The organism is Bradyrhizobium sp. SZCCHNR1043 (assembly GCF_032489675.1).
In the GTDB taxonomy this organism is placed as follows: domain Bacteria; phylum Pseudomonadota; class Alphaproteobacteria; order Rhizobiales; family Xanthobacteraceae; genus Bradyrhizobium.
This window is the reverse complement of record NZ_JAUEYN010000021.1, coordinates 1-93,772: the sequence shown is the minus strand read 5'-3', so window position 1 is coordinate 93,772 and position 93,772 is coordinate 1. Positions and strand designations below refer to the sequence as shown.

Genomic DNA, 93,772 nt, shown 5'->3' with positions numbered 1-93,772 from the left:
ATCATGACCTTCAGTCCTGCCCACTAGACAGACTGAATCACCGATATCTCTGCGTCGCAACTGCTGACTTTTTCAACGAAATCGGCCCATCTCGGACCTAACGGTAGCCCTCGCAGACCGTCTGTTTTCGGGCTACAATCAGAAGTGGGCCGTAGGACCGCCCCAAGGCCGGCTTTGACCCGAAGACAGCATCGCCTGTGGGCTCTCGGCACGGTTCCTGCAATGAAATTGCATGATCGCGCAGTACGCGAGAGACGTTGTCAGACCGATCACCGTCTGCCTAGATCTTCTGCGAAACGGAGGAGGTAACCATCAGGGTCTTGCACCAGAAATTGCCTGTTGCCCCGCTCTTCGCCCGCAATCTCGTACCAAGCATCGTGACAATCTCTGAAAAATGGCCAATTCGCTCCCCTCAGGGCTTCGACGAGGGGAGCGACCGAGTTGACGAACATTTGGAAGTTAATCCCGCGTCCCAACGGACGCTCAAGATTCCCTGTCTCCCAATTGCCGTTTCGCTGTTGTAGCATGAGCTGAGAGCCCTGCAACTCTATGTACATGAAGCGGTTCGCCGGTCGCTGATATGCGATTTGAAAACCGAGTATTCTGCACCAGAACGCCTCGCTCCGCTGCAAATCAAACACGTCCAACTCGGGGACCAGCCGGGCGAATCCTCCGGCAGGCAATCTGTTCTTCGATGTTTCCATTCCTCCGCGAGGCTCCCTGGGTGCAGCGCTGATCACTCGCATGTTCTTAGCATTCGCGAGCCGCATTGACGATCGCTTCCTTGGCGGCGTCGGTCAGCAGCGAGATCCGGTACGCAAGGACACGAACGCGACGTCGGGAGATTTTCTCATCTGGCGCTCGATCGCTCTGAAGATCGTCGCACGAGGCTCCGCCGAGGGGAAGACGATTCCGTCAACTGATCGATCCATTCCTCGGCGGACGCCAGCGAGCAGGAGCTAGTTGAGAGCGGCGATTCAGCCGAACGATTACTAGCAGCTCAGCTCAGAGGTTCCGCGCCTTTAGCGAGGCTTCTCGATTTTGTTCTCTGCATCTGTCTCCGACAGGCTCGGCTAAAGGATAGTGCAGCGGTTCGATCTTTGTTGCCTCAGGTCTGTTCGTCTTCGGGTTGATTGTCGCCCTCATCGAGCTCTTTCATGTTTTCAAGAATCTTCAGCAGATAACGCAGAGCGTGCACCGTGTCGTTGACGGAAATATCCGCCAGCACGTGATCATAGTAGGTATGGATCTTCGGTAGCGCGAGCGTCTACCAGACATGGCGACCAGTATCCGTCATCATGACGAGCCTTGATCTCGGTCGCGCTCGTCCTGAGCGATCGTCACGTGTCCGTCGCGCTCCATACGGCCGACGAGTCCCGCGAGGTTCTCGCCGGCTGACCCCGAGGTACTCGGCAAGGTCGCCGACGCTCATTCCGCTCTGTGCCTTGGGGCGGGGACAGCGCGCCCAGCACCGCCCATTGCTGGGTCGTTAGCCCTCCTCCTGCACGGCCCGGGCCCCCGATTTATGCAACATATTGGCCGCGTCGTCACTGGCGAAGAACAGAATGGCGCCGGGCAGATCATCCGGCCGGCCGATGCGGCCCAGCGGGATCGAGCGTGTGAAGGCCTCGACCAGCTTCGGAGGCGGAGATCATCGGCCTCGCCAATGGCGGCACCGATACGATCAACGCGATCAAGACGGCCGGCGAGTTCGGCATCGTCGCCGGCGGACAGAAGCTGGTCGGCCTGCTGCTCTTCATCAGCGACATCCATGCGCTCGGCCTGAAGGCGACGAACGGGCTCATGCTGACCACCGCCTATTCCTGGGATCTGAACGACAAGACTCGAGCCTTCGCTGAGCGGTTCGCCAGGCGCAGCAACGGCAAAGTGCCCTCGATGAGTCAGGTCGGCACCTATTCCGCCACGCTGGCCAATCTGCGGGCCGTCGAGAAGGTCGGCAGCGCCAAAGGCGCCGCGGCTGTCGTCGCGGCAATGCGCGACGCCTGCACCTTTGATGATCCGCTGTTTGGCAAGACGACCGTGCGCGTCGACGGCCGGGTCGTGCACGACATGTATCTGGTCGAGGTCAAGAAGTCGGAGCAATCGAAATAGCCATTTGATTACTACAAGGTGGCTTCTACGATCCCGGCCGGTCGCGCATTTCGCCCTCTGGCCGACGGCAACTGCTCGCTGGCGCAATGACGTCTCGCCTGCTCCCAAAGGTCAGGCCGGCGAGGAGCAGTCCGCGCAGTCGGAACGGCCGGCCGACTGCGATGCGCCCCGCCCGGTAGATCCGGACGGAGCGCGATCGGCTCACTCTGCGGTCTTGCGCGGCCGCGACCACAGGAGCGTGTAGCCCTCGCTGCCCTCGTCCTCGAACAGGTTGGCGTAGATCGGGGCGTTGAAGGAAGGATCGTCGAGCTTGAGCGAGAGATAGTCGCGTCCCTCCTCGGAGCGACGTGCCCAGGCGGCGCCGATCTCGACCCGTCCGGCATAGACGCGGTGGCTGGGCGCGTTCTCGTTGGAGCGGTTGGCTTCGGGGACGATGCGTACACCCTTGGCCTTGAGGCTCAGGGTGATGATCTCGCCCTGGAAATCGTCGCCGACCTTCTTGAAGGAACCGATGGAAGCCATGTTGTCTCTCCTTGGCTGGTTCGGGCCGCGACCACCGCGGCCTCGATGGCGCATATCGGACGAACGGCGAGCGACGGCGCACCCGAAGGGCTGAAGCGGCAGCGGAGGACGGCGTCGGCCAACTTTCTTGTCCCGCGAGGAATGGACGTTCCGTCCAGGGGAAGAAAGTTGGCCGGCGGCGTTGCGCTCAGGCGATCGAGGCCCAGCCGGCCTTCGGCCAGATCAAGCCATCACGAGGCAAGGTGCGTCACTGCCTGATCTGCTCACGGGAGAGACATGGTGCACTGAGGCTGCACAAGAGATCGGGATGATCAGGCGAAAGATCAGAAGCCACCAAGAAGAAAAGCGTGTGCCGATGTGTGCCCCTGGCTGCCAAACGTCCGTCACGCCCGGCGAAAGGCCTGGGACAGTGGAAATCCGAAAGGGGGGTCCAGCCGGTTCGAGCAGGGACGCGACTATCTCTCGCTCAAACTCGACGATCCTTCCTTCAACGCCCCGATCTACACCAACCTGTTCGAGGACGAGGGCAGCGAGAGCTCTACGCTCCTGTGATCCCGACCACGCTGAACAGAGGGGGCCGATCGTGGTCACGTCTTGCAGCGAGACTGGCAGGGACAGTTCGTAGACGAAAAACCGGTGCAAGGCGGCAGCCCGAACCAGGGATGTTCCGACCAGGCCGCGCTCGCACCACGCCGTAAAGGCCGACAAGCAAGACCAGTCCGAGAGGCCGTGACGAGAAGCAATTGCTGCCGATTGCAGGTATCGTCGCGCGGTCAGCGCATCACCACGGCCGCTCCCGCGCCACCGCGTGCAACGCGATTCAAGCAGACATGCATCTCGATGACGAGTGCAGAGAGTCGCTTGGGATATCGGCGCGGGCCGTTTAGCAAGGCAAAGGACCTGCAGAGTTGACGGCGCTCACGCGCCGCCTTGCCCGAAGGTCCAGACGGGAATGCCGAGGCGGCGAGCCTTGTCAGCGAGATTGCCTTGGATCCCGGAGCCCGGGAAGACCATGGCGCCGATCGGCAGCGTCGCCAGCATGGCGTCATTGCGCTTGAAGGGGGCGGCCTTATTGTGTCTTGTCCAATCGGGCTTGAACGCGATCTGCGGCACCTTGCGGTTCGATGCCCATTTGCTGGCGATCAGCTCGGCCCCCTTCGGCGAGCCGCCATGCAGGAGGACCATGTCGGGATGCTTGGCATGGACCTTGTCGAGACGATCCCAGATGAGTGCGACGTCATTGAAGTCCGGTCCGCCGGTCAGCACGATCTTGGGGCCTGGCGGCAGCATGACCTCCGTCTCAGCCCGATGCTTGGCAGCAAGGAAATCGCGGGAGTCGATCATGGCCGCCGTCAGCGTGCGATGGCTGACCTGCGATCCGGAGCGCGGCCGCCACGGCGATCGCGTATGGAGCTCGAAGGCCTCGGCGGCCAGATCGCGGAACAGCTCCATGGCGTTGCGACGCTCGACCAGTGACAGTCCTTCCGACGTCAGGCGCTCGAGCTCGACCGAGCGCACCTCCGAGCCGTTCTGCTCGCGCTGACTCGAGCGCTGCGCCTGCTCGTTGTCGTCGAGCTCGCGCTCGATGCGCATCGTGGCACGGTGGAACAGGTTGACCGTTGACCACAAGAGCTCCTTCAGCTCAGGCTCGAGGCGCGTCTCCGAGAGCGTCGCGACCAGGGCGTCGAAGATATCGGCGACCGCGCCGGCGATGACCCTGCCTTCAGGGAGCGGCCGAGGATCAGGCTCATCGTCGAAGGGGCGGTAGCCGTACAGCTGGAGTTCGGTCAGGGCGTTGTCGGTGCTCGACTGCGTATCGTGCGTCTCACGCATCTCGTCTTGCTGGTCGGACATGGGGACCTCGTCTATGTTCGGTGACCGCGTCGATCGCGGCCTTCCATGGCGATCTCCAAGACGGCGGGAGGACCGGACCAGAACCCGCTGATCCCTTCGAGCAGCGGGCCGGAGCGACAGCGGAGGATGGCGGTGTGCGCGGCTATTTTGCCTCGCGATGCAAAGGCCCGCCTGCGGGCCGGCGGAAAATAGCCACGCACCGCCATTGCCGGACCGGACCGCCTGCCGTCCGATCGCCTCTCAGAAGGCCCCGGCGCGGCTCTCTGACGCCCTGACGAGATCCTCTTGTCCCGACGGTGTGCGGCGAGCGCCGAACGACTCTCCAGCGTCGAGCCGACGTTTAGGTCGCAGCCGCGCTCACGAAGCGCTCGGCATCTTCGGGCAGCAGCTGATGACGCAAGACGTCCAGGAGCTTGGCTGTCCCTAAAACGCGTAGGTCTTCGTTGAAGTCGTCCAGGCGAGGGCATAATGCGATCGCCTTGATACCGGCGTCCAGCGCGCGTGTCGTCAACGTCTCTGCCGCGGCGATACCAGCAGCATCAGCATCGACAGCGACATAGATCCGGCGCAGCGTGGCCGGCCACAGCAGATTCGCCAGATGGTTGGCCGAGAGCGCAGCAGCAACCGGCAAGGTCGGCAGCACCGTCCGCAACGACAGCACGGTCTCGATGCCCTCACCGGCCACAAGCACGTCCTTGGCGGTCCCGAAGCGCACGGCATGCCCAAGCAGATCGCCCATCGCCCGGCGCGGCGTGTCGATTGGCGCCTTGCCAAGCCTGCGATCGTCGAAGCCATCGGGATCCAGCCAGGTGCGGTGAACCCCGGTGATGCGCCCCTCGAGGTCCGTCACAGCGGCAATCAGCGCGGGCCACGTCTCGACATCGGTGGCATCGTCCGGCCGATAGTAGCAACGTGGATGAAAACGTAGACCATCAGTGCCTGCGCGCGGGTCGATACCGCGATGAGCAAGATAGGCCTCGCCGCGCGTTCCAGACAGCGGCTGCCCCATCGCAAACAGCCGGCGAGCCGCTCTGGCGGAGTCGCGGGGGTGCACGGCATTCACAGCACCGACTGGAGGCTTGCGTTCCCAGTCCGGCAGCTTCAGAAAACGGCGCGCCTCCCCGGCAACCTCGTGAAAGCTGCTCAGGCCACAAACCGAGCCGATGACGTCGAGCAGATCGCCATGCTCCCCGGTCGCAGCATCCGTCCATTTGCCGGCCGGCCCCTTCGACGAGGCGTGCAATCGCACGAACAATGATCGGCCCGGCGTGTTGTTGACATCACCGACCAACCAATAGCGTCCCTGACGTCTGCCGTTGGACAGATAGCGACGGCACACCGCCTCGGCCTCACGCGCAAGGCGGCGCGCCAGTTCAGACGCGTCGTCTGACATCACGACAGCTCCCGCCCGCGGACCTCAGCAATTGGAAACCGCTCCAGAACGCTGGCTAGGATCGCCGGGCCGCCTGCATCGGTGGGCACGAACATCCGCAGCCTCCACGAGATGATCTCGCTGAACAGCCCGTAGGCCCTGAGACAATCCCGTAAGCCCGCAGGGAAGCCCAAGAGCTCGATCCGGTTGGCGCCCATGACGCGCACCCTCCGCAGCTGCAAGCCCTCATGAAGATCGAGTACATAGCCGTCACGCAGCACGGATGTGAACGCGTCATCGGGAGCGAGCGAAGGTCGCTCGGTCGACGCTGCGGTGACCCAACTGAGTGGCACCTTGCGGCCGATGATGCGCTCGCCCGCATCGGTCTGGAGCCGGTAGACCCGCGCGGACTCCTGAGGGAGGCGCTTCCAGATCGGCAGCAGAAGCCCTGTGACGAGGTAGATCGTGGTGGTCGTGAACTCCGGAATGGATGCGAGCTCCGCACTCCAGCCGGCCTTGAACTGCTCGCGGTCTGCCTCGGCCCAATCATGCTCGGCCAGCCTGGCGAGCGGTAGAGTCTGGCGTCGCATCGGTCCGATCAGATGGACGCGCTGCTCGATCTCGCCATCGTCGAGCAACCAGCTCGGCGCCGGCACCTGGATCGCCGCTCGCCCCGAGCGGACATGGGTCACGGGAACAGCGCGGCGTTGCAGCAGCCGCTCCAAGGCCTCGTTCAGCGGCATCGGCCGGTTGCGGTCACGCTGGGCGATGGTGACGAGATGCGTCTCGGCACCTGTTGCCAGATGGGTGTTGATGGTGCGCCGCTCCATGACGACGAAGCTTTCTGCACGCAGCGTCTCCAGACCGGCATCGAAAGTCCCGGATGCGATCGCGGCCTCGATCCGCGCCGCGAGCAACTGCTCGAACACCGTGAACAGGATGTTCTGCAGCTCGATGGTCAGCGCCAGCAGCCGGTTCAGGAATGTCGTGATCGGCGGCAGCTGGTCGCGAAGGCCGTTCTCGTCCGTGAGCTTCAATCCCGTGGCCTGCTCGAACCGCTGCAGCGAGCAGCTCCCCAATTGCCCACGGGCGAGCAGCCCATAGAACTGACGCAGGGCATCGCGGGCGTGCGGGCCTTCGAGATTGTCCTCCGGCCGGAACAGTCCCTGTCCGCCGGTCTGGCGCTGGCCACGGGTGATCGCGCCCAACGTGTCGAGCCGGCGCGCGATCGTCGACAGGAAGCGCTTCTCGGCTTTCACGTCGGTGGCGATAGGGCGAAAGAGCGGTGGCTGCGCCTGGTTGGTGCGATTGGTCCGGCCAAGCCCCTGGATCGCGGCATCCGCCTTCCAGCCTGGCTCCAGTAGATAATGCACCCGCAACCGCTTGTTCGTCGCCGAGAGCTCGGCGTGGTAGCTGCGGCCTGTGCCGCCAGCATCCGAGAACACCAGGATGCGCTTCCTATCATCCATGAACGCTGCGGCCTCAGCGAGGTTGGCAGAGGTCGCCCTCGTCTCGACCACCATCCGATCGCGGACGCGGACGATCCGTCTCGACCTGCCCGTGACCTCAGCGACCATGTCCGTGCTGAAGCGCTGAACGATCTGGTCGAGCGCACCCGGCACCGGGGCGAGCGAAGCGAGATGTTCGATCATCTGATCGCGGCGAGCGACCGCTTCGCGGCTCTCGACCGGCCGGCCATCGCGAGTGACCGGACGCGACAACAGATTGCCCTCGCCATCGGTGAACGGCTCGTAGAGCTGGACCGGGAAGGAATGGGCGAGATAATCGAGGACATATTCGCGCGGCGTGATGTCGACCTGGACGTCGCCCCATTCCTCGGTCGGGATCTCGGCCAGCCGGCGCTCCATCAGGGCTTCACCTGTGGAGACGATCTGGACGACCGCGGCGTGGCCAGCATCGAGATCGCGCTTGATCGCCTGAATCAGCGTCGGCGTCTTCATCGAAGTCAGGAGGTGCCCGAAGAAGCGCTGCTTGGCCGACTCAAAGGCCGAGCGCGCGGCCGATTTGGCCTGGGCGTTGAGCGTGCCGGTTGCGCCGGTGATGTTGGTCGCCTGCATCGCGGCCTCGAGGTTGTTGTGAATGACCGCGAACGCCTCGGCATAGGCGTCATAGATCCTGACCTGCTCGTCCGTGAGCCGGTGCTCGAGCGGCTCGTATTCGACGCCCTCGAAGGACAGCGAGCGCGCCGCATAAAGCCCGAGGGCCTTGAGATCGCGCGCCATCACCTCCATGGCCGCGACGCCGCCGTCCTCGATAGCCGCCACGAAGTCCGCCCGCGTCGCAAACGGGAAATCCGCGCCGCCCCACAGTCCCAGCCTCTGGGCATAGGCCAGATTGTGAACGGTGGTCGCGCCTGTCGCCGAAACGTAGACGATGCGGGCATTGGGCAGCGCGTGCTGCAACCGCAATCCGGCGCGGCCCTGCTGTGAAGCCGCCTGATCGCCCCGATCGCCCTTGTGGCCTGCGGCGTTCTGCATCGCATGGCTCTCGTCGAAGATGATCACGCCATCGAAATTCCGTCCCACCCAGTCGACGATCTGGCGCACGCGGGAAAGCTTCTCGGCCTTCTCGTCGGTCCGCAGCGTGGCGTAGGTCGTGAAAAGGATGGCCTCATCGAGCCGGATCGGCGCCCCCTGGCGGAAGCGCGACAGCGGCGTGACCTGAAGCCGCTCCATGCCGAGCGCTGCCCAGTCGCGCTGCGCGTCCTCGATCAGCTTGTCGGACCTGCTGATCCAGACCGCCCGGCGCCGGCCCTTCAGCCAATTGTCGAGCAGGATGCCGGCGACCTGGCGGCCTTTTCCGGCGCCCGTGCCATCACCGAGGAACCAGCCGCGTCGGAAGCGGACTGCCGTCTCCGTGTCCTCGCCGACCGCACGGGCCTGGTCGAAGGTCTCGTCGACCGTCCAAAAGCCGGCGAGGAGTCCACCATGCGCTTCGCCGGCAAAGATGAGACTCTCGAGCTGCGCGCCGGACAGCACGCCTTCGGTGACGATCCTGGCCGGAAGATGCGGCCGATAGGACGGCTTTGGCGGTGCGACGGAGGCCATCGCCGCCGACTGCACAAGCTTCGTGGGATGAGGCTGCACGCCCGGAATCCGGATCGACTGCAACTGATACGTCTCATAGAGCGCGTCAGTCAGGCGAGTTCCTTCGTCGGAGGCCTCATCCACGATGTCGTAGGCAAGCTCGCAGCCCTCAGGCTCACTGGACGTCGGCAATGGAGAGGAGCATGCGGGATCCAGATCCCGTCTCGAACGAATTTTTGCACGCTGACCTACCTGAGCGACAAACCGGCTGGCCATCGGCAGCCGCGGTGGCACGAGCGCCGTGATCCAGCCGAGCAACGTCCTGACATCAGGTGCCACCCCGGCAGATTGCGGAAACACACGAGCGTCCGGCGCTGGGCGCTTGTCGATCACGAGCATCCGTGTGGCGGTCGTCGTGCCCTGCCGCGCATAGACGGTGCCATCGATCGCCGCGGAGAACACCAGACGACCGCGCTCCTGCAGATGCACGAAGGCATCCGTCCAGGTCGGATTGTCGGGCGCAAGGCCGGCGGCCGTGATTGCGACCAGTCGCCCACCGTCTCCAAGCCGTGCGAGGGCCGAAGACACATGGCGCAACGCCGTATCGGCCAGCGGACGGTCCACACTCGCGGTCGCCGAGAACGGGGGATTCATCAGAACCACGCTCGGAACGAAGGCCGCATCGAGATGATCATCGATCTGCGCGGCGTCGAAGCGGGTCACGGTCAGACCCGCGAACACCAGATCGAGCAAGGCTGCGCGACTTGCAGCGAGCTCATTGAGCAGAAGCGAGCCGCCAGCAAGCTCCGCAAAGACGGCCAGGATTCCTGTCCCCGCCGATGGCTCGAGCACCCGATCGGCCGACGTCACTTGCGCCGCCGCGGCCGCAGCGAACGCCAAAGGCAGCGGGGTCGAGAACTGCTGAAGACTCTGGCTCTCGAGCGAGCGCCTGGTGTGGCTCGGCAGTAGGGCCGCGACCTTTGCGACCATCGGCAGCATGGCCGGGGGAGTGCCTTTGCTGGCCTTGATCATCGCTGGACCGTGCTTGACGAGGAACAGCACAGAGGCGACCTCACAGGCGTCGTAGGCCGTCTTCCAGTCCCAGCTTCCATCGGCGTCACTGGCGCTAAATGCGGTCTGCATGGCCAGGCGCAGGCACCTGGCATCGATCCGCTCGCCACGGGTAAGACTTTGCAGCAGCAGCTCGGCTGCACGAAGGACGGCCTTGGCGCGCGCAAGCAGCGCGAAGGGCGCAGTCGGACAGTTCGTCTCGGTGATCATGTCGAGGAACCTTCAAGGAGAGCGGAACAAGGAAGAGCTCCGCCGAACGCTCTCTCTGGTCCGGCGGACTCAATCGCTCTGCTCCGCCTCTCTCACTCTCGAGCTGCTCGACGAGACAGTGACCTCCATGAAAAAAGCCCGGCCGATCTGACCGGGCTTGCACTTCGGTTTCTTCAGGTTGGGATCGGCCGCGAAGGCAAGCTGATCATTCCGCGGCAACTATCTCCTCCACGTCGTCAGCGCCTTCCGTCGCCTCCTCATCCTCACTGAGGAACGCCGGCAGGCTAGCGGAATCGACGCCATCGGCCGCCTGCGTTACCTCGGCATCCGCGCCACGCAGCGGCTCGGGCAACCAGCGACTGCCTTCAAGCAACCGCTCGGCTTCACGCGCCATGTCCGGCTTCCTCAGATGCTCGATGAGCTGCGCCGACGCTTCGCCCTTCGCTTCTCGCACGGCCTGCAGGATGCGGTGCTTGGTGACGCGACCGAGATAGTTGGCGGCAGTTGGCTTCCAGCCGGCGCTGATCATGTCGAGCCCGACGGCGCGCGACAGATGGTCGGCCTGTTCGAGGCGCCCGCGGACGCCGTGGGCGGACAGGCGGCCTTGATGCACGCGGTTGGCCGGCTCAAAGATCGCGTTCACCGCTTGCGCGGCGCAATGGGCGAACAGCTCTGCCTGGGCCGCTCCGTCCATCGTCGTCAACGCTGCCCAGAGGTCCTTGTCGTTGACCGGCAGCTTCGCCTTCCAGGCCGCGTGACGCGCGGCGATCGCCCTTGCCGGCGCGCTGTCCTGCAGGCCCGGCGGCTGCGCCGGGAAGCTCGGGGTGCGCAGCGAGATCTCCAGGCAGTTGAGGGCTGAGCCGTACGGATAGAAGGCCGCGAGCACGAAGGTGTGCAGCACCGCCTGGAAGGCGATGGATGGCTCTCGGCCGAGTGCCTCACGAAGGGCGAGCGTGCGATACGCCGAGAGCTCGCTGATCAACCGGTCGGGCAGCGGCCGCTCGACATCCTCCGCGTCGTCGGGCGCTTCCTGCTCGCCGTGACCGATGACGATTGTCGCCGCCGGCACCTTGCCCTCCATACCCGGAATGGCGGTCGGAGTGTCCCTGTCGTGACCAGCTTCGGTCTCCGGCTCATCTTCCGACACCACGGCCTCATCCTCGGGTCGGACGAAACCGCGGGCGACGCGCAGTCGGCCTTCCGAGTCGATGCTGACGAACGCGCCAGCGCGCGCCATCTCGGCTGCATCGAAGATCATCGGCCGCTCGTCAAAGGACTGCAGCGCCGCCTCGATCTCACCGAGACGCTGATCGATATCCTCAGGCAGTTCATCGGCCTGACCGTGTTCGGCCTCGAGCCTGGCCTGCTCGGTCCGCAGCGCTTCCATGGTCGCCCGCTCGTCGGCGGTGAGCTCTGCCGGCTGCCCGTGAAGCTCGCGCAAGCCATGAGTATGCCCGAAAGGGAAGTCCACGGCGGCCGCGATCCACTTCCAGCCCTCAAGGCCAATCCGCTCCGCTTCCGCCTTCAGCTTCTCCGCCACGAGCCGGTCCAACAGCGCGACATCGTGGAGCCAGCCGCCATCGTCGGCCTCGAACAGATCCCGCAGCACAGCGCCACCGGCCATCTCGTAGGCAGCCAGCCCTATGAACTGGGCCCTGCGGTCGAACGCCCGAACCGTCTGCTCGGTGAGCTGCCGCCGGATCTGGTAGGGCGTATCGCCGCCGGAACGGCTGACCTTGTCCCAGACCTCCTGTTGGCGTGCATGATCCGACGTCACCGAAAACGCCATCAGCTGCTCCAGGGTCATGCCGTCGGCCGCGTAGACGTCCAGAAGCGCCGGCGAGACCGCTGCCAGCCGCAGCCGCTGCTTGACGACCGCAACGGTCACGAAGTGCCGCGCCGCGATCTCCTCCTCTCCCATGCCGCCGTCACGCAGGGCCTGGAACGCCTGAAATTGATCCAGGGGATGCAGGCCGACACGCTGGTCGTTCTCGGCGAGCGAGTCGTCCAGGGCCGAACCGGAATCGCGCACCACGCAAGGCACAACTTGCGTTTTCGCCATTCGCTTCTGCTTCACCAGGAGCTCCAGCGCCCGGTAGCGCCTGCCGCCCGCGGGCACTTCGAACATCCCGGTCTCCCTGCCCTCGGCATCGAGGACAGCCCGAACGTTCAGGCTTTGCAGCAGCGTCCGCTCGGCGATGCTCTCGGCCAGTTGCTCGATCGAAACGCCGCCCTTGATCCGGCGCACGTTGGACTGGCTGAGCACGAGCTTGTTGAAAGGAATGTCGCGCGATGGCGACAGCGTGATCTTGTGAGCGGCCTTGGTCATGTCTTCGTTCTCCACGACGGGCGGCCCGGAGCCTCTCTCTCAGGCCTTCAACCCGTCGCAGAGCACCTCTCGCCCTCTCCCTCTCCTCTGGTCTCCCAAGCGTGCAGGCTTCACGCGGGTACGCGATCCGGAGCGCTTGGCTGAGCGAGGCCAGCAGCACTCGGTGCAAAGCCGAGGAGATAGTCAGCCACGCGGCTCGCCTGGCTTGCCGCCCGGACAATGGCGCGACTATCCTCGCGCAGGACGTCGAGCCAAAAGCCGAGATAGTCGGCATGGCGCACGGTCGGCACGATGCCGAGCGCGGCGCAGCTGAAGGCGGCTGCGATCTCGGCGATCAGCTCCTCGAAGGCGTATTTGCGGCTGCCGAACCGACCCGAGAGATCCCGATTCAGCCGCGAGGCATGACCGCTCGCATGGGCGAGCTCATGCAAAGCGGTGCGGTACCAGTTGATTGGCTCGAAGAACGCCGCTGGCAGTGGCACCTGCACGAAATCTTCGACTGGCGCATAGAACGCACGATCACCCCCGATCCGGAAGTCGACGCCGCTGTTGACAATCAGGGTCTCGACCACAGGCTCCATGACACCCGGCGGCGGAAGCGGTGCCACGGTTGCGATATCATCTGGCAGACCATCGCATTGGTCGGTGTTGAATACAGTAAACCGCTTCAGGAACGGAATGGCTTGCGCCTCCTCGCCGACCTCGCGGGCACGTTGCCGTTCATCCGATGGCACAAAGCGGTCGGCGTAGACGACAGAGACGCCGCGCTCGCCCTTGCGGACATGACCGCCGAGCGAGAGAGCTTGCCGGAAGGTCAACCAGCTCTGGCCCGTCAACCCGCGCTCGATGACTGCCCCCCAGAGGATGAGAACGTTGATCCCCGAGTACGGCCGACCCGTAGCCCCATTCCGTGGCAAGGCCAGCTGAGCCTTCGCCGCTTGCGTCCCCCATGGCCGAACCCAGGGCACCCGGCCAGCCTCCAGCTCACCGATGATCTTGCTCGTGATCTCCTCATAGAGGCTCGCCCGGCTCTCGCCGGCGCGCGCACCAAGTCTCCGTCCCTGCATCGCGGATCTCCGCGACGGGCGCGGCGGAACTCTCTCGCCACTTCCAACCCGTCACGGCCAAAACCCGGCCTGCACTCTTGCTCTCAACGAGCTTCACGCCCATCCAGGGCGGACGGCCCATGAATTCCCTCCGAAGCTTCCGGGGAGGACATCGCCGTTTGACGTCCACCGGGATGATGAGCTGTAGGCGTGTATTGCCTCTCTGGGGACAGCGCCGCATCTTTAAGCGGCCTGTTCCTCCGCCAGCGGGCCCTCACTTTCGCGCTTCCTGTTGATCAGATTGAGCAGCTGGGCGGCAGCCTTCGCATCGCAGAGTGCGCGATGATGGCTCTCGAGTTCGATGTCATAGATCTGGCACAGATTTCCGAGCCCGTAGGACTTATGGCCGGGATATCGCCGTCGCATTCCGGCGCAGGTGCAAAGCTTTGGAAAGCGGAACTTTCGATCGAGACGGCTGAACTCGTAAGCGATAAAGCCATAGTCGAAATTGACGTTGTGCGCGACGAAGACGCCGTCACCCATGAATTCGAGAAAGCTGTCTGCAACAGATGCGAAAACCGGAGCATCGCGAACCATCTCGTTTGTGATGCCCGTGAGCCGGGTGATATTTGCCGGAATGGGACGCTGAGGATTGAGCAGGGAGTGCCACTCATCGACAACCTGATGATTGCGGATCTTGACCGCGCCAATCTCGGTTATGCGGTCGCCAGAGGCCCAGCTCCCGGTCGTCTCGATATCGACAACAATGTAATCCTGCCCGGGGTCGAAGCAAAACTCGACCCTGCAGATCTCTGCCTGGAGCCCGGCTGATTGCAGTTGTCGCAGGCGTGTGAGCTGGTTGCGGCGGATGACGTCACCCTCTGCCTTGATCTCCACGAATGAGACCGCGCCATCGCGAAGCAGCATCAGATCAGGGAATCCGTCGCGCATCGTGCGGAAATCCTCGCACATCGCGTGCAAGATCGCGGCAACGCCGTGAGGGTTGGCGTGATCGAGAAGCGTACGGACAGCCTCGATCTGAAAGCGATCCCAATTGAAGATGCCATTGGGCCGCCCCCAGTGCGCAGCGAGCGCACGCAAGATCAGCGGAAGGGCATCACCCGATCGGACGGCGGCAAGCTTCACGTCCACCTGGGCCTTGAACAATCGGATGAACATGCGGTCTTTGAGACATTGCGGGACCCAGTCGAAGCCGCTGTGCAATTGACCGGATTCGAACAACTCATCCCAGAACAGAAGGCCGAACAGGGTGTGCCACAATGCGTTCTCGGCAAAGTATACCTGACTGCCCTGACGGCGCATGACCCCAGCGACACCGGCCTCCGGGTTGCCCCGATGTGTGTCGTCGACCGCGACGACGCGCCCCGAGCGCAGGAGTTCGGTGCAAAGCCCCGTTCGCTGACCGCCAAACTTGCGCGCATAGAAGTCGACCGCAAAAACGTGCTCTTCGTCGCTCGCCGGATCATCAATGATCCGGCGCAGAAGCGCTTCGGATTCGCTTTTCGCGCCCAGACTGTAGTGAAGGCGCACGAGGCGCTCGCGGCATTCGGGGGACGAACCGGCACGATAAAGTTGAAGCGCGAGCGCAGTATCGGCGCCCTTCTCGAAGAACTGGCCAAGCTTGAAGGCCGCGCGGCTTCTCAGATCCTGAGCGTAATCTGTCGGACCTGGCGGTCCGCCGAGCAGGTCGACCACTCCCTGGCGATAGATCGCCTCGGCTTCGGTCTCGAGTTGGTCGAGCAGGCTACTATAGTGAAAGCAGGCGTGGGCTTCATCGCCATCCGCAAAGCGTGCACTGAACGAGGTCGCACTGTTGGTGCGCATGATGCCGAGATCGCGCAGCGCGAAGGTCTTGAGATCCCGCTCCGTCTTGCCAAAATAGAGATAGAGCAGAAATTCGATCGGCCTCGTGTTGTGAAGCGCGATGAAGTTTTTCCCGCCACAATGCTGAGCAGCGACCTCAAAAGGAACATTGGCGAGAAAGTATTCGACGAGCTTGGACTTCGACCAGGATTTACGAATATCGGATCTTCCAGATGCATGCGCCGCCGTCACGAGGGTGTCTTTGGGCAAGCATGTTACGAAAGCGGCGTAATCGTCGACCTGCAGAACACGAGCATGGGCGCTGGCAAGCAGATGCCGAGCCGCGGCTTCAACATCTGCAATCTCTGGATATTTGAAGAGCGTGCGATTGAAGATCGCTCCCCGCCGATTGACCATGCGGACAAGAAGGCATTGTGCATCCCTGGGAAGACCGTCAAATTGCTCGATGAAGACATGGTGCTCCGGGGTCAGGACAGCATCGTAAGTCTTCTTCACGAAGCCGAGCATCTCCGTGAAATGATCGAGATAGTAATAGACAGGAAGAACTTGCGGCTTCATCCGGGGCGCTCTTTTCATGCCTTCTGTTGCGCAGCGTAGCGCGGTTCAGCCCTTCAAGCCTTCTGAGGTGAGGGTGGGCATTGGGCTCTCTTGACGGTGCGGCCACCCCGTTCTATTTTTGTTCTTTCCTGCCCCGATTTGTCAAGTGAGTGCCCGCTTGAGCCTTCGCCGTCATCGTGCGAATGCGCGCCCCTCCTGATCGACGGACCCATCGAGGAATCTGCGTCGGAATGACTAAAAGGCGCGCCCGATTTTCATCTCGAGGCGAGCCAAGCACGACCCCTAGTCGAAGGATCGTGAGCTTCCGCAGAGATATGAATCTGTCCCACTCGTTCCCGATGATCTCGCCGCTCGTGATGATTCTCATCGATTCTTGCGATATCGCGGTCACCAGACATAGCGCATGGAGGCTCTACCGGAATAGGAACGTGTGGTGCTCGAGAACTCTCCATCGAGGGTGGCAGCCGCGGTCCAGCCATTGCTCCAATGTCGTTCGAGACCCAGAGTGGTCAACGCAGCGTCCGGCGCCGGCTGCGCGCCGCTGACGGTAAAGCTTGCCCCGGGCAGCGATTGGAAAGTTGCAGCGACGCTGCGATCCGAATTGAAGTCATGAGCCCACGCGATACGGCCTCGCCAGTTGAGCACGCCATCCTTGTCCCCCAAGGACAAGCCGGTCCGAAGTCCTATTTCGGTCCGATAATCTGTCACCCGCTTGGCGGAATAGCTCAGGGCGAACACCGAGGCTCCAGCGACCGACTGCTCGGCGTATTGGGGCAGATCAAGATGGGCGGCCTGGCCTGCTGCATAGGGCGTCAGACTGAAATTGCGGATCAAGGGCACCGACAGGCGATAGCCGGCTTCAACGCGTCCGGAATAGGCGTTCGCTTTGAACGACGCTTTCAACCGATCGACACCGGCTATGGTGCGATCTGTCGTTACATCCTGCCAACCGTAAGCCAGGGCGGCGCTCAGATAGGCCGGCCCTTGGACGTGTCGAACATAGGCGCCAGCCTGAAACAGATCAGATCTCCCTGTTCCGAGGGCGTTGACACTAAAACCTGTGCCGCCACCCGCGAAAGCAAATCCCGCGACCGTGGCCGGCGTCAACAAATAGTCTGCCCCGACCGCAGTGCCGTAGATGCGGCTGGTGGAGTGAGTTGATCCGGCTCCGGCGCTTCCATCCGTCGACTGCGACCCGCCAAATCCGTCAACCCAAACACTCCAGCGCGGCTCGAGCGATTCTGGCTGCCTGCTCATCGACGCAAACGCGTTCCCCGCCGGCCGGCTCGGTGTCCTGCCAGCCTCGGCATAGGCCAGCGGGGCAACTTCGCCAACGCCGTCGCGCCCGGCCTGACCGTGATCCCCGAGCAGGCTGACAAACTGCCCCATCGCATTGAACGTGGCCTGCTGCGGAGCTGACGCGAGCTCTCCCGATACTTGGGTCAGTCCCGAAGGCGAAAGTGTGCCAAACACGAGCGGAATACTGCCCGTCGTATCGAAGAACCGCGTCAGTGCGTTGGCAACATTCCGCTGGTTCGCGGACAGGCCGCCACCGTAGTTCGGCGCGCTTGCCGGAACGAAATCAAGCGATAGGTCGAGATAAGCAGCATTTGCGTCATAGCTGAGGGCGGATTTGAAACCAGCCGGGAGATTGGTATTCGCCAAGGAGGCAAACGTCCCGCTGACGCCGCCACCGGCGGTCAAGATCGTATAGCGCTTGGCGACGTAGCTGCCCGCAGCAAAGATTGCCTCGACCGTTGCCCCGCCCGCCGTCATCGTGCCGCTGATACTGGCGAAACTCGAGGCTGTCGGATTGAGCTGAATGAGATAGATCGCGCCAGATTGAAATGCGAGATTCCCCACGATCGCCATCGAACTCCCGGCTGTACCGTTTCCGGGCGCGAGGACGGTGCCACTATTGATGCTGACCGTCAGGGGATCAATTGTCCCGGTGCCGGTTATCATCCCGGAATTCAGGTTGACTGCCGACGTCCCGGTGAGCGCGCCGTCCACCTGGAAAACGCCGCCGTTGATATTCGTTGCTCCGGTGTAGCTGGCCGTCCCCGCGAGGACGAACGTACCCGAGCCCGTTTTCGTGAGACCGCCGGCACCGCTGAGATCGAGGTTTGCAGTGCCGGATTGAACGACAAAGTCTGTATTGGATGCGATCACACCATTTCTGACCAACCCACTCGTCAGAAAGAAACCTCCATTTTGCGTCTGAGTGGTCCCGCCAAGGTCGAGGATTCCGCCTGCGACCGTCGTTGATCCGCTAGCCGCACCGAGCGTACCGCTGCCCGAAAGCCGCAAGGTCCCCGCGTTGACAACCGTTCCCCCGGTGTAGGCGTTGGCAGCAGCCAGCACCATCGTTCCGACGCCGTCGAACACCACCGTTCCAGCAGAACCTCCATCCGAGATCGTCCCCTGGATGGTCTGCGTCGTGCCTGCCGGCGCCGCAAAATGTCCACTCCCCGTGAGCTGAATCGCATTGCCGATTGCAAAGTCGGCCGTGTTCGCGAAAGAGAGGCTCGTTCCGTTCGCCATATTGAGCGTGCCGCTGCCCAAGGCGTTGTTGTTGGCAATGACCAAAGAGCCGGCGTTCAGCTGGGTCCCTCCTGAATAGGTGTTGTTGCCGGACAAGATCAGCGCGCCACCTCCAACCTTGGTCAGACTGCCACCGGCCCCCGATATGACACCCGAAACCTCGGTGTCCGTATTCGACAGTCCGGTCGTCAAGGTTTTCGAGCCGAGAATAAAGTTGCCGGCGCCAGCAATCGATCCAACGCTTATCCCGCTGGATGTCAGCCCAGAAATGTCGACAGAGCCGCCGAAATTGGTCACGAGCTGAGCGGTGCTGCCGCTACTGGTGTCGGTAAAGCGCGTAACTCCGAAGGCGCCCGTGGTGATGACCGCGTCACCCGCCGTCGCCGAATTGGCAAACTGGAGCGTACCTAGATTGCCAGAGATACCTGACACCATGAAGCTCGGGCGATTGCCGGACTGATCGTCAATCCCCGTCCCGCTGATCACCAGCGACGCGGCGCCGCCGGAATTGCCCGTCACGTTGAATGTATAGGCCGGTGCGCCGCTCAGAAAGCTCAAACCAGCCACCTGCGTTGCCTGCCTCACGTCGATTGCGGTGACAGTCGAGGCGCCGAACCGGGCGGTGTCTGTCGCAAGGGGGACCGATCCGACAGTCCAATTCGCTGCCGTGTTCCAATCGGAATTGATGGGTGTGGCAAGCCATCCGGGCGCGACGGAAACCACCGTCCGCGTCGCCGTAGCCACATCGTTCCAGTTGAACGTTGCCGTGGGATTGGTGCTCAGCCACATCTGAATCTGTTGCTGACTGGGCGTAGACCAATTCACCCAGATCCGCTCGAAATTCAGCTGCAGCAAGACATCGTAGGTGCCAAACCCGGGAACAACGTCCGGGACGGAGAAAATCACGCGACACTCCGCCGGCGTACAGTTCGTCCCAGACAAGCTCCCCAACGTGTAGTGAGCGGTCCCCAGCACGCCTCCTGCATCGATCGTGATATTCGCCCCGACCACATTGAACGTGGACGGCGAGCCAGCTGATACCGGAATGACGAAATTGGCCGGATTGACCAGAAACTGCCCGCCGCCGCGCGAGGACGTAAAATCGAACTGCCAAAGATCGGTCGCCAAAGCTGGAAACGCTGGACAACAACCCAACGCGACCGCGATCGTTACGCGAGACAACACCTGACGCATGAACCACCCCCAGATACCAAATTATCTGAGGTTACAATTCGTGTCATCATGTTACCGTAGGTTTCCAACAATCCACCTGCTCTGCCGGCCCGGCCAGCCGACGAGCCGTAACCGGCATGAGTCCCCCACCTGGGCATCGCGCGACTGAGCTGCGATAGATCCTGGCATGAACTGCTTTTTGGAGGTGGACTATGTCAGAAGCCATGCATGAAGCCATGCTTGATGCCAGGCAGGAAGGCGGCTGCTATCGTCGCATCGAGGTGATCACGGGGCATCGTCGGCGACGGCAGTGGACGGCTGAGGAGAAGGCTCGGATCGTGGCGGAGAGCTTCGAGGAAGGGGCCAATATCTCCGAGGTCGCTCGGCGCCATGGCGTTGTCCGTGGGCTGCTCACGGTTTGGCGGCACAAGTTTGCGACGGCAGCGGTCCCTCAGGCACCAGGCTTCGTGCCGGTCCGGATCACTTCCGAGAGCGGTCAGGCGACGGCAGACGAGCCGGACCGGGCTGGCTTCTACGCATAAGGAGGTGCCGCTGCAGATGGCACTGCCCCCAGGCAAGCCTGGCGGGGTGATCGAGATCGAGGTGAGAGGGGCACGCATCCGGGTTGAGCCGGGAGTGGAGCTGGCGACGCTTTCCACGGTGCTATCGGCGCTTCGGGGCATCCGTTGATTGCCTTACGGCCCGACCTCAAGGTGGTGCTGGCGGCACAGCCAGTCGACTTTCGTAAGTCGGTGCACACGCTGTCGGCGTTGGTGAGCGAAGCACTGCGCGCGAACCCATATTGCGGCGACGTCTTCGTGTTCCGCAGCAAGCGCGCGGACAGAGTGAAGCTTCTGGCATGGGATGGCAGCGGTATGGTTCTGGTGACGAAGTGGTTGCACCAGGGACACTTCACTTGGCCGCCAATCCGCGACGGAGTGGTGCATCTGAGCGCCACACAACTCGCGATGCTACTCGACGGGCTCGAGTGGACGCGTGTTTCACCCAAGCCTGTGAAGCAGCCGGCCGTTGTCGGCTGAGAGGCAACGATTTTGCTGGAGCCTGTGATGCGTGGATATATCGTTCGATCATGGCGATTCGCCCCGAAGCTCTCCCGACCGACGCAGCGGCTCTGACCGAGATGGCGCTCGCGCTCGACGCCCAGAACGAGAAGCTGCGTGTGGCGATGCAGACGCTCAAGGAGATGATCTTCGGCAAGCGCTCGGAGCGGCTGGCGGCGATCGTGGCCGAGCAGCTCGCGCTCGAACTGGACGATCTCGCGACCGGCGTCACACCACCTGCGCCAGCCAACGACGATGTGCCTGCGACGAAGCAGACTGGGAAGCCGTGCAAGAAGGCAAGGCGCAACATCGGCGCGCTGCCCAAGCATCTGCCGCGCTGCGAGCAGGTGCTCGAGCCGGACACGACAGCGTGTCCGTGCTGCCAGGACGTTCTGCACCGGATCGGCGAGGACGTGAGCGAGGTGCTGGACGTAATTCCGGCGATCCTGCGCGTGCTACGCACGATCCGTCCCAAATATGGCTGCCGCGGCTGCACTGACGGAGTGGTCCAGGCGAAGGTGCTGCCGCGTCTGATCGAGGGCGGCATGGCCTCGACGGCGCTGGTGACCCACGTGGTGCTGTCGAAGTTTGCCTGGTATCTGCCGCTGTACCGGCAGGTGCAGATCCTGGCCAGTCAGGGCATTCATCTCGACCGCGCAACGCTTGCCGGCTGGGTGAAGCGTGCGGCATGGTGGCTCAAGAGCCTTTACGAGCTTCAGCTGCGGACGATCCAGGCTTCGCCGCGGCTGTTCTGCGACGAGACGCCGATGCCGGTGCTCGATCCCGGACGACATCGCACCCGTATCTGCCAGTTCTGGGCGCATGCGATGGATGATCGCCCATGGGGCGGCCCATCGCCGCCGGCGGTCGCCTATGTGTTTGCCGATGGCCGCGGCACCAAGGAGATCGCCGGGCAGCTGACCAGCTTCTCGGGCATTCTGCAGGTGGATGGCTATGCCGCCTACAAAGCGCTCGCCCGCGGTCATGGCGGTGCGATCCAACTGGCTTTTTGTCTCGCCCATGCCCGACGCAAATTCGTCGAGGTGTACAAGACGATGCAGTCGCCGTTCGCTCGCGAAGTGATCGAGCGCCTGCAGGCAGTCTACGCCATCGAGGCCGAGATCCGCGGCAGCGGCGCCGAACAGCGGCTTGCGGCCCGCCGCACCAGGACCGCACCATTGATGGAGGCGCTCAGGACACGGCTGACGGCAATGGTCGGCCAGCTGTTCTCCCAGTCGAAGCTGGTGGAGGCCATCAATTATGCGCTCAATCACTGGGACGGGCTGACGCTGTTTCTCCGCGACGGCCGCGTCGAGGTCGATACCAATACGGTCGAGCGTTCCATGCGCCCGATTGCAATGGGCCGCCGCAACTCATTGTTCAGCGGCAGCGAAGGCGGCGCCGAGAGCTGGGCGATCCTGGCCTCGCTCGGCAACACGGCAAAGCTCCACGAACTCGATCCGCAGGCCTATCTGGCCGACGTGCTGGAGCGCATCGTTTCCGGGCGGACTAAAAGCCACCAGTTGCACGAACTGCTGGCCTGGAACTGGAAGGCTGCCCACGCACGCACCGCGCAGGTGGCCGCATGAGCCGGCGTCGCCATTCGGCTTCGTCCTCGACCACGGCCGCCACCATGTCGCTCGCGGAACTCGATCGATGGCTGCAGGACCGCGCCGAGCGGCGTCCTGTCGTCATCAGCCTGCCGATGCTGGACGGCTACGTTGCCGCGATCGTGGCCGGGCCGGTGTCGATCAGTCCGCTCGATTGGATCTGTCCACTACTTGCCATCGACGCCGACGCCTTCAACCACGGCGGCACGGCGGAGTTCGCGGCGATCTCCGCCGTCGTGCAGCGCCACAACGCCATCAGCAATACCCTCTCGACCAACCCGAAGCAGTTCGAGCCGATCCATCCGCGCAAGCCGAACGGCGACGTCGATGCGCGTCCCTGGTGCCGGGGATTCCACGCCGCCATGCAGCCGCGACTACCGGCTTGGGCACCACTGCTCGACACCCGCAACATCAACCACGGCCTGCTGCTACCCATCCTGCTGCACTGTGTTGACGATCAGGGCCGTCCGCTGCTCGGACCGGCAAGGAAAGGCCGGGAGACCAAGGAATTTCTGCGCAACGCCCATACCGATATCCCGGCGGTTGTCGAAGCCATGCGCCAGTACTGGATGCCGACCCGCTACGCCCGTACTGGCTGATTGCTGCCTACGTGGACGCTCATGCCGGTTACTTACATTCCGCATGTCTCGAGGTGAATATCCGGGCAATTTCCGGGCTGCGGGACGGTCAGGATTCGCGGGCAGACCCGGCGTCGATCAATCGCTCAATTTCATCCTCCCATGACTGCGATGGGATGGATCAAGGCCGCTGTGTTGCGCTCCCTGGCAAGTACCTCGAGCCGCAGTATGAGGGAGACCAATGCACTGCTCGACGGGCCATTGAACATGGCATGTGCGGATTTGCGATACGTTCCGCCTTACTTATTCTGTCGAACGGCCAGCAACTTGGTGTGCATTGGCGCGCCAGTCGCTTCCGGGGTGGGCAGAGGCGCGCCTTGGAGGGGCGCAGAGGCCTTGCAACTTGTGATGGCTTCAGGCAAATATGTTCTACCTGGGGCGGCACCGCCGCCAGCGCCACAACGAGGGACTATAGCCATGAATACGAGGATGATGGTATTGGCCGTAGGGGTGCTTGCCACTCTCGCGACCGGCGGAAAAGCGTTGGCAGTAAATTGCAAGCTTAATGCACCGGAGAAGGAGTGTTGCGCTGATATTTTTTGCGACGGCCAACGCTTGCGTGTAAATATATCAGAACGGGATTGTAAACGTAAGGAAAAGGATGCCAAAAGCTGGCATGATAAACATAGTGGGGTATGTGTAAAGTTTTAGCCGGGTCAAAGCGGCTTGAACGGATTTTTGATCGCTGGGAGAGAAAAACGCGGTCTGTCCCCTATTCTGCTCGATCCACCTGACTGGATCTGCCCGTTGCTCGCCATCGGCGCCGACGCGTTCAATCACGGCGGCACGCCGGAGTTCGCCGCCATCTCCGCCGGCGCCATGCGGCACAACCACATAAGCGACACGCTCTCGGCCGCGCCCGACAAGTTCAGGCCCGTGCATCGGCGCAAGGCCAACGGCGACGTCGACGCGCGCCCCTGGTGCCGAGGATTCTACGCGGCGATGCAGCTCAGGATGCCCGCCTGGGCGCGGCTCCTCAATCTCGCCGACATCAACCACGGCCTGCTGCTACCGATCCTCCTGCACTCAGTCGATGACCACGGCCGACCGCTCTTTGGACCGACCAAGAAAGGCCGCGAAGGCAAGGATTCCTGCGTAATGCCCACGCGGATATTCCCGCCGCCGTCGAGACCATGCGCCAATACTGGACGCGAGCAGGTATTGCCGCAGATCCCGCCGCCGTGGTCTGCTCGCCCCGCTTACGACGAACCTCCATACCAAATCCGGCCCTCCTGCCTGAAACGGTGACCCCGGCCCTCGTGCGCACGCCGGATCAAATTCGAAAAAACAGAATTTCTGTCTTGCGCCGACGGGCAAATCAGTGGTTCATAGGGTGCTGACTCAACTAAGGGAGACAGCAATGGCTGACCACTCAGGTCCGAAGTCTGACCTCGTTCATATTTCGAAACTGAACGGCGACTTCCGACGAAACTACGGGCCGCTGCTCGGAGCGTATCTTTATCTTCGTTCTATCGACGCCGCCGGCCGGCGCCCTGTTCGTTGGTTGGGGTTTCTTTCAGTGCTCGGATCAGCGCTTGCGGCCGTGTTCGCCCGGTATGGTTCCGTGTGGTGACGAGACGAGCAACTGCACGAGCCAGGGCGCCCTCTGTCTTGAAGTACAAGACGCCATGATCCACGCGTCCCTGCTCCTGAAATCTGATCGTCAGACTGGCATTGGCGACGGTCGGGAGAACAACATAGTCCAGAACCGATCCGTTGCGCTCTCCAAGCCGGATAGCAATGATCAGTCCCTCCGGCAGGTGCCGGCAAGACACTGTCCAAAATGGAGAAACACTTCGCCGACATGCTGCGGTCCAATAGGCTATTCGGAAAAAGAGATGGCACTTGGAACCGACGACCAGATGGTGTTCCGGAGCAGAATAGACGTATCCTTTGACATTGCCGAAGCGGACACTGATCGTCGACTGCCTTTTTATCTCCTCGCGGATGCGCGACGATAGCTTCAAGAGGTCACTTGACCAGGCGCGTCGTACGTCGAAATAGTCGCAGCGCCGGCTTGGCGTATATCCGACCAGTTCATATGCCCTTCTAAGGGTCCCGAAGTGATCCATGTACGTTTTGCAACACGGCAGACCAATCGTCGAATTGATGATCGACGGACTGAGACACCCCTTCTTCTTCATTGTCTGCCGCAGCCGCAGTAGCATTTCCTCCTCGGAAAGGTCGACCCGACGTTCCGCTATGATCCTTTGCACCTGCCGGAAGAGATCTCGATCGACTGTTGGTTCGAGGGCGGCTTCGCCGCGAACCCAATCCTCTGGCGGGTTGTAGACCGAGACACCGCCGAGCTTGCGGGAGCGACGGTTGTAGACGATGTTTCCCAGATAGTTCTCGTTGCGCAGAATTCTGCCCACCATCGCTCGATTCCAGACTCGACCGTTGGCTGTCGGCACTGCCCGATCGTTGAGTTCGCGGGCAATCGCTGTTTCGGATCGCAACTCGATAAAGCGTCTGAAGATCCACGCGATCGCAGCACGATCATTCATTTCGCCCGGCCGCAGCCTGACGTGATCGGTCATCAGGTACTTTCGGTCTCCCCTGACCAACACCTTTTTCTGCTGCAGCTTCTCGTCGACGAGTACGCGCTGAAGGCCGAACATCGTTTGAACACCCAGCTTGAATCCCATCCGCGCAAACCGGCATGAACCAGCGTGAACTTTCTGCGAGAGCTCGCGACTATATTCCGCAGCCATAACCCTCTTCAGGTTCTTCACGATGTTGGACAGCATGCTGCCGTCATTGTCGAACTGCTCAGCGCAATAGCTGACCCTGATCCCCACCTGCTTGCAGATGAACTCGTAGTGTGCGGCTTCGTCGATGTCCTGAAAGCGGCCCCACCGGCTGATGTCATAGACCAGGATATGGTCAAAGTCGGCCCGCCTGTTGCTGACGTCTTCAATCAGCTTGGCAAGCCCCGGCCTGTTCTTGATCTTGAGACCGCTCTCGCCATGATCCGCATAGGTCTTGACGATCGAAAGCCCGTGGGCGTGAGCATAGGCCGCAATCACCGCAGCTTGATTCTGGATCGAGTAGCGCTGATAGTCCGTCGACATGCGAACGTATTGCGCTGCACGTCCGTTTGGTGATTGCGGAAGGTGGATCTCGCGGACGACGAGCGCATTGATCATCATCATGCCCCGGCAGCTTCGTCAGCAGCATCAGACGCCCCTTTTGGCTAGCTGACAAGACCAATTGCAATCATGATAAGGAGCTCTCCCGTAATGCCCATCATCGCTCTTCCGCTGTGAGCGAACAGATCAACTCTCAGAGCAGCGGCGCTCCATCACAAGAGGACGCGGCTCGAGAGAACAACGTGTTTCGATCATCATCTGACGACCGCAGATACAGCAAGACGAAAATGGATTGGTTAGAAGTGGGATGGGTTCCGCTTGTCAGATGATGCCCCGAACTGCCGGCTGCCGCGCAAAGGAACCAAGGAGCGCCTCGAACGAAAGGGAGCGGCTTCAAAATCCAAGCACCCTCGTCGCGGCGCCGAGCATCAGAAAACTACCGAAGTGGTGAAGACCATAAGGGCTACGACGTTCGGTCCTTCGAGCCGGATGGCGAGGAGAGGCTCCTTGAGATCAACACCACCAAGAGGCACGCGCGGACTCGATTTTGGCTGTCCCGCACCCAATACGAAGTTGCTGCCCAGAATCCGTCCATCTACCGCGTCCGGAGGGTCTTCCACTTCCAGAACGGTGCCGAAATGTTCGACATCAAGCCGCCACTCGACGCCGGCCTACGACTCGTTCCGGACAAATACGCCTCTGTACCCAGATGACGCGGTTCACGCGAGGCGCGGCCGGGAAGCCGTGCCATCCAACAAGTAAAGTCTGGACCTCCGGTCGTTTTTCGATCGTCCTAAGTACGGAGATCTCTCCTGCGGGAATGTCCCTTCCGCCCTAACTCGCTCGATCTGCTAGCAAAACAGCAAGGATCCAAAATGGCGGGGTGCCGGCATATTTCCTCCGGTTTGGACCAAAGCGTCCGCTCGCTGGCGGGCTTCAGGAAGCGGGCGCGCAAAGGTCGTCGGCTGGCAGATTTCGCGCTGCGAGCACCGGTCCGGACCAGGAACCCGCTCAACCAATAGAACTATGGACTCGCTGCCCTCCAAAGTTGTAATAGAGCCTATTCATTGAGAAGATTAATTGGGGGGCCATATGACTGAGAAATCAAAAGTCGTGCTTTCGCTCGGCGCAGCGCTCGCATCGCTCACCGGAATGTCAGTTCAGGGCGCCGAGGCCAAGGCGGTCGTTACCGATGATCGGACCTCTGTAGCGGCCGAAATCACTGGCGATAAGCCCGAGGCAAATGCCTACTATCAAGCGGGCGAAGATCTTCTTGGGTTCGTCATGACAAAGCAGGCCGATGGCACCATCGTCGCGGGGCATAGTTCCCACGCGTCGCATGCCTCACATGCCTCTCATGTCTCCGGCCGCTAAGCTTCCAGCGGCCTTGCCGGTCGAGGTAGCTGTCGATTTCGATTCACGCATCCAAGACCTCAATGCGTTGGATGCGGCAGCCTATCGCCTGATTGGCACGGCGACCTGCCAGGTTGACCGTGCGGGCGATCGTTATGTCTGCCGGCTGGTCTCTTCAACCAATCCGCAAAAGGGGGCCGTGCTCAGTTCGGACGAGCTGAAGGAGCGGTTTCTGAATCTTGTCGCCGACGAAAACTTGCGGGCTCGCGTCGCCGAAAAAACCGAAGGCGTTCGGAACGTCATTCTTGCACTTGCCTTCGGAGCACTAGCTGCCGACAAACATGATGCCGGATAAGCTCCAGCCGGAGGACCATGGCACGGTTTCTACGTCCTGAGAGCTTCAGCGCGGCAACCGAAGATCTTTCGTTGCTGCCGTTCAGTTTTGAGCGCGCTGGAGCAAACCAGTATCTGGTCGCCAACATGGTTGGCGATTTCGTTCGTCTGTCTGAAGAGGAACTGCACCGGCTCGTCGACCTTCAGGTTCGATCCGGCGACGGCCTCTACGAAAAGGCCTACGCCGCCCATCTGGTCACAGGAACGAACCAGAAGGCCCAACGACAGCTTTTGGCGGCCCGGCTGAGAAGCCGGATGTCCTTCCTGCAGCAGACGACCCCGCTCCATATTTTCGTCATGACGCTGCGGTGCGAACACTCCTGCCCTTATTGCCAGGTCTCGCGGCAAAGCACTGACCGCGCACTTTTCGACATGAGCGAGCAAACCGCGATGCGCGCCCTCGACATAGCGTTTGCCAGCCCAACAGTACAGATCAAGATTGAGTTTCAGGGTGGGGAGCCACTTCTCAATTTTCCGCTGATCAGGAAGATTGTTGCCGCTGCGAAGCAACGGTCCGGCAAGAAACTCGACTTCGTCATCGCCTCAAACTTGGCCTTGTTGGACGACAACGTCCTCGGCTTTTGCAAAGAGAACAACGTCCTACTCTCGACTTCCCTCGACGGTCCAGCCGACCTGCACAACAAGAACCGTCCCCGACCCGGTGCAAATAGTCATGAACTAGCTGTTGCCGGCATCCGGAGAGCCAGGGAGATTTTAGGTCCCGACAGGGTCGGGGCCTTGATGACTACCACGGAAGCAAGCCTCGATCGCGTTGATGAGATCATTGACGAATATCTCCAACTGGGGCTGGATGGTATCTTCCTGCGCCCGCTCTCTCCGTTCGGATTTGCGATCAAAACGAAGCAGTTCGCCAAGTACGACGCGCAGAGGTGGCTTGCGTTCTACGAGCGAGGATTGCGCCGGGTTCTGGAGATCAACCGACAGGGCACCGCATTCCAGGAATTCTACGCGGCGCTGCTTCTCACACGGATGCTCTCGGACCGCCCCATCGGCTACGTTGATTTGCGCAGCCCCGCCGGCGTCGGCCTTGGTGCGCTGGTCTACAACTACGACGGCAGTGTTTTTGCATCGGATGAAGGCAGGATGCTGGCCGAGACCGGCGATGACGCCTTCCGGCTCGGTCACGTCGAACACGACAGCTACAATTCACTCATCCTATCGGACAAGCTGATCAGCGTGATTTCGTCGTCGCTGACGCAGTGTGCGCCCGAATGCTCGACCTGTGTGTACGAGAGCCACTGCGGCGCGGACCCCGTCTACCATTACGCAACGCAGGGTGACGCGCTCGGAATCAAGCCCTTGTCGGCATTTTGCTCTCGGCAAAAAGGCATCATGGGTCTGCTGCTGGATATTCTGGAGAATTCTCCTGAAGATGCTGCCATCTTACGACGATGGGCCGCCGCATGACCCTTCCCCTCTATGGCACAGCCTCACGGACCGCTGGATTTTCCGCAGACAAGGTCCGATCGGTTCTAAGGCTCCGCTCGGTCGACAGCGTCGCTGAACGTCACGTGGCTGATTTCGCGATCGCCAAAACGCCAGATGACATCCAGCGCGCGATAAAAGCCGATTGGCCGTCCATCCTTGTCGTCTCCGACAGCTCAATCGATCTGCGCGGTACGTTCACAGGGCAGCTCATCGCCGTCCCCCTAAAATATGACTATCTCGCCGACGGCGATGTCGTCGGCTTCGATCACGCGTCCGGGAAGTTCCGCACGCTGTATCGCTGGAATTCCGCGCACAACTCGTTTCTGGTCACCGAACGGTGCAACAATTATTGCCTGATGTGTTCGCAACCACCGAAAGATGTCTATGACCGGTGGATCCTGAGTGAAATCAAAGAAAGCCTGCCGCTCATCGACCCGGCGACCCGCGCGCTGACGTTCACCGGCGGAGAGACCCTGTCGGATTGGGAGGACTTCATCGCCGTCCTGAAGGATTGCCGCGATCGGCTGCCGGCAACATCCATCCAGGTGCTGACCAACGGCCGGGCGTTCGCCGACTCGCGGATCGTCGACGCCTGGAAAGAGATCGGCCACCCGAAACTGATGGCTGCCATTCCGGTCTACGCTTCGGTCGATCATATCCATGACTACGTCGTGCAGGCCAAGGGTGCGTTCGATGAGACGATCCTGGGCATCCTGAAACTCAAGGACCGGGGACAGCGCGTCGAAATCCGCGTCGTCCTGCACGCCTTGACCGCACCGATCATCGAAGACACTGCTCGGTGGATTTCCCGCAATCTGCCGTTCGTCGACCACGTCGCATTGATGGGGCTCGAAAACACGGGCTTTGCCATTGCAAACGATGCCATGCTCTGGATCGATCCCGTGGACTATGGCGACGAACTCGCGAGGGCCGTCGATCACTTGAGCGCCGCTGGCGTCAACGTATCGGTCTATAACCTTCCGAAATGTGTCCTTCCAAAGTCGGCCTGGCCGCATGCTCTCCAGTCGATATCGGACTGGAAGAATGGCTTTGTCGAAGAATGCGATCGATGTGACGAGAAGTACACTTGTAGCGGCTTCTTTACGACTGGACGTCCGCGGTTTAGCCGCGGCGTACGCGCGATCACTTCCCGACGAGATGAATTGACCGCCTTGGCGAAATAGCAGGCTGCGGAGCCAGGAGAACGAACATGAAGATCGGTATTCGGCTCATTGCTGCTGTGGTTGTATGCAGCATCTCCGTCGCTCCCGTGTTCGCAAAGACTGCGAAGGAGTGCACGGCGGAATGGCGTGCCGATAAGGCCGGGATGCAAGCCCGGGGCACAACCGAAAAAGCGTACGTTGAACAATGTAAAGGCGCAGCGGAGCCAACCGCTGTCGCGCCAAAGGCCAAACCGGTGGAGACGGCGCCGCCGTCAGCACCCAGGCAAGCGACAGCAACGGGATCGAAAACCGCCAAAGAGTGCACCGCCGAGTGGCGCGCTGATAAGGCCGCCATGCAAGCCCGCGGAGTGACCGAAAAAGCGTATGTGGAACAGTGCAAGGCGGGTGCGGCGCCAGCAGCTTCAGCCCCTCCGCCGCGGCCGAGCGTCGCGACGCCCTCCCCTGTGGCGCCGTCCCCCCCAACGAGGACCTCGTCTTCTCAGAAGACTGCCAAGGAATGCACGGCCGAATGGCGGGCCGACAAGGCCGGCATGCAAGCCCGCGGCGTCAAAGAGAGAGCCTATGTTGAGCAGTGCAGGGCCGGCGGCACGATGCCGAGTGCGACCGCTCCCGAATCCAAGCCAAGCCCCGCTGTGCCCCCGCCGAGTCGGCCCGCGCCATCCGCGACACAAGCTGCGCCAGCCCCTGCGCCGCAAAAGCCGGCCCCGACCACAACTGCGGCACCCGTACCCGCCCCAGCACCTCAACCTTCGGCTCCCGGAGACACCGCAACGCTGGAGGCGGGGCAGTTTGCTGATGAGGCCTCCGCAAAGGGCCGATGCCCGTCCGACACAGTCGTCTGGGTCAACCTGCCATCAAAGGTTTATCACTTCGCGGGAACGAAGAGCTACGGCACCACCAAGCGCGGTGCCTACATGTGCGAGAAAGAAGCTATCGCCGCTGAAGATCGCGCTTCGAAAACAGAAAAACGACCCTGAAGCAAACTCCAGCGGGTTCTGCATGAGGTCCTACATGTTTCGGGTTACCGTGCTCATCACAGCTTCTCTCGCCGGCGTCACCTGGGCGGCGGCGGAGACCATCGATGTCAAATATTACGGCAAGCTCGATCTATCGCCCTTCACCTGCACTGAAGTCTCGCGGAGCAGCTTCATCAACCGAGCGTGCTATGACAAGTCCCAGCAGTTCATGGTGGTGCAACTTAGGTCGATATATTACCCTTATTGCGAGCTGTCCCCAGCAACATTCGAGGCCTTCTTGGCAGCACCATCGATGGGGCAATTCTATAACGCCAACATCAAGGGCTCTGGCTCGGACGGCCCTTTTGACTGCCGTACACACCGCGCACCTAAATATTAGGCTCCCTTTCGGGGCACGCGCCGCGAGTCCGGAGGAATCGTTCTTGAGTTGCGCTCTGATCGAGACGTGGAGAGGCGCGAGTTATGGAAGGCATTGCAGTCCTGGCGCCAATTGCAGCGTTCTTGCCGTTTTTAGTTTCGCTAGGCGGCAGAGGCGGCGTGTGGAAATTTCTATCGTTTTTGTTTTGCTGTTTTTCCATCGCCGGCGCCGCATCGATTGTTGGCATCGGAGGAGGCGTCCTGGCGTGGATAGTAGCGTGGGTCTTTACGGCCGTCGCAGCCAGCGGGCGCAGAAACGAGGAGCTTTTTGCGAAATTGGAGCGCCGCTTGCTTGCGAAACAAGAAGCCGCGGTCGCAGCATCACCGGTTGAGCTATTGATACGACAGCATGAGCCGCGACAGCGGTTCGTTACGCCGAGACAGACTCTCGTCCTGGTGCTGGTATTCGGACTGGCTGCAGCATTGATTTTCTTCGGGATTAGTTCCGACCAAACTACGACGTCCTCCAACGACGCCGCCACCGAGAACACCAGCCGTACCGCCAGTGTCGGCGTCCCGTCAAAATCCTCCATTATCAACGCAAGCGTCGCAGGGCAGGCGAATAAGTCGCTCGAAGCGGTCATCATTGCTAGAGCGGACGGCAGCGCGTCTCCCGCAATTGTCGGCGTGACGAATCTTCCGGACGGCACAAAACTGCTGATCGGGCTGCGTCGCAAGGAGGCCAATTATTTCGCACAGGCACGTGCGATCGTGGGAGGTGGTCAATTCAGATCAGAGAGGTTCACCGCGCTTGGAAAGCCCTTGCCACCGGGCAACTACCGGCTGGAGATTACGATGCCGCTGGCAGCTATGCAAACTTCGGCCGTGCAGGATATCATAGGCAGGGACGGTGAGCGTTTGACGGGCAAGCTGGTCGAACGGTCCCCGCACGGCGTCATCCTGAATAGCGTGACTGCCATCAATGTTGGGGGGCCGCCCTCTCGCGCAGCCGACGAAGCGGCGCGACGAGATAGTGATGCAGCTATGGAAAAATGGCGGAGGGAAAGTTGTCAACAGACCTCACAAGATTTGGCGGGTAGCCGATCAATCGCTGAGTGCATAGCTAAACTGAGTCAGAACAACTAATTTTTCCGCAAATGGGCGTTACGACGGAGTGGGAGATACTCTACTCCCTCTAATACGATGATCGCACCTCCCCATGCCGTGGCGGCCTGGTGACCGCGAGAGAATTGGCGTCGACGCCGACGCCTTCTACGATCGTCGCAGCTCGACCGTCGGCCTCGGACTGGTTTGAGCGCGAGACTCAGACCAGCTTGCGAGCGCCAATCTTACTCTGCTGTACGCGATAGTTCGATGCTTCATCGACAAGCCTTTTGCTGGATACCATGGACAGTACAAAATCGGCGCTCCGAACCGCGCAAAGGAAGAAGATTCGTCTCGCAAAGCGGACCGGCGCGCTCCGCATCGTCAAATCCTGCGGCGGCTAGTCCCACCAGGGCAGAGACCATTCAAGGCCTCTAAGACCATGACAAAAACCGACAGCAACAATCGGCGCCGACTTGTCGAGTTCAAGGACGGCTGCCGCTATGGAAAATTCGGCAAAACGAAAGCCTATGAGTTGATCGCGCGGGAGCGGATTCGGGCCTACAAGATGGGAGGCAAGACACTCATCGATCTCGACAGCATCGATGAATATCATGCCTCGCTGCCACCGGTTGAATCACGGGCGATGATCTGAGCCGACTTTTGCACCGGCGAGGTCGCCCTCTCACGAAGCCGATCGAGCCGGTCGGCCCAATGCTGCATCAGGCGCACGCGTTCGCTCCAATACGCCGCCCGATTGTAGATGCCGCGGATCTTGTTCTTGTCACCCTTTGCAAGCTGGCGACGCACCACCTCGTCCCGGCGTCGTCTTTTCTTCTCATCCGTTTCGTGGGCAAGCTGAGCTTCCACCACGTCACCGTCGAAGACGCCTTCTTCATTGAGCAGGGTCGACGCGCTCGAACGAAAGCCATGCGCGCAATGGTCGCCACCGGGGCCGGTGTCATAGCCCATGATCCGCAACGCCTTGTTGATCGTGTTGTCCGACATCGGCACATCATCGTCATGCGAGAACAGATAGCGGCCGCGGCCGGTCAAGGGCCGCAGCTCGGCGAGCACGGCGAGGGCCTGTCGGGAGAGCGGCACCTCATGATCGTCCCGCATCTTCATTTTCGCAGCTGGGATGAGCCATATGTAATTCGCCTCGTCGAACTCGCTCCATTCCGCCAACCGTAGCTCTCCGGGCCGAACCATGGTCAAAGCGATCAGCTTGAGCGCGTAACGCACCAATCCTCCGTTCTTGGCGTCGTAGACCTCAATTCGTCGCATCAGATCGCCGACATCGTCCGGGTCGGTCAGCGCTGGGCGCGGGCTGCCTTTGGGCGCCCTGGTCAGGGCATGCTTCAAGTCGCGGGTGGGATCGCTGTCGCAATAGGCGGCACCGACGCCAAACTGGAACACGCGTGAGGCTGTCGATCGCAGCCGCCCAACGGTGTAGAACCGGCCCCGCGCCTCGACGCGGCGCAATGCTGTCAGCAACTCCGGCGGGGCAATCTCACAGAGAGGCCGGTCCCCGATCTCGCGATAGAGCCGATCGAGATTCCATCGCTCGCGCTTGATCGTCGCCTCGGCCTTGTTCTCCTTCTCGAGCTTCGTGGTTACCCACTCTTCTCCGACCGCCCGAAAGGTATGCCTGAGCTTTCCGTCTTCCCGTCGCTTGGCGTCACGCACGGCGACCGGGTCCTGCCCCTGGTCGAGCAGCTTTTCGGCGTCGTGGCGCTTGTCGCGCGCGGCCTTCAGCCCGACGCCGGGAAAGGTCCCAAACGACATGTTCTTGCGCCTACCGGCGTAGCGGTAGCGGTAGAGCCAGAGCTTGGTCCCATTGGGCCGGACCACGAGGCTGAGGCCCTGGCCGTCGGCAAGCGCGTATTCTTTTTCCGCTGGGGAGGCATTGCGGATCTTCGTGTCGCTAAGCTCATCCATGGGAAGGCCCCTCGCGATCGAGCTACGCTCCAGTGTACCCGGCCTTCCCAGTGTACCCACAGTGTACCCGAAAATGCCGGATGCTCCCGAACGGTCTCGAACCGTTTCGAGCGGTACTATAGCACGAAGAGGCTGATTTCAGGAGGGTTTTCGCCAATCGGCGAACGGTCGCGGACGAAAGAGAACGAGGCCGGAAGGGGGGATGGTGCCCAGGGGCGGAATCGAACCACCGACACTGCGATTTTCAGTCGCATGCTCTACCAACTGAGCTACCTGGGCAGGTCTCTTGCGGGCAAAAAAGCCCGGCGAGCCGGCGGGTTATAGTGGGACCGGACCGCGCTGTCTACCGCCCTGAGGGCAAGTTTTCACATTCCTTGTGCGGTTGCGCGGCGGCGCGGGACGCCCGTCCCGACCGGCCGGCCCCGCAGGGGCAAGATGATGAAAACACGGCGCTATTCGACGTCGTCCTCGTCGCCTTCGGCGGCCGGGATGACATAGGAGCCGCTGAGCCAGCGATGCAGGTCGACGTCGCGGCAGCGCGGCGAGCAGAACGGGCGGACGGCCTCGGCCGCGGGCCGGTTGCAGATCGGGCAGCGGCGGATGGGCTTGGCGGATTTCGAAGCGGGGGCGCTCCGGTGGGGCGATTCGTCTGACATCGGCGGCTATTTAATGGGCTGGACGCGCGGATGCACCCCCGCACGCGAATGGTCAGACGGCGACCGTGTTGAGCCAGCCGAAGCGGATCGGGAAACCCTCGCCGGCGAGCAGGGTCGTGGTCTCGTAGAGCGGCAGGCCGACGACGTTGGTGTAGGAGCCGACCATCTTGACCACGAACGAGCCGGCGATGCCCTGCACGGCATAGCCGCCGGCCTTCCCCCGCCATTCGCCGGAACCGATATAGGCCTGGATGTCGTCCTCGCTGAGCCGCTTGAAGCGGACGCGGGTCTCGACCAGGCGCTGGCGGAACGCCTCCTTCGGCGTCACCAGCGTGATCGCGGTGTAGACGCGGTGGTTGCGGCCCGACAGCAGCCGCAGGCACTGCGAGGCCTCGTCGACCAGATTGGCCTTCGGCAGAATGCGGCGGCCGACCGCGACCACCGTGTCGGCGGAGATGATGAACGACCCGCGCAGCTCGTCGTCGAGCTGGACGGATTTGAGCGCGGCATCGGCCTTGGCGCGGGCGAGGCGATTGGCGCAGGCGCGCGGCAGCTCGCCGCGCCTCGGCGTCTCGTCGACATCGGCCGGGCGCAGCGCGTCGGGCTCGATGCCGGCCTGGTTGAGCAGCGCCAGACGCCTGGGCGAACCGGATGCAAGAACGATTTTGGGACGGCCGAGCATGCTGATTTCGCTAGGGGATTCGGAAGCTGTGGGGCGGGCGCGCGGAACCTATCGGAAGGGCTGCCATTCCACAACCCGCGAGGCGTGCGACAAGGCCGAGACGGACCTGCTCTACGGCCTCAGTTTGAGCGGCGGACGACGTTGGTATTTCGGTTCGATGACACCAGCACGGGAACCGAGGCCGGTAACTCACAGCCCCGCCGGCCCGGGCTTGCCGAAACGCTTGCGAATCCGCGTGAACAGGCCGTCGCAGACTTCGCGATAGGCGGCGAGCTTCTGCTCGCGGTTGCCGTCGGCGCCGGTCGGATCGGGCGTCGGCCAATATTCGACGTCGGCGGCGATGGTACGGGTCAGCTCCAGCGCCTTGTGATGGGCCTCGGGAGACAGGGTGATGATGAGGTCGAAATTCAGCCCCTCCCAGTCCTCGAGCTCCTCGAAGGTCGTCGGCTTGTGCTGCGAGATGTCCTGGCCGAGCTCGGCCATCACCGACACTGCGAACGGGTCGAGCTCGCCCTTCTTGACGCCGGCGGAGCGGACATAGAGCGCCTGCGGATACATCTGGCGCAGCAGGCTCTCGGCCATCGGCGAGCGCACGCTGTTCTGGCCGCAGGCGAACAGCACCGCCTGCGGCTGGCGCGCGCGCGGCGGCACCTCGGCCATGCGCCTAGGCGCCCTCGGCCGCGAAGGTGGCCGGGCCCGGCAGCAGGCGATGACGCAGCGCGGACGGCATCACTGGCCCTCGCCCTTCCAGTGCAGCACGGTGATCAGGGTGAACAGCCGGCGCGAAGTCTCGAAATCGACCCGCACCTTGCCCTTCAGCCGCTCCTGCAGGGTGCGCGAGCCCTCGTCATGGATGCCGCGGCGGCCCATGTCGATGGCCTCGATCTTGTCGGGCGTCGCGGTGCGGATCGCCTGGTAGTAGCTGTCGCAGATCATGAAATAGTCCTTCACGATCCGTCGGAACGGCGACAGCGACAACAGATGCGTCACGACAGGCGTGCCGTCCTCGCGGCGGATGTCGAACATCAGCCGGTTGGCGGTGATGCCGAGATGCAGGGTGAACGGACCGGCGCCGTCGGCACCTTCGGGCGCGAACAGATTCTCCTCGACGAGGTCGTAGATCGCAATCGCCCGCTCATGCTCGATGTCCGGACCGGAGCGGCCGATCGACTCCTCGTCGAGCGTCACCGCCACGATGCGATTGGTCCGGTCGTCGCCTGGCGGGTGCTGGGTCATGGCAGGTTGAGGCGTATTCCCACGGAGCGTGAATGGGCGTCGAGACCCTCGGCCTTGCCCAGAGTCATCGCCGCTGGCCCCAGCGCGCGCAACTGCTCGGGGCCGCATTTCAACAGCGACGTGCGCTTCATGAAGTCGAGCACGCCGAGGCCCGAGGAGAACCGCGCCGAGCGCGCGGTCGGCAGCACGTGATTGGAGCCGCCGACATAGTCGCCGATCGCCTCCGGCGTGTGCGCACCGAGGAAGATGGCGCCGGCATTGCGGACCTTGGCCGCGAACGCGTCGGGATCGGCCGTCATGATCTCCAGGTGCTCGGCGGCGATGGCGTCCGCCAGCGGCACCGCCTGGTCGAGATGCTCGACCTCGATGATGGCGCCGAAATCGGCCCACGACGCGCCGGCGATCGACGCGCGCGGCAACGTCTTGAGCTGGCCTTCGACGGCGCGGGCGACATCATCGGCGAGGCGGCGGCTATCGGTGATCAGGATCGACTGCGCGCTGGCGTCGTGCTCGGCCTGCGCGAGCAGATCGGCGGCGATCCAGTCGGCATTGCCGCTGTCGTCGGCGATGACCAGCACCTCGGAGGGGCCGGCGATCATGTCGATGCCGACCTTGCCGAACACCAGCCGCTTGGCGGCGGCGACATAGGCATTGCCGGGGCCGACGATCTTGGCGACGGGAGCGATCGTCGCGGTGCCATGCGCCAGCGCCGCCACGGCCTGGGCGCCGCCGACGCGGTAGATCTCGGAGACGCCGCCGAGATGGGCGGCGGCCAAGACCAGCGGATTGAGCCTGCCGTCCGGCGCCGGCACCACCATCACGAGGCGCGCGACGCCTGCGACCTTGGCCGGAATGGCGTTCATCAGCACCGAGGACGGATAGGCCGCAGTGCCACCCGGCACATAGAGCCCTGCCGATTCGATCGCGCTCCAACGCCAGCCGAGCTCGACGCCGGCTTCATCGGTGAAGCGCTGGTCCTGCGGCAGCTGCTTGAGATGAAAGGCTTCGATGCGGTCGCGGGCGAATTTCAGCGCGTCCAACGTGGCCGTATCGCAGGCCTTGAAGGCGGCCTCGATCTCGGCAGGCTTGACGCGCAACGAGGAGGCGTCGAGCTCCAGCCGGTCGAACTTGCGCGTTGCCTCGAGCAGCGCCGCATCGCCGCGCCGGGCGACGTCGTCGACGATGGCGCGCGCGGCGGCTTCGACGTCGGCGGAGGTCTCGCGCTTGGCGGCGAGAAACTGCCGAAACTGAGTGTCGAAATCGGTGCTGGCGCGGGACAGGCGAATGGGCATCTCTGGCACTTTCCGAAGGGGTGGCTGCCCCCGACCCCCTGCTCAATGGCGCGGCAGCGCGGGGCCGTCAACCCTTTGAACAGGCGCCTACCGGGTCAGCGGCGGACCGCCATCGATATCGCTGGTGCCGAGATCGTCCTCGCCAAGATCGGTCAGCTCGCATTCCAGACATTCGACATCGAGCCGCAATGCGCCGCCATGGGAGAACAGCAGCAGCGCGCTGCCGGCGGGCGGCTCGGCGCCGGCATGGAATTCGATGCCGATCAGCTCCAGCACAGTATCGGGCGCATCGACCTCGATCCGCCGCGACTTGCAGGCCAGCACCCGGTCGAACCGCAACGCCGCGAGCAGCCGGCGCGGCTCGCTCTCGCCATGCAGCGCCTGGTCCCAGTCGAGCCGGTTCATGCCGATCACAAGCCGCTTCTCGGCCTGGCGCCAGATGATGTCGGCCGCCTGCACCCGCGCATCCTGCACATGGGCCGAGATCACGGCGAGATCGTCGGCATCGAGCGCGATCAGTTTGAGCCGGTCGGTCACGGTCTCATCCTCTTGGCAGCGCCCTCACTCGCGGATGCGCTCGATCGTGGCGCCGCAGGCCTTCAGCTTGTCCTCCAGCCGCTCGAAGCCGCGATCGAGATGATAGACGCGATTGATCATGGTTTCGCCTTCCGCGGCAAGCCCGGCAATCACCAGCGACACCGAGGCGCGCAGATCGGTCGCCATCACAGGCGCGCCACGCAAGCTCGAGGTGCCCTCGATCCGAGCGGTCTCGCCATCGAGACTGATCCGCGCGCCGAACCGCGCGAGTTCCTGCACATGCATGAAACGGTTCTCGAAGATGGTCTCGGTGATCGCCGAGGCGCCCTGCGCGCAGACCATCAGCGCCATCAGCTGGGCCTGCAGGTCGGTCGGAAAGCCGGGGAACGGCGCGGTCGTCACCTGCACCGGGCGGATGCCGTGGCCGTTTCTGACGACGCGGATGCCCTCGGCGTCGCTCGTGATCTCGGCGCCCGCCTCGATCAGCACGTCGAGCGCGGACTGCAACAGCTCCGGCCGCGCGCCGGCGAGCCGGACATCGCCGCCGGTCATCGCCGCGGCGATCGCATAGGTGCCGGCCTCGATGCGGTCGGGCAGCACGGTGTGACGCGCGCCGTGCAGAGAAACGACGCCCTCGATCTCGATGCGTGGCGTGCCGGCGCCGGTGATGCGCGCGCCCATCTTGTTGAGGCAGTCCGCGAGATCGGTGATCTCCGGCTCGCAGGCGGCGTTGGTGATGACGGTCGTGCCCTTGGCGAGGCTCGCGGCCATGACCGCGACATGGGTGCCGCCGACGGTGACCTTGGGGAAATCGATCGTGCCGCCGCGCAGGCCGCCCGGCGCCTTGGCGACCACGTAGCCGGCGTCGATGTCGATATTGGCGCCGAGCTTTTCCAGCGCCATGATCAGGAGATCGACCGGACGGGTGCCGATCGCGCAGCCGCCGGGCAGGGACACCCGCGCCTCGTGCATGCGCGCCAGCAGCGGCGCGATCACCCAGAAGCTGGCGCGCATCCGCGACACCAGCTCATACGGCGCCGTGGTGTCGATGATGTTGGCCGCCGAGATCTGCAGCGTCTGGCCCTGGTACTGGCCATCGCCGGGACGCTTGCCGACCGACATGATGTCCACGCCGTGATTGCCGAGAATGCGCTGAAGCTGCGCGACGTCGGCAAGGCGCGGGACGTTGTCCAGGATCAGCGTCTCCGGCGTCAAAAGACCCGCGATCATCAGCGGCAGGGCGGCGTTCTTCGCGCCCGAAATCGGGATGGTGCCGCGAAGCGGGTTGCCGCCGACGATGCGAATGCGATCCATGCTGGTCCTGTGGGGCTGGCCGGGAAATTGGGCTAAGGTCGGCGCAACAGGACCGACATTACGGCGATTTGATGGGTTCGCAACGGCAGGTCGCATCGCCGGGGAATTCATCCCCTGACGGTGCGGCCCGCCGCGGCGGGAACGCGCGAATCAGACCGGCGGGACCAGCGCATCGGCCAGAAACCCGTGCAGCGCGGCGACGACCTGGGCGCCCTCGCCGATGGCGCCGCCGACGCGCTTGACCGAGCCGGAGCGGACGTCGCCGACCGCATAGACGCCGGGCACCGAGGTCTCCAGCGGCGACACCATCCGCCCGGCATTCTGCTCCGACTGCGCGCCGGTGACGACGAAGCCGGCGCGGTCGAGCGTGATGCCGCAGCCGTCGAGCCAGCCGGTGGCGGGATCGGCGCCGACGAACAGAAAGAGATTGCTGATGTCAGCGGGCGTCTCTTCGCCGGACAGCCGGCTCTTCAGGGTGATGCGTTCGAGGCCCGTGTCGGCCCCGCCATCGAGCGCGACGACCTCGGTATTGAACAACAGCTCGATGTTCGGCGTCGCCTCGATGCGCTCGATGAGATAGCGCGACATCGACGCGGCAAGCCCGCCGCCGCGGATGATCATCCGCACCTTCTTGACGTGCCCCGACAGAAACACCGCGGCCTGGCCGGCGGAGTTGCCGCCGCCGACCAGCGCAACCTCCTGTCCCGCGCACAGCCGCGCCTCGATCGGCGAGGCCCAGTACCACACGCCGCGGCCCTCGAACTCCTTGAGCCGGGCAAGGTCAGGCCGGCGATAGCGCGCGCCGCTGGCGACCACCACCGAGCGCGCCCGCACCTCGTCGCCGCCCTCGAGCGCCAGCACGAAGGCGCCGGCCTTGCGCTCGCAGTCGAGCGCATTGACCGACACCGGGATCATGATCTCGGCGCCGAACTTCTGCGCCTGGTTGAAGGCGCGCGCGGTCAGCGCGAGACCGGTGATGCCGGTCGGGAAGCCGAAATAGTTCTCGATGCGGGCGCTGGCGCCGGCCTGGCCGCCGAACGCACGCGAATCCAGCACCGCCACCGACAGACCTTCGGAGGCGCCATACACCGCGGTGGCCAGGCCCGCTGGCCCGCAGCCGACGACCGCGACATCGTAGATCTTCTCGCCGCGCGGACCACCGATCATGCCGACGGCACGCGCCAGCTCGGTCTCGCTGGGATTGCGCAGCACGCTGCCGTCGGACACCACCACCAGCGGCAGCTCGGCCGGCGTCGGCGAATAGCGCGCGATCAGATCGGCCGCGTCGTGATCATCAGCGGGATCGAGCAGATGGTGCGGAAAGCCGTTGCGAGTAAGAAAGCTCTGCAGCCGCGCGATCGCAGCCGATTGCGGCGGGCCGATCATGACCGGGCCGCCGGCGCCGCCCTGGATCAGGTTGACCCGGCGCAGGATCAGCGCCCGCATGATGCGCTCGCCGAGCTCGGCCTCGGCGATCAGCAGCGCGCGCAGCCGTTCGGGACGAATCAGGATGACCTCGACGTCGCCCTCGGCATGGCCGTCGACCAGCGCGACGCGGCCGGAGAGCTGGGCGATCTCGGCCAAAAACTGCCCTGGCCCCTGGTCGATCACCGGCGTGACGTGACCGAGGCCGTCACGCTGGGTGATCGCGACATGGCCTTTGAGAATCACGAACATGCCGGGGCCGGGCTTGCCGGTCTCGAACAGCAGCTCGCCGTCGCGATAGGTCTGGATCTCGCCGAAGCCGCGCAGACGCGCGATCTCCTGGGGCGTCAGCTCTGGAAAGGTCTGCTCAAAGCGGGGCAGCGTCTTCGCCAGCTCCGCCCGCTGTGCCCCTGCCTCCACCGTCATCCCTTCATCCGCTGCCATCACGCCCACCCCGCTTGCAATCTGCTCAACGCTTCGAATCGTCCGGACCGCCGGCAGCGGCCTCGTCCGAGCCGCCCTCCTCGGCCGTCACCGCCTGGCTGCGCTCGCGGCTCTGCGCCTTGCGCCGCTTCAGGTTCTCGCGCAGCGCCTGCTTCAGCCGCTCCTCGCGCGCGCCCTTCGGCGCCGCCTTCCCGGTCTTATCCGTCATCCCCTTCCCCCGGTCACCCGATACCAGAGGCACAATTGGGGCCCCAGATGCGAAAGCCAAGAGGCGTTGGCGACGCAGACGCTAGGTTCCGCCCGACCGGCCGTCGCCTGCCCGGATGGGGAGTTGCCGGCGCGACCCGGGCATTGGGGACGCCAAGGGCGGCCAACCGCGAGAATCCACCGTGAACGGGTGATTTCGGTCCGATTTCGGAGGTCTTTCGCTCCCTTTCGATGCATCACGCTGACGTCTTTCCCCGAAAACCGGACGAGCCGCGCTTGCGCAGGCGGGGACCTTGTGGCAAGAACCGCCCGCGTTCGGTCGCGGCCTTCGGGCCGGTCCCGCCAGTCCCTTTGCTGCCGTAGCTCAGTGGTAGAGCACTCCCTTGGTAAGGGAGAGGTCGACAGTTCAATCCTGTCCGGCAGCACCAGGGCATTCTTCCCCAAACATGATCTTTGGCGACGCCTCGGGACCGCAGGCCACGCACAGATGCGCGTCATCGGCCTCGCGGCGCAATTTGCGTCCGAGCTCTGCTGCAGCACCGCCCTCTCCGGAAATCGAGGGCGCAGGGAAGGCCGGGCGCTGGCCGCGCCCGTGGCCCGCCTGCGGAAAAAAATGCAGGCGGCAGGTACCACAGGTCTGGCCGAACACACCCGGCCCTCCCTGCGCAATGGGCTTACGATTTATACGCGCTCTCCCTGGGGACCGGGCTTGTTTGTCCCCATCACCCGCGATGCACTGACGCACATCAGCGAGCTTGACCTCAGCATCGGGAGGCCAGGACCACGCGACTTCACCGTCCGTATCGAAGTTGTTCGTCCGCTCGCGAATGCGCGCTGCAACTCCGACCCGGCCACCGCATCCCACACCCAACGCTCGTGACGACTCGCGAACGCCCCTCTTTCGATGAGCACGGGACGGCCGGAAATGTGCAGGTGATTTGCCCGACGACACAAGGGGAATTGTTGCGGCAAACTAGCACGACGGGCAGTTTGGGCATGGCCGGCATGCGGGAGCTTTGTTGTTTGGTGCAGCGTCACCGTAATCCCGCTCGCCCGAGCTTGAGGTGGCCATGCTCCCGTAAACTCGACGCACATCAGCATGCCTCTCAAGCTGATCTGACCTTAAGGTCGCTATCGCGGTCGACGCCAACCTCAGGAGCTTGACAAGAGCTAGGCGCTGGCGGCGTCGGCGTTTCGCCTCCAGTTTCGAGCGAATCGTGCGCAGACGTTTCGGCTTCATCGGGAGCTGAATTATCAGTAGATGCCTCACCCTTGCTCGACGATGAGTTGGTTGCTCGAAAACGACGCAGCTCTTCTTCATCGGCGGCGGCAAGCATTCGTTCTCTTTCCTCTATTTCTTTGCGAGCATCAGCCAAGTCCTTCTTGGCAAGATCACCTCCGCCAATTATGCCGCCCAAAATGCCGAGCATAAGAAAACCGACGCCGATGGAGTTCACCGCATTGTCCGAGAGAGCAAATAGGTACTTTGAACCAAATGCTATTCCGGCGCCGATAATCCCGATCATCGGGGTCGTAATCATTATTGCGAAGGCGACATTACCAAAAGCAATATCGAAAGATCTTTTAAAGCCGACCCCTTTACTGAGATATGCTTCATTGATTTGCGCGTCGACGTGACGCTGTAACGGAAGAAAGTTCGCCTTTGCTTCCCGAGCTAGTTTCAGAAGTTCGAGATCACGCTTCAGGCGATCAACGGATCGCGGCATTAGCTTATAGGCCAACCCCACCACGGCTGAGGCGACGCCGGTCAAGACAGAGAAAGTTTGAAGGTCAAAGTTCATAATCCCCTCCTTTGCCCACAGGAATCCTGCGAGCATCTATCGGCCCACCGGGGGACGATGGACGGAATCAGCAGTGAATTGATCATCACTTGTTTCGTCCGATGGACATAGCCGAACAAAAAAATTTGGAAAACTTTTGAGACGATAGCGAGAGTTGTGGCGGCCGAAATTTCCCCCGGTGGGCTACCCTGTTCGCTTTAACTTTGGACGGGCCTACGTGAGCCCCAGCCGATTGGATCCGCTCTGCATAGGCATCATGTAGGCCGCCGCTCGTGCGGGAGGCGATCGCCAATCTGCAACAGCCCCGAGCGAGCGCTCATATGGGTACGCTCCAGCGAGCAGACCCACAAAAGCAAAAGAACCTCGGCGCGGCGCTGCCTAGGGCGGCGTCATTCATGACACGCCTCCTTGTCACAGCTCAGCCCGGTGGCGTTCGCACGCCGAAGCTCGTGCTCGGCTTCGTGGCCGAGCCAGAGAGGGAGATGACGCGGCTCGTCACCGAGACGCGCGTCTACTGTCCCGGCCGCACATCCTTCTTCATGCTCCCGCCGTACTGGCTCGTGATCCGGCCGGTGAGCGGCCTCATCCGCCGGCGTATGCTCGGCGCCATCAGGCGGATGACGGAAAGACGGAGGATGGATCGGGGCACAGCCGGGATTTGAGCCGACTTGTTGACTCCTATATTCCATCATGGAGCTTACCGACCGCAGGGAGCGAGAGATGGTGAGTCCGGAGCTGGCGGCACGATGGACGGCGGTCAGAGCCTCGCTCGGGCGGGCACAGACAGCGCTGCCAGCGCCTCCGCTCCGGCACGTGCAGGCCTGCGCCAAGCTGTACGAGGACTTCGCCGAATATCTCGAGCACAATGAGCTCGCGCTTGCGCTCGACGCACTCATGGAGCTCGGCCGCCTCACCACGCCGCCCGGCGGATTCTGGCGCGACCTGGAGCGCGCCGCCGAAATCATGAACCTCGACGATCGGATTCTGGCCTTGCGAGAGGCGTTCCGTGCGGCACCGATGTCGCAGGACGACGCGTCGTCCGGCGGTCCATAGCTCGATCACACCCGGGGAATCGCGACCCTGCACGTCGCTTGCGGGCTTCGCGGCCGCACAGCGGAGGGACATCGGGGCACGAGCCCCGATGCTGACATGCGCGGATTGTCTTCTGCAATGGCCCGCGGGCCCAATGGGCGGCGGGCTGATCGCGGAAGCCCGGCCGGCTAGCCAATCGACGCCTGTGCAGGTGATCGATCGGCCTCGACGGAGCCGCCGCAGCCTCTGATGGGTTACGCCGCCCGCACCGAATCGAGGAAGCGGCTGACCTCGTCGCGGAGGCGGCTGCTCTGGCCGGAGAGCGACTTCGCGGCGGACAACACCTGCGACGAGGCCGAGCCGGTGTCGTCGGCGCCCTGCCGGACGCTGGCGATGTTGGCCGACACCTGCTGGGTGCCGTGCGCCGCCTGCTGGACGTTGCGGGAGATCTCGCGCGTCGCCGAGCTCTGCTCCTCGACGGCCGAGGCGATGGCCGAGGCGATCTCCGACATCCGGGCGATGGTTTCGCCGATCTCCTTGATCGAGCCGACCGACTCCTGGGTCGCCGCCTGGATGCCGCCGATCTGCTGGCCGATCTCGCCGGTCGCCTTGGCGGTCTGCTCGGCCAGCGCCTTCACCTCCGAGGCGACCACCGCGAAGCCGCGTCCGGCCTCGCCGGCGCGGGCGGCCTCGATGGTGGCGTTGAGCGCGAGCAGGTTGGTCTGGCCTGCGATCGCGTTGATCAGCTCGACGACGTCGCCGATCCGCGCCGCCGCCTTGGCGAGCTCCGCGACGTTGTCGTTGGTCTTGCGCGCCTGCGCCAGCGCCTCGTTGGCGATGCGCGCGGAGTCCTGCACCTGGCGGCTGATCTCGGTGACCGACGAGCTCATCTCCTCGGCGGCCGCGGCGACCGAATGCACGTTGGTCGAGGCTTCCTCGGAGGCCGATGCGACCACGGTGGCGAGCTCCAGCGAGCGACCCGCCGTCGTCGTCAGCGATGAGGCCGAGCGTTCCAGATCGGCCGACGCCGACGACACGACGCCGACGACCTCGCCGATCGCCATCTCGAACTCGCGGGTGAAGCGCTCGACGCGCTGGCCGCGCTCGATCTTGGCCTGCGCGTCGGCTGCGGCCGCCTGCTCGGCGCGCTTCTTCTCGAGCAGCGCCTCCTTGAACGTCTGCAGCGAGCCGGCCATCGCGGCGATCTCGTCGTCGCGATTGATCGTCGGAATCGTCACGTCGTCATTGCCGGCCGCCATCTGGCCGATCAGGCCGGTCAGGTTCACGATCGGGTTGATCACGCGGCGGCGCAGCAGCATGGTGACGAACACGAGAATGCCGGCGAGGGCAACGACCACCGCCGTCGCCAGCGCGAGCATCAGATAGGCTGCATCGCGCGCCGCGACGGCGCGGTCGCGCGCCTCGGCGATCGCGGCGTCGCGCACGACGAAGAACTTCTGCACGGCCGGGACGACCGCATCGGCCAGGGTGTCAGCGGTGAGTGCGTAGTTGAGATCGCCGAGCCCGGCGGCGATGTCCTTGTCGACGATCGGAACGGCGCGTCCGAAATAGGCCTCCCGGGCGTCCTTGAAGGCCGTGAGCAGGCGCTCCGGATTGCCGAGCTGGTCGATGCCGGCCTCCAGGCGCTCGCGGTCGACCTCGGTGCGGCCCTGGGCGCGATCCATCGCCGCCTTCTCGGCCGGAGCCACGGCGCGGCGGGCGCTGAGCGCCGGCGACAGCGCGGCGGCACGACCGCCGGCGGTCACGCGCAGGTCTTGCGCCGTGCGGGCCACGTCGAGCAGCGTCGTCAGCGACGCGTCGGCATTGGCGATGCGGTTCTGCAGACGGTTCAGAATCGGCTCGATCGCAAGAGCCACCTGGGTGACCCCGGGGAGAAAGCTCTTGATCGCAGCCGGGTCGCGCGCGCTCAGCGGCGCGGTCAGCGTGGGGTCCACCTTGGCAAGAATCTCGGACAGCTTGGACGACGCCTGGTCCAGGCTGCGGGTGATCGCCTCGCTGTCGGACACGCTCGTCAACTGTGCGCGCGCTTTCGCGAAGGACGCCTCGGACGACTGCCTGATCTTGCGCACGCCTTCGAGCTGCGCGGGGGTTGCGGGACCTTCCTGGAAGATCGGCGTGATGTAGGGCGCGCGGTGACCCACGACATCCTGCGCGAACAGCAGCACCGCGCCGAAGGCCTCGACGGTCTTGATCGCTTCGGCCTTGTCGCTGACCGCCTTCACCTGCTCGATCACGACTTGTGCAGCAGGGAGGACGGCCAAAGCCGTCACGGAAAGCATCGAAATTGCAAAAAGTCGGCCGATTTTCATCATTGCCCCCGGATTACGCGGGCCCACGCTAGGTTCCTTATGATTAAGGTTGTGCTTAAATCGAATCCCGTATTTCAACGGGGGCTGGCCCCAGCGCATGTGCACCAGGCCATCTGAGCGGGGCTGCTGTTCGAGCCGCGAGCGGACCGAGCGCCCGGCCCGCCCCGCCTACAAATCAAAATTCGTCGGCAGCATCACGACGTCGCGGATGGTCATGCCGCGCGGACGGGTCAGCATGAACAGCACGACGTCGGCGACTTCGCCCGGCTCCAGCAGGCTGCCGGACTCGCGCGCCTCCTTCAGCTTCTCGGCCGGCCAGTCCGCGATCAGCGCGGTCACCACCGGACCCGGCGAGATCGCGCCGACGCGGATGCCGTGCTTGAACACCTGGCGGCGCACCGTCTGCACGAAGCAGTCGATCGCCCATTTCGACGACGCATAGACCGGCTCCCACGGCGTCGGGTAATGCGCCGCGAGCGAGCTGGTGACGATGATGTCGCCCGTCCCGCGCGCGATCATGTGCGGGAGAGCGTCGCGCACATTCTTCATCACGACGTTGACGTTGAGGTTCAGCATGCGGTCGATCGCGTCGGTCCTGGCGTCGACGAGATCGCCGCCGAGATAGCTGCCGGCATTGGCGTGGAGGATGTCGAGCCGGCCGGCCGCATCGAGGACGCGCGGCAGCAGGGTGGCGCAATCCGTGGGATCGAGCAGGTCGATGACCACGGGGATCACGGCGTCGCCGTGCCGCGCGCGCAGGCTCGCCAGCGCCGCGGCGTCGCGATCGATCATGACGACGCGCGCGCCGGCCGCCAGCATCGCTGCGCTGCTGGCCAGCCCGATGCCCGACGCCGCGCCGGTGACCGCCGCCACCTTGCCTTCCAGTTCCCTGCCCATCATCTCCTCCTTGTCCGGCCAGACTACAGCAAATCGCGCAGCGCTACCGTACCGCGTTTGGACCCATCGCAATCCCTGCGCGTTGCATCCCGACCGCATCACCCGTGAAGAGCCCGATGGAGACGATCGAAGCCTATCTCGCCCGCAAGCATCAGGAGCTGCAGCTCCTGAACGGCTGCCTGCGGAGACCGCATGCGCTGCCGGCGCCGCGCGCCGTGATGGAGGTCATCCGGCGCAAGTTTCAGCTCACGGCCGCGCTGAAGGCGGAGCACGCGCTGGGCGACTGGAGCGCGACGGAGACGGCCTGGGCGGATGCCGCCGATCATCGCGCCGGCCCGTTCGCCTTCAGCTACGACTATCAGCGCGCCGATCTCGACGTGCGCGGGCCGTCGTTCTATGCGGCGGGCGAGAGCCGTCATGACACGATCTACACCATCTCCGGCATGGCGGCGATCGCGGCGCTGCTGCTGGCGACGCGGCCCGTTCTCGGCAGCACGGCGGACCTGCTGATGCTGCCGGGCTCCTATGGCGAGACCCAGGAGCTGGTCGCGGCGCACGCGCGGCATCTGCGCCCGATGACGCTGGCCCGCGACCTTGCCGACGCGCTGGCGCAGCCCTCGCCGGCGCCGCAGCTGCTGCTGATCGATTCCAGCGCGACCGCGCCGCGCTTCGAAGCCGCACTGAGTTGCGACCGCCCGGCGATCGATCTCCTGATCTTCGACACCACCTGCTTTGCCAATGGCTCCGGCCGCATTCGCCGCGTGCTGGCCTGGGCGCGGCGCTGGGACGTGCCGGTCGTGATGGTGCGCAGCCACACCAAGCTCGACTCGCTCGGCGCCGAGTACGGCCGGCTTGGCTCGGTCGCTTTCAGCTATTGGACCAATGCCGGCTCTGCAAGCCGCGTTGCGCTTCAGACGCTGCCGGACGAGACGCGCAACGCCGTCAGGCTGCTCGGCGGCGCCGCGCTGCCGGCGCATTTCCCGCCTTATGTCGGCCTGCCCGCCTATCGCGAGCTGACCGCGCGCCGCGTCGCCGCCATCCTGCGCAACAGCCGGCGCGCGCGGCGCCAATTCGCAACGACGCTTCCCGAACTGACCGCGGAGCTCGACTTCGCGCACGGCCTCTACGTCACGCTGGCGGGCCGCGCGCCTCTGGACGAGGCCACCGCGCGGCAAGCCGCAACCGCCATGAGTGATGATCTGCGGCGCGCCGGGCTGCCGATCCGCCACGCCGGCAGCTTCGGCTTCGATTTCGCTGCGACGGAATGGTTTCACGACGCCACCACGGATCGCTACAGCGTGCGCGTCGCCGTGCCCGACCTGCCGACCGCGATCTGGGACGAACTGACGGACGCCATCGCCGCGTGGTGGTTCGCGCATCAGGGGCGATCCGCGGCGGCGTGACCGCTGCACCATGGCACGCGCCTTGCCGCCTCAACGGCAAACCTATCATGCCGCAAGGGGGGTCCAATGAGCAGCTCGGATTTCGATGTCACACGCCGCCACGTCGTGCTCGGCGCCACCGCACTCAGTGCACTGGCACCGCGCATCGCTTTGGCGCAGGGATTCGGGGCAACGCCTCGCGCCGCTCGCAAGTGACCGGACCCGCTTCGGGAGGAGGGACCAACGGTCCGTCAACTCACAGCCACCCGCGCCGCCTGAACTGCCAATACAGCACGCTGCAGACAGTGGCGATGAAGCCGAGCACCGCGTAGTAGCCGTATTGCCATTTCAGCTCCGGCATGTGCTCGAAGTTCATGCCGTAGATGCCGGCGACCGCGGTCGGCACCGCAAGGATCGCGGCCCAGGCCGTGAGCCGACGGGCGATGTCGGTCTGCTGCGCCTGGCCGGCCATCATGCTGGCCTCGAACACGAAGGCGAGGATCTCGCGCAGGGAATCCGCATCCTCCTCGGCGCGCTTGGCGTGGTCGAGGACGTCGCGAAACAGCGGCGCCATCTCGGCATCGATCGCGACGTTGTCGACGTGCTCGAGCCGCTTGCAGACGTCGACCACCGGGCCGACGGCGCGGCGCAGCCGCAGCAGGTCGCGCCGCAGGCGATACAGAAGGTCGACCTCGTGGCGCGCGAGCGGCCGCTGCAGCACGACCTCCTCCAGCGTCTCGACCTCCGCCATGATGCTCTCGGTCACCGGGCGGTAGTTGTCGACGATGAAATCGAGGATCGCATAGAGGATGTAGTCCTCGCCCTTGGCGAGCGAGCCGGGACAGCTCTCGCAGCGCTCGCGCACCGCGCCATAGGAGGTCGAGGCGCCGTGGCGCACCGAGACGACGAAGCCGGGGCCGACGAAGACGTGGGTCTCGCCGAACACGATGTGCTCCTTGACGAGCTGCGCGGTGCGGGCGACCACGAACAGCGCATCGCCGTAGCGTTCGACCTTGGGCTGCTGATGCGCCTTCGACGCATCCTCGATCGCGAGCTCGTGCAGTCCGAACTGCTCGGCCACGCGCTGCAGCAGCGCAGCATCAGGCTCATGCAGCCCGATCCACACCACATGGCCCGGCCGCCTGCTCCAGGCGCCGGCCTCCTCGATGGCGATGTCGGCGACGCGGCGGCCATCGGCATAGACGCTGGCCGCGACCACGCCGGGCTCGCGCGACGCGCCGCGCGTGGGCACGGCCGGCGCATCGGCCGCTGTCTGCATCGTGACGGGACGCATGGCTGAATCTCCGCTTTCCGGGCCGACTTTCGACGCGAGGAGTCGCCGGGTCAAGCGTCGCATCAGGTCACGCCGGTCGGGCCGTCGAGCAACTGCCTGACGCGGCGGACCAGATCGGTGCGGCGGTACGGCTTGTTGATGATCTCGAACTCGCCGATGTTGGCATCGGCGCGCTCGACCGCAGCATCGGAATAGCCGGTGGTGAGCAGCACGTTCAATTTCGGCTGGCGCCTGCGCGCCTCACGCGCCAGCACGGTGCCGTTCATGCCGCCGGGCATCACGAGATCGGTGAACAGCAAATCGAAGCGGGCCTCCGAATCCAGCAGCTCGAGCGCGGCATGCGCATTGGCGGCGACCTCGATGCGATAGCCGAAATCCTCCAGGATCGAGCGCGCGAGCTCGGCCACGTCCGGACGATCCTCGACGATCAGAATGCGCTCGCTGCCCGACCGCTCCATCGCCATCTGCGTCCGGATCGAGGGCGCGGCGATCGCCTGCTCGGTCGCCGGAAACAGCAGCTGCACGGTCGTGCCGAGCCCGACCTCGCTGTAGATATAGGTGCTGCCGCCGGACTGCCGCGTGAAGCCGTAGACCATCGCGAGGCCGAGCCCGGTGCCCTTGCCCTCCTCCTTGGTGGTGAAGAACGGCTCGGCGACCCGCGCGAGAACATGGTGCGGAATGCCGACGCCGTCGTCGGACACTTTCAGCGCGACATAGCGCCCGCCCTTGGGCACGCCGAACTGCACGATGTCCTCCTCCGCGATCTCCTTGTTCTCGGTGCGGATGGTCAACGTGCCGCCGTGCGGCATCGCATCGCGCGCGTTGACGAACAGATTGAGCAGCGCGACCTCCGCCTGGGTCTGGTCGACGCGGCTGTTCCACAGGCCCGGCTGCGCCTTGACGACGATGCGCACGCTGTCGCCGAGCGTGTGGCGCGCCATCTGCACCATGGTCTCGATCATGTTGTTGAGGTTGATCGGCCGGCTGTCGAGCCGCTGCTTGCGCGCGAACGACAATAGCTGCTGCGTCAAGGTCGCGGCCCGGTTGGCGGCCGTGCGGATGTTCTCGACGGCGCGGCGGTGCCGCGGGGCCAGTTCGGCGACGGCGCCCTGCAGCGTCTCGGTGTAGCCGATGATGACCTGCAGGATGTTGTTGAAGTCGTGCGCAATGCCGCCGGTGAGCTGGCCGATCGCCTCCATCTTCTGCGACTGCACCAGCGCGCTCTCGGCGTCGCGGCGGCGCGACACGTCGAGCTGCGAGCCGAAATAATACACCAGCTCGCCGTCGCGGTTGTAGACCGGGCTGACGAACAGCGCATTCCAGAACGAAGCACCATTCTTGCGATAATTGAGGATCTCCACCGCGATGTCCTGGCGGTTGGCGATCGCCGTGCGGATCGCTGCAATGGTGTCGCGGTCGGTGTCCGGCCCCTGCAGGAAACGGCAATTGGTGCCGACGATCTCGGAGATCTCGTAGCCGGTCATTTCCAGGAACGCCCGGTTGGCGAACAGAATGGGATTGTCGTTCTGGCGCGGATCGGTGACGATCATCGGCATCCGTGTGGTCTCGACGGCCGCGAAGAAGATGTCGTGGCGCTCCGACGACAGATCGGATGCATCGCCGCTGTCGACGACCGCGCGATCGCGCTGCGGCTTGTGTTCCAACATGCTTCCTTGCTCCGCCTTCTCTCTCCATGACATGCAGGGTCGCGCCGGCACCGGCGTGAGTTGCGCAACGCGCCCCTTCGATATGCCGAAGGATCGGATCGGGTTCCCGCAGGCATGCCTGCACGCGGGACGGCGGACACAGGGCTCACGAAAATGCGAGGAGGCGGCGGGGGAACAAATCCGGCGGATATGGAAATGCCCGCGCCGCATCATCGTCGGCGCATTGCGCGCGCGACGAGGATGTTGCGCGTCCGCCGACGGAGCGCGGCCTACATCACCGGGCAGAGCATCCGGGTCGACGGCGGGCTGACGCGCAGCGTGCGATGCGCTGCATCGTGGTCAGAACATCTCGAAATATTCGCGCTGCTCCCAGTCCGACACCTCGGCCTGGAAGCGCTCGAGCTCGGCGGTCTTGAGGAAGGTGTAGTAGTCGATGAAGGTGGCACCGAAGGCTTCGCGGAAGAACGCGTCCTGCTTCAGCGCATCGACCGCTTCGCCCAAGGATTTCGGCAGGAGATCTGCCTTTGTCTCGTAGGGAACGTCAGCGGACGGGCCGGGATCGATCTTGCGGTCGATGCCGTCGAGGCCGGCTGCGATCTGCGATGCCATGTAGAGGTAGGGATTGGCGGCGGGCTCGCCGATGCGGTTCTCCAGGCGGGTGGCGCGATCGCCGGGGCCGCCGAGCACGCGGATCATGACGCCTCTGTTGTCGCGGCCCCAGATGGCGCGGTCCGGTGCCAGCGAATAGGCGCGGTAGCGCCGGTAGCCGTTGATCGTCGGCGTCGAAAACAGCGCGGAGGCGCGCGCATGCGCGAGCAGGCCTGCCATGTAGTGACGGCCGAGCGTGGACAGACCTTCGGCGTCCTCCGTCATGAACGCGTTGCTGCCGTCGCGCGCCACCAGCGACTGGTGCAGATGCCAGCCCGACGACATCACGTTGGGGATGCGCGGCCGGCACATGAAGGTGGCGTGATAGCCGTTTCGCTGCGCGATCTGCTTCACGGCGCTGCGGAACAGCACCATCGTATCTGCAGGCGCCAGCCCGATGCCCGGCTGCAGCACGAATTCGCACTGGCTCGGCCCGTATTCGAGCTCGATCGAGCGCAACGGCAGGCCGAGCGCGACGAGGTTCGCCCGGATGATCTCGAGCGCCGGCTCCATCTGATCGAAGCGCTGCTCGGTGAGATACTGATAGCCTTGCGTCAGCAGGCTGACCGTCGGCGGCACGCCGGGCTGGCCGGGCGAGCCGGCATCACCGGGCGCGAGCCTGGGATCCTCGACCTTGAAGATGTGGCACTCGACCTCGAGGCCGGCCTTGAACTGATAGCCACGCTGGTCGAGCGTCGCCAATGCCGACCGATAGAGATTGCGCGTGGCGAACGGCACCGGCGCGCCATTCGCGAAGTACAGATCACACAGCACCCAGCCGGTGCCGGGTGCCCAGGGCAGCACGTGAAAGGTGGTGGGATCGGCGACCATCAGTGCATCGCTGCCGCCCTGCATCTCGGCCATGCCGAAGCCGCCGCCGGCGGTGAACACCGGAAACACGGTGCGATGCGAGGTATCCTTGGCAAGCAGGGTCGTCGTGATCGAGCAGCCGTCCTCGAGCGAGGACAGCGCCGCATCGACGGTGAGCGTCTTGCCGCGCAGGATGCCGTGCTGGTCCGGGAACGAGAAGCGGATGGTGGTGAGGCCGTGCTCCTCGGCGAGGCGGCGCATGCGCGCTGCGGCCTCGGCCTGCTCGACGGTCCACAGCTGATGCTTGTCGACGAAACTCAACGATGGCTCCTCGAATCGTAGGACGGGCAAAGGCGCGTTCGCGGCGCTACCTCCGCCGTTGCGCCAGTGGACGCTGCGAACACGACGCGCCCACCGCCGCGACGGTGCACGTGAATGGTGGGCACGCCGTCGGACGGCACGCTGCGCCGTTCCGCCGGCCTTGGCCACCGTACGGCAACTCGGAGCAAAGTAGCTACTCCGCCGCGCTCAGATGCGGGGCCAGCCGAATGATATCCGCCGGCACCGGCGGGGCCCAGGGGGCGTTGCGGCGGCGGCGGACGTCGACTTCCATCCAGTAGGTCTCCCAGCCGCGCGTCGGCCCGATGCCGTCCATCGTCGCCGGGCCCTGCACGCTGCGGGCCTCCGCGGCATCGAGGAACAGCATCGGCAGCTCGCCGCGCGCGATCGTCTCGATCTGCTCGCGCAGCAGACGGCGGTATTGGATGATGGCCTTGTCGGATTGCCCGAGATGCTCGCGGGTGCGGTCCTGGATCCGGCCCATCGACTCCACCGCCCACTGGTCGTGCACGTTGATGTCGTTGCCCATCCCGGTGTAGGTCGCGGTCGCCTGCTCCTGAGGATCGAAGCCGTAGTCGTTGCTCTTGTTCTTGCGCGAGCGATAGTCCGGCAGCTCATAGAGCTCGAGCCGCTGCGCCCGCATCTTCGCCCGGTCGACCGGCGCGCCATAGCTGGTGAAGATCGCGTACCAGTAGCAGGTCTCGTCATCGACCGGCACGTGCCACTGCGTGATCGTCATCTCCGTGCTCATCGGAATCACGAAGGCATGCGGGAACAGCTGATTGGTGACCCGCACATGGGTGCGCTCGGCATCGATCTCGCGCAGCGCGATGATGCGCAGCCCGTATTCAGTGCGCTCGACATTGATGATCGGACGATCATATTCGCGCAGCACCTTGGTCATCGGCAGCTCGCTGTCGGCGGAGGCGCCGCGGAACTGCTTGCCATAGGCGGTCGACGTATCCTCGTCCTCGAAGAAGCGGTGCAGGAACGAGGCATGCGCCGGGTCGATGCCGACCTCCAGCGCCTGCAGCCAGTTGCATTCGATCAGGCCCTTGAAGGCGAAGGTGTAGGCGTCGGGCGCGGTGAAGCAGTCGAGGTCCGGGAACGCCGGGGCTGTGCCATCGCCGAGCCAGGCCCAGAGGAGGCCGCCCTTCTCGACCACGGGATAAGCGCGCTGCCTGACGTTCTTGCACAGCGGCGAGCCGGCCGGTTCGGCCGGCGTCTCCAGACAATTGCCGTCGGCGTCGAACAGCCAGCCATGGAAGGCGCAACGCAACCCGCCGTTCTCCAGCCGTCCGAAGGCGAGATCTGCGCCGCGATGCGGGCAATCGCGATCAAGTAGTCCGTAGCGGCCCTGCGCATCCTTGAAGAGCACGAAGTCCTGACCGAGCAGCTTCACCGCGCGCACCGGCCGCTCGCCCGCGAGCTCATCGACCAGCGCGGCCGGCTGCCAGTACATCCTCATTAGTTTACCGGCGGGCGCGCCGGGTCCGACGCGCGTGATCAGGTCGTTTTGCTCCTGGCTCATCATGATGGCCGTCTCTCCTGTTCCGTCGCAAGTCGGGCGTTGAGCGTCACGCGATCATCTAATAATGTTCGCTAGACGAACACATGTTCGCCCAGATTAGATTCGCTTTAAGTGGGGAGAAGCGCAAGTGAAAAAGCTACAACCGAAGCCGAGGGGCCAACGGACTGCAGCTTCACTGCGGCCGAAAACAACAACAGCGGATCATGTCAGGCCGATGCCGAAACTGAAGCGCACTGATGAGGAGAAGAAGCAGGCTCGGGGCGACGGTCCCGAGTTCGTGGAAGCGCTCGATCGCGGCCTGCGGGTGATACAAGCCTTCAGCCGCGAGGGCCGCCCGATGACGCTGAGCAAGGCCGCGGAACTCACCGGCCTCGCCCGCGCCACGGTGCGACGGATTCTGCTGACACTGAAGGCCTCCGGCTTCGTCCATGGCGACGATCGGCTGTTCTCGCTGACGCCGCGCGTGCTGCTGCTGGCCTCCAGCTATCTCGCCTCCAACCAGATCAACAGCGTGATGCAGCCGTTGATGGACAACACGGCCGGCGAGGCGCGCGAGGTCTGCTCGCTCGCCGTCCTCGACGGCGAGACGGTCGTCTTCATCGCGCGCGCGACGTCGACGCGGATGTTCTCGACCGGGCTCGAAATCGGCTATCGGCTGCCGGCGTTCTGCACGTCGGTCGGCCGCGTGTTGCTGAGCCGGATGCCGGACGATCAGTTGCGCCAGGCCGTCGAGCGCATGACGCTGACCGAGATGACGCCGCAGACGATCACCGACAAGGAAGCATTGCTCGCGTCGATCATCGCCGTCCGTGACGACGGTTACTCGCTCGTCGACGGTGAGGCGGAGCTGGGTTTCCGCTCGATTTCAGTGCCGATTCGCCGCTATGACGGCGGCATCATCGCCGCCGCCAACATCGGCGGCCACGTCGATCGCATCGGCGTCGACGAGATGAAGGAGCGCTTCCTGCCGCTGCTGAAGAAGCTCGCAGCCACGGCGCAGCCACTGCTCGTCTGATCGTCGGGGAGAGGCCTCGGCCGCTGGCGCGCTGGCTCTCGCTCGCGCATCAGGTCACACCACCGCAACCTTCGCATCGAACTCGCGGCCACGAGCGCCGCTGCTCCATCCGGCAGCGACATCGCCGAGAGGCATCGTCGCGCCGCTGATCGAGCACGTCGTCCCGCCCCTCGCTGCATCGCGGATCGGCGCACTCGCCGTTCTCGTGAGAGCCGGACTTCGCGCGACAATCGTTCCGATGTCATCACCGACAGCGCGGTGCTACCAACTCATCGCCGCAACAGGACGAGAGAGCCGGCCATCGCCGGCCACGTGAAGTTACCGGCCGCGCGAACTAATCGTTGTGGTCGCAGGCCTTGCGACGCCGCGGCCCACGCCCATTACGTGATATTATCGTGACGCCCGACCCTGTTTGCCACGATTGACGATCCATCCAGGTATCATCGCGCTGCATGCGATGGTGGCATGATCCGGAACGGAAGTAGTTGGATCCCCGCCTCGCGCGCGAATTGCGGACGACGCCACCAGATTGCCGCGAATGGCGCCGCAATCACGAAAGCCAGAGGCGCCGCGGCCCAAGCGGCATCGCGTGCGACCCGATCACTGCGGCCGTTCGCCGTCGCGAAGAGGCGCAGGATGAGCCAGGGCAAGGCTGGGACGAGGTCGTCGCCCCGGGGCGGCGGGCGCGAAGCGGAGCACATCGTTGGACATCGGCCGCTTCTCGCGCGTAAATGGCATGCCGGGCGGACAACACCCGGACCTGCAGGTGAATGCCGTTTCCGGGGGGAAGACCCATGACTGATGCGCTGCCGCTCGTGCTGGTGCCTGGCCTGATCTCGTCGCCCCGCATCTATGCGCCGGTCATCCCGGCGCTGTGGCGGCTCGGGCCGGTGATGGTGGCCAACCACGTCCGCGATGACAGCATGGCCGCGATCGCCCGCCGAATCCTGGCCGAGGCGCCGCCGCGCTTCGCGCTCGCGGGACATTCGATGGGCGGCTACATCGCTTTCGAGATCATGCGCCAGGCGCCGGAGCGCGTGGGCCGGCTGGCGCTGATCAACACCCAGGCGAGGCCCGACACGCCGGAGGCGAGCGCGCGCCGCCGCACCATGATCACCCGCGCCAAGGAGGGCGACTATCACGGCGTGGTCGACGAGCTGTTCTCAGGCTTCGTCCATCCGTCGCGCCAAGACGATCCGCGGCTGCGCCAGCTGGTGCACGACATGGCCGAGGAGGTCGGCGTCATCGGCTTCATCCGGCAGCTGACGGCCATCATGTCGCGTCCGGACTCGCGGCCGACATTGACCGCGATCCGCTGCCCGACCCTGGTGCTGACCGGCGACACCGACAACACCATTCCGAACAGCCTGTCGAAGGAGATGGCCGACGGCATCGACGGCAGCTGGCTGGTCGTGCTGGAGAATTGCGGCCACCTGCCGCAGCCCGAGCAGCCGGAGGAAACGGCGCAGGCGCTGATGGAGTGGCTCAGGGGGTGAGATCGCCAATGAGCCATATGAGACTCCGCACGCTGGCCGGTGGCAACTCACCGGAATGCAGCGTATATTGCGACAATGCTGGATAACGCCAAAATCGCCAAGATCGCCCGCGAGGTCGCCACTGCGAATCTGAGCAGCTCCGCCGCGGTAACAGACGTCACGACGGCGTCCTATGCGGACTCCGAAGGCCGTGACGCGCTGCGGATCACCATCGTATTGAGCCCCATCCAAGGGACCAACATCGAGGGAGAAGCAGTACTGGATACGCTGGTCCAGATCCAAGAGCAGCTCCAGGCCGCAGGCGAGGACCGTTTTCCGCTGATCGAATACGAGGCGGAGAACGAGGCCGTTGGCGATACTTAATCCGGAGCATCTGTTTCAGCAGGCTGAGCAGTTGATCGTTCCGCCTGCGGCGGGGCCACCACGGCAGGTGAACATCCGTCGCGCAATTTCGGCTGCGTACTATGGATTGTTTCATGCAACGCTCATCGCCGCTGCAGATCAATTCGTTGGCAAGACGAAACAAGGGACACCTTCATACGCCCTCGTCTATAGAGCCGTGGATCATCGAGACCTCCGATTGCTATGCGAGGAGATCAAAAAGTCGAAGCTCTCCGCCAAATATCTCCCGTTTGCGCCCTCTGGAGGCTTTGGAGCAAACCTTCAAGCGTTCGCATTCGCTGTCCTGGAGCTGCAAGAGAAGCGCCATGAAGCCGACTATAATCCGATGATCCGCGTCAAAACCCTGGATGCGCAGCTCGCCATCAGAATGGCGAGAGCTGCATTGGCGAGCTTCGAAGCCGCTCGCGTCCAAAACCAGGAAACTTTCCTGACATTGTTGACGTTGTTGCTATTCCCGCCCCGCTGAGCCAGGACGGAAAGCCAACTACGCTTCGCTGACTCTTCCCTTCCCCACCCGCAACCCATCCACGAACACATCCAACAGCCGCAGCACGCTCTGCTGCCAGCCGGTCTGATCGTGCATGTAGCACATGCCGATCAGCGCACGCAGGACGTCGTCGGCGCTGATGTCGCTGCGAATCTCGCCGGCCTCGACGGCCCGCGACAGCAGCGCGCCGATCGAGCGGGTGAGATGGCCGTGCGAATAGGCGGCGAGCTCGGAGTTCGCGTTCATGACGATCGCCAGTGCGGCCATCATGCCCTTCTTGGTGGCGACGAACTGCACCGTCGAGCGCAGCCAGCGCCGCAGCGCCTCGACCGGCGACGGCTCGCTCTTCAGCGCCTCGGCGAGCTCCGAGAGCTGCTCGACCTCGCGCCGGTACACCGCCTCGAACAGGTCCTCGCGGGTGGGGAAGTGACGATACAGCGTGCCGATGCCGACGCCGGCCTGGCGCGCCACCGCTTCCAGGCTGGCTTCGGCGCCGCCAGCGCTGAACACCGCCTTGGCGGCCTCCAGCACGCGCTCGCGATTTCGCTGCGCATCGGCGCGCGGCTTGCGCGGCCGCTCTTGTGGTTTCGTCTCCATCTCACCAGCTCTTGATGACGGACCGTTCATGTCCCCTTGCTAAACGGAGGAACCCTCCGTATAAATAGACCTGCCACCCGGGACAGCCAACTTTCCTGAGCTGTCGTCCCGCGGTCGCTGGATCTGGACGGACCATCGCCCGTAAGGCGGTGCCCGCTGCGATCCGATTAGGCCATCGCTTCGATCGGAACAACGCATGAATCGGACTGTCAGACTCACCGTCAACGGTGAGCCGCGAACGCTTGCGCTCGACGACCCCAGGGTCACCCTGCTCGACCTGCTGCGCGAGCGCCTCCACCTCACCGGCACCAAGAAGGGCTGCGACCGCGGCCAGTGCGGCGCCTGCACCGTCCTGGTCGACGGCCGCCGCATCAACTCCTGCCTGACGCTGGCCGTCAGCCTCGACGGCGCCGCGATCACCACCATCGAAGGACTTGCTCAAGGCGACCAGCTGCACCCGGTGCAGGCGGCGTTCATCGATCATGACGCCCTGCAATGTGGCTTCTGCACGCCGGGCCAGATCATGAGCGCGGTCGGGCTCATCAACGAAGGCCAGGCGGGCTCCGATCCCGAGCGCGTGCGCGAAGGCATGAGCGGCAATCTATGCCGCTGCAGCGCCTATGTCGGTATCGTCGAGGCGGTGCTCGACGCGCAGGCGACGCTCTCTGATACGAAGGAGCGCGCGGCATGAACCGGTTCGACTATGTGAAGCCGTCGAGCGTCGCCGAAGCGATTGCCGCCGCCGGCGCACCCGGCGCCGCCTATCTCGCTTCGGGCACCAACCTGCTCGATCTGATGAAGGGCAATGTCGTCCGGCCGGCGCGGCTGGTCGACATCTCGCATCTCGCCGAGCTCACGCGCATCGAGACGCTCGGCAATGGCGATGTCAGGATCGGCGCGCTGGTGCGCAATGCCGATCTCGCGCATGATTCAGGCTTCGCGCGCGACTTTCCGGCGGTGGCGGAAGCGCTGCTGTCCGGCGCCTCGGCGCAATTGCGCAATGCGGCCACCGTCGGCGGCAATCTGCTGCAGCGGACGCGGTGCGCCTATTTCTACGACCCGGCGTCGGCCTGCAACAAGCGCACGCCTGGCGCCGGCTGCGACGCCCGCGGCGGCGACAACCACCAGCACGCTGTGCTGGGCTGGAGCGAGGCCTGCATCGCCACCAATCCCTCCGACTTCTGCGTGCCGCTGGCGGCGTTCGATGCCGTGGTTGAGATCGAAGGCAAAGCGGGCCGGCGCGAGGTCGCGCTGGAGGCGCTGCATCTGTTGCCCGGCAGCACGCCGGAGCGCGAGAGCGTGCTCGCGCCGGGCGAGATGATCGTCGCGGTCCGGCTGCCCGCGGCGTCGCGCGCGTTCGCCAGGCACGCGCGCTATCTGAAGGTCCGCGAGCGCAATTCCTACGCGTTCGCGATCGTCTCGGCGGCAGCCGGTCTCGTGATCGAGAACGGCAGCATCAAGCAGGCGCGCCTGGCGCTCGGCGGCGTCGCTGCCAAGCCATGGCGTGCCCACCAGGCCGAAGCGCTGCTCGCAGGACAGCCCGCGGATGCGCACCTGTTCGAACGCGCCGCCGAGGCGGCGCTGCACGACGCAAAGCCCTCCGGCGACAACGCCTACAAGATCCCGCTCGCGCGCAGCCTGATCGTGCGCGCGCTTGCCGCCGCGGCCCACGGCACGCCGTCGCGCATGCCGGCGTTGCCGGCCTCTCCCTTCTCCTCCGTTCCAGGAGTGCTTCATGACGCCTGAGCTCAATCTCTCCCGCGATCCCGCCCATATCAGACACGGCTCCAACATCGGCCAGTCGCTGTCGCGCGTCGATGGCCGCGCCAAGGTCACCGGCACGGCACGCTACGCCGCCGACAACAATCCGCCCGGCCTGCTCTATGCCGTGCTCGCCGTCTCCAGCATCGCGCGCGGCCGCGTCGTCGCGCTCGACGTCGAAGCCGCCAAGGCGCATCCCGGCGTGGTCGAGGTGATGACCTCCGCCAACCGGCCGCCGCTGCACGCCGATCCCGACGGCAAGCCTAATCCGTTCGCGTTCCGGTTCGAGGCGCTGCAGAACGATCGCGTGCGCTACGCCAACCAGCCGATCGCGCTCGTCGTCGCCGAGAGCCTGGAAGCAGCGACCGAAGGCGCCGCTCTGCTGTCCCCGCGCTACGAAGTCGAGCCGGCCCGCATCGGGCTCGACGCCAGCGACGCCTACGTGCCGCCTGTGGTCGGCATGGGATTTCCTGCCGAGAGCTACCATGGCGATGTCGAGGCCGCGCTGGCGGGCAGCGACAGGCAGATCACCGCGACCTATGAGACCCCGGCGCACTATCACAACGCGATGGAGCCGCATGCGATCGTCGCCGAATGGCAGGGCGATCGCCTCGTCATCGACACGCCGACCCAGGGCCTCGTGATGATGCGCGGGCGCCTCGCCGAGCTGTTCGGCATCGCGCCGGAGAGCATCCTGATCCGCAGCCCCTATCTCGGCGGCGGCTTCGGCGGCAAGGGCCTCATCGCGGGACCGCAGATCCTCGGCATCCTCGCCGCGAAGCTGACCGGACGTCCGGTGAAGCTCGTGGTGCGCCGCGAGCAGCTCTACGGTCCGTTCGGCCATCGCTCGCCGACCCGGCAGACGTTGCAGCTCGGCGCAAGCGGCGCGGGACAATTGTCGGCGATCCATCATCACGCGCGGATCGCGACCTCGAGCTTCGAGGATTTCTACGAGGCGGCGGCGCATGTCACGCACACGCTGTATACCGCGCCGGCGATCGCGACCACCTATGACGCGGTGCGCATGGACACCGGCACGCCGCTGTTCGTGCGCGCGCCCGGCATCGCGCCGGGCTCGATCGCGCTGGAAAGCGCCGTCGACGAGATGGCCGAGGCCTGCGGCCTCGATCCGCTCGCCTTCCGGGTCAAGAACTACGCCGAGGTCGAGCCGGCCACCGGCAAGCCGTTCTCGTCCAAGGCGCTGCGCGAGTGCTACACGCAAGGTGCGGAGCGTTTCGGCTGGTGGGAGCGGCCGCTGAAGCCGCGCACGATGCGCGACAAGGACGGCTTCCTGGTCGGCTGGGGCATGGGCACGGCGACGTTCCATGCGCTGATGTTCGCAGGCCAGGCGCGCGCGGTGATCCGGCGCGATGGCAGCGGCGTGGTGGAGAGCGGCGCGCACGACATGGGCCAGGGCGCGTGGACCGCGTTCGCACAGATCGCCGCGGATTCTCTCGCGCTCGATCTCGACCAGGTCACGTTCAAGGCCGGAACGTCGGATCTGCCGGATGCCGGCATCGCCGGCGGCTCGGCCCACACGGCGACCGTGGGCACCGCGATCCACAATGCGGGAGCCGCGGTCATCGCGAAGCTTGCCGGGCTTGCGACGGCGGATGAGCGCTCGCCACTGTTCGGCGCCGGCAATGCCGGCGTGATCGCTCGCAACGGGCGGCTGCTGCGGCGCGACGATGACAGCCGCGGCGAGAGCTATGCCGACATCCTGGCCCGCGCCGGTCTCGCCGAGATCGAGGGCTCCGGCTCAGGCGTGCCCGATCCCGCCGCCAACGAGCAGTACGCGATGAGCTCGCATGGCGCTGTCTTCGCCGAGGTCAAGGTCGATCCCGATCTCGGCCAGGTCAGGGTGACCCGCATGGTCGGCGCGTTTGCGGCCGGGAGGATCATCAATCCGAAGCTGGTGAACAGCCAGCTCATCGGCGGCATGATCTGGGGCATCTCGCTGGCGCTGCACGAGGAGGCCGTCACCGACCGGCGCAGCGGCCGCATCATGAACGCCAATCTCGGCGAGTATCATGTCCCGGTGAATGCCGACGTCCCGGCGATCGAGGCGTTCACGGTCGAGGAGCACGATCCGTTCGTCAACCCGCTCGGCATCAAGGGCGTCGGCGAGATCGGCATCACCGGCTCCGCCGGGGCGGTGGCCAACGCGGTGGCGCATGCGACCGGCATTCGGATCAGGCGCTTCCCAGTGCGGATCAGCGACCTGGTCTCGCGCCAATGACGATGGCGCGTTGAGGACCGGCACGAAGCCTCCGTTCTCTTGGCCGAGAGCGGAGGCAAGCGACGGCGCTCCGTCTACGCCGCCTGCCGTGCGAAGGTCCGCCTGAACCACGCCAGAAACGCCTCGCGATTCTGGCCGGGGTCGAACTCGACATGCAGCGCGTCCTTGTCACGGGCGCGGACCCGATATTGCACGTGGCCGTCGAAGCCGCTGAACTCCATGACACCGCGATCGCCGATGCCCGGCTCGGGATCGAACCTGATCCAGGCGCCGCCTTCGGAAATATCCACCAGATCGGCCTTCACCACGCCCTTGCGATCGTCGACGACCTTGATCGACAGGCTCGACTTCAACCGCGGCGACTGACGGCGATCGGCTTCGGCGGTCGCCGTCCTGACGGCCTTCACCAGCGTGGCACGGAGCGAGGTCAGGCCCGTTGCCACGGAGCCGATGGCGTTGCGCACCTCGGCGGCCCGATCGTTGACCATGCCGGCATCCCTGCCGACATTGCCGATCTTGGACGACACATCGCGCGCCGCGCTCGCCGACGACCGGACCGAGCGGCTGATCTCCTGGGTCGCCGCGTGCTGCTCCTCCATCGCCGCGGCGATCGAGGCCGCGACCTCGTCGATCTCGGAAATCTGGCTGCCGATGCCTTCGACGACGTCGACGGTCGCCTGCGTGGTGGTCTGCACCTCGCCGATCAGGCGCGAGATCTCCTCGGTCGATTTGGCGGTCTGATCCGACAGCGATTTGACCTCGGCCGCAACCACGGCAAAGCCGCGGCCGGCATCGCCGGCGCGCGCGGCCTCGATGGTGGCATTGAGCGCCAAAAGGTTGGTCTGCTCGGCGATGCCGCCGATCAGGTTGGAGACCTCGGCGATCTTGTCCACGGCCGCGGACAAGGAGAGCATCGTGTTCTTCGCCTTCTCGCGCTCCGTCACCGCCGATTTGGTGATCGTGCTGGCGCGCGCCACCTGGCTCGAGATCTCGCGGATCGCCGAGCTCAGTTGCTCGGCTGCCGACGAGACCGTCTGGGCATTGGAGAGCGACTGCTCCGAGGCTGCGGCCACCGATTGCGCGTCGGTCGACAGTTCCTCGGCCAGTTTCGAGAGGCCTGCGGCGACGGCCTCGACCTGGCGCGATGCGCCGGCCGCAGCTTCGACGGACGTCTCGGTCTCGCGCTCGATCACGTCGGCCATGTCGAGCATGGCGCGCTTCTTATGCTCCTCGGCGGCCAAACGGTCGCGCTCCTGCTTGTCGCGCAGGCTCGCATTCTCCAGCGCGTTGGTCTTGAAGATGCTCAGCGCGCCCGCCATCGCGCCGATCTCGTCGCCGCGTTCCGAATAGGAAATGTCGGCCGACAGATCGCCCTCGGCGATCCGCCGCATCAGGCCGGTCATGCGCGACAGCGGACGGACGACGCCGATCACCAGCCCCGACATGCCGGCGACGACCAGAGCCAGAACGATGCCGGACACGGTCCACACGACGATGGAGATGCTGCGATCCTGGGTCGCCGCCGTGGCCTCCATGTCCGCATTCAGCTTGTTCGCCTTGTCGACCAGCGTATCGATCACCGCGCGGTGGGCGGCGTAGGCTTCGGCCAGCCGGGCATAGGCGGCATCGGCCTTCGCCATGTCGCCGGAGCGCAGCGCCGGGATCAACTCGGCTTCCAGGGCCTGCCAGAATTTCTGGACCTCACCGTCCGATCGTTCGACCAGCAGCGACTTCAGATCAGGCTGCAGCGCCGAGCCGATCCAGAACGTCTTGCGATCCTCATAGTCCTTCTTCAGCTGCGAGAGCTTACTGACATGCGTGTCGAGATCCTTCGGCGTCCGGAGTGCGAGGGTCGCCTCGAGATAGGCCTCGAGCACATATTCAGGCGGCGGCAGGATGTCGGCCACCAGATCATTGCCGAGCTTGATCTTGTCGTAGAGGGGCCCGCCGACCTTGAGCTCGCGCAGCGCATAGGCGCTGGTCAGCACGACCGCACCGAAGCCGAGTGCGAGCACAAGGCCAAAAGCCGCAATGAACGTGGAAATGGAGAGACGCATCTTCATGTCGGCGGCACATTTCGCTGGAGGGTGGACTGCACCCGCCGTCGCCCCGCCGGAGCCCTCTCCGCTCGCTTGCATGGAGCTGGTCCGTCCGGAACGACCGGCATCGAGTCGTCAATTTGATCAGCGTGCACAACCTTTTCTCAGGGTAAGGTAAATTTCCGCCCCCGTAGAAATGCGGTCCGGCCCGACTCGATCGGGGGACGCAGGCGCTCTGCCCACTATGACCTGGCGCAAGGCGGCGGGAGGCGGATCTGCGAACATCCGCGCACCGCCGCTCAGGAGCCACCATGTCGAAACCCATCCCGGACAAGGCCGAGATCGCGCTCGAATATCCCGACAAGTTCTATGCCGGCACGTTCGAGCATTCCTCGCGGTTCGAAGCCCATCTCGAATCATCTGGCCTGGCATTGACCCTGGAGCGCCCCGGCCCCGAGGACGTCCGCAAATCGATCCATATGCATCTGAACTTTGGACTGCTCGCCGCGATCCTTCACGAGCTCGCCGCCGGCATCGCTTCGATGCCCAAGGACGACATCATTCATCGCGAGCAGCTGCGCGACGCAGTCGCGGCCTTGCATCGAGCTCTTAACGCGCCTTAACCAGTTGTGCCGCGACGGCACAGCAAGGCCCGGCGTCAGCTCCTGCTCCAGCCTTCGTTAGTGCATTGCTAACTACGCCAGAGCCTTTGCCCGCAGAAGGTCGGGTTGGAGGCCAGTGTGCTGCGCGAGTGACAGCATTTTATTCGAAAGCGATCTATCTCCGATCCATCGACGGCGCGCGCTGCGCGAGCCTTGTTAGTTGAGTATCGGAGACCCGCCATGAAGAAGATCCTGTTCGCAACCGTTGCAGTCGCCGCGCTGGCCTCGGCCCAGTCCGCTGTCGCCGCCGATCTCGGCGCCCGGACCTATCCCTACGCCACCAAGGCGCCGCCGGCCTATGCCGCTCCGATCTACAACTGGACCGGCTTCTATCTCGGCGCCCATCTCGGCGGCGCGTTCTCCAGCGACAACAACTTCTCCGGCCTCGCCACCGGCAACAACTCCAACGGCCGCTTCCTGGGCGGCGTGCAGGTCGGCGCCGACTGGCAGTTCGCACCGACCTGGGTGATCGGCGCCGAGGGCCAGTACAGCTGGCTGAGCGGCAGCGTCGGCGCCGCCTTCCCTGGCGGCCTCGTCTACACCAACAGCCAGCGCGGCCTCGGCTCGATCACCGGCCGCTTCGGCTACACCTGGGGTCCGGGCCTGCTCTACGTGAAGGGCGGCTACGCCTATTCCGACAACAACGAGAAGGTGACGTTCGCCGGCACGCCGGTCGGCTTCGCAACCAACGGCGACCACCGCAACGGCTGGACCGTCGGCGGCGGACTCGAATACATGTTCGCGCCCAACTGGTCGGCCAAGGCCGAGTATCAGTACTACAATTTCGGCAGCGCCACCTTCACGGCGCCCGCCGCGCTGGTCCCGACCGGCAGCTTCACCACCGACGACCACACCTTCAAGGCTGGCGTGAACTACCGCTTCAACTGGGGCGCTCCGCTCGCGGCCCGCTACTGATCCGCAGGCGTCAAATAACAACAAACGACGGGAAGGCCGGCAGCGATGCCGGCCTTTTCTGTCATAGGTTATCGAAAGCGCGGCCCAACAATCCTTTCCGTCCTGTTAAATGCCGCACGGTGAAATGCGAAAATGCGAGAAAACTCAGCACTGCCCGAGTAGTTTCCCGGATTTGTTAACCGCCCGCCGCGATACTGCCTGCAAGCAACAGCTCCAAGTAGTGCATATCGGGGGACACCAGAGATGGCGATTCGGTTCAGCTTCAGCAGGGTGCTCGGAGTCCTGCGACCTGGATGGGGCGTCCGCGGCAGCCTGTTCGCAGCCTTCGCAGTGATCGCCGGCATGGCGATCGCGATCAGCGTCGCTGCGGGACTGATGCTGCGACACGTCGGCGGCACCATGGTCGAGCTCTCGGACCGCGAGATTCCGCGCCTGACCTCGAGCCTGCAATTGCTGGCGCAGAGCTCCGGCCTGGCCAGCCTCGGCCCGGCGCTGCTGCAGTCCCAGAGCGAGGACGCGCTCAACGATCGCCTGAAGAAGATGCAGGAGATCCAGAAGACCACGCAGGAGCGCCTGAGCGAGATCAGCGCGCTCGGCGCCGCGAAAAGCGTGGTGGCGCCGCTCGCGGAGACCATCAAGAACATCAACGAAGCCAATCAGAGCCTGGTGTCGGCCGCACGCGAGCGGCTCGAAGTGGCGGCCCTGCACAACAAGCAATATGACGCGCTGCGCAAGGCGCAGGCGGACTTCACTGCCGCCGCCAACGAGCCGATGCTAGATGCCCAGACGCAGCTCAACGCCGTGCTCGGCGCAGCCGAGGTGTCGGCAGACGATGCAACGGCGGCCGCACGGTTCGTCGAACAGCTCGGCAACGTGATCGCGTCCGGCAACCTGCTGGTGGCGCAGATGGCTGCCGCGCTCTCGGCCAACGACAGCGACACGCTGGAGACGATCGAGCGGCAGTTCAAGGAGGCGCTGGCGCAGCTCAAATCCAATCTCGAATTGCTGCCGACCGGCCGCAGCACCAAGGCAATCCACGATGCCGCGCTGAAGCTCGCCGCACTCGGCGAGGGCAAGGCCCGCGTGTTCAAGACGCGCGAGAAGGAGCTCGACGCCAACGATTACGGGCAGACCGTGCTGGAGGAGACGCGAAAGCTCAATGTCGGTCTCGACATCAGCGTGCAGCAGCTCGTCGAAGGCGTGCGCAAGTCGACCGAAAGCGCCACCAGCACGGCGGGCCGTGACATCGAGCTGGCAACGCTCGGCATGGCCGGTGCCGGCGCAGCCACGCTGCTCGGCTCGGTGCTGTTCGTCTGGCTCTATGTCGGCGGCAACATCCTGCGCCGGATCAAGCGGCTGCAGCAGGCGATGCAGACGCTGTCGAGCGGCGATCTCGGCACCGAGATTGCGGCCTCGAAGCAGCGCGACGAGATCGGCGCGATGGTCGACACCCTGCAGGTGTTCCGCGACAACATGGTCCGTGCCCGTACCCTGGCCGCCGAGCAGGACCGCGAGAATGCCGCCAAGGCCGAGCGCGCCGCGCGCATGGAGGCCCAGATCGCCACGTTCGAGGCGACGGTGCGCAGCGCCCTCGGCACGCTGCAGAACTCCGCCACGGCCATGCAGGCGACCGCGCAGAGCATGTCGCAGACCGCCGACCAGTCCAACTCGCTGGTCAATGCGGTCGCGGCGGCTGCCGAGGAGACCTCGGTCAACGTCCAGACCGTGTCGGCCGGCACCGAGCAATTGTCGTCGTCGATCGCGGAGATCAGCCGCCAGGTCGTGACCTCGGCCCAGATCGCCAAGAAGGCGGTCGAGGAAGCCGGCGCCACCGACTCGACGATGCAGGGACTCGCCGACAATGCGAGCCGCGTCAGCGTCGTCGTCGACCTGATCCAGGCGATCGCCTCCCAGACCAACCTGCTCGCGCTCAACGCCACCATCGAGGCGGCGCGCGCGGGCGAGGCCGGCCGCGGCTTCGCGGTGGTCGCGCAGGAGGTGAAGAGCCTGGCGAGCCAGACCGCCAAGGCCACCGACGAGATCCGCACCCAGATCGCAGGCATGCAGCAGGTCGCCTCGTCGGCCGTGTCGGCGATCCGCAACATCGGCGAGACCATCGCCGAGATCGACAACGTCACCACCGCGATCGCCGCCGCCGTCGAGCAGCAGGGCACCGCGACGCACGAGATCGCCCGCAACATCCAGCAGGCGGCCTCCGGCACCACCGAGGTCTCCAACAACATCACCGGCGTCTCCAGCGCCTCGGCCCAGGCCGGCACCTCCGCCAACGAGGTGCTCAGCGCCTCGGAGGCGCTACGCCGCGAGGCCGACACCTTGCGCGCCGAGGTCGATTCGTTCCTGACCAACATCCGGGCGGCGTAGTTGCTACTCGCCGGTCATTCCGGGTTCGAGGCCTGCGGCCTCGCCCCGGAATGATGGGGGCGTGGCGAAGCAGAAGGCGTCGAGGCAGGTCATGCTGGCGCGACCCGAAGCACCTTCCGTACCCCGGAATGCCGTCCTGCCATGTGTTTTTCGGCTGGCGCTCGCCCGCAGCGGCCGTTAATCGATGAGGCATGACGAAGACAGACACCGTTCACTCCTCCGCCGAGGCCCTGCGCTATCCCTGGGAGCAGCATCCCGGTGAGGACCAGGTCGTCGAGGTCGCGCCCGGCGTGCTGTGGCTGCGCCTGAAGCTGCCGTTCCGCCTCAACCATGTGAACATCTATCTGCTCGCCGATGGCGACGGCTGGGTCGCGGTGGACTCAGGCTTCGGCAACGAGGAGTCGATCGCCGCCTGGACGCGGCTGCTCGATGGTCCGCTCAAACACGTCAAGATCAGCCGGCTGATCGTGACGCATTCGCATCCCGACCATGTCGGGCTCGCCGGCTGGATCGTCGAGCGCTTCAACTGCCCGCTGGTGATGTCGCAGGTCGAGTATCTGCAGTCGGTCTATCACCAGAACCGCGGCACCGAGGAGCGCCGCGATGCCCAGCGGCTGTTCTTCCGCCGCCACGGCATGGACGAGACCCTGACCGACAAGCTGCTCGGCCGCGGCCAGGAATATCTGCAGCGCGTCTCGGTGCTGCCGGCCTCCTACCGCCGCATCTCCCATGGCGACGAGATCCAGATCGGCAGCCGGCGCTTCAAGGTCATCACCGGCGGCGGCCACGCGCTCGACCAGGTCATGCTGTATTGTGCCGCCGACAAGCTGTTCCTGTCCGCCGACCAGGTGCTGAGCAAGATCTCGCCCAATGTCAGCGTCTGGGCGGTCGAGCCCGACCAGAACTCGCTCGGCGAATATCTGGCGTCGCTGGCGAGCCTCACCACCACCCTGCCCTATGACGTGCTGGTGCTGCCAGGCCATGGCGTGCCGTTCTACGGGCTGAAGACGCGCATCAAGCAGCTCGCCGACCACCACGAGGAGCGCTGCCGGATGATCGCCGACGCCTGCCGCGACGAGCCGAAAACCTCGGCGCAGCTCGTGCCGGTCGTGTTCCACAAGCACGTGCTCGACCCGCACCAGATGGGCTTTGCCGCCGGCGAGCTGATCGCCCACGTCAACTACATGCTGGTCGAGGGTCGGCTGACCGGCCAGGATGTCGACGGCGTGCTGCATTATCGCACCACCTGAGGCCGCGGAGCTGTGCCGCCGCCGCGTCGCCGCAATCCGGGCGCCGTTCGGCCGAGATCACTCCTCCCTTGGACAAATCGCCCAATTCCCGCCGTGGGATTCCGGCTCGACAGCCGCTCTGGAAACGCTCTAAGAAGACCTCACGCCACGCATGCCGCGAGGTCTTCACTTTAGATGCTGCACTGCAGCGCGCCAGTTCGGGTTTCGTGATGGACTACAGCCAGTACTTCAGTGCCGCCCTCGGTCGCCTGCATGATGAGCGTCGCTACCGTGTCTTCGCCGATCTCGAACGCATCGCCGGCCGGTTCCCGCATGCGACCTGGCACTCGCCGAGCGGACCACGCAATGTCGTGATCTGGTGCTCCAACGACTATCTCGGCATGGGCCAGCACCCGAAGGTGGTCGGCGCGATGGTCGAGACCGCGACCCGCGTCGGGACCGGCGCCGGCGGCACCCGCAACATCGCCGGAACCCATCATCCCCTGGTGCAGCTCGAGGCCGAGCTCGCCGACCTCCACGGCAAGGAAGCGGCGCTGCTGTTCACCTCCGGTTATGTCTCCAACCAGACCGGCATCGCCACGCTCGCCAAGCTGATCCCCGACTGCCTGATCCTGTCGGACGCGCTGAACCACAATTCGATGATCGAGGGCGTGCGCCAGTCCGGCTGCGAGCGCCAGATCTGGCGCCACAACGATCTCGCCCATCTCGAACAGCTCCTGATCGCCGCCGGTCCTAACAGGCCGAAGCTGATCGCCTGCGAGAGCCTGTATTCGATGGACGGCGACGTCGCGCCGCTGGCGGCGATCTGCGATCTCGCCGAGCGCTACAATGCGATGACCTATGTCGACGAGGTGCACGCGGTCGGCATGTACGGCCCGCGCGGCGGCGGCATCGCCGAGCGCGACGGCGTCATGCACCGCATCGACATCCTCGAAGGCACCCTCGCCAAGGCGTTCGGCTGCCTCGGCGGCTACATCGCCGCGAAGGGCGAGATCATCGACGCCGTGCGCTCCTATGCGCCGGGCTTCATCTTCACGACCGCGCTGCCGCCGCCGATCTGCTCGGCCGCCACGGCTGCGATCAAGCACCTGAAATCGTCGAGCTGGGAGCGCGAACGCCACCAGGACCGCGCCGCTCGGGTGAAGGCGATCCTCAACGCCGCCGGCCTGCCGGTGATGACCAACGACACCCACATCGTGCCGCTGTTCGTCGGCGATCCCGAGAAGTGCAAGCAGGCCTCCGACCTGCTGCTGGAAGAGCACGGCATCTACATCCAGCCGATCAACTACCCGACCGTCGCCAAGGGCGCCGAGCGTCTGCGCATCACGCCCTCGCCCTATCACGACGACGGCCTGATCGACCGCCTCGCCGAAGCCCTGCTGCAGGTCTGGGAACGGCTGGGCCTTTCGCTGCACAAGAAGGCGATGGCGGCGGAGTAGCCCTTCGTAGCCCGGGTGAGCGCAGCGACACCCGGGTTCGCCTCGGCAGCTCATAGGACCCCGGATATCGCTCCGCTCATCCGGGCTACGCGCGCCCGCGGCTGAGCTGGCTACGCGATCACCTCACGCGCCACTGCGCTCCCCTCCCCCTTGCGGGGAGGGGTCGGGGGTGGGGGTCCACGAGTCCCGCTCTCCATGAGACAGCCTGAGCTCTCTAAAGGAGCGAAGAGTCCAGCTGCTGACGATAAGGCCGAGGCGCGCGTCTAATTCAATTCAGTGCCCGGGGCCCCCCACCCCCAACCCCTCCCCGCAAGGGGGAGGGGAGCTGACCGGCCACGCCGCGAGACACGGGCTCAGATCGTCACGACTCCACCGATCCGTCTGGATATGGAACGGACCGCCGCCGTCGAAGCGATACATCGCGCCGCCCTTAACGACGCCTCCTCGTTCCCTGCGTCCCTCGCCACATCCCTATCGCCCCGCCTCTCGCAAAGCGCTAAGTTCGCAGCCAATTCACGGGGCGCAGCGATCGAGGAGTTCGCGAAGGCCATGCTGCATGACTGGGGCGTGATCGCAGCCGCGTTCGGCTACATCGGCTTCCTGTTCCTGGTCGCCAGCCGCGGCAACCGGGCCGGAGAGCGGCGGCCGGCGGAAAGCCGTGGCCGGCTGGCTGGGCTGATCTACCCGCTGTCGCTGGCGATCTACTGCACCTCCTGGACCTTCTTCGGCTCGGTCGGCTTCGCCTCGCGCACCAGCGTCGACTTCCTCGCGATCTATCTCGGGCCGATCCTGATGGTCGGCGCCTGCACGCCGCTGCTGCGCCGGGTGATCCAGCTCGCCAAGTCGCAGAACATCACGTCCGTGGCCGACCTGATCGGCGCCCGCTACGGCAAGAGCCAGGCGGTCGCAGCAACGGTGGCGCTGATCGCGATCATCGGCTCGGTGCCCTACATCGCGCTGCAGCTCAAGGCCGTCGCCTCGTCGCTGCAGACCATCCTGATCGACGACCGCGCCTTCGCCCACATCCCGATCGTCGGCGACATGGCGCTGATGGTCACGCTCGCGATGGCCGTCTTCGCGGTGCTGTTCGGCACGCGACAGACCGACGCCACCGAGCATCAGCATGGCCTGATGCTGGCGGTCGCGACCGAGTCGATCATCAAGCTCGTCGCCTTCATCGCCGCCGGCGCCTTCGTCACCTTCTGGATGTTCTCGCCGGTCGAGCTGATCGAGCGCGCGATGAAATCGCCGGAGGCCGAGCGCGCGCTGGAATATGTGCCGGGCATCGGCAATTTCCTCACCATGACCCTGCTGTCGTTCTGCGCCGCAATGCTGCTGCCGCGCCAGTTCCATGTCAGCGTGGTCGAGAACGCCGACGACGCCGAGGTGTCGCGCGCGCGCTGGCTGTTCCCGCTCTATCTGGTCGCGATCAATCTGTTCGTGATTCCGATCGCGCTCGCCGGCCTCGTCACCTTCCCGTTCGGCGCCGTCGACAGCGACATGTATGTGCTGGCGCTGCCGATCGAGGCCAATTCGCAATGGCTGTCGATCCTCGTCTTCGTCGGCGGATTGTCGGCGGCGACCGCGATGGTCATCGTCGAATGCGTGGCGCTGTCGATCATGGTGTGCAACGACATCGTCGTGCCGCTGGTGCTGCAGCGTCAGGAGCAGCGCGAGATCGGCCGCGACTTCGCGGGCTTCCTGCTCGGCACCCGCCGCATCGCGATCTTCGCCATCATGGTGATGGCCTATTTCTACTACCGCGCGCTCGGCAACACCCAGCTCGCCGCGATCGGTCTGCTGTCGTTCGCCGCCATCGCCCAGCTCGCGCCGAGCTTCTTCGGCGGTCTGTTCTGGCGGCGCGCGACCGCGCGCGGCGCCATGGGCGGCATGCTGGTCGGCTTCGCCGTCTGGCTCTACACGCTCTTCATCCCGAGCTTCCTGGACACCTCGACCGCGGGCATCCTGTTTCTCCAGCACGGCCCGTTCGGGCTGGAGGCACTCAGGCCGCAGGCGCTGCTCGGCACCGATCTGCCGCCGCTGCTGCATGGCGTGCTGTGGAGCCTGTCGCTCAATCTGTTGACCTACATCGTGCTGTCGCTGGCGCGGCAGCCGTCGTCGATCGAGCTCTTGCAGGCCGACATCTTCGTACCGGCCGAGCTGACGCCGAGTGCGCCGAGCTTCCGGCGCTGGCGCTCGACCGTGACGGTGCAGGACATCCAGAGCACGGTCGGCCAATATCTCGGTCCCGACCGCGCCCGCGCCTCGTTCGAGGCGTTCGCCGCCCAGCGCAACCTCCCGCTCGATCCGGCCGCGCCGGCCGATTTCGAGCTGCTGCGCCATGCCGAGCACCTGATCGCCTCCTCGATTGGCGCGGCGTCGTCGCGCCTCGTGATGTCGCTGCTGTTGCGCAAGCGCACGGTGTCGGCCAAGGCCGCCTTGAAGCTGCTCGACGATTCCCATGCCGCGCTGCATTTCAACCGCGAGATCCTGCAGACCGCGCTCAACCACGTGCGCCAGGGCATCGCGGTGTTCGACGCCGACCTGCAACTGATCTGCTCCAACGGCCAGTTCGTCGACCTGCTCGGGCTGCCGCCGGATCTGGTGCAGATCGGCAGCCCGTTGAAGGAAATCCTCGAATTCATGGGCACGATCGGCGCGCCGACCTATGAGGACAGCGAGGCGCTGCTGGCGCGCCGACTCGCCGCCTACACCACCGAGGGCGAGCCTTATCTGGAACGCCTCGCCGACCGCCACATGGTGATCGAGGTCCGCACCAACCGCATGCCGGATGGCGGCCTCGTCATCACCTTTACCGACGTGACGCCCTCGTTTGAGGCCGCCGAAGCGCTGGAGCGCGCCAATGCGACCTTGGAGAAGCGCGTGCGCGACCGCACCGAGGAGCTGACAAGGCTGAACTCGGAGTTGGCGCTGGCCAAGAGCGCCGCCGAGGACGCCAACATCTCCAAGACGCGCTTCCTCGCCGCCGCCAGCCACGACATTCTGCAGCCGCTGAACGCGGCGCGGCTCTACGTGACGAGCCTGGTCGAGCGGCAGACGGCGGGCGAGGATTCGCGCCTGGTCGAGAACATCGACGACTCGCTCGAGGCGATCGAGGAGATTCTCGGCGCGTTGCTCGACATCTCCCGGCTCGACGCCGGCGCGATGACGCCCTCGATCTCGAGCTTCAAGATGGCCGACCTGATGCGCTCGCTGGAGATCGAGTTCGCGCCGGCCGCGCGCGCCAAGGGTCTGGAGCTGGTGTTCGTGCCGTCGTCGCTGCCGGTCGAATCCGACCGCCTGCTGCTGCGCCGGCTGCTGCAGAACTTCATCTCCAACGCCATCAAGTACACGCCCAAGGGGCGCGTGCTGGTCGGCTGCCGCCGCCACGGCCAGTCGCTGCAGATCGGCGTCTACGACACCGGCGTCGGCATCCCCCCGGTCAAGCGCGGCGAGATCTTCAAGGAATTCCACCGCCTCGAGCAGGGCGCGCGGATCGCGCGCGGCCTCGGCTTGGGGCTGTCGATCGTCGAGCGCATCGCGCGTGTGCTCAATCACGGCATTGCGCTGGACTCGCGGCCCGGCCGCGGCTCGGTGTTCTCAGTGACGGTGCCGATCGCCAAGGCGATCAACCACACCGCCGCCGTCACCACCGCGACCCCGCTGGCAACGACGCCGATCGCGGGCGCCCTGATCGTCTGCATCGAGAACGATCCCGCGATCCTCGACGGCATGAAGACCCTGCTGACGGCGTGGGACGCCGAGGTGATCGCCGTCCCCGATCCGGAGTCCGCGGTGGAGGCGATCGCGGCACGCGACGGCGCCGTCACCGGCCTGCTCGTCGACTATCACCTCGACCGCGGCAACGGCATCGCCGCCATCCGCGACATCCGCCGCCGCTTCAATGAGGCGCTGCCCGCGATCCTGATCACCGCCGACCGCAGCCCCCACGTCCGCGCCGCCGCCCGCGACGACAACATCGCCGTGCTCAACAAGCCGCTCAAGCCGGCGTCGCTGCGGGCGTTGTTGGGACAGTGGCGGATCCAGCAGATGGTGGCGGCGGAGTAGTTCGCAAAGGCGCGGCTGCTCACCCGAAAAAGAGGCAGCCCCGACTGGCGAACAAAGGAATCAGAAAAAGGCGAGGCTCAAATCCAGCCCGTAGGTCTGGGTCAGTATCCATACGAAAAATAAAGCAGCGAAGAACAGCACCAGATGTCTGAGCAACTCGTCCTTTGCACCATCCGATGACTCGGAAAAAGCCCTCGAAAGAGCCCTGGCCATGGCAGTCATGTGCGACCTCTACCTCCCCCCGCTCAAAATAGGTCAAGACGAAGGGCTGAAAGGTTCACCAAGGCGGGAACGCTGACCCGCAGCAGCGCGGCGCACCTGGACCCGCCCTTTGGCTGTCGCAATTGCTGGTCCGTTCGCATTCAAGCGACGGCACTACGCCTCCAGTGCGGTGATCATGTCCACCCGCGTCACATGCCGGCCGCCCTCGAAATCCGCAGTTAGGAACGCGTCGACGATATCGAGCGCCAGCCCCTCGCCGACCACGCGCGCACCGATCGACAGCATGTTGGCGTCGTTGTGCTGGCGGATCATCCGCGCCGAGAAGGTGTCTGCGCAGACGCCGCAACGGATGCCCTTGACCTTGTTGGCAGCCATCATAATGCCCTGGCCGGTGCCGCGCAGGATGATGCCCAACCGGCAATCGCCGGAGGCGACGCGACGCGCGGCCGCTTCGCCATGCTTCGGATAATGCGTGCTCTCCGGCGTCGTCAGCCCGATATCGACCACCACCCAGCCTTTCAGCGAGAGATGAGCCGCAATGGCTTGTCGCAAGGGGATGGCAGCGTGGTCGCTGGAGAGGACGACGCGGCTGTGGCTGTCATGGAGCAGGCTTTCCTCGTTCCGGAGCAGGTTCGCGGCTCGAATGAGTCGGATTAGGTACTCGACGCACTGGATCCGAGATCAATCGGCAAATCTCTTCCCCCGCATTATTTTGCCAGCGACCTCAGCTTGTCGAGCCTCTCGCGCACCTCGCTCCCGTTGCGGTTCAGGATGGGCCCTGCAGATCCGGTCAGGAAGGTGATGTACGGATCTCGATCCTGCAGAAAGAAGATGTAATCAGCCCCCGCCAGGAGAGGGAGCGTGCAATTGCCGTATGCAAATGGCGCGCTCCTGACCTTTTCGTCGTCCGGCGGCTTTCCTTTGATCACCTCGATCGCTTGGGCCGAAGCTTCGATGATCTGCTTGTAGGCCCCCTTCATATCGTCTGGCGCGGCAATCTCCTGGACCGACGTGAGGTGTGCGACGAGGACCGCGGAGGCTTGCGAAAACAATTCCTCCTCGGTCACGAGCGGCTTCCGAGAGAGGGAAGAGCAAGCGGACCCAGGCGAGACATGCGCAAGCGATATCGTAATCAACGAGGCGACCAAGATCCGGCGGGGCATTGCGAACATCGAGCTGCTCCACTCTGGGGTGGGCATATAACATCCTCTTCAACGGCCGATCAACTGTCTGGGGCAGCCGCCTGTCTCCCAGCGGTCGGCAATCGGCTGATCCAGCCGATCTCGCGAACGACAATCGCCAGCCCGGTAGAGTGTTGATACGCTGCTCTCGCGAGATAGCGCCCTGGCCGCAACGCCAGTGTCAGATGATGGCTGCGCAGATCGTCACCTCGATCGGCTGAATCGATCAGATACATGACCCCGGACGCCCCCGTCTCGAATTCGAGTCGCTCAGCGTCCGGGCCATCGAGGTCGGCCCGCAGTTGCGGCGCCCTCAATGCAGGCTCAATCAGTCGCTCATCGTCGACCCCAATCCATTGAACGAGAACCCCTCGGTCTTCGCGATCATCGGCGTACCACGCCACATCACCGGCATCTCCGGACAAGATGACGGCCGCACCATTCCCGCAGACGATCGATCCCAGCCAGCCCGTCACCCTGCACGCACGCGCATAGTCGCTCTGATCTTCAGGGTCTTCATGGCTACTCCATCCCTCGATGCCCCGCCAACGCGACAGTTGCTCAGCGGGGATCAGCACGTGAGGGCCACGGGTCGTTTCAATCCAGGTGCGGGTGCGTGACATGCGGCTAATGATAGCAGATGCGTCTACTCTTGGACCAACAAAGCTCGGCAGCTATTCGAGCCGAAACGAGGCCCCCCCCCCGCGAATTGAGTTTCTTTTTTCCAGAAATCATGCTACGAGTCGCGCCATCCCGTGCCCGCCATGAGGGGCGCTTCGCGATCGTCACGAACGTGGGGCGCGGGATGCGGTGGGCGCGTCGGGTCGCAGCGTGCTTTGGCATGCCGACGAACGATCCGGCGCGCACGGTCAAGCCGTGTGGTCCTGGCATCCCGTTGCTGATGCCAAATCCGTGACGACGGTGTTGCGGATGACGGGGGCAAGAAAGCCGGTCCCCGAGGAGAGCGCGGAGCAGCCGTTAAAGCCATCGCGCAGGGAAGGCCGGGGGTGGATTCAATTGGTCGTCGCAACACTCGATGAGGAGGTTGCGATGGGCATTCGAAAGAAACGGTCAACGCGGGGCAAGCTGGGATCATTGGGGCGCCCACCAGTTGCGGGGCGTGCGGAACAGCAGAAATTTTGGCGTGGGATTGCCGCTGGATTGAACAGCGAGAATGCTGCGCTGGCTGCTGGATTATCGGATGCTGTCGGCCCCCGATTATTTCGAAAAGCGGGCGGCGTGGCACCGGCAATGTTCCGACCTTCAGCGAAGCCGCTCTCCGGACGGCACCTCTCCTTTTCTGAGCGCGAAGAGATTGCGCTGCTGAATGCGCAGCGCCATTCTGTACGAGAGATAGCACGGCGCCTCAATCGGTCTCCCTCGACCATCTCCCGTGAACTCGATCGCAATGCAGCCACGCACGGCGGCAAGATGGCCTATCGGGCGACGGCCGCCCAGTGGCATGCAGATCGATCGGCCCGGCGTCCTAAGCCGAGCAAGCTTGCAAGCAACGCCGCCTTGCGCGCTTATGTTGAAGAGCGGCTTGCAGGGTTTGTCGCGCCTCCAGGCGGCGTTCGGCGGAAGGCCGGTCGTGCGGGCTCTAGCCAGGATCAGGGGTGGACGAAAGCGTGGAGTCCCGAGCAGATTGCCCGGCGCTTGCCGATCGACTTCCCGGATGACGAGGCGATGCGCATCAGCCACGAAGCCATTTACCAGGCGCTTTTTGTTCAGGGCCGAGGAGCGCTGAAACGCGAGTTGTCGTCCTGTTTGCGAACGGGACGTGCGCTGCGCGTGCCCCGAGCGCGTACGCGGAAGCGCAGCAAAGGCTTCATATCGCCGGAGATCATGATCAGTGAGCGTCCGGCCGAAGTCGCGGATCGAGCTGTGCCGGGACATTGGGAAGGAGATCTGATCGTCGGCTCCGCCAGCTCGGCAATCGGCACGCTGGTCGAACGCAGCACGCGGTTTACAATGCTCCTGCACCTTCCACGGTTGCCGGGGTTTGACGACGGCCCACGTACGAAGGATGGGCCTGCGCTCTCCGGACACGGAGCTGAAGCGGTACGCGATGCGATCACGCGCACCATCGTCACCTTGCCCAAAGAACTCCGCCGCTCGCTAACCTGGGATCAGGGGACCGAAATGGCTCAACACAGTGACCTCAAGATCGATACAGACCTTCAGATCTACTTCTGCGATCCAAGAAGCCCCTGGCAACGTGGCACGAACGAGAACACGAATGGCCTGCTGCGGCAGTACTTCCCGAAAGGTACCGATCTGAGCGTCTACGATGCTGACGAGATCGCCGCCGTGGCCGCAGCGCTCAATTCCCGACCGAGAAAGACGCTAGGATGGAAAACTCCAGCAGAGGCGCTTGACGAGCTGCTGTCACGAATGAAAACACTGGGTGTTGCGACCACCGCTTGAGCCCGCCGGGTGTTTCGGCCAGACCTGTGGTGACTGCCGCCTGCTTTTTTTCTGCAGGCGGGCCACGGGCGCGGCCAGCGCCCGGCCTTCCCTGCGCCCTCTGTCTTCAAGAGGGCCGATGATTGGCAAAGCTCGGACGCGCTGTGCGCCGCGAGGCCGTGAAGGCGTGTCGCGAGTGAAGCAGAAGGCGTGCGGAATGGACGCTGTCCACATACACTGCAAGACGGCATCAAGCGCCGGCCAATGGCGCCTCCGGCAGACTGCTGCGGGGTATCGTCATTCCGGGGCGGCTCGCAGAGCCGAACCCGGAATCTCGAGATCCCGGGCCCCGTCCTTCGGACCATCCCGGAATGACGACTCATCCAGATTTTCCCGTCGCCTACTTCCCCGTCGGCGTATCCTGCCGCCAGGCGCTGCCCGCGATCTTCGCGGCGGCGATCACAGCCTGGGTCCGGCTCTCGACACCGAGCTTCTGCAGGATGGCCGAGACATGCGCCTTGATGGTCGCCTCGGAGACGCCGAGCTCGTAGGCGATCTGCTTGTTGAGGAGGCCCTGCGACAGCATCATCAGCACGCGCACCTGTTGCGGGGTCAAGGTGACCAGCCGGTCGCGCAGCTTCGTCATCTCCGGATCGGCCCCGGCGGCGAGGTCGGTGTCGGGCGGCACCCAGACGTCGCCGTCCATCACCTTCTTGATGGCATCACGCAGCGTATCGACGCCGAACCGTTTCGGGATGAAGCCGGACGCGCCGAAATCGAGCGAGCGGCGGATCGTCGCGCCGTCGTCGCTCGCCGACACGATGACCACCGGGATCGCCGGATATTGCGCGCGCAGATAGATCAGGCCCGAGAAGCCGGAGATGCCGGGCATGGTGAGGTCGAGAAGTACGAGATCGACCTCGGAATCCTTTTCCAGCAGTGCGGTGAGGTCCTCGAACGAACCGGCCTCGTCGACCACGGCCTCCGCGAGCACGCTCGCGACCGCCTGCCGCAAAGCGTTGCGGAACAGCGGGTGATCATCGGCAATGACGAGATGGGTGCTGGCAGCCGCCATGAATCCAGACTTGACCTTGCGAGACCGACGACATGCTGCAACTGCACGCGCCCGGTTTTCCGGAAATACTCGCCCGGCCACCGGTTGCATGCAAGCGTCCAATTCCACTTGCAGGGAAGGCGGTTAATCCGAACCTTGTGCAACGCAACATCGGTAACGCGACGGCCGCTCACCGAACTTGATCCGCCGCAATGTCCCCATCTTTCCCGCGCGCCGCAGAGGGCAGAGCCGAAAGTCGTATTGGGGCGGGTTTCACTGCAATGTTACTGAAGGCCAAGGTCTCCGCGACCTGCGCCGTCCAAGTCCGGCATGCGGAGGCGAAAGCCATCATCACAACAATCATGGGGAGCGAATGCCGATGTCGACAATGGTAGCCACACAAGCGAGATCGGGAGGCATGACGAAGGACGAACGCTTCGTCATTCTGGCTTCCTCTCTCGGCACCGTGTTCGAGTGGTACGACTTCTATCTCTACGGATCGCTGGCCTCGATCATCGGCGCGCAGTTCTTCAGCGCCTACCCGCCGGCCACCCGCGACATCTTCGCGCTGCTGGCCTTCGCCGCCGGCTTCCTGGTCCGCCCGTTCGGCGCCATCGTGTTCGGCCGCATCGGCGATATCGTCGGCCGCAAATACACCTTCCTGGTCACGATCCTGATCATGGGTCTGTCGACCTTCATCGTCGGCATCCTGCCGAACGCCGAGACCATCGGCTTCGCCGCACCGGTGATCCTGATCGGTCTGCGCCTGCTGCAGGGCCTCGCGCTCGGCGGTGAGTATGGCGGTGCGGCCACCTACGTCGCCGAGCATGCGCCGATGGGCAAGCGCGGCTACTACACCTCCTTCATCCAGACCACGGCGACGATGGGCCTGTTCCTGTCGCTGCTGGTGATCCTGTTCACCCGCACCATCATCGGCGAGGCCGACTTCGCCAAATGGGGCTGGCGCGTTCCGTTCCTGGTGTCCGTGCTGCTGCTCGGCGTCTCCGTCTGGATCCGTCTGCGCCTCAACGAGTCGCCCGTGTTCCAGAAGATGAAGGACGAGGGCAAGAGCTCGAAGGCGCCGCTGACGGAAGCGTTCGCGAACTGGGGCAACGCCAAGATCGTGCTGCTGGCCCTGATCGGCGCCACCATGGGCCAGGGCGTGGTCTGGTATACCGGCCAGTTCTACGCGCTGTTCTTCCTGCAATCGATCCTGAAGGTCGACGGCTACACCGCCAACCTGCTGATCGCCTGGTCGCTGCTGCTCGGCACCGGCTTCTTCGTCGTGTTCGGCATGCTGTCCGACAAGATCGGCCGCAAGCCGATCATCATGGGCGGCTGCCTCATCGCGGCGCTGACCTTCTTCCCGATCTTCAAGATGATCACCACCAACGCCAACCCGGCGCTGGAGAAGGCGATCGAGGCGACGAAGGTGGAAGTGGTGGCCGATCCCGCCGGCTGCGGCGACCTGTTCAACCCGGTCGGCACCCGCGTCTTCACCGCGCCTTGCGACACCGCCCGCGCCTTCCTGGCCCAGTCCTCGGTCAAGTACTCGACCGTGTACGGTCCGGCCGGCTCCGGCGTGAAGGTTACCTTCAACGGCAAGGAAGTGCCCTACACCGACGCCAAGACCAGCAACCCGGCGCTGACGGCGGCGATCGGCGAGGCCGGCTATCCGAAGGCCGGCAACCCGACGATCGTGAAGATGGCGCATCCGTTCGACATCTTCCGTCCGCAGGTCGCGGCGATCATCGGCCTGCTGCTGATTCTGGTGATCTTCGTCACCATGGTCTACGGCCCGATCGCAGCGATGCTGGTCGAGCTGTTCCCGACCAAGATCCGCTACACCTCGATGTCGCTGCCCTACCACATCGGCAACGGCTGGTTCGGCGGCCTGCTGCCCGCCACCGCCTTCGCAATCGTGGCCTCGACCGGCGATATCTATGCCGGCCTGTGGTACCCGATCACGTTCGCCGTGATCACCGCGGTCGTCGGCTTCATCTTCCTGCCGGAGACCAAGGACGTCGACATCCAGGCCGATTGATCACGAGGCGAGCGGCACCCCGCTCGCATCTGCTTCCAACGACGAACGGCCGCGGATCACTCCGCGGCCGTTCCGCTTTTTGCGCCAGGGATTTTCTCTTTTATGGCCTCAGGCCGCGCCGATGAACTGCAGCACCACCTCGCGCCGATGCGGACGCGCGCGATGCTCGATCAGATAGAGCGCCTGCCATGTGCCGAGCATCATGCGGCCGTCCTGCACCGGCACCTGCTGCGAGACCGCGCTCAACATGGTCTTGACGTGCGCCGGCATGTCGTCGGGTCCCTCGGTGTCGTGCACCCAACCGGCATTCTCCGGCGCCAGCCGCGCCAGCACCGTGGCGAGATCGTGCAGCACGGTGGGATCGGCATTCTCCTGGATCGTCAGCGACGCCGAGGTGTGGCGAATGAACAGGGTCACCGCGCCTTCCCTGGCGGATACTTCACGCAGGAACGCCTCGACCTCGCGCGTGAGATCGGTGAAGCCGCGGCCCGAAGTCTGTACGGTCAGAGTCGAGGTTACGATCGTATTGATGACGCTCGCCGAGGGCGCGCTGCGCGACATCGATCTGGCTGGCATGCGTTCAGCCTCCTCGAAGCGGTCTCAGATCCTGCCCGAGACGTCCTTCTGCACCCGCGTCGCCATGTCGAGCAGCCGGCGCCAAGCCTGTTCGAGGAACCCCATCATGCGATCCATGTCCTGGTCGCTGGGCAGCGGGATCTCGAGCTTGCGCGTTGCATCGGAGGATTTCGATTCACCGGGCTTGTCCCCCGTCTTGGGTTCGACTTTCTTCAACTGATCGGATTTGGGCAGCGCCTGATCTTTCGGCAGCGGCTCATCGATCTTGCCGGAGATGCTCTGGTCGCGCGACGCGAGCTGGCCCTTGAGCTTTTCATTCTCCGCCTGCAGACGGCCGATCTCGGCATCCAGCGCGGCGCGCTCATCGGGCACCGCGTAACAGGCGAAGCCCGACCCACCGCTGTTGTTGCACATCGAGACCGCACCGGTCCTCGTATCGAGCCGGATCACGCCATCCGATGTCGTCGACATCGTGTAGCGTCCCTTGTCGCCGTCAGGCGCGGTGTCCTCGATCGCAAACGCCTCTCCGCCCAGGCAGCTCAACGCCAACAGCGCGAGGAGGGGCGGCCGGTAGGGCTTCGTGAGACTCATGGCTGGCTCTCCCAGGCGCATTCGCAACCGCCGCCATGCACGCCGACATTGTGTCGCGGCCATGACGTTGCCCCAGGTGCGATCCCCTGCCACAGGCCGCACCTATGTTTCGGACGTATAGGCGGAGCGACCGGATTTCAACGCGTCCGCCAGCAGCTCGAGCCGGTCCTGCCCCCAGAAGATCTCGCCGTCCAGCACATAGGCCGGCGAGCCGAACACGTCGGCCGCGATCGCGTCCTGCCGGTTCTGCTCGTAGGCCGCCCCGACCATGTCCGTCGCCGCCTGCGTCACGAGATCGCGGCCCGGCAGTCCGGCTGCATCGGCCAAGCCGGCGATCACCTCGGCATCCGCAAGATTGAGCTGCTGCTCCCAGATGGCCGGGAAGGCGCGCTGCAGATAGGGCTCCGGATCGAGGCCGGCCTGCTGCGCCGCGATGACGACGCCGTCGGCGAGCCGGGCGTTGAAGGGCCAGTTGTTCGGCTGGATGTGGAAATCAAGACCGCGCTTGTCGCGCCACCGCTTCAGCTCGACGATGCGATAGCGCTGCCGCGCCGGATGGCGCTTGGCCAGTGGAAGCCCGCCGGTCTCGGCGAACAGATCCACCAGCATGACCGGCTTGAGGTTGACAGTCGCCCCATGGCTCGCGGCGATGTCGCGGAACAGCCGGTGGCCGATATAGGCCCATGGCGACTGCAGCGAGAAATAGTAGTCGATCTGGCGCGCCATGCGGGTTCCCGTGTTGGTTGGAGCTCAGCGAGAGCTGATCAGAGGGTCCTGACGGGTGCAAGATCGCAGCCGCACACAACACTGTTGATGCGGCGCGGTGACACGCGCGACCGATCTGACGAAAAAGCCGAGAAAACGTGTAAATTCAGGCATCTAACAGTTCAACACGCAATCTTGACTTGGGGGGATGCGGTCAGTATGGTCCGCGCGGCTTTAAAGGGCGATGGGGCGCTAATTCCTGAAACTCGCGGCACCGGGTCGGGTCTCCACACGTGGCGGATGGCACATGGCGGATGACACGAACGAGAGCAGCGGACACAAGGATCGCGACAAGTCGCCCGATGAGGTTGCGCTTTCCGCAAGGCTCGGAAGTCTCGACCAACGGTTGTCCGAAATTCGCGACGGCCGAAAGATCGGGGCTGATCAACCTGGAAACGGCAGCGGTGACACTGCAGCCCGGGCTTCGGCCATGGCGCGTGGCCTGCGACTGTCGTCCGAGTTGATCGCCGGTGTCCTCGTCGGTGCGTTGCTTGGCTGGGGCTTCGACCGCTTGCTGTCGACATCGCCCTTCGGATTCATCGTGTTTTTCCTGCTCGGCTTTGCCGCCGGCGTGTTGAACGTGGTGAGATCCGCAGGCATAGCTCCCGACAGGCCCCGCCAGTGAGATCAGCGCGGAAGATCGTCGAGTGAATTGCAAAGCGCCGGCGTGGCCGGTGAACAACTGAGACGCCACGCGGATGATCGATCCGATCCACCAGTTCCATCTCAACAAGATCTTCACGATCGGCCACATCGGCAATCAGGAGATCACCTTCACCAACTCGTCCGCGTACATGCTGCTCGCGGTCGTGCTCATCGCCGTCATGATGATGGCCGCCGGGCGCGCGCTCGTGCCGGGCCGGTTCCAGTCGGTGGTCGAGCTGTCCTACGAATTCGTCGCCAACACCATCAGAACCAGCGCCGGCTCGCACGGCATGACGTTCTTCCCGCTGGTGTTCTCGCTGTTCATGTTCATCTTCGTCTCGAACATCGTCGGCATCATCCCCTACACCTTCACCGTCTCCAGCCACATCATCGTCACCTTCTCGCTGGCGCTCTTGGTGTTCCTGACGGTCATCATCTACGGCTTCTACAAGAACGGCCTGAAGTTCTTTAAGCTGTTCGTGCCGTCCGGCATCCCCGCGGTGATCCTGCCGCTGGTGGTCGTGATCGAAATCATCTCCTTCTTCTCCCGCCCGATCTCGCACAGCGTCCGTCTGTTCGCCAACATGCTGGCCGGCCACGTCACGCTGAAGGTGTTCGCGAGCTTCGTGACCATGCTCGGCGCGCTCGGCTTCGTCGGCAAGGTCGGCGCGCTGCTGCCGCTCGGCCTGACGGTCGCGCTGACCGGCCTCGAGCTGATGGTCGCGTTCCTCCAGGCCTACGTCTTCACGATCCTCACCTGCATCTATCTCAACGATGCTATCCATCCGGGCCACTGATCCGGCCCTCTCTACCAAACCCCTCAAAGGAGTTCGTTTCATGGATCCGGTTGCAGCGAAGTACATTGGCGCGGGCATTGCCTGCATCGGCATGGGTGGCGCGGGTGCCGGCATCGGCATCATCTTCGGCAACTATCTGTCGGCCGCTCTGCGCAATCCGTCGGCTGCCCAGGGCCAGTTCGGCAACCTGATTTTCGGCTTCGCGGTGACCGAAGCGCTCGGCATCTTCTCGCTGCTGATCGCGCTGCTCCTGCTGTACGCCGTCTAAGACGGCCTGAGCCGGACAGGAGAAGCCCGTGGCTGAAAGTCATGGCGAGGCCAAGGGCGGCGAGGCCAAGGGCACCGCAAGCGCCCATACTGAGGCCGATGGCGGGCATGGTTTCCCTCCCTTCCAGAAGGAAACCTTTCCCTCCCAGATCGTCTCCCTGGTGATCGCCTTCGTGGCGCTGTACGTGATCGTCTCGCGTGTGGCGCTGCCGAAGGTCGGGGCCGTCATCGACGCCCGCCAGAAGTCGATCGACGGCGATCTGGCTGAAGCGCAGCGGCTGAAGGATGAATCCGAAGCCGCGATGAAGGCGTATGAAAGCGAGCTGGCGACGGCTCGTGCCCGTGCCCAGGCGATCGGAGCCGAGACCCGCGAGAAGCTCGCGGCTTCTTCGGACGCCGAGCGCAAGGCGCTGGAAGACAGCCTCGCATCCAAGCTCGCGGCGGCTGAGAAGTCCATCGCCACCACCCGCACGACCGCAATGAGCAATGTCCGCGGCATCGCCGCAGACGCAGCCAGCGCGATCGTGAAGCAGCTCACCGGCAAGGCCCCTGCGGCCAAGACGGTCGAGGCTGCGGTCGATGCATCGTTGAAGGGAACAGCCTGATGCATTTGCTTGCTGATCCGGAAACCTGGGTTGCGATTGCCTTCGTGATCCTGATGGGCCTGTTCGCCTATCTCGGTGTCCACCGCACGGTCCTGAAGGCGCTCGACAATCGCTCCGAGCGCATCAGGAACGAGCTGGCGGAGGCCAAGCGGCTCAAGGAAGAGGCGGCCAAAGTGCTCGCCGACTACAAGACCCGCCGCGCCAGTGCCGAACGTGAGGCCGAGGAGATCATCACCAGCGCCAAGGCGGAAGCCGAGCGCATCGCGGCGGAGGCCAAGGCCAAGATGGAAGACTTCGTCGCCCGTCGCACCAAGGCCGCCGAGAGCAAGATCGCCCTCGCCGAGGCCCAGGCTCTCGCCGACGTCAGGTCCGCTGCGGCGGATGCCGCCGTCCAGGCCGCCGCGACCGTGCTGTCGCAGTCGGTCAAGGGCGCTCTTGGCGAAGACCTCGTGGCCAAAGGCATCGCGGAAGTCGGCCGCAAGCTGAACTGAGCGGCAGTCCATCTGATCCAGAATCTTCAAAAGGCCGGGGCGATTTCATCGCGCCGGCCTTTTGCGTTGAAGGCCATCGGCCCCGGACATGCCGAGCGCGGCCTCGCCGTCGTTCACCCGCCTCACCTCCGCTTCTTGCCGTGCGGCCGCTCCGGGGTCAGGGCCTGCGGGTCGAAGCCGATGTAGAAGACGTAATTGTCGGCATTGGCGCCGGGCGGCGGGACCGGATAGACCATGTCCTCGGCGACGATCGTGAACGGCACGCTGCCGTCCTCGGTCATCTGCACCGTGGTGCGATACGACTTGGTCGCGATCACCTTCTCGCCGATGCCGCCCTGGACCACGGCGATGCGCATGGGAATGTCGACGCTCGCCGGCGCGCCCGCCGGTCCGGCAACGATGCGCCCCTGGATGCCGATCTTGGCGATGATTTCGGCCCCGTTGAGATTGCATTCGCGCGCGGTCTTCGTGATCGACGCCTGGAACCGGACGTCATTGCCGACCGCCTGCTTGCCGGGCGCGGCCACGGCGTAGGTCGAGGCGCCGGCGCGAATGCTGACCGGCGGACAGGTCAGGCCCTCGGTCGGATCGGCCTGCGGTCCGCCGCCGGCCGGCAAGTTCTCCTGTCCCTTGTTGTCGGAGCCGCCGCCGAACAGGCTCTTGAAGCGGTCGGTCAGCGATTGGGCGGCCGCCGGCGGCGCCGCGCCCGCGGCTCCCAAGGCCAGCAGCACGGCTGCCAACGTCCCAACCCTGATCACGCTCGTCTCTCGCATCGTCTGATATCCCCGGCAACTCGGTCGCCCAGCCCAGGCGTCTATACCCAATTCAGAGGCCGGAACCAGCCCCGATCGGCCTCTCCCGCGGCCATCCCGATCACGATTGCTACCCCCGGAAATCCTCGTGCAACAGGCCATAGAGGTAATGGTCCTGCCAGACCCCGTTGATGCACAGGTAGCGACGCGCCAGGCCCTCGCGGGTGAAGCCGCATTTCTCCAGCACGCGAATCGACGGCGTATTGGTCGGGATGCAGGCCGCCTCGACCCGGTGCAGATTGAGCTCGCCGAACAAGGTCGGCAGCAGCAGCCGCAGCGCCGCCGTCATGTAGCCATGATGCGCGAACGGCTGCCCCATCCAGTAGCCGATGGTGCCGGCCTGGACGATGCCGCGGCGGACATTGGCGAGCGTGATGCCGCCGAGCATGGCGCCGTCCTGCTCACGGAAGAGGATGAACGGATAGGAGCGGTCGGCCGAGATATCCTCGGCATAGCGGCGCAGCCGGCGGCGGAAGCCGGAGCGCGTCAGGTCGTCGGACGGCCAGATCGGCTCCCAGGGCGTGAGATAGTCGCGGCTGATCTCGCGCAGCCGCGCCCATTGCGCGTAATCGGCCATCTGCGGCGCGCGCAGCAGCAGGCCCTGGCCGCGCGGAGCCAGCGCAGCCGGTCCGTTGGATGGCAAGCGAAACAGGGCCATCTGTGATGCTCCCCCTGCTCTTTCCGGGTCGAAGCCTGCTCCGACCCACCCCAGATCTCCGGCGCCGAGTCCTGGCGGAATTCAATGCGAAGACCGCACCGAGCCGCACCACGTTCAGTGCAGTTGGGCCTTCGATCTCGAACCGGTCAGACCTTCGGCGAAAGTTACCGCTGTGTCCAGACCCCTGCCGGTGCCGAGCGCGACGACGGCCGGCTTGCTGCGTGCGAGCAGCGCCCGCGCCGCATCGCGCGTGCTCTCGACGCTGACCGCCTCGATCTTGGCGACCATCTCCTGCAAGGTCTGCGGCCGTCCATAGGCCAGGATATGCCGCGCCAATTGCTCGGCACGGGCACTGCAGCTCTCCAGCGCCATCAGCAGCCCGGCCTTCATCTGCGCCTTGGCGCGGGCGACCTCGGCCTCGCTCAAGGTCTCCACCGCATTGCCGATGATGTCGACCACGACCTCCATCATCTCGGGCGCGTCAGCCGGATCTGTCCCGGTGTAGAGGCCGAAGAAGCCGGTGTCGCTATAGGGCGCGTGGAACGTGTAGACGGAGTAGCAGAGCCCCCGGTTCTCGCGCACCTCCTGGAACAGCCGGGACGACATGCCGCCGCCCAGGATGTTGGTGAACACCTGCAGCGAGAACAGCGACGGATCGGCCTGCGGCACGCCCTCGAGCGCGAGCGTCAGATGCGCCTGCTCGAGATCGCGGTGCACGACGCGTGAGCCGCCCTTGCCGAATGTCGCCGGCAGCGGCTTCGGCGCCGGGCCGCCATTGAAGCTGGCAAATCGCTTCGTCACATCCTCGACCACCCGCTGATGATCGACGGCGCCGGCCGCCGCGACCACCATGTCGGGTCCGCGATAATGCGTCGACAGATAGCCGTGCAGCTTGTCGCGATCGAACGCCTCCAGCGTCTTGGCGGTGCCGAGCAGCGAGCGGCCCATCGGCTGGTCCGGAAAGCACAGCTCGTTGAGATGCTCGAACACGACGTCATCGGGCGTGTCCTGTGCCGCGCCGATCTCCTGCACGATCACGTTCTTCTCGCGCTCCAGCTCCTCCGGCACGAACGACGGATTGGCCAGAATGTCCGAGAGCACATCGAGCGCCATCGGCACGTCCGCCTTCAGCACGCGGGCGTAATAGGCCGTGGTCTCGGTCGAGGTGCCGGCATTGAGATCGCCGCCGACCGCCTCGACCGTCTCGACGATCTCGCGGGCGCTGCGCGTCGTCGTGCCCTTGAACGCCATGTGCTCGAGGAGGTGCGAGATGCCGTGCTCGTCCGGCTTCTCGTCGCGACCGCCGACGCCGGCCCAGACCCCGAGCGCCGCCGTCTCCAGATGCGGCATCGTGTCGGTGACGACCGTCAACCCCGTCGGCAGCTTGGTGACTTCCACACCCATCATGCAATTCCCTGCTTGGCGGCCCGGCTGACTGAGCGGATGAACTTCTCCACCTCGGCCTGGTCGTTCCGCATGATCCTGATGTCCTCGCGCTTGCTCATCAGCCCTTCGAGCCACACCGGCAGGTGCGGCCGCATCCCGCAGGCGGCCTCGACCGCATCGGGGAATTTGGCGGGATGGGCGGTCGACAGAACGATATTCGGCACCGACAGATCCGTGCCGTCGCGATCGGCTACGGCCAGCGCCACGGCGGTGTGCGGATCGACGAGATCGCCGGCCTCGCGGAAGGCGGCACGGATCGCCGCCGCGGTCTCGGTTTCGTCGGCGCGGCCGGCATCGAAATCGGCGCGGATCGCCGCCAGCATGGCATCGGGCAGCACGAAGCGGCCGGACTGCTTGAGGCTGTCCATCAGCCGCCGCACGGTACCGGCATCGCGGCCGCCGGCTTCGAACAGCAGCCGCTCGAAATTCGACGACACCTGGATGTCCATCGAGGGCGAAGCCGTCGCATGCACCTCGCGCACCTCGTAGATGCCGGTCGTCAGCGTCCGGGCGAGGATGTCGTTGACGTTGGTCGCGACGCGCAACGTGCGCACCGGCAGGCCCATGCGCTTGGCGACATAGCCGGCGAAGACGTCGCCGAAATTGCCGGTGGGCACGGTGAAGTCGACGGCGCGGTGGGGCGCGCCGATCGCGACCGCCGAGGTGAAGTAGTAGACCACCTGGGCGACGACGCGCGCCCAGTTGATCGAGTTGACGCCCGACAGCCTGACCGAATCGCGGAAGCCGTGATGGTTGAACAGGCCCTTCACGATCGCCTGGCAGTCGTCGAAATGACCTTCGATCGCCAGCGCATGCACGTTGGCCGCACCCGACGTCGTCATCATCCGCCGCTGCACCTCGGAGATGCGGCCATGCGGGAACAGCACGATCAGATCGGCATAGTCGCGGCCGGCGAAAGCCTCGACCGCCGCGCCACCGGTATCGCCTGATGTCGCCACGACAATGGTGGTGCGCTCGCCACGCTTGGCCAGCACGTGGTCCATCAGCCGCGAGATCAGCTGCATCGCCACGTCCTTGAACGCCAAGGTCGGGCCGTGGAACAGCTCCAGCACGAACTGGTGCGCTGCGCTCTGGTCGAGCGGCACCACGGCGGGGTGGCGGAAGGTCGCATAGGCCTCGTTGGCCATGCGGCCGAGCTCTTCGTCGGAAATCTCGCCGGCGACGAACGGCTTGATGACCTCGACCGCGACCTCCCAATAGGGCCGGCCGAAGAACGAGGCGATCGTCGCGGGCGTCAGCTGCGGCCAGGTCTCGGGCACGTACAGGCCGCCGTCGCGGGCGAGCCCGGTCAGCATCACATCGCAGAAGGTGAGCGCGGGGGCTTCCCCGCGGGTCGAAACATAGCGCGTCAAACCGCTCTCCTGACCTGCGTCACCAGGCCATAACCCGTTGATTGAATTCGAAATCGGAACCGCCTGGCGGCAACATGGTCCGGCACCATAATGGTTTTGGCCCGTGCGCGAAACCGGTTGTTGGCACAGCAATGGTCGCGGCTGCGGGTTACGGCGGCGTTACGGTGGGTCACGGGGCATCGGTTACGAGACTTGGGTCGCAACGGCTGACCCGGGCCGGTCCAGCGGACCATCCGCCCCACCGCTTTCATCTCCGGTTCAACCGGGCGATCCCGTACGCCGCGGCGGCCGCGGTCGACCGCACCGCCGCGGCGTCCCGGATCCCCGCCTTCGCGGGGATGACGGCGGTGGATGTGGCTTCCGGCCGGGCACTTCGAGCACGCGAACGAACTATGGGATATCGGCACGATCTCTCCACCTCGTCATTCCGGGGCGCGCGGAGCGCGAGCCCGGAATCCATAACCACGACCAGGAGTATGGATTCCGGGCTCGCCCTGCGGGCGCCCCGGAATGACGGCGGTGCGTGGAGAAGCGTTCTCGCGGCGCGATGAGCGCCCGAGCTTTGCAAGCATACCTCCCTCCGAATCGGAGGGCGCAGGGAAGACCGGATGCCGGCTGGCACCCGCGGCCCCCGTGCGAACAAGAATGCACGGGGCAGGAACCACAGATCCTATGGGGCGGCGGGTGGTCAAGAAGGGTTAGGATTGGATTTCCGAACCA

General features: G+C 64.6%; 79 protein-coding genes, 2 tRNA genes and 2 pseudogenes. 40 read left to right on the top strand and 43 right to left on the bottom strand.

What is annotated here, in order from left to right; translation table 11 throughout:
* Window positions 1–269: 269 nt before the first annotated feature.
* Window positions 270–704 carry a VOC family protein gene (locus QX039_RS30885; protein ID WP_315773827.1) on the bottom strand — a complete coding sequence of 145 codons (435 nt, stop codon included), beginning with the start codon at window positions 702–704 and terminating at the stop codon, window positions 270–272.
* 404 nt (window positions 705–1,108) lie between these two features.
* A pseudogene (locus QX039_RS30880) lies at window positions 1,109–1,564 on the bottom strand (MarR family winged helix-turn-helix transcriptional regulator); the annotation flags it as partial.
* Window positions 1,565–1,650: 86 nt separating this feature from the next.
* Between QX039_RS30880 and QX039_RS30875 the strand changes: the two are divergent.
* Window positions 1,651–2,112: an ABC transporter substrate-binding protein gene (locus tag QX039_RS30875; protein WP_315773834.1), complete on the top strand. Its 462-nt coding sequence runs from the start codon at window positions 1,651–1,653 to the stop codon at window positions 2,110–2,112.
* A gap of 201 nt (window positions 2,113–2,313) precedes the next feature.
* Here QX039_RS30875 and QX039_RS30870 read toward each other — a convergent pair whose 3' ends face one another.
* The gene (locus QX039_RS30870; RefSeq protein WP_315773825.1) at window positions 2,314–2,634 is read right to left on the bottom strand and encodes a DUF736 domain-containing protein; all 321 of its coding nucleotides are present in this window, start codon (window positions 2,632–2,634) and stop codon (window positions 2,314–2,316) included.
* Window positions 2,635–3,063: 429 nt separating this feature from the next.
* Here QX039_RS30870 and QX039_RS30865 point away from each other — a divergent pair.
* Window positions 3,064–3,186, top strand: a pseudogene (locus QX039_RS30865) (DUF736 family protein); the annotation flags it as partial.
* 366 nt (window positions 3,187–3,552) lie between these two features.
* Here QX039_RS30865 and QX039_RS30860 read toward each other — a convergent pair.
* The 7 genes from QX039_RS30860 to QX039_RS30830 all read right to left on the bottom strand — a co-directional run bounded on the left by QX039_RS30860 (window position 3,553) and on the right by QX039_RS30830 (window position 19,704).
* Entirely contained in the window at window positions 3,553–4,488 is a 936-nt protein-coding gene (locus QX039_RS30860; RefSeq protein WP_315773823.1) for a DUF2493 domain-containing protein, read from the bottom strand.
* 340 nt (window positions 4,489–4,828) lie between these two features.
* On the bottom strand, window positions 4,829–5,881 hold the full coding sequence (locus QX039_RS30855) for a toprim domain-containing protein (RefSeq protein WP_315773821.1): 1,053 nt from the start codon (window positions 5,879–5,881) through the stop codon (window positions 4,829–4,831).
* On the bottom strand, window positions 5,881–10,188 hold the full coding sequence (locus QX039_RS30850) for a strawberry notch-like NTP hydrolase domain-containing protein (RefSeq protein WP_315773819.1): 4,308 nt from the start codon (window positions 10,186–10,188) through the stop codon (window positions 5,881–5,883). Before QX039_RS30850 ends, QX039_RS30855 begins: the two co-directional genes overlap by 1 nt.
* A 205-nt stretch (window positions 10,189–10,393) precedes the next feature.
* On the bottom strand, window positions 10,394–12,517 hold the full coding sequence (locus tag QX039_RS30845; protein ID WP_315773817.1) for a ParB/RepB/Spo0J family partition protein: 2,124 nt from the start codon (window positions 12,515–12,517) through the stop codon (window positions 10,394–10,396).
* A gap of 110 nt (window positions 12,518–12,627) precedes the next feature.
* Complete coding sequence (locus QX039_RS30840) at window positions 12,628–13,584, bottom strand: ArdC family protein (protein ID WP_315773815.1); 957 nt, start codon at window positions 13,582–13,584, stop codon at window positions 12,628–12,630.
* Window positions 13,585–13,806: 222 nt separating this feature from the next.
* On the bottom strand, window positions 13,807–15,966 hold the full coding sequence (locus QX039_RS30835; protein ID WP_315773813.1) for an exonuclease domain-containing protein: 2,160 nt from the start codon (window positions 15,964–15,966) through the stop codon (window positions 13,807–13,809).
* Window positions 15,967–16,353: 387 nt separating this feature from the next.
* Entirely contained in the window at window positions 16,354–19,704 is a 3,351-nt protein-coding gene (locus QX039_RS30830) for an autotransporter domain-containing protein (protein ID WP_315773811.1), read from the bottom strand.
* Between the two features lie 191 nt (window positions 19,705–19,895).
* Between QX039_RS30830 and tnpA the strand changes: the two genes are divergently transcribed.
* The 5 genes from tnpA (at window position 19,896) to QX039_RS30805 (ending at window position 24,240) form a co-directional block, all read left to right on the top strand.
* The gene (tnpA, locus tag QX039_RS30825) at window positions 19,896–20,225 is read left to right on the top strand and encodes an IS66-like element accessory protein TnpA (protein WP_409998916.1); all 330 of its coding nucleotides are present in this window, start codon (window positions 19,896–19,898) and stop codon (window positions 20,223–20,225) included.
* A 144-nt stretch (window positions 20,226–20,369) separates the two neighbouring features.
* Window positions 20,370–20,723: an IS66 family insertion sequence element accessory protein TnpB gene (gene tnpB, locus QX039_RS30820; protein WP_315773810.1), complete on the top strand. Its 354-nt coding sequence runs from the start codon at window positions 20,370–20,372 to the stop codon at window positions 20,721–20,723.
* A 50-nt stretch (window positions 20,724–20,773) separates the two neighbouring features.
* A complete protein-coding gene (gene tnpC / locus QX039_RS30815; protein WP_315773832.1) occupies window positions 20,774–22,333 on the top strand; it encodes an IS66 family transposase in 1,560 nt (519 codons plus the stop codon).
* A 44-nt stretch (window positions 22,334–22,377) separates the two neighbouring features.
* A complete protein-coding gene (locus QX039_RS30810) occupies window positions 22,378–22,953 on the top strand; it encodes a UPF0149 family protein (protein ID WP_315773809.1) in 576 nt (191 codons plus the stop codon).
* A 705-nt stretch (window positions 22,954–23,658) separates the two neighbouring features.
* The gene (locus QX039_RS30805) at window positions 23,659–24,240 is read left to right on the top strand and encodes a UPF0149 family protein (protein WP_315773807.1); all 582 of its coding nucleotides are present in this window, start codon (window positions 23,659–23,661) and stop codon (window positions 24,238–24,240) included.
* 221 nt (window positions 24,241–24,461) lie between these two features.
* Here the strand turns inward: QX039_RS30805 and QX039_RS30800 are convergent, their stop codons facing one another.
* The gene (locus QX039_RS30800; RefSeq protein ID WP_315773806.1) at window positions 24,462–26,147 is read right to left on the bottom strand and encodes a recombinase family protein; all 1,686 of its coding nucleotides are present in this window, start codon (window positions 26,145–26,147) and stop codon (window positions 24,462–24,464) included.
* Between the two features lie 275 nt (window positions 26,148–26,422).
* Here QX039_RS30800 and QX039_RS30795 point away from each other — a divergent pair, with 275 nt between their 5' ends.
* The 8 genes from QX039_RS30795 to QX039_RS30760 all read left to right on the top strand — a co-directional run bounded on the left by QX039_RS30795 (window position 26,423) and on the right by QX039_RS30760 (window position 33,556).
* Complete coding sequence (locus tag QX039_RS30795; RefSeq protein ID WP_315773829.1) at window positions 26,423–26,797, top strand: DUF3883 domain-containing protein; 375 nt, start codon at window positions 26,423–26,425, stop codon at window positions 26,795–26,797.
* Window positions 26,798–27,176: 379 nt separating this feature from the next.
* Window positions 27,177–27,458 carry a His-Xaa-Ser repeat protein HxsA2 gene (hxsA2, locus tag QX039_RS30790; RefSeq protein WP_315773804.1) on the top strand — a complete coding sequence of 94 codons (282 nt, stop codon included), beginning with the start codon at window positions 27,177–27,179 and terminating at the stop codon, window positions 27,456–27,458.
* Complete coding sequence (locus QX039_RS30785) at window positions 27,433–27,792, top strand: hypothetical protein (RefSeq protein ID WP_315773802.1); 360 nt, start codon at window positions 27,433–27,435, stop codon at window positions 27,790–27,792. Before hxsA2 ends, QX039_RS30785 begins: the two co-directional genes overlap by 26 nt.
* A 17-nt stretch (window positions 27,793–27,809) precedes the next feature.
* Entirely contained in the window at window positions 27,810–29,258 is a 1,449-nt protein-coding gene (hxsB, locus tag QX039_RS30780; protein ID WP_315773800.1) for a His-Xaa-Ser system radical SAM maturase HxsB, read from the top strand.
* Window positions 29,255–30,463, top strand: a complete 1,209-nt coding sequence (gene hxsC, locus QX039_RS30775; protein ID WP_315773798.1) for a His-Xaa-Ser system radical SAM maturase HxsC — start codon at window positions 29,255–29,257, stop codon at window positions 30,461–30,463. Before hxsB ends, hxsC begins: the two co-directional genes overlap by 4 nt.
* Before the next feature lie 1,011 nt (window positions 30,464–31,474).
* Entirely contained in the window at window positions 31,475–31,819 is a 345-nt protein-coding gene (locus QX039_RS30770; RefSeq protein WP_315773797.1) for a KTSC domain-containing protein, read from the top strand.
* Window positions 31,820–31,902: 83 nt separating this feature from the next.
* Window positions 31,903–32,943 (top strand): hypothetical protein, encoded by a 1,041-nt coding sequence (locus QX039_RS30765; RefSeq protein ID WP_315773795.1) that lies wholly within the window; start codon window positions 31,903–31,905, stop codon window positions 32,941–32,943.
* Between the two features lie 400 nt (window positions 32,944–33,343).
* Window positions 33,344–33,556: a helix-turn-helix domain-containing protein gene (locus QX039_RS30760; protein WP_315773793.1), complete on the top strand. Its 213-nt coding sequence runs from the start codon at window positions 33,344–33,346 to the stop codon at window positions 33,554–33,556.
* Here QX039_RS30760 and QX039_RS30755 read toward each other — a convergent pair.
* From QX039_RS30755 to QX039_RS30705, 11 genes are all read right to left on the bottom strand, one after another.
* A complete protein-coding gene (locus QX039_RS30755; protein ID WP_315773791.1) occupies window positions 33,514–34,842 on the bottom strand; it encodes a tyrosine-type recombinase/integrase in 1,329 nt (442 codons plus the stop codon). The two genes, QX039_RS30760 and QX039_RS30755, sit on opposite strands and share 43 nt — an antisense overlap.
* A gap of 203 nt (window positions 34,843–35,045) precedes the next feature.
* Window positions 35,046–35,121: transfer RNA gene (locus QX039_RS30750), tRNA-Phe, on the bottom strand.
* Between the two features lie 173 nt (window positions 35,122–35,294).
* Window positions 35,295–35,498 (bottom strand): DNA gyrase inhibitor YacG, encoded by a 204-nt coding sequence (yacG, locus tag QX039_RS30745; protein ID WP_315773789.1) that lies wholly within the window; start codon window positions 35,496–35,498, stop codon window positions 35,295–35,297.
* 52 nt (window positions 35,499–35,550) lie between these two features.
* Window positions 35,551–36,180 carry a Maf-like protein gene (locus tag QX039_RS30740; protein ID WP_315773787.1) on the bottom strand — a complete coding sequence of 210 codons (630 nt, stop codon included), beginning with the start codon at window positions 36,178–36,180 and terminating at the stop codon, window positions 35,551–35,553.
* Between the two features lie 189 nt (window positions 36,181–36,369).
* Window positions 36,370–36,840, bottom strand: a complete 471-nt coding sequence (locus tag QX039_RS30735) for an arsenate reductase ArsC (protein WP_315735995.1) — start codon at window positions 36,838–36,840, stop codon at window positions 36,370–36,372.
* 69 nt (window positions 36,841–36,909) lie between these two features.
* Complete coding sequence (locus tag QX039_RS30730) at window positions 36,910–37,416, bottom strand: UPF0262 family protein (RefSeq protein ID WP_015663966.1); 507 nt, start codon at window positions 37,414–37,416, stop codon at window positions 36,910–36,912.
* Window positions 37,413–38,708, bottom strand: a complete 1,296-nt coding sequence (gene hisD / locus QX039_RS30725) for a histidinol dehydrogenase (protein WP_315773785.1) — start codon at window positions 38,706–38,708, stop codon at window positions 37,413–37,415. The genes QX039_RS30730 and hisD overlap by 4 nt, the downstream gene beginning before the upstream one ends.
* 87 nt (window positions 38,709–38,795) lie before the next feature.
* A complete protein-coding gene (locus tag QX039_RS30720) occupies window positions 38,796–39,245 on the bottom strand; it encodes a DUF2948 family protein (protein ID WP_315735991.1) in 450 nt (149 codons plus the stop codon).
* Between the two features lie 24 nt (window positions 39,246–39,269).
* A complete protein-coding gene (gene murA / locus QX039_RS30715; protein WP_315773784.1) occupies window positions 39,270–40,559 on the bottom strand; it encodes a UDP-N-acetylglucosamine 1-carboxyvinyltransferase in 1,290 nt (429 codons plus the stop codon).
* Window positions 40,560–40,709: 150 nt separating this feature from the next.
* Window positions 40,710–42,428 (bottom strand): FAD-dependent oxidoreductase, encoded by a 1,719-nt coding sequence (locus QX039_RS30710; protein WP_409998915.1) that lies wholly within the window; start codon window positions 42,426–42,428, stop codon window positions 40,710–40,712.
* 25 nt (window positions 42,429–42,453) lie between these two features.
* Entirely contained in the window at window positions 42,454–42,636 is a 183-nt protein-coding gene (locus tag QX039_RS30705; protein WP_315773782.1) for a hypothetical protein, read from the bottom strand.
* 352 nt (window positions 42,637–42,988) lie between these two features.
* Between QX039_RS30705 and QX039_RS30700 the strand changes: the two genes are divergently transcribed.
* Together QX039_RS30700 and QX039_RS30695 are read left to right on the top strand one after the other, a co-directional pair.
* Window positions 42,989–43,063, top strand: a tRNA-Thr gene (locus QX039_RS30700).
* Between the two features lie 59 nt (window positions 43,064–43,122).
* Window positions 43,123–43,515 (top strand): hypothetical protein, encoded by a 393-nt coding sequence (locus QX039_RS30695; RefSeq protein WP_315773781.1) that lies wholly within the window; start codon window positions 43,123–43,125, stop codon window positions 43,513–43,515.
* Window positions 43,516–43,741: 226 nt separating this feature from the next.
* Here the strand turns inward: QX039_RS30695 and QX039_RS30690 are convergent, their stop codons facing one another.
* Complete coding sequence (locus QX039_RS30690) at window positions 43,742–44,437, bottom strand: hypothetical protein (protein ID WP_315773780.1); 696 nt, start codon at window positions 44,435–44,437, stop codon at window positions 43,742–43,744.
* A gap of 320 nt (window positions 44,438–44,757) precedes the next feature.
* On the opposite strand from QX039_RS30690, the gene QX039_RS30685 reads away from it, so the two are divergent.
* Together QX039_RS30685 and QX039_RS30680 are read left to right on the top strand one after the other, a co-directional pair.
* Window positions 44,758–45,099, top strand: a complete 342-nt coding sequence (locus tag QX039_RS30685) for a hypothetical protein (protein ID WP_315773779.1) — start codon at window positions 44,758–44,760, stop codon at window positions 45,097–45,099.
* A gap of 58 nt (window positions 45,100–45,157) precedes the next feature.
* The gene (locus QX039_RS30680; RefSeq protein WP_315773778.1) at window positions 45,158–45,490 is read left to right on the top strand and encodes a hypothetical protein; all 333 of its coding nucleotides are present in this window, start codon (window positions 45,158–45,160) and stop codon (window positions 45,488–45,490) included.
* A 233-nt stretch (window positions 45,491–45,723) separates the two neighbouring features.
* Here QX039_RS30680 and QX039_RS30675 read toward each other — a convergent pair whose 3' ends face one another.
* Together QX039_RS30675 and QX039_RS30670 are read right to left on the bottom strand one after the other, a co-directional pair.
* Window positions 45,724–47,799 (bottom strand): HAMP domain-containing methyl-accepting chemotaxis protein, encoded by a 2,076-nt coding sequence (locus tag QX039_RS30675; RefSeq protein WP_315773777.1) that lies wholly within the window; start codon window positions 47,797–47,799, stop codon window positions 45,724–45,726.
* Window positions 47,800–47,967: 168 nt separating this feature from the next.
* Entirely contained in the window at window positions 47,968–48,696 is a 729-nt protein-coding gene (locus tag QX039_RS30670; RefSeq protein ID WP_315773776.1) for an SDR family oxidoreductase, read from the bottom strand.
* A gap of 116 nt (window positions 48,697–48,812) precedes the next feature.
* On the opposite strand from QX039_RS30670, the gene QX039_RS30665 reads away from it, so the two are divergent.
* On the top strand, window positions 48,813–50,099 hold the full coding sequence (locus tag QX039_RS30665) for a hypothetical protein (protein ID WP_315773775.1): 1,287 nt from the start codon (window positions 48,813–48,815) through the stop codon (window positions 50,097–50,099).
* 235 nt (window positions 50,100–50,334) lie between these two features.
* Here QX039_RS30665 and QX039_RS30660 read toward each other — a convergent pair whose 3' ends face one another.
* The 4 genes from QX039_RS30660 to QX039_RS30645 all read right to left on the bottom strand — a co-directional run bounded on the left by QX039_RS30660 (window position 50,335) and on the right by QX039_RS30645 (window position 56,370).
* Window positions 50,335–51,372 (bottom strand): magnesium and cobalt transport protein CorA, encoded by a 1,038-nt coding sequence (locus tag QX039_RS30660; RefSeq protein WP_315773774.1) that lies wholly within the window; start codon window positions 51,370–51,372, stop codon window positions 50,335–50,337.
* A 62-nt stretch (window positions 51,373–51,434) separates the two neighbouring features.
* The gene (locus tag QX039_RS30655) at window positions 51,435–53,039 is read right to left on the bottom strand and encodes a hybrid sensor histidine kinase/response regulator (protein ID WP_315773773.1); all 1,605 of its coding nucleotides are present in this window, start codon (window positions 53,037–53,039) and stop codon (window positions 51,435–51,437) included.
* Between the two features lie 339 nt (window positions 53,040–53,378).
* Entirely contained in the window at window positions 53,379–54,818 is a 1,440-nt protein-coding gene (locus QX039_RS30650; RefSeq protein ID WP_315735967.1) for a glutamine synthetase family protein, read from the bottom strand.
* A 193-nt stretch (window positions 54,819–55,011) separates the two neighbouring features.
* Window positions 55,012–56,370: an aromatic ring-hydroxylating dioxygenase subunit alpha gene (locus QX039_RS30645; protein WP_315735965.1), complete on the bottom strand. Its 1,359-nt coding sequence runs from the start codon at window positions 56,368–56,370 to the stop codon at window positions 55,012–55,014.
* Between the two features lie 211 nt (window positions 56,371–56,581).
* Between QX039_RS30645 and QX039_RS30640 the strand changes: the two genes are divergently transcribed.
* From QX039_RS30640 to QX039_RS30625, 4 genes are all read left to right on the top strand, one after another.
* Window positions 56,582–57,382, top strand: a complete 801-nt coding sequence (locus QX039_RS30640) for an IclR family transcriptional regulator C-terminal domain-containing protein (RefSeq protein WP_315735963.1) — start codon at window positions 56,582–56,584, stop codon at window positions 57,380–57,382.
* A gap of 794 nt (window positions 57,383–58,176) precedes the next feature.
* Window positions 58,177–58,878: an alpha/beta hydrolase gene (locus tag QX039_RS30635; protein WP_315757568.1), complete on the top strand. Its 702-nt coding sequence runs from the start codon at window positions 58,177–58,179 to the stop codon at window positions 58,876–58,878.
* Window positions 58,879–58,953: 75 nt separating this feature from the next.
* Window positions 58,954–59,241: a hypothetical protein gene (locus tag QX039_RS30630; protein ID WP_315735958.1), complete on the top strand. Its 288-nt coding sequence runs from the start codon at window positions 58,954–58,956 to the stop codon at window positions 59,239–59,241.
* Window positions 59,228–59,746 (top strand): hypothetical protein, encoded by a 519-nt coding sequence (locus QX039_RS30625; protein ID WP_315735957.1) that lies wholly within the window; start codon window positions 59,228–59,230, stop codon window positions 59,744–59,746. Before QX039_RS30630 ends, QX039_RS30625 begins: the two co-directional genes overlap by 14 nt.
* Window positions 59,747–59,764: 18 nt before the next feature.
* Here the strand turns inward: QX039_RS30625 and QX039_RS30620 are convergent, their stop codons facing one another.
* Window positions 59,765–60,364: a TetR/AcrR family transcriptional regulator gene (locus tag QX039_RS30620; RefSeq protein WP_315773772.1), complete on the bottom strand. Its 600-nt coding sequence runs from the start codon at window positions 60,362–60,364 to the stop codon at window positions 59,765–59,767.
* Between the two features lie 196 nt (window positions 60,365–60,560).
* Here QX039_RS30620 and QX039_RS30615 point away from each other — a divergent pair, with 196 nt between their 5' ends.
* The 3 genes from QX039_RS30615 to QX039_RS30605 are packed head-to-tail and all read left to right on the top strand — an operon-like array spanning window position 60,561 to window position 64,364.
* Complete coding sequence (locus tag QX039_RS30615) at window positions 60,561–61,055, top strand: (2Fe-2S)-binding protein (protein ID WP_315735952.1); 495 nt, start codon at window positions 60,561–60,563, stop codon at window positions 61,053–61,055.
* Window positions 61,052–62,110 carry a xanthine dehydrogenase family protein subunit M gene (locus QX039_RS30610; protein WP_315735950.1) on the top strand — a complete coding sequence of 353 codons (1,059 nt, stop codon included), beginning with the start codon at window positions 61,052–61,054 and terminating at the stop codon, window positions 62,108–62,110. The genes QX039_RS30615 and QX039_RS30610 overlap by 4 nt, the downstream gene beginning before the upstream one ends.
* Window positions 62,100–64,364 (top strand): xanthine dehydrogenase family protein molybdopterin-binding subunit, encoded by a 2,265-nt coding sequence (locus QX039_RS30605; protein WP_315773771.1) that lies wholly within the window; start codon window positions 62,100–62,102, stop codon window positions 64,362–64,364. The genes QX039_RS30610 and QX039_RS30605 overlap by 11 nt, the downstream gene beginning before the upstream one ends.
* Window positions 64,365–64,438: 74 nt before the next feature.
* Here QX039_RS30605 and QX039_RS30600 read toward each other — a convergent pair whose 3' ends face one another.
* Complete coding sequence (locus QX039_RS30600) at window positions 64,439–66,427, bottom strand: methyl-accepting chemotaxis protein (protein WP_315735946.1); 1,989 nt, start codon at window positions 66,425–66,427, stop codon at window positions 64,439–64,441.
* A 287-nt stretch (window positions 66,428–66,714) separates the two neighbouring features.
* Between QX039_RS30600 and QX039_RS30595 the strand changes: the two genes are divergently transcribed.
* The 6 genes from QX039_RS30595 to QX039_RS30570 all read left to right on the top strand — a co-directional run bounded on the left by QX039_RS30595 (window position 66,715) and on the right by QX039_RS30570 (window position 77,119).
* Entirely contained in the window at window positions 66,715–67,026 is a 312-nt protein-coding gene (locus QX039_RS30595; protein ID WP_315735943.1) for a hypothetical protein, read from the top strand.
* Between the two features lie 219 nt (window positions 67,027–67,245).
* Window positions 67,246–67,980, top strand: a complete 735-nt coding sequence (locus QX039_RS30590) for a porin family protein (protein WP_315735941.1) — start codon at window positions 67,246–67,248, stop codon at window positions 67,978–67,980.
* A gap of 243 nt (window positions 67,981–68,223) precedes the next feature.
* The gene (locus QX039_RS30585; protein WP_315735938.1) at window positions 68,224–70,362 is read left to right on the top strand and encodes a HAMP domain-containing methyl-accepting chemotaxis protein; all 2,139 of its coding nucleotides are present in this window, start codon (window positions 68,224–68,226) and stop codon (window positions 70,360–70,362) included.
* A 191-nt stretch (window positions 70,363–70,553) separates the two neighbouring features.
* Complete coding sequence (locus tag QX039_RS30580) at window positions 70,554–71,612, top strand: MBL fold metallo-hydrolase (RefSeq protein ID WP_315735936.1); 1,059 nt, start codon at window positions 70,554–70,556, stop codon at window positions 71,610–71,612.
* Between the two features lie 209 nt (window positions 71,613–71,821).
* A complete protein-coding gene (hemA, locus tag QX039_RS30575; RefSeq protein ID WP_315735934.1) occupies window positions 71,822–73,051 on the top strand; it encodes a 5-aminolevulinate synthase in 1,230 nt (409 codons plus the stop codon).
* A 549-nt stretch (window positions 73,052–73,600) separates the two neighbouring features.
* Complete coding sequence (locus QX039_RS30570; protein WP_315735932.1) at window positions 73,601–77,119, top strand: PAS domain-containing hybrid sensor histidine kinase/response regulator; 3,519 nt, start codon at window positions 73,601–73,603, stop codon at window positions 77,117–77,119.
* A 60-nt stretch (window positions 77,120–77,179) separates the two neighbouring features.
* Here QX039_RS30570 and QX039_RS30565 read toward each other — a convergent pair whose 3' ends face one another.
* From QX039_RS30565 to QX039_RS30550, 4 genes are all read right to left on the bottom strand, one after another.
* Window positions 77,180–77,341: a hypothetical protein gene (locus QX039_RS30565; RefSeq protein ID WP_315735929.1), complete on the bottom strand. Its 162-nt coding sequence runs from the start codon at window positions 77,339–77,341 to the stop codon at window positions 77,180–77,182.
* 153 nt (window positions 77,342–77,494) lie between these two features.
* Complete coding sequence (rpiB, locus tag QX039_RS30560) at window positions 77,495–77,950, bottom strand: ribose 5-phosphate isomerase B (RefSeq protein WP_315737011.1); 456 nt, start codon at window positions 77,948–77,950, stop codon at window positions 77,495–77,497.
* A 98-nt stretch (window positions 77,951–78,048) separates the two neighbouring features.
* The gene (locus QX039_RS30555; RefSeq protein ID WP_315735927.1) at window positions 78,049–78,408 is read right to left on the bottom strand and encodes a hypothetical protein; all 360 of its coding nucleotides are present in this window, start codon (window positions 78,406–78,408) and stop codon (window positions 78,049–78,051) included.
* A gap of 155 nt (window positions 78,409–78,563) precedes the next feature.
* Entirely contained in the window at window positions 78,564–79,145 is a 582-nt protein-coding gene (locus QX039_RS30550) for an Imm21 family immunity protein (protein ID WP_315735925.1), read from the bottom strand.
* A gap of 427 nt (window positions 79,146–79,572) precedes the next feature.
* Here QX039_RS30550 and QX039_RS30545 point away from each other — a divergent pair, with 427 nt between their 5' ends.
* On the top strand, window positions 79,573–80,949 hold the full coding sequence (locus tag QX039_RS30545) for an IS30 family transposase (protein ID WP_315715219.1): 1,377 nt from the start codon (window positions 79,573–79,575) through the stop codon (window positions 80,947–80,949).
* A gap of 379 nt (window positions 80,950–81,328) precedes the next feature.
* Here QX039_RS30545 and QX039_RS30540 read toward each other — a convergent pair whose 3' ends face one another.
* Window positions 81,329–82,003, bottom strand: a complete 675-nt coding sequence (locus QX039_RS30540) for a response regulator (protein ID WP_008961908.1) — start codon at window positions 82,001–82,003, stop codon at window positions 81,329–81,331.
* A 352-nt stretch (window positions 82,004–82,355) separates the two neighbouring features.
* Here QX039_RS30540 and QX039_RS30535 point away from each other — a divergent pair, with 352 nt between their 5' ends.
* A complete protein-coding gene (locus tag QX039_RS30535) occupies window positions 82,356–84,026 on the top strand; it encodes an MFS transporter (protein WP_315735921.1) in 1,671 nt (556 codons plus the stop codon).
* A gap of 108 nt (window positions 84,027–84,134) precedes the next feature.
* Here the strand turns inward: QX039_RS30535 and QX039_RS30530 are convergent, their stop codons facing one another.
* The 3 genes from QX039_RS30530 to QX039_RS30520 form a co-directional block, all read right to left on the bottom strand.
* On the bottom strand, window positions 84,135–84,602 hold the full coding sequence (locus QX039_RS30530) for a secondary thiamine-phosphate synthase enzyme YjbQ (protein WP_315773770.1): 468 nt from the start codon (window positions 84,600–84,602) through the stop codon (window positions 84,135–84,137).
* A 24-nt stretch (window positions 84,603–84,626) separates the two neighbouring features.
* Complete coding sequence (locus QX039_RS30525) at window positions 84,627–85,193, bottom strand: hypothetical protein (RefSeq protein ID WP_315773769.1); 567 nt, start codon at window positions 85,191–85,193, stop codon at window positions 84,627–84,629.
* Between the two features lie 102 nt (window positions 85,194–85,295).
* Entirely contained in the window at window positions 85,296–85,919 is a 624-nt protein-coding gene (locus tag QX039_RS30520; RefSeq protein ID WP_315735914.1) for a 2-hydroxychromene-2-carboxylate isomerase, read from the bottom strand.
* Between the two features lie 286 nt (window positions 85,920–86,205).
* On the opposite strand from QX039_RS30520, the gene QX039_RS30515 reads away from it, so the two are divergent.
* From QX039_RS30515 to QX039_RS30495, 5 genes are all read left to right on the top strand, one after another.
* Window positions 86,206–86,583 carry an AtpZ/AtpI family protein gene (locus QX039_RS30515; protein ID WP_315735912.1) on the top strand — a complete coding sequence of 126 codons (378 nt, stop codon included), beginning with the start codon at window positions 86,206–86,208 and terminating at the stop codon, window positions 86,581–86,583.
* Between the two features lie 73 nt (window positions 86,584–86,656).
* Window positions 86,657–87,400: a F0F1 ATP synthase subunit A gene (locus QX039_RS30510; protein WP_315735910.1), complete on the top strand. Its 744-nt coding sequence runs from the start codon at window positions 86,657–86,659 to the stop codon at window positions 87,398–87,400.
* Window positions 87,401–87,440: 40 nt separating this feature from the next.
* Window positions 87,441–87,668: a F0F1 ATP synthase subunit C gene (locus QX039_RS30505; protein ID WP_006615622.1), complete on the top strand. Its 228-nt coding sequence runs from the start codon at window positions 87,441–87,443 to the stop codon at window positions 87,666–87,668.
* 28 nt (window positions 87,669–87,696) lie between these two features.
* Window positions 87,697–88,272 (top strand): F0F1 ATP synthase subunit B', encoded by a 576-nt coding sequence (locus tag QX039_RS30500; RefSeq protein ID WP_315735908.1) that lies wholly within the window; start codon window positions 87,697–87,699, stop codon window positions 88,270–88,272.
* On the top strand, window positions 88,272–88,763 hold the full coding sequence (locus QX039_RS30495; protein ID WP_315735906.1) for an ATP F0F1 synthase subunit B: 492 nt from the start codon (window positions 88,272–88,274) through the stop codon (window positions 88,761–88,763). Before QX039_RS30500 ends, QX039_RS30495 begins: the two co-directional genes overlap by 1 nt.
* Window positions 88,764–88,885: 122 nt before the next feature.
* Here the strand turns inward: QX039_RS30495 and QX039_RS30490 are convergent, their stop codons facing one another.
* From QX039_RS30490 to thrC, 4 genes are all read right to left on the bottom strand, one after another.
* Entirely contained in the window at window positions 88,886–89,503 is a 618-nt protein-coding gene (locus QX039_RS30490; protein ID WP_315737009.1) for a hypothetical protein, read from the bottom strand.
* Window positions 89,504–89,645: 142 nt separating this feature from the next.
* Window positions 89,646–90,233 carry a GNAT family protein gene (locus QX039_RS30485; RefSeq protein WP_315735904.1) on the bottom strand — a complete coding sequence of 196 codons (588 nt, stop codon included), beginning with the start codon at window positions 90,231–90,233 and terminating at the stop codon, window positions 89,646–89,648.
* A 114-nt stretch (window positions 90,234–90,347) separates the two neighbouring features.
* The gene (locus QX039_RS30480) at window positions 90,348–91,637 is read right to left on the bottom strand and encodes a pitrilysin family protein (protein WP_315735902.1); all 1,290 of its coding nucleotides are present in this window, start codon (window positions 91,635–91,637) and stop codon (window positions 90,348–90,350) included.
* Window positions 91,637–93,052 carry a threonine synthase gene (thrC, locus tag QX039_RS30475; protein WP_315735899.1) on the bottom strand — a complete coding sequence of 472 codons (1,416 nt, stop codon included), beginning with the start codon at window positions 93,050–93,052 and terminating at the stop codon, window positions 91,637–91,639. The genes QX039_RS30480 and thrC overlap by 1 nt, the downstream gene beginning before the upstream one ends.
* Window positions 93,053–93,772: the final 720 nt, after the last annotated feature.

Coding starts and splice junctions, on each gene's coding strand:
- QX039_RS30685 (WP_315773779.1), top strand. CDS start 44,758: ATGGGTACGCTCCAGCGAGCAGACCCACAAAAGCAAAAGAACCTCGGC.
- hemA (WP_315735934.1), top strand. CDS start 71,822: ATGGACTACAGCCAGTACTTCAGTGCCGCCCTCGGTCGCCTGCATGAT.
- QX039_RS30855 (WP_315773821.1), bottom strand. CDS start 5,881: ATGTCAGACGACGCGTCTGAACTGGCGCGCCGCCTTGCGCGTGAGGCC.
- QX039_RS30680 (WP_315773778.1), top strand. CDS start 45,158: ATGGTGAGTCCGGAGCTGGCGGCACGATGGACGGCGGTCAGAGCCTCG.
- QX039_RS30620 (WP_315773772.1), bottom strand. CDS start 60,364: ATGGAGACGAAACCACAAGAGCGGCCGCGCAAGCCGCGCGCCGATGCG.
- hxsB (WP_315773800.1), top strand. CDS start 27,810: ATGGCACGGTTTCTACGTCCTGAGAGCTTCAGCGCGGCAACCGAAGAT.
- QX039_RS30660 (WP_315773774.1), bottom strand. CDS start 51,372: ATGCGTCCCGTCACGATGCAGACAGCGGCCGATGCGCCGGCCGTGCCC.
- QX039_RS30550 (WP_315735925.1), bottom strand. CDS start 79,145: ATGTCACGCACCCGCACCTGGATTGAAACGACCCGTGGCCCTCACGTG.
- hxsA2 (WP_315773804.1), top strand. CDS start 27,177: ATGACTGAGAAATCAAAAGTCGTGCTTTCGCTCGGCGCAGCGCTCGCA.
- QX039_RS30545 (WP_315715219.1), top strand. CDS start 79,573: ATGGGCATTCGAAAGAAACGGTCAACGCGGGGCAAGCTGGGATCATTG.
- QX039_RS30705 (WP_315773782.1), bottom strand. CDS start 42,636: ATGACGGATAAGACCGGGAAGGCGGCGCCGAAGGGCGCGCGCGAGGAG.
- murA (WP_315773784.1), bottom strand. CDS start 40,559: ATGGATCGCATTCGCATCGTCGGCGGCAACCCGCTTCGCGGCACCATC.
- QX039_RS30850 (WP_315773819.1), bottom strand. CDS start 10,188: ATGATCACCGAGACGAACTGTCCGACTGCGCCCTTCGCGCTGCTTGCG.
- QX039_RS30480 (WP_315735902.1), bottom strand. CDS start 91,637: ATGGGTGTGGAAGTCACCAAGCTGCCGACGGGGTTGACGGTCGTCACC.
- QX039_RS30540 (WP_008961908.1), bottom strand. CDS start 82,003: ATGGCGGCTGCCAGCACCCATCTCGTCATTGCCGATGATCACCCGCTG.
- QX039_RS30885 (WP_315773827.1), bottom strand. CDS start 704: ATGGAAACATCGAAGAACAGATTGCCTGCCGGAGGATTCGCCCGGCTG.
- QX039_RS30800 (WP_315773806.1), bottom strand. CDS start 26,147: ATGATGATGATCAATGCGCTCGTCGTCCGCGAGATCCACCTTCCGCAA.
- QX039_RS30565 (WP_315735929.1), bottom strand. CDS start 77,341: ATGACTGCCATGGCCAGGGCTCTTTCGAGGGCTTTTTCCGAGTCATCG.
- QX039_RS30510 (WP_315735910.1), top strand. CDS start 86,657: ATGATCGATCCGATCCACCAGTTCCATCTCAACAAGATCTTCACGATC.
- QX039_RS30670 (WP_315773776.1), bottom strand. CDS start 48,696: ATGGGCAGGGAACTGGAAGGCAAGGTGGCGGCGGTCACCGGCGCGGCG.
- QX039_RS30505 (WP_006615622.1), top strand. CDS start 87,441: ATGGATCCGGTTGCAGCGAAGTACATTGGCGCGGGCATTGCCTGCATC.
- QX039_RS30520 (WP_315735914.1), bottom strand. CDS start 85,919: ATGGCGCGCCAGATCGACTACTATTTCTCGCTGCAGTCGCCATGGGCC.
- QX039_RS30595 (WP_315735943.1), top strand. CDS start 66,715: ATGTCGAAACCCATCCCGGACAAGGCCGAGATCGCGCTCGAATATCCC.
- QX039_RS30580 (WP_315735936.1), top strand. CDS start 70,554: ATGACGAAGACAGACACCGTTCACTCCTCCGCCGAGGCCCTGCGCTAT.
- QX039_RS30535 (WP_315735921.1), top strand. CDS start 82,356: ATGCCGATGTCGACAATGGTAGCCACACAAGCGAGATCGGGAGGCATG.
- QX039_RS30755 (WP_315773791.1), bottom strand. CDS start 34,842: ATGGATGAGCTTAGCGACACGAAGATCCGCAATGCCTCCCCAGCGGAA.
- QX039_RS30585 (WP_315735938.1), top strand. CDS start 68,224: ATGGCGATTCGGTTCAGCTTCAGCAGGGTGCTCGGAGTCCTGCGACCT.
- QX039_RS30765 (WP_315773795.1), top strand. CDS start 31,903: ATGGAAGGCATTGCAGTCCTGGCGCCAATTGCAGCGTTCTTGCCGTTT.
- QX039_RS30695 (WP_315773781.1), top strand. CDS start 43,123: ATGCGCGTCATCGGCCTCGCGGCGCAATTTGCGTCCGAGCTCTGCTGC.
- QX039_RS30675 (WP_315773777.1), bottom strand. CDS start 47,799: ATGAAAATCGGCCGACTTTTTGCAATTTCGATGCTTTCCGTGACGGCT.
- QX039_RS30760 (WP_315773793.1), top strand. CDS start 33,344: ATGACAAAAACCGACAGCAACAATCGGCGCCGACTTGTCGAGTTCAAG.
- QX039_RS30835 (WP_315773813.1), bottom strand. CDS start 15,966: ATGAAGCCGCAAGTTCTTCCTGTCTATTACTATCTCGATCATTTCACG.
- QX039_RS30570 (WP_315735932.1), top strand. CDS start 73,601: ATGCTGCATGACTGGGGCGTGATCGCAGCCGCGTTCGGCTACATCGGC.
- hisD (WP_315773785.1), bottom strand. CDS start 38,708: ATGCCCATTCGCCTGTCCCGCGCCAGCACCGATTTCGACACTCAGTTT.
- hxsC (WP_315773798.1), top strand. CDS start 29,255: ATGACCCTTCCCCTCTATGGCACAGCCTCACGGACCGCTGGATTTTCC.
- QX039_RS30590 (WP_315735941.1), top strand. CDS start 67,246: ATGAAGAAGATCCTGTTCGCAACCGTTGCAGTCGCCGCGCTGGCCTCG.
- QX039_RS30845 (WP_315773817.1), bottom strand. CDS start 12,517: ATGACCAAGGCCGCTCACAAGATCACGCTGTCGCCATCGCGCGACATT.
- QX039_RS30645 (WP_315735965.1), bottom strand. CDS start 56,370: ATGATGAGCCAGGAGCAAAACGACCTGATCACGCGCGTCGGACCCGGC.
- tnpA (WP_409998916.1), top strand. CDS start 19,896: ATGTCAGAAGCCATGCATGAAGCCATGCTTGATGCCAGGCAGGAAGGC.
- QX039_RS30770 (WP_315773797.1), top strand. CDS start 31,475: ATGTTTCGGGTTACCGTGCTCATCACAGCTTCTCTCGCCGGCGTCACC.
- QX039_RS30610 (WP_315735950.1), top strand. CDS start 61,052: ATGAACCGGTTCGACTATGTGAAGCCGTCGAGCGTCGCCGAAGCGATT.
- QX039_RS30630 (WP_315735958.1), top strand. CDS start 58,954: ATGCTGGATAACGCCAAAATCGCCAAGATCGCCCGCGAGGTCGCCACT.
- QX039_RS30710 (WP_409998915.1), bottom strand. CDS start 42,428: ATGGCAGCGGATGAAGGGATGACGGTGGAGGCAGGGGCACAGCGGGCG.
- QX039_RS30635 (WP_315757568.1), top strand. CDS start 58,177: ATGACTGATGCGCTGCCGCTCGTGCTGGTGCCTGGCCTGATCTCGTCG.
- QX039_RS30605 (WP_315773771.1), top strand. CDS start 62,100: ATGACGCCTGAGCTCAATCTCTCCCGCGATCCCGCCCATATCAGACAC.
- QX039_RS30515 (WP_315735912.1), top strand. CDS start 86,206: ATGGCGGATGACACGAACGAGAGCAGCGGACACAAGGATCGCGACAAG.
- QX039_RS30810 (WP_315773809.1), top strand. CDS start 22,378: ATGTCGCTCGCGGAACTCGATCGATGGCTGCAGGACCGCGCCGAGCGG.
- QX039_RS30735 (WP_315735995.1), bottom strand. CDS start 36,840: ATGGCCGAGGTGCCGCCGCGCGCGCGCCAGCCGCAGGCGGTGCTGTTC.
- tnpC (WP_315773832.1), top strand. CDS start 20,774: ATGGCGATTCGCCCCGAAGCTCTCCCGACCGACGCAGCGGCTCTGACC.
- QX039_RS30525 (WP_315773769.1), bottom strand. CDS start 85,193: ATGAGTCTCACGAAGCCCTACCGGCCGCCCCTCCTCGCGCTGTTGGCG.
- QX039_RS30870 (WP_315773825.1), bottom strand. CDS start 2,634: ATGGCTTCCATCGGTTCCTTCAAGAAGGTCGGCGACGATTTCCAGGGC.
- QX039_RS30495 (WP_315735906.1), top strand. CDS start 88,272: ATGCATTTGCTTGCTGATCCGGAAACCTGGGTTGCGATTGCCTTCGTG.
- yacG (WP_315773789.1), bottom strand. CDS start 35,498: ATGTCAGACGAATCGCCCCACCGGAGCGCCCCCGCTTCGAAATCCGCC.
- QX039_RS30665 (WP_315773775.1), top strand. CDS start 48,813: ATGGAGACGATCGAAGCCTATCTCGCCCGCAAGCATCAGGAGCTGCAG.
- QX039_RS30730 (WP_015663966.1), bottom strand. CDS start 37,416: ATGACCCAGCACCCGCCAGGCGACGACCGGACCAATCGCATCGTGGCG.
- QX039_RS30785 (WP_315773802.1), top strand. CDS start 27,433: ATGCCTCTCATGTCTCCGGCCGCTAAGCTTCCAGCGGCCTTGCCGGTC.
- QX039_RS30690 (WP_315773780.1), bottom strand. CDS start 44,437: ATGAACTTTGACCTTCAAACTTTCTCTGTCTTGACCGGCGTCGCCTCA.
- QX039_RS30600 (WP_315735946.1), bottom strand. CDS start 66,427: ATGAAGATGCGTCTCTCCATTTCCACGTTCATTGCGGCTTTTGGCCTT.
- QX039_RS30530 (WP_315773770.1), bottom strand. CDS start 84,602: ATGCCAGCCAGATCGATGTCGCGCAGCGCGCCCTCGGCGAGCGTCATC.
- QX039_RS30830 (WP_315773811.1), bottom strand. CDS start 19,704: ATGCGTCAGGTGTTGTCTCGCGTAACGATCGCGGTCGCGTTGGGTTGT.
- QX039_RS30860 (WP_315773823.1), bottom strand. CDS start 4,488: ATGTCCGACCAGCAAGACGAGATGCGTGAGACGCACGATACGCAGTCG.
- QX039_RS30640 (WP_315735963.1), top strand. CDS start 56,582: ATGCCGAAACTGAAGCGCACTGATGAGGAGAAGAAGCAGGCTCGGGGC.
- QX039_RS30740 (WP_315773787.1), bottom strand. CDS start 36,180: ATGCTCGGCCGTCCCAAAATCGTTCTTGCATCCGGTTCGCCCAGGCGT.
- QX039_RS30615 (WP_315735952.1), top strand. CDS start 60,561: ATGAATCGGACTGTCAGACTCACCGTCAACGGTGAGCCGCGAACGCTT.
- QX039_RS30840 (WP_315773815.1), bottom strand. CDS start 13,584: ATGCAGGGACGGAGACTTGGTGCGCGCGCCGGCGAGAGCCGGGCGAGC.
- QX039_RS30655 (WP_315773773.1), bottom strand. CDS start 53,039: ATGTTGGAACACAAGCCGCAGCGCGATCGCGCGGTCGTCGACAGCGGC.
- QX039_RS30485 (WP_315735904.1), bottom strand. CDS start 90,233: ATGGCCCTGTTTCGCTTGCCATCCAACGGACCGGCTGCGCTGGCTCCG.